The following is a 115,343-nucleotide window of genomic DNA, read 5'->3' as shown; positions in this document are numbered from 1 at the left end:
CCCCATGGGAAAAGTGTAGTTGAAATAAACGTAAAGAATGCTGCACCAATCAAAGTGTCCTTAAAGAACCCTTTAATTTTCTTTATATTCAATAAAATAGCAATTATAACAACCAAGAAAACTGCACCATATAAATCACGCGTTGTGGCTGCATTTTGTAAAGACCACTCCCATAATTGAATAGGCTTCAAAGCACAAACATAGAGATCATATGGTTGTGGGCCATTAATCTTAACGGTTGTCATCACTTGAAGCATAGGTACAAAGAAACCTAATCCTAAAAGAATTGACATCCCTGTAGCCTTTAAGAGACCAATGAAACGATTAATATCGAGTCGTCTATGAACAATGCTCAAAATTGTAAAAAGTCCGACCATTACAGAAGCAATTATCAAAGATAAAACATGCGTATAAACCAGTAATGTCATTCCCACAACAAGCGTTTTCCAATGTGGCTTATCCAAATAAAATAGTCGATATATTCCGAGCAAAACAATTGGAAAAATCGTCATTGATACTGCCTCTCCAACATCAGCACGGCAATATATATCAGATGTTCTGCAAATAGCAAATGCATATAAAACAGCGCCTAAAATTGACGGCAAGTTTTTTTGCTTCATATGCTTCAAACATTGGTATATGATTTCAAGTGTTGCAAAAGTTAAAATTAAAAAATAAGTATAGTATCCACCTACAATACTTCCTGTTAATTTTATAATCCAGTACATGGGATAAACCGTTGCCCAAGGATACATTAAATTTACAATTTGCCCAGTGTGATTGTAGTAATGGAAATTCACTGGAGATTGCCAAATATTTGATAAACTCATAATCCGAGAAAAATGAAATTCACCATCTACATCGGCCTTTAATATCAAGTGACCTTTTGTATTGAAGAAAAAGATCAAATAACAAAAACTAAGAATTATAAACAAAACTATTCTTAGAAAATCATTTTTATTAAATAACTTTTTATTATTCCTTTGCTTTTCCATTTTTCTCACTTTCTTTAATCTTTTTATTTCTAATCCAAACCATCATTGAAATTAGCCACGTTGAAATACTAATTATTATTCCTAAACATTCGATAAACGAAGGAATATACTCAATGAATATAGGCTTATCACTCATTTTTGCTTTTACAGAAACCAAACCATCTGACGACTTCATCAAGTTAAGTTTCTTATTTCCTTGGTACCCATGTAAGTTCAAATAGTACAAAACAGGCAGCTTAACCAAATTATCTTTTTTTGCAGTGACTTTAAACTCAAGACAATTTGGTTTTGAAATAACCTCATTTTGAGAGAGTTGAATTACATTTCCATCCACCTCTACTTGATGACAGGTTGCAAATGATAAGCTTTGCATTGCATCAGCAGGAGTATAATTTTCAAAATGATATCCGCCATAATCTGTAAACTTATCATTTTGGTAAGTTAACATTTGATGTCCTGCTGCAGCAACTTTTTCAAAGTCTAATTGTTTGTTTACCTGATCTATCCATGGCGCTACAACAATAATGATCCCCAAAATAGGCAATAATTTCTTAAATTTTCCATTAAATTTTTTAAAAATAATAAACAAGATTTTTCCACCAACAATGGAAGAAAAAAGTGTTACCAAACTCAGCAAACGGTTTGGAAATTGAATTAAGGTCAAAGGAGTATTATTAAGTGCTTGCCATAATCCTGCACAATTACAACAAACATAAATAAATATCGCTGAAACATATGAAACTCTTTCAAGTTTATTAAAGTATTTCCAAAAGAATACTCCAACAATAAGTGTTCCAATAACCACTACACCACATTGAATATGCTGCATATCATTGAGTCCTGGCGTATTACTTAACGAAATAACAATTGAATTAAAAAGGTCATTTGCTCCAGATTGTAACTGATAAGGATCCGGTTGTAAGAATTTTTGTCCTAATTCTTGTACTAAAAATGGAATGATAAAAATTAATGTCGAAGCAATACATAATAATATCGATTTTCCAATTTCAATAATCTTCTCTTTCTTATTATCTAACTGGTAAAAAGTAAAGAGCAAAATAATACAAAATACAATCGAAAGAATATATGCCGTTAATAGATGCGACAGAATAATCAAAGACATTCCCCACGCTAAATAAGGCCAATCTTTTTCATTACCAAATAAAATTGCATATAACCCATAAAAAGCTAACGGAAGGAAAATCATTCCCAGAAATTCCCCAAGTGCGAATCTCCGATACAAATTAACAGACAAATAGCCTGAAAACATGTAAATAAGAGCCGTAAAAAAGGCTTGCCTCTTTGTAATTGGAACTTTCTTAAATACAAGATAGGTTAGATTTAGCCCAATAAAAATATAAAATGCTACTCCGAAGCAAAACGCTACTAATGGGTTTGGAATTATATTTAATAAAATTGAAAATGGAAGTAGTGTCATCCAAGGATAAAAACTATTTAATAAATACCCTATTTTCCCAAAAGAATATGAATAAAATTGAGGAAATAAATTAAAATGTTTTATATTTTGTGAAATTTCATAAATTCGGTCAAAATGAAATTGTATATCGTCTCCAAAAATATACCCGTGAAACAATATAGGAACCACAAAAATAATACTTAATATGATAAACAATAATTCTAGAAGTACTTTTTTATTCACTTCATTCTTCTTCATTTTTGACTCTTCCTAACTTGTTATTTCCGAAAAGTAATATTAATCCTAATACCCAACAAACCAATGAACAAATAATTCCTAAAATACTTGCAAAATTGTATTTATACGAAATCTTGATCGGACCTAAGTTTGACGACTTAACTGCTAATTGTCCATTCTCAGAACAGTATACCGTAGCAGCTTTACCATTTCTTTCCGCCTTAAACATGTCTTTATAATACAAAATTGGCAAAACCACATCATGAAAGTCTTTTACTAATTTTGATGTATAAACAATAGAATTAGGTTCACTCTTAATGTTCTTAGTACTTAATTTAGTTGAATTACCGTCAATAATTGCAACATGATCATATACATTAGAACATGCTCCTTGTTCGTTTTGCGGAGTATACGTTTCAAGTTGGAAAGATGTAAATTTTTTATATACTCCAGTATCTTTTTTTAACTCTCCATATCCATTTCGAAATGAGTCTGTATTTTGAAGCATTAATTGTGTTTGCCCAATTTGCGGTACTATTAACCCTATTAAAAAGCATGCAGAAATGAACATTTTTGAATGTTGTGAATCGTTAGTATAATTTGCAATTGCTTTCGCAATGATTTCACCGCCAACAAATGCATAGAACATTGATGTTAGCATAAGTAATCTATACGGAAATTGAATAATACTAATAATAGTATTGTCCAACAAATACCATGGAAACGCCGTAGATGACATAAAAAATGTAATGCTTCCTGCGATATACAAAACTTTTGATAAATTAGAAAGTTTCTTAAAGTATATTAACCCTAATATCAAGATTAAAATTCCACAAACTCCAATCCCATATTGAAAGTTTTGGCATTCTGAATTCAATGAACTCATAATTAATGTTCCAAATCCTTGTGGGTAAAAACTTTGGGATATCGTAGTGGTTTTAGTTCCAAAATATTGAACAATATTTTGATAAATAAACGGGAATAAGAAAATGGCTGAAGCACCGATACAAATTAGAATTGATTTTAATAAATTCAAAAATACCATCTTTTTATTTTCTACTTTCTTAAAGAAAATAAAAAATAAAACAAATAAACACATTGAAACAATCAACGTTGATAACATGTGTGTTAGGACAAGTAACGACATACCTAGTCCTAAAATGATCCAACTTTTTTTATTTTCTCCTTTAAATAGCACATCATAGAAACCGTAAAAAGCAATTGGCATAATAATCATGCCAACAAATTCACCTAAATCAAATCTTCGAAAGGCATCAATTGAAAGATACTCACTAAAAATATAGCAAACAGAAGCAAAAAATGATTGTACTTCATTATTAGTAATCTTCTTTACAACTACATATGAAATTGTTAATCCCACAAATGCATAAAATGCAAATCCAATTACAAAACCCCACATATGGTTTGGAATAATCATTTCAAAAAAAACAAACGGGATTAATGTATACCATGGATAAAAAACATTAAGCGGATATGCAAGGCTTCTGAAAGTATACGTGCTTAGTTGAGGATAAAAGTTAAAATGTAAAAAGTTGTATTTCAACTCTAATACCCGATCAACATTAAAGTCCATATCATCCCCAAATGGTAAATAGTGCCATTTAAAAAGTGGAAGTATGAACAAGATGCTCAAAATTATAAAAATAAACAATAATACTGAATAACGTTTTATACTATTTTTTCTATCCTTACTCATTTTTTCTCCTAACATATTACAAATTTAATATAAAAATAATTCTACTTTAAAATCATACTTTTTGTTTTATTAATCGTCAATATAACAATACCTAGAACACTTATTAATTTTTATAAAAAACAATATAAACTTGATTGTTTACTTTTAAAGTTTTTTTTGATAAAGATTTAAGATAACCATAATTATTAACCTGATTTTCAGGAATTATGTATGCAGCTGAACCAGACATTATCTGAGACGGAATTGAAGATTGATATCTTTTTTCTAGTTCATTAATCTTATACGGACTTTGATGTTTAATACATTCTAAAAATTCGATGTTATTACTTGGACGATCTGAATTATAAAGAGGAAAGCCATAATAAGTCTTTACGTGTAAATTATCCAGTTCTCTAACAAAATTTTTTGAACTGTTAAAATCAATAATATAGCTTGGAATTTGATTTGCGTTTATCTCTGCGTCTGTATAACTTTCAAAAAAATAATGTGCAAAATTTACACTTACAAGAAAAATCATAATTAAAATTATAGATTTTAACATTTTCTTTCCTGTCGCTTCAAATACTTTCCCAAGTCCTATTCCAGCCCATACATATAAAGTGATTAAAACTACAGACCAATGGGTAAAGTTGGCTTGAACAAAAAGTACTAATGGCAATAATGAAATAGAGACAATGTATAAAAATTTTACAATCGCATTCTTTTTCTCTCTGATCACCCTTCCCGCACCATAAACGGCTAATAAAAACATTAGGAAGTAAATTAAAGCATAACCCGGAATACTTGTATATATCCACGAATCATCTCCTGTAATTAATTGTCCAATTCCTGATGCTAAATTTGATATAACAGAATTTATAATATTTCCATTAAAAGAAATCAAAGAGCCATTTCTTGTTTGAGATAAAGATACTACTGTAAACCATAAAAATTTAAAAGGTTTTACTCCCATAAATTGAACCAAAATATAACAAAAAACTGGGATTAGCAATAACACACTTATAAATACAGAATAATAGATATCTTTTTTATTGAACATTCCATATTTACAAAAGAACCAAAGTATCCCCACAAAAAGAAAAGGTAGTGAAATCCAAATACCAACATAACAATAAGACATTAAATCAATTAATATAATTGTGACATATCCATATATTTTGTTTTTAGTAAATGATAAAAGTGCAAATCCAATCATAAAAATAAACATTGGAACAATAATATTACAATCCATTGCCCAATGACCGTATATTAATAACCATTCAGCAGTAGAGAAGCTTACTGTTATACCTGTAATTATCTTAGGACTAACTTTACTTTTATAAAGAACAAATACCAAAAAAATCACACTTAGCACAGTTAAAAATGCCATTGGAAAACGATACGCTGCCAAATTCATTCCAAACAGTTTCATAAATGGTACTGCAAGCCATTCATAAAAAATTGACTGTCCTCCGGCCGATATCGAATAAATGGGATTATGTAGCAAATTGCTATCGACACCAAAATGCGCCAATGACCAACTATTATAAAAATTAAAGGCTTCGTCTCCAAACAGTCCCGGAACTTTACCTAACCCTTCCAATTCAAAAAAGATAAGAAAGGTCAGTATCCCCCCCATTATGAATTTTTGCCAAATTCTAAAATATCTTTTTGATTTAACTAAAAAGATTAATATTAATCCTAATAGAAATAATATAGCAAGTGTACTCAAAATTCTCAATTTGCCCTACTCCTCCAAATAAAAATTGCCAAAAGAAACAAACTACATTTTAACATAATTTATTTTATCTTTAATAAGCTTAATAAATAAAAAAATTTCACCATCATATTTTCCATGATGACGAAATCTATTTGACCTAATAGTAATATTTAAAATTTATCTGAATAGTCATCTTCTTCAATCGTAAATCTTGGTCGGCCTTTTACCTCAGAGTAAATCTTACCAATGTATTCTCCAATCACACTGATACATATCATCTGAACCCCACCAAGAACCCAGATTGAAATCATCATTGATGACCATCCAGCAACAACATGCCCGAAACAACGTTGAATAAAAGTATAAATCATTAAAATGATTCCAATAAAAACAACGCCGATTCCTAATCCCATGATCAATTTAATGGGGACTGTTGAAAATGATGTAATTCCATCTAATGCAAACTTGATCATTTTCTTTAACGGATATTTTGATTCACCGGCGAAACGTTCTTTCCGTGCATAATAAACCTTAGCTGATGGGAACCCAACCATTGGCACCATTCCACGAAGGAACAAGTTCCGTTCTTTGAATTGAAGCAATGTTTCAACTGCTCGCTTACTCATTAACCGATAGTCTGCTGAATTCGGAACCATATTGACCCCTAACTTCTTCATCAAATCATAAAATGCAAGCGCCGTCTTCCGTTTGAATGGTGTATCGGTATCACGATTATTCCGCACGCCATAGACAATATCCTTTCCTTCATGGTACTTCTGAACCATCTTCGGAATTGCATTGATATCGTCCTGAAGATCAGCATCAATTGTAATCATCATATCTGAATAATTAACCGCTGTTGTTAACCCGGCAACAAGGGCATTTTGGTGACCAAAGTTCCGGCTGAACTTGATTCCAGTAATATAATCATGTTGTTCTTCAAACTTTTGAATTAAACTCCATGTTTTATCCTTACTACCATCATCAACAAACAAAATTTTACTGTTATCAGCAACTTTTCGTTCAGCAATCATACTTTCAAGAACACCACCAAGTTCTTTAACGGTTTCCGGCAGTACTTCCTCTTCGTTGTAACATGGAACAACGATTGTTAGCATTTTTTCTTCTTTCATTACTTGACCTTTCAATCCAGTAACTATTGTACAGGAAAAGATTGTGAAATTTTATTTCAAAAATAATTTTTCTTCATATTCATTAAAAAAAGCAACTTCTCTGTACAGCGAAATTGCTTAGACATTAGTATTAGTTAACTCAGGTTAATTGTAAAAAAATTTTGATTAAACGTCAAATACTTCTCGTTGGATTATCATTGATTTTTCATAAACTATCAAAAAAAGATGAAACACCTTTCAGTGTTCCACCCTCTCACAGCTATTTACTTCTGCTGAATTTGCTAAAAATAAATGAAATCACATTAAAAATCAAAATTCTGACATAATCGATCAACGAACAAATAATGAAAATCAACGGACATACAATCACCGCTGTAATCAAATAATGTTTTACATTTGGAACCAATAAAGCTGGCATTTTGAGCCACTTCAGCCAAATCATTTGTTCCATGATTGGGTTATCGTGAATCAGATAAACGCCAAACGTGGTTGCCGCAATTGTATTGATCAATCGATTGTGACCGAGATGCATATTTTTGAAAAGCAAAATGATCCCGGTTGCCATTAAAACGATTGACGGACTAAATTGCCCTGCAATGTTGATGAAGCTATTGTGATAGAACTGTTGATTATGCGTCGTTGCTCCCATGTAATCATAGTAGAAGATCACGACTGCCATCAAAGCCGCCCCAGCAATTGTCAAGAATGTTCCTAAAAGGCATTCGTGTTTCGTCCCGTAAAGTCGGATATAACCACCAATAAGATAGTACAGAATAAAGACTACCAGCTGACCATACCAGCCATAACTTCCAAAGTTTGGAATAAGCGTTGGAACCAGCGTAAACGTGATGGCAATAATGATAATCAGATTACGGTATTGCTGCCGGGTAATGTTATGTAATGCAACGTTGATGTACGGGTAAACTAAGTATAAAAGAATATACTCACTTACGAACCAGCAACTGTTATAGAAAAGCGGTAAGAACGTTTGTTGAAGAACAATCGTACTCTTCGGATTTACCCACTTAAAGTGCACGGCAACAAAGTAAATGATGATCGAGTAAAGGTAAACTTGAACGATCAACATCAAAATCTTTTTGAAAGACTTCTTGCCATTGATCGAAGAATTTACTAAGAAATAACCTGAAATCATTACGAAAATTCCAACGGCAACCTTTCCGAGCGTTGCGACCATTTGCCCCGTAAATGTCGTTAACCAAACCTTAGTAGCAACTGGCGTCCAGCCACCAATACTTGTATTGTTATTCAACAATCCATGAACAACCGAATGGTGGAAGATAATGAAAAGCATTGCGATAATTCTCAATAATTCAAAGTTCGAATTTCTCTCTTTCGTTGATCTCACAATTACACCTCTAACTATTTATGTATCAGTTCTTAATTTAATGAAAGATTGACTAAAGGTCAAATATTTTTAATAATTCTAACCCCATCAAAAAAGTGGAACACAGCATGCGCTCCACCTTACAATCATTAATTTGATATTTTTATTTTATTCTTAATTCTTCATAAATCAAGCTTGATTTAAATTTTTTATGGATATTTAAGGTTTTATGGAATCACCACTTTCTCTTTATTGCATGGCGATTTTTTTCAGGATCTTTAGAGGTTAAAATGCTGCTAATCCAATCTTTAACCTTATCTGGCAAATCTTCCCAAATAAAATCAACCAGAACAATATAGCTCATCCATAAATCTAAAACCAATTCAATCAACTCGAATCCCCACTCAATTAACTGATTCAAAGCCGTACTTTGATTTTTACTATACATTCCGCTGCTTATATGAGAATACGATGAATGGGAACCATGCCAATCCTGAGGAATCAAATAGTTAAATGTATCCTTCAACCTTGATCCAAAAGACTGAGTTTCACCACCGTCACTTGTTACCGAATCGTCGCCATCATCAAAATCATCATGGCCAGCTCCACCATCGTCATCATGAAATACGATGTGATCCCCGCCAAAGTCTCCTCCACCATCATCATGAAAGCCTTTTGCCAAAGCAACCCTTGGCGTTAAAATCGTCAACAAAATAATTCCAATTACAATCCACTTATTCCTTTTCAATCACTTGGTCTCCTTTAAAATCTCCCTAGATTTTTACATAACATAATAAGAGTATCAATTACAAATATAAAATTCAATGTTCAAAAATAACCTGCAACATTGGTGTTACAGGCTAATTTATTGTGCCTTTATTCATCTGCTAATCGCCTCAATGCATTATACACAGACTTATTTTTCAAAACCGCTTCAGTTGCTTCCTTTACTCGTTCATCATGATTACCAATTTTTGTGATATTCATATCATCTAGGTGAATAATCGAATCAATATTTTTTATTTCTATTCTTTTCATACTATCATCCTATTTTTGGTGTCACTCATACACTCAGTAAATTTTATTTTTACATCAATAAACGAAAAAGCCTCATATCAAGATATTTCTACCACTATGCGCAGGGCTCTTAGTAATCATATATTATTTTGATTGGCACAGAAAATCAATATCTAGAATTAATTGTGCAATAAAAAATAGGATACCAATATGGCATCCTACCAAGTTTTAAATGGCGTACTTAACATACGCTTAATATTTCTATCACGAAAAAATTTGCGCAGTGTAGCCTACCTACCTGCATTAATATTATTACCTACTATTTATTTTCAAGTCAATAAAAAAAGCTATCAACGTGTAGCCGACTGCAAATAAACATGCAGCTTACGTCTCCTATCTCCGCTTTGCGGAATGCGCGGTTACACACGAATTACTAATAGCTTACAGGTATATTACATTATTATATTCTAAATTGTCAACCAATTAACTTTGCTTTATACATATAACCAATTACCATCGTAGGAAAATGATAAGTGCCCGTTATTTAAAAAATAGGCAATCTCGTTACAATAACGAAATTGCCTAAGCGAACCTCCCATTCTAAAGCCGCAGCTCTTACTGAAGGTATTGATCTCTGATTTTTATACTAACATCTAAGTTTCATTCTGTAAAAAACAAAAGCCTATGAACGCTAAATTCATAGACTTTACTTTCTATTTAAAACATATTATCAAACAAACTCAACTGATTTTCATCTGGCAAATCATCCAAAACGTGTTGTTCGTTCATAAATTCAATGATCGATTGGGAAACCTTTCCGCGCTTAGCTAAGTCTTCCTTTGAGAGGAAGGCTTTTTCTTCCCGCGCGGCAATGATCTGTTTAGCAACGTTCAATCCTAAGCCTGGAATGGCTGAGAACGGAGCCAGCAAGGTCTTTCCGTCTTCCATGATCAACCAGTCAGAAGCATCTGACTTATTGATGTCGACCATCTTGAACTTGAAGCCGCGTTCGAGCATTTCGTTCGCAATTTCAAGTACCGTCAACAGGTTCTTTTCCTTGGTTGAGGCATCCATTCCCTTGTCGTTGATTTCCTTCATCGCATTCTTAACAGCTTCTTTTCCATGAGCCATTGCAACCAGATCAAAGTCATCCGCCCGCACAGAGAAGTACGCAGCGTAGTAGATGATTGGGAAATAAACCTTAAAGTATGCGATCCGCAACGCCATCAAAACGTAGGCTGCTGCGTGGGCCTTCGGGAACATGTACTTGATCTTCAAGCATGAACCAATGTACCAGTCAGGCACATCGGCTTCGCGCATTTCCTTTTGCCAATCATCCGGAATCCCGCGCCCTTTCCGCACGTGTTCCATGATCTGGAATGACGTTTCTGAATTTACGCCAAAGTGAATCAGATCCATCATGATATCATCACGACATCCGATAATTTCACTCATCTTCGCCGTGCCGTTTTCAATCAATTCTTCGGCGTTGCCTAACCAAACATCCGTCCCGTGGGAAAGCCCTGAAATCTTCAGCAATTCCGCAAAGGTTGCGGGATGCGTCTTTTCAAGCATTCCCCGAACAAACCGCGTTCCGAATTCAGGAACCCCTAACGTTCCGGTCTTCGATTGAATTTGTTCCGGCGTAACACCTAAAACATCCGTTCCGGAGAACAGGGACATCACGCCGGGATCATCAGTTGGAATCGACTTCGGATCAATTCCGGAAAGATCTTGCAGCATCCGAATCATCGTCGGATCATCATGCCCCAGAATATCAAGTTTCAAAATGTTATCGTGAATCGAGTGGAAGTCAAAGTGAGTCGTCCGCCATGGCGCATTCAGATCGTCCGCCGGGTATTGGATCGGTGAAAAATCATAAATTTCCATGTTATCCGGAACAACCAGAATTCCGGCCGGGTGCTGGCCCGTCGTCCGCTTAACGCCAGTTGCGCCCTTTGCTAAGCGGTCAACTTCAGCGCCGCGGAAGGTTTGTTCCGTATCCCGTTCATATGCTTTAACATATCCGTACGCCGTCTTGTCAGCAACCGTCCCAATCGTTCCGGCCCGATATACGTTATTTTCCCCGAACAAAACCTTCGTGTAATTGTGCCCGATTGGCTGATAGTCCCCTGAGAAGTTCAAATCGATATCCGGAACCTTGTTTCCTTTAAATCCAAGGAACGTTTCAAATGGGATCTCTTGGCCGTCCTTGATCAACGGCGTGCCGCATTCAGGACAGTCCTTATCCGGCAAATCGTAGCCCGAACCGTATTCACCCTTTGTGAAGAACTCCGAGTACTTGCATTTTGGACACCGATAGTGCGGCGGCAACGGGTTAACTTCGGTGATCCCGGTCATCGTAGCAACAAAACTTGAACCAACGGATCCCCGGGAACCTACCAAGTACCCGTCTTTGTTTGACTTAAATACCAGTTTTTGGGCAATCAGGTAAATAACCGCAAACCCATTCCCGATAATGGACTTCAATTCCTTATCAAGCCGGGCCTGAACTAATTCCGGCAACGGATCACCGTACCATTCATGCGCTTTGTTCATCGCTAATTCGCGAATTTGGTCATTGGCGCCTGGCATATTTGGCGTATACAATTTATCCTTAACCGGTGAAATCTCATCGCACATTGCTGCAATCTTATTCGGATTGTCGACAACGATTTCTTTGGCCGTGTCTTCGCCTAAGAAATCAAAGGCTTCAAGCATTTCATCCGTTGTGCGGAAATGCGCATCCGGCAACTTGCGTAACCGGTTCAACGGGTTAGCCCCACCTTGCGAGTGGATCAAGATTTTCCGGTAAATTGCATCTTCCTTGTTCATGAAATGCACATCGCCCGTAGCTGCAATCGGAATATTTAATTCATGCGCTAACTTCACCATGTCAGCAATAATTTCTTCAAGGTTGTGTTCATCCTTGACCAGTTCCTGCTCGATCAATGGTGCATAAATGGCTTTCGGTTGAACTTCAAGGTAGTCGTAATACTTGGCTTTTTCCTTCGCAACGCCATACCCTTTTTGCATCATTGCTGTAAAGACTTCACCGTCAGCGCATGCAGAACCAACGAGTAAGCCTTCGCGATATTTATCCAACACTGACCGTGGGATTCGCGCAACACGATAGAAGTACTTCGTCATTCCATCCGACATCAACTTGAAAAGATTCTTCAACCCTGCTTGCGTTTGTGCTAGGATCGTTGCATGGAATGGGTGTTCATGCTTGTAGGCGTCATTTTGGCCCATGTACTGGTTAAATTGGTCATGGAATCGAATATCATACCGTTCTTCCGCGTCTTTCAGCATTGCATAGTAGATATATCCGGTGGCTTCAGCATCGTAAATTGCCCGGTGGTGATGTTCCAGGTTAACATCCAACTTCTTGGCCAAGGTATTTAACCGGAAGCCCTTCATTTCAGGGTACAGGAACCGCGCTAACGGCAACGTATCGATCCACGGTTCGCTGATCAATGGCAAGCCATGCCGTTCGTAGCCGGTATTCATAAAGTCAACGTCAAACGTTGCATTATGCCCGACGATCACACAGCCCTTGCAGAAGTCTTGGAACATTTTAAAGACTTCTTCTTCCGACTTTGATCCCCGAACCATATCATCCGTAATACTTGTTAAATTGATCGTTGTTTCTGAAAGCGGATGGCCCGGATCAATAAACTGTTCAAATTGATCGATGACCGTCCCGTTCTTCATCTTGACGGCCGCCAATTCAATGACCCTGTTATACCGGGCAGACAGCCCCGTTGTTTCGGTATCGAAGACTACATAGGTGGCGTCTTTCAAATTAACGTGCTGCTCGTTGTATGCAATTGGCGTGCCATCTTCAACGATGTCCGCTTCAACGCCGTATAAAATCTTAACGTTGTTCTTTTGCCCCGCCGTGTGCGCTTCAGGGAAGGCTTGCAGGCCACCATGATCAGTAACCGCAATTGCCTTTTGGCCCCACTTAGCAGCTTGCGCCACGTAATCTGAAATACTGTTGGTAGCATCCATTTGACTCATATTGGTGTGCAGGTGCAATTCGACCCGCTTCTGATCTTCCGGCGCAGTATCCTGGCGTTCTTCATGGTGAACTTCCATTATGTCATACGCATTGATCGTCAAATCCCGCATGTAAGTATCTTCTTGAACGCTTCCGCGCGCCTTGATCCACTTTCCCGGTTTCAGGGCGTCAAACAACGCTTCATCATTTTCATCCCGTGAAAACTTCTTGATAACAAATGATGAACTGTAGTCCGTAACTTTCAAAATCAGCAGTTTGCGTTCTGAACGCAGCTGCCGAATTTCACGGTCAAAAATATAACCTTGAACAACCACTGACCGTTCTTCTTCATTGATATCGATCATTTGCCGGACCGGAATGTCATCAGCAATTTTCCGGCCAATTACAACCGGGCCGTCAACTGGAGCGGCCTTTTGCGCAGCTTTCTTGCGCTTTTCATTTTGCTTTTGGATCGCTGCCATTGCTTTTTGCGCTAATTCAGCATCGCTTTTGGCTTTACGTTCCTTAAATTCGTTGATTTTTTCTTGAGATTTGGAATCATCAACGATCGTCGCAAACGTCATCTTCGGGAATCCCAGCCGTTGATATTCCTCTTCAATCGGTCCAAGGGCTTTGGTTGTCAAAAAGTCCTTAATAACCTCGTTTTCCGTAACGATCATTGGTCGTTTATGATCCAGGTATGGCACTTTGCCGCGAAAAACTTCGTGGATCATCGGTGAATGAACTTCACTGTGCGTCACCGCCCATTCCCAGTAATCCGCTAAATTGTGATCCGTAACTTCGGGATCCTCTGTTTCAACAATTAGCCGGGTTGCGGCAATTTCCTTAAAAGCAGCGGCAACATGGTTCGCCAAATCCTGATAGGCATTGAACGGCAAGATATCATTGACCTTTAAATGAAAATCCCACCGGTGCGAATTCACATGAACTTCAACCTGGTCGATGGCTGCATCCTTGAATGCTTCTTGAAATTCCGCATCCGGTTGCCAGTCAACCTGCTCAAGCAACTTTTCAAATAATTCTTGTTTACTAAGTGCCACGCTTTTGGTCCTCCCTCGTATTTATGTGCTTGTTCTATCATAACAAAAATAAGACCGGGACAAAAGAACCCAGTCTTATCTTTCTTCAGTTTTTACCAGTTTGTTACGGCTAAAAAATTAATCGACATTCTTTAATAAAATTGCAAGCGAGTCAACTAATTCATCAACCTTAACTTCAACCGTTTCGCCAGATTTCCGTAATTTGATTTCAACAATGCCGTCATCAGCCTTCTTGCCGACCGTGATCCGCACTGGCAAGCCCATCAAGTCTGAATCAGCAAACTTAACGCCAGCCCGTTCCTTCCGATCATCAAGCAGGACTTGGTAGCCGGCATCTTGCAACAGCTTTTCAATGTCTTCAGCCAATGTCCGTTGCGTTTCGTTCTTCACGTTAACCGGAACAACGTGGATATCAAATGGTGCAATACTGCGCGGCCAAATCATTCCATTATCGTCATGGTTTTGCTCAATGATTGCTGAAAGCAACCGTGAAATTCCGATTCCGTAACATCCCATAATCATTGGAATTGAACGCCCATTAGCATCTAAGACGTTGGCACCCATCTTTTCTGAATAACGGGTTCCTAACTTAAAGATGTGGCCGATTTCGATTCCGCGAGTAAATTTCAACTTGCCTTCGCCGTCCGGAGAAGTGTCGCCTTCACGAACCGTCCGTAAATCAACGAATTGATCGACCTTAAAGTCACGATCAAGGTTAACGTTCAGGTAGTGGTGACCGTCTTCGTTAGCGCCGGCACTGGCATTGACCATGCCTTCAACATCAAGGTCAGCATATACTTTCAAGTTTTCATCGATTCCGACTGGGCCTAATGAACCAAAGCTTGCTCCTAAGTACTTTTGGGCTTCTTCTTCAACGGCTGGCCGTAAGCTGTCAGCCCCTAAGAAACTCTTCAATTTCGTTTCGTTTAATTCGTCGTTTCCGCGCATCAAAATTACGATTGGTTCATCATCAGCGACAAACAACAACGTCTTGATTTCTTCTTGCGGATCAACGCCTAAGAATTCAGCAACTTCGTCAATCGTCTTTGCATTCGGCGTTTCAACCTTCTTCAGTTCTTGCGGCGTTTCGTGTGATTTTTGAACCGTGCGCAAGTTTGTTGCCTTTTCAATGTTAGCGGCGTAATCACTGCTATCAGAGTAAACCACGGTGTCTTCCCCGATTGGAGCAATTGCCATAAATTCGTGGGAATCTTTTCCACCCATTGTTCCTGAATCCGCAATGATTTCCCGGAATGTCAATCCAACACGATTAAAGATGTTCCGGTAAGCATTTCCCATGTCATTGAAGACTTGGTCAAGGCTTTCGCGATCAGCATGGAATGAGTATCCGTCTTTCATAATGAATTCGCGGCCCCGCAATAAACCGAACCGTGGCCGGTTTTCATCGCGGTACTTTGGTTGAATTTGGTATAAAACCAACGGCAATTTCTTATATGATTTCACTGAATCCTTCACAACTTCCGTAAAGGTTTCTTCATGCGTTGGGCCTAAGATAAAGTCGCGGTCATGGCGATCCTTTAGCTTGAACAATGTTTGACCATAGGTGTCGTACCGGCCGGATTGTTGCCATAATTCGGCTGGAATTACAGCCGGCGCAAGCATTTCAACGGCGCCGATCTCATCCATTTCTTCGCGAACAATTGCTTCGATTTTTTGTAAAACGCGGTTCGCTAACGGTAAATATGTATACATCCCGGCTGAAATTTGCTTAATGTAGCCGCCCCGCAGCATCAGTTGGTGACTGACTGCTTCCGCGTCGCTCGGGACTTCCTTCATTGTCGGAATTAACATCCGTGTTTGTTTCATTAATATCCCTCTTCCTTCGAACGATTTATTTTAATTCTAAGTCTACCATAAACTTTTAAAAGAAGTAACGGCGAATATCATTCCAGGTAACCAGAACCATTAAGATCATCAAGAACGCAAAGCCAATCATCGTGATGACGACTTCCTTATTCGGATCCATCGGTTTCTTGCAGATTCCTTCAATGATATTCAGTAAGATTTTTCCACCATCAAGGGCTGGGATTGGTAACAAGTTCATGATTCCCAGGTTGACTGATAACAAGCCCATCAAATTGATAACGGTAATTGCCCCGTGGTGGGCCGCTTGCGCCGTCATCGAATACATTGCGACCGGGCCGCCCAAGTCATTCAGGCTGAACCCGTGAGTGATCATGTGGCCAATTGCACTAAAGACTAACATGGTGATATTCCACGTTTGGGTAAACCCAAATGCAAGGATTGCCCCAATTGAGTGGTCATTCTTAATTTTTTCAGTAATCCCAATTTGGCCGGTCTTTTGACCATTTTGTTTGACTGTCTTGGGTGTTAATCTGATTTCCTTAGTTTGTTTCGCTTGTTTGACTTTTAACGTGGTCTGCTTACCGCCGCGATCACTAAGATCACTTACAAGATCCTGCCAATTCGAAACTTGGTGACCATCGATGGCGACGATTTGGTCCCCCTCCTTTAAACCGGCCTTGGCAGCAACAGAGTCCTTTTGAACCGTTCCAATTACATTTGAATTTGTTGGAATCTGGACGCCGCCTTGAAGCATTGCGACCAGGCCAAAGGCGATAATTGCTAAGATAAAGTTATTAAACGGACCGGCAAAGTTCGTCACGATTCGTTTTGGAACACTGACAGATTGATATTGGACGTCTAACGGTGCAACTTGAATTTCAGTTCCATCTTCTTCTGTGATCATGGCATCGCGTTTAACGTTGAACCGTTTAACCTGACTTTCGTCGCCATTTTCGTAACCTTCGATCCACATTTTCTTTTGCAGATCCCAGTCAGTCACGATCAACGGCAACCCGCCCTTTAACATCTTCTTTTGACTTGTATTGATTTTAGTGACTTGGTCTTGCTTATCAAGCAACAACGTTACCGGCGAACCCTTTTTTAGTGATTCTTCATCATCTTCAAGGCCGGCCATCCGCACGTAACCGCCTAATGGCAACAACCGCCATGTATACGTCGTGCCGTTTTTATGATATGCAAAAAGTTTCGGTCCCATTCCGATTGAAAATTCACGTACCAAAATCCCTGACTTTTTAGCTGCATAAAAGTGACCGAATTCATGAACAAATACCAGCACGCCAAAAACGATCACAAACGCAATAATTGTTACAATCATTGTTTTGGGTTTACCCCCTTCTTTTTAAAATTAAATCAAACCGGCAAAGTGCATTAACGGTAAGACAAATAATAATGAATCAAACCGGTCAAGAATGCCGCCGTGACCTGGAAGAATCTTGCCTGAATCCTTAACGCCATAGTGCCGTTTAAAGGCTGATTCGATCAAATCGCCGAATTGACCTCCAATTGAAAAGACAAGGGTCAAAATAAGCATTAATGCGAAATTGTACTTGAAGTACGGCTTCATAAAGAAGACATATGCGCCGACAATAACAACTGCGGCAAGTGTTCCGCCAATTGAGCCTTCCCAAGTTTTATTTGGGCTAATCTTCGGAGTTAATTTATGCTTTCCGATTTTCCGTCCAATCAAGTATGCGCCACTGTCAGTGGTCCAAACGATCAGTAAAGCATACAAAAGCATCCATAAGCTTTCGGTCCGCGCCTGGATCATAAAGTGGAGGCCGAAGCCGGCATAGACTGCTCCTAATACAAGCGCACCGGCATCGTCAAAGTTGAACATGTTCTTAGAAATCACGCTGAATGCTAACAAGCACAGTAAGAAAACAAAGAACAGATCCATGTAGCTTTCACCCTTTGGCAAAAACTTCAACCATGTCCGCGGAACCAATAAACTGGCAATTGCGAAATAACTAATAAATGCCGCCGGTGAAACAACAAATAACTTCTTCATTGAAACAAATTCGGTCATCGCAACGATTCCCATTGCAACAACTAAAATATTAAATGGTGTTCCGCCGATAATTAAAAGCGGAATAAAAATAATTAAAGCAATAATTGCGGTTGTCACGCGTTGCTTCATTTCGATTTTCCTCCCTTAGTATCCTTTACGCCGCCGAAACGCCGGTCGCGTTGTTGGAATTCATAAATATCATGGACCAGGTCATATGGTTGATATTCTGGCCATAATTTGTCAGTAAAGACTAATTCGCTATATGCAATTTGCCATAACAAAAAGTTTGAAATCCGTTCTTCACCGCTTGTCCGAATCAGCAAATCTGGATCATTGTATGGCGCAACTTCCTCCGTCATCAAGGACTTCGAAATCACATTTTCATTAATCTCATCCACGGCTAAATTACCATTCTGAACCTCGGTGGCGATTTTCTTTACCCCCGTGATGATTTCGGCCCGACTGCCGTAATTCAAGGCAAAGTTCAGCACCATTCCGGTATTTTCCTTCGTTTGTTCGATTGCATCATTAACCGCCTTTTGTGTTTTTGACGGTAAGTATTCCGTGTAGCCCATTACGTTGACCCGGACATTATTTTCAATCAATTCTGGAACAAACGTATCGAAAAATTTAACCGGCAAATCCATTAAAAAGCTAACTTCGCTTTCGGGGCGCTTCCAATTTTCAGTTGAAAAGGCATAAAGCGTCAACACTTTGACCCCTAAATCACTTGCAGCTTTGGTAATATCCTTAACAACTTCCATTCCACGTTTGTGACCGGCAACCCGCGGTAATCCGCGCCGTTGAGCCCACCGACCATTGCCATCCATAATAATGGCAATGTGTTGCGGCATCTTTGCGGGATCTAAATTAACTTTTTCGGTCTCGCCCGCCGTCGTATTCTTAAATAAGTTCTTAAACATTGTTCTTCTCCATTCACTGATGACAATAAAAAAGGGTAAAACCAGCCACTGTCTGTTTTACCCCAAATCTGTTGATCTTAGCCTTCAAGAATTTCTTTTTCCTTGTCAGCAACAATTTCGTCAACCTTTTTTACTGCTTCATCAGTAACTTGTTGTGCTTGATCTTCTAAATCATGTAATTCGTCTTCTGACATTTCGCCGTCTTTTTCAGCCTTTTTCAAAGCTTCGCGAATGTCACGCCGCGCATGCCGAACTGAGCCCTTGGCCTTTTCACCAACAGCTTTAACTTCCTTTGCCAATTCTTTCCGGCGTTCTTCAGTCAATTGCGGAATGACTAACCGAATAACGGTTCCGTCATTGACCGGATTTAATCCAAGATCTGAAGCCAATAATGCATGTTCAATATCATCCAATGATGATTTGTCATATGGTGAAATCAACAATACCCGGGCTTCAGGAATTGAAATTTGAGCAATTTGATTCAATGGCGTTGGGGCGCCATAGTAATCAACCGTTACCCGGTTAAGCAAGCTGGCATTGGCCCGGCCGGCCCGAATGCCGCCAAGTTCGTGTTGTAAGGCTTCTTCAGCCTTAACCATCTTTTCTTGGCCTTCTTTAATAATTTCATTTGTAATCTTCATGATTATTTTCCTTCCACTGTTGTTCCGATATTTTCACCTTGAACAACTTTCTTGATATTTCCACGTTTATTCATGTTGAAAACAACCAACGGAATGTCATTATCCATTGACAATGTTGAAGCCGTTGAGTCCATGACATGAAGACCCTTGTTGATGATGTCTAAGTGGGTCAATGTTTCAAACTTGATTGCACTTGCATCCTTCTTCGGGTCAGCTGAGTAAATTCCGTCGACCCCGTTCTTTGCCATTAAGATCACATCAGCGTTAATTTCTGATGCCCGCAAAGCAGCGGTTGTATCCGTTGAGAAGTATGGCGAACCAGTTCCGGCAGCAAAGATTACGATCCGGCCTTTTTCAAGGTGCCGAACTGCTTTCCGCCGAATATATGGTTCAGCAACTTGCCGCATTTCAATCGCGGTTTGAACCCGGGTTGGAACACCAAGTGATTCCAAGGTATCTTGCAATGCCAATGCGTTCATTACCGTTCCAAGCATTCCGATATAGTCTGCTTGAGCACGTTCGATTCCAAGTTGTTCACCGGTAACCCCACGCCACATGTTACCACCGCCGACAACGATGGCAATTTCAACGCCAAGATCATGAACGTCCTTGATTTCTTCAGCAACTTTCCGGATTTCAGGCGGATTGATTCCCTTGCCAGCATCCCCTGCTAAAGCTTCGCCACTCAATTTTAATACGACACGTTTATACTTAATAGCCATGTGGATCCTCCTACTTGATTGAAAATGATACATTCATGTAATTAATCTCAATATATTCTATCATATTACAATCAATGTTACAAAAGGGATTATTCATTTAATGCGCATCGTTTTTTAATGCTGATGTGCAATCAATTCGATCACATCGTTGGTTGGAATTCCGTTGAAGAACTTGTTCAAGTCAAATGATCGCAACACCTTGGTGATCGCATCAACGTCGTATGGCTTACCGATCAAGGCTTTTTCCAGCTGGTGGACATCTTCAACGCCAAAGAAATCGCCATAAATCTTCGCCATTTTAATTTTCCCGTCTTGAACCTCAAACCGTGCATCGATCGTTCCAGCATCAAAGTGCTTCCGCTTTTTGACCGTAAAGGCTGGCGATTGCCCAAAGACCCAATCCCAGTCACGGTAACGGTCAGTTTCAATTTGATGAATGGCTTGCTGATCTTTGGACGTTAACTGATATTCATTGATTTGCGCCTGACTAAGGTCATCAACGTGATAAATGCGCTTGATCAGTTCATCCCGAAAGCCAGCTGTATCAAGGTTTTGGAATTTCGGCTTCAAATACGGCTTTAAATTTGTAACCCGGCTGCGAACTGATTTGATCCCCTTGGATTCAATTTTATCCTTCGGAACCTTTAATGCTCCAGCAACCGCATTGGTATCAACATCAAACATCAGCGTTCCGTGACAAAAAGTCTTGCCGTTGCGGGTGTACATTGCATTGCCTGAAAACTTCTTCCCGTCGATCACAATATCATTCCGACCAGTGACTTCAGCCCCCGTTGCCCCCATTTCGTGCAACGCATCAACAATTGGCTGCACTAACGTCTTAAAATCGCCAAACCGTTGCCGGTCAGCCGGAACAATAAAACTAAAGCACAGATTGCCTAAGTCTTGATACATTGCGCCGCCGCCTGATAACCGCCGCGTGATCGTAATTCCATGTTGCTTACAGTAATCTTCATTAATTTCTTCAACCGTATTTTGATTCCGCCCGACAATAATGCACGGCTTTTCAATGTAAAAAAGCATAAACGGCGGCGTCATGACTCCCGAATTCATTAAATATTCTTCAGTTGCCAGATTTGTTCGAATATCGTGAGTTTGCATTGCTAAGTACTGCATTTCTTCATCTCCATTTGAAAAAGAGGTTGCGACCATCGCAGTCTCAGCCTCTGAAATAAAATTACTAAATATTTGTCGGATATCCAATTGCGATATCAGCAGCATCCCAAACCGCTTCGGTCAGCGTTGGGTGCGGGTGAATCGTCAATGCTAAGTCGTCAACGGTGTTGCCCGATTCGATCGCCAATGTTAATTCACTAATCATATCCGCAGCATCTCCGCCGACAATCTGAGCACCGACTAAAATTCCTTCATCTTTTGTGTATACTAACCGGACAAAGCCGTCAGTCGCGTTCATTGAAATTGCCCTCCCATTTGCAAGGAATGGGAATTGAGCCGTCTTAACCGCTAATCCTTGTTGTGCAGCCTCTTTAGCTGTTAAACCAGTCGTTGCTAACGGAATATCGGTGTAGCAGACCGCTGGCATTGCATGATAATCAACGGTTGCCTTTTCTCCAGCGATGGCTTCAGCAGCAACTTTACCTTCATATTCGGCTTTATGAGCAAGTGAAAAGCCTGGCACAACATCCCCGATCGCATAAATGTTTGGAATCGTGGTCCGACCTTGGTTATCAACCTTGATCAAGCCATGTGAATCAAGTTGGATTCCTGCATGTTGCAAGCCGATGCCCTTCGTATTTGGACGCCGACCAACTGAAACTAAGCAGTAATCTGCAACTAACTGCTTTTCTTCGCCGTCAACTTCAAAGGTTACCTTGACGCTTTGATCGTCCTGTTCAGCCTTTTTGGCCATCGCATTGGTATAAATGTCAACGCCTTGCGAACTGAAGTGTTTCTGAATAACGCGAACCATGTCGGCTTCATAATTTGAAAGAATCTGGCCTGTTCCTTCAATAATTGAAACGTGCGCGCCGAGGTTTGCATAAACAGATGCCAATTCACAGCCGATATAACCGCCACCGACAACGATCAAGTGCTTCGGGACCTTCTTCAGATCAAGGGCTCCGGTCGAATCAATTACCCGGCCTTCATACTTGAAGTTTGGAATTTCGATCGGATGGCTCCCGGTTGCAATAATCAAGTTCTTAAACGTATATGTTTGAGCTTGATCGTCCTTGATAACCCGTAAAGTGTGATCATCCTTAACATAGGCACTGCCCCAGATCACGTCAATATGGTGTTTCTTAAACAGGCTTGCAACGCCGCCCGTTAACTTATCAACCACACTTTGTTTCCAAATTTGAGTTTGTTGAAAGTCAAGTTGAGCAGCCGTTACCTGCAATCCCATTTTTTGTGAATTCATCGCACTTTGATAATGATGAGCCGCTTCAACAAGTGCCTTTGACGGGATACAGCCAATGTTAAGGCAGACTCCCCCAATAAATTCGCGTTCAATCACCGTTACTTTCTGGCCTAATTCGGCTGCCCGAATCGCAGCCACATAGCCGCCGGGACCGCTGCCGATGACAACCGTATCTAAATCAATTGCAAAATCACCAACAACCATTACTATCCCTCCATTAATAAGAGTTCTGGATTACCTAAAAGTTCCTTCAACCGGTTAAGGGCTTTTTGAGCAGTTGCCCCATCAATTGCCCGGTGATCAACTGAAAGTGATAACTTCAAGACTTTTCCAACCGTGACACTTTCATGATCTTTTGGATCAATGATCGGTTGATCAGTAATGCGGCCAATTCCTAAAATCGCAACTTCCGGGTAATTGATAATTGGGGTAAAGTATCCGCCACCGATCGAGCCGATATTCGTGATCGCAATCGTGCCGTTTTGAGCCGTTGCCGGATCAAGACTACCATCTGCAATCTTTTGCGTGTGATCTTCAATCTGTTTAGCAATTTCAAACATGCTTAACCGATCGGCGTTTTTAATATTCGGCATGAATAATCCGCGTTCCGTATCAGTTGCAATTCCCACGTTAATGTCGTTTTTATATACAATCTCGTGTTGATCCATATCAAGCGATGCGTTGAAAATCGGGAATTCTTTGGCAACCACTGCCAATGCTTTCACAACATACGGCATAAACGTTAAATGGATTCCCTTATCAGCCGCCATCTTCTTGAATTTGTTTCGGTGATTCCATAACTGATCCACCACGACTTCATCAAATAACGTAACGTGCGGAATTTCTTGAACCGAACGACTGACTGACTTGGCCGTTGCCAACCGAACGGAACTCATCTTTTCCCGTCGTTCGCCACCGGATATCAGTTGACTTGAACTTGATGAAACTGATTGATTTTCGCGTAAATCTTGTTGCGGAACGATCTTTGACGCCGTTCCGTTTTGGTTACTCAAGAAGAGATCGACATCGGCCTTCAGAATTTGGCCGTGATTTCCGGTTCCCTTGATCTGCGTTAAATCAACCTGCTTTTCACGTGCATATGCCCGGACTGATGGCATTGCCAACACTGGCAAACTGTGATCTTGCAGGGTCATTTGCCGTGGAGCCTGTGCTGATTGTGAACTTGATTGTGAAGTCGACGTTGATGCAGCCTTCGCTGGTTTGGATTCAGCTTTTGAATCCGTTGGTGCTGGTTGGGCATCTTCCGGAACGTCACCTGCAGTCTCGATTTCGATCAATGGATCGCCAACGTTGGCGGTATCGCCTTCTTGAACAATGATCTTTTTAATTTTCCCCGTGACTGGTGAAGTTAGATCTTCAACTGACTTATCATTTTCAATTTGGACTAAGTCAGCATCCTTTTTGATTGAATCGCCTTCATGAACATACCATTTCCCAATTGTTCCTTCGGCCATTCCTTCACCGACATCGGGAAGTTTAAATGCATAAACACCCATTAATTTTTCCTCCTAAAAATTAACAATTTCCTTGGCTTTCGCTACAATGTCGTCCTTCGTTGGCAGCCAGCGTTCTTCGGCTTCACTAAATGCGTAAACCGTATCAGGCGCACTGACCCGTGCAACCGGAGCATCCAAGCTTAAAATTGCCTTTTCAGCAATCAATGATGCGACTTGATTACCAACGCCGGCCATATTTTGGGCTTCTTGAACGATAGCAACTTTCCCTGTCTTCTTTACACTTTCAAGAATCGTCTTTTCATCTAACGGTGAAACGGTTCGTAAATCAACGACTTCTGCATTGATGCCTTCTTTATCAAGTTCATCAGCGGCCTTCAAGCATTCTTGAACCATGTACCCGTATGAAATCAACGTGATATCCGTTCCTTCACGCTTAATGTCAGCCTTATCCAATGGCAAAGTGTATTCCTGTTCCGGAACTTCTTCCCGCATTGAACGGTAAAGCTTCATGTGTTCCAAGAAGACAACCGGATCATCAGACCGAATTGAAGAAATTAATAATCCCTTTGCGTCATACGGTGAGCCCGGAATTACGACCCGTAATCCGGGAACTTGACCAACGATTCCTTCAAGACTGTCAGAGTGCATTTCAGGAGTATGCACCCCGCCGCCAAATGCTGACCGAATCGTGATCGGCATCTTCTTTGTTCCACCTGTCCGGTAGTATTCACGGGCAATTTGACCAACAATTTCATCCATTGCTTCATATAAGAAACCGAAGAATTGAATTTCTGGAACTGGCCGGAAACCTTCATATGCAAGTCCGGCAGCTAACCCCGCAATTCCGGATTCAGCAAGCGGAGTGTCAAAAACTTGATCTTCGCCAACATCAGCTTGTAAACCGTCCGTTGCCCGGAAAACACCGCCATTTTTTCCAACATCTTCACCGAAAACTAACACTTTCGGATCACGTTTCAATTCTTGGTCGAGCGCCTGATTAATTGCCTTGATCATTGTTAATTGTGCCATGTTACTTTCCCTCCTTTTCACATTCATCAATTTTTGCTTGAATTGATTCTGGAATTTCTGAGTAACTTAACTTATAGAAATCACTAACTTTTTGTTGCGGTGCACTTTCAGCCTTTTCCATTGCGGCATCGATTTCCTTATTGACCGCTTCTTCCCAATTCTTTTCCATGTCTTCATTCCATAAGCCTTTGTGATCCAAGTATGTTCTGAACCGAATCAACGGATCTTTCTTCCGCCATTCCTCTTCTTCGTCAGCTGTCCGGTAACGTTTTGGATCATCACCTGATAATGTGTGCGGGCCATACCGGTAAGTTAACGTTTCAATTAAAACCGGACCATTTCCGGCAACTGCCCATTCACGAGCTGCCTTGGCAACCGTGTAAACAGCTAATGCATCCATCCCATCGACTTGAATTCCAGGGATTCCGACTGCGACTCCCTTTTGGGCCAATGTTTGGGCTGCGGTTTGCTTGCGCCGCGGTACTGAAATTGCATAGCCATTGTTTTGAACAAAGAACAATGCTGGAACTTTAAATTCACCCGCAAAGTTAATCCCTTCATAGAAGTCACCTTCAGAAGTTCCGCCATCACCAGTGTATGTATATGCAACGGTTGGTGATTTCTTTTTCTTTAAGCCCAAGGCAACTCCGGCTGTTTGAACGGTTGCAGATGCAACAACGATTTGTGGCGTCGTTGCTTGAACATCATCTGGAATTTGACCGCCCATATAGTGTCCAATTGACCATAAGAATGCACGGTCTAATGGGAATCCATGTTGAATTAACTGTGGAATATCCCGATAAGCTGGTAAAAGGAAATCTTCCTTTTCCATTGCGTAACTTGATCCCATTTCACTGGCTTCTTCACCGGCCGTTGGCGCATAGAATCCTAAACGTCCTTGACGGTTTAATTTCGTTGACCGTTCATTTAAAATCCGTTCCCATAACATTTTTTTAAACAGATCAACTAATTGGTCATCCGTTAAATCTGGAAATAGATCCTGATTTACAATTTCACCTTTTTCATTCATTACTTGAATTGGTTTCATATTCGGTTGATTCATATAATCATTAAAATCAATTTTCGTCATCAATGTCCCCTCCTTCTGAGACTGCTTCGATATATCGCTTACATTCTTTATTCTACTTAATTTGTCATTGATTGTTAATTGATATGGTATGCGGGATTTTGCTTATGATTTGACTACTCCGGAAGTTTTTAATGATAAATTAATTTGGAAAGGATTTCATTCGTACTAATATTATTCTTTTATCATTTTTAGAAAAAAGCATCATAAATTATATTATGAATAATTTAGTACTTTAATATTCAATTCTAGATATGTACAAAATGGGTACAACATAGATACAAGATTTGAGGAACTAATTAAGCCCCTCTTTTTGTTTATAAAAAAAACCTACCTAAACCTACTTCAGCATCAAATGATGGCACAAAAAGTAAGGTTGAAACAAAATAATTAATTAGAGATTAAAAGAGGTTGTGGCCTATGTTATGCCACAACCTCTTCATTTTTAATTTATTCAATTTGGTAATAAAAAAATAAGACTTTCCCCAAAGCCTTATCCCTAACGAAAACTAATTTTTAACACTTAGTCCTTTTCTCTCTAACACTTACAAGTTTATATTACTCCGTGACAGAAATAGCGGACTAAAGTTTCCTCAATCATGGATTTTCATTCCTGAATGAAAATAAATGTTGTACACAATTTATATTCAAAATACAAAAAACAGCTGTGCCATAACACAACTGTTCTTTTATTATTTACGACGACGTTCTGGAATACGTGCAGCCTTACCTTGACGATCACGTAAGTAGTACAACTTAGCACGACGAACGCGTCCTTGACGTACAACTTCAATCTTTTCAACCCGAGGTGTGTGAACTGGGAAAGTCCGTTCAACCCCTACACCGTTACTGATCTTACGAACAGTGTAAGTTTCTGAAACGCCTTCGCCGCGACGTTTGATAACAACACCTTCAAAGATTTGAATACGTTCACGCTTACCTTCAACGATCCGTGCGTGAACCCGTACTGTATCCCCAGCACGGAAATCTGGAATATCATCACGTAATTGTGATTCAGTGATCTTCTTGATCAATGGATTTACTGACATGTTTTTCTTCCTTTCCCCGATATTCATGTCCAGTTGCAGCGGAATACCGTTAATATGGCAACTAAGCCAAATAAAATATTATCATATCTGCTATTAGTTTGTAAAGCTATTTTTGAGTTTTAAATTCTCGCAACCATTTCCGATCTTGATCCGTCAACGGAAAATCTTCAAGCAGATCAGGCCGCCGTTCGAATGTCCGCCGCAATGATTCTTTCCGGCGCCATTCAGCAATCTTTTGGTGATTACCGCTCGTTAAAACTTCAGGAACCTTCATTCCACGAAAATCAGCGGGCCGCGTATATTGCGGATATTCAAGCAACCCAGTTGAAAATGAATCACCAACCGCTGATTCATCATTTCCAAGAACGTTGGGCAATAACCGCACCGTTGCATCAATGATGACCATCGTTGCTAATTCGCCCCCGGTCAACACATAATCTCCCAGTGAGATTTCATCCGTTACCCGGGTCCGAATTCGTTCATCATACCCTTCGTAGTGACCGCAAATAAAGGTTAAATGTTTTTCTTGGGCCAACTCTTCCGCAACTTTTTGATTGAATTGCCGTCCAGCCGGATCAAGCAAAATCACTTTCCCCGGTTCCGGATGTTTTTCCTGAACCGCATCAAGCGCATCAAAAATCGGTTGGGCCTGCAATAGCATTCCAGCACCGCCACCATACGGCGTATCATCCACGTGGTGCTGCTTATTGGTCGTGTAATCCCGAAAATCCGTGACATCAATGTTTAAAATTCCGTTTTCCTGAGCTTTACCGATCATTGAGGAATTCATCGGGCCATCGAACATTTCGGGAAAAAGGCTTAAAATATCAATTTGCATTAGTCATCCAACCCATCTAACATATCAATAATCACTTGCTGGTTTTCAATCTGAACGTCCTTTACAACGTCCTTAATTGCTGGAATCAGCAAATCTTTCTTGCCTGCGCGTTGAATTACCCAGACATCATTGGCACCCGATTCCATAATTTCCTTGATCTTGCCGATCGAATTTCCGTCCAAATCAACAACGTTTAATCCCACAATCTGATGGTAATAGTATTCACCATCTGCCAAATCATCTTGCTGGTCTTCAGCAATTTTTAAATCCGCCTGCTTTAACGGTTCAACCAAATTAATGTCTTCCATTCCTTCAAAGCTTAACAAATCAAATTGTTTGTGCTTGCGGTGACTTTTAACCGTTAATGCGACTGGATCCTTTCCCTTTTGAAAAGCATAAACCGTTGCTCCCGGTGCAAACCGTTTTTCAGGAAAGTCCGTAATTGCCTGAACGCGAACTTCGCCTTTAATTCCATGAGTATTAACAATTTTTCCAATTTGGTAATAATTCATGCTTATTCCTTTCTAATAAAAAAACCTCCACAAAACATCTCTGCTTTATTGGAGGTTCGTTAAATAGTCAGTCAATAACGTTCAATTTAATCCGACGATCATCGTCAATGCGAATTCCATAGATCAATGACCGAATTGCTTGAACGACCGTTCCATTTTTTCCAATAACCCGGCCGACGTCCTGCGAAGCCACTTTCAAATTAAAGTTCACAAACTGATCGTCATTTGTCACTTCAATTGAAACTTCACTAGGGGTCATAACCAACGCTTTGACAATCGTTAATAACAATTGCTTAACCGTTTCTTTTGTCATTGAACTTTACCCTGCTTATTTCTTTGAGTATTTTGCTTCGTGGAACTTCTTCATTACGCCTTGACGTGAAAGAATGTTACGAACTGTGTCTGATGGTTGAGCACCATTGTTTAACCACTTCATAATTTCTTCTTCCTTAAGGGTAACTGTTTCTGGGTTTGTTAATGGGTTGTATGTTCCAACATTGGCGATGAAACGACCATCACGTGGTGAACGTGAATCAGCAACAACGATCCGGTAGAATGGACGCTTCTTTGAACCCATACGCTTTAAACGAATTTTTACTGACATGTTTGCACCTCCTATTAATTTATCAACATTAATAATATACCAAGTTTTGAATTAGCTGTAAAGGAAAATTTCTTGACAGTTAATATTTTTTTAGCGTTTCCGTCTTCTCCGGGCTTTTTGAAGCTTCCGGAGCTTTTTCTTCTTATTCTTTCGAACCATCTTCGACATTGACATCTTTGCTAATTTACCGCTCATGCCGTTGCCAAAGAGGCCTTCCATGCCGGAAAAGTCTCCGTTTGAGACCTTGCCCATCATGTCGCGCATTTGCTTAAATTGCTTGATCATCCGGTTAACGTCTTGAATCTTAACCCCGCACCCGGCTGAAATCCGGCGCCGCCGACTTGGATTCAAAATATCTGGATTTTCCCGTTCTTCCGGCGTCATTGAGTAAACAATTGCCTTTGTTCGTTCAATATCTCGCGGATCAACCTGCACGTTCTTCAATGCTGGGTTGTTTGCCATCCCTGGAATCATCTTGATCAAATCTTCCATCGGGCCCATCTTTTGAACTTGAGCTAATTGTTCAAGAAAATCGTTAAAGTCAAATGAGTTAGCCTTCATCTTTTCTTGAAGTTCAACGGCTTTTTGTTCATCGTAATCCTGTTGGGCCTTTTCAATTAAGGTCAGCATATCTCCCATGCCAAGGATCCGGGAAGCCATCCGATCTGGGTAGAAGACATCTAAGTCCGTTAACTTTTCGCCTTGCCCAATAAACTTGATCGGCTTGCCGGTAACGGCACGAATTGAAAGGGCAGCCCCACCACGGGTATCCCCATCTAACTTCGTCAAAACAACCCCGGTTACATCAAGCTGATCGTTGAAGCCTTTTGCAACTTCAACGGCATTTTGACCAGTCATGGCATCAACGGTCAAAAGAATTTCATCTGGGTGAGTAAGCTCCTTGATTTGGGCTAATTCATCCATTAACTTTTCATCGATCTGCAACCGACCGGCCGTATCGATCAAAACATAATCGTTCTTTTGTTCTTGGGCCTTAGCCATTCCTTGACGAACAATTTCAACCGGATCAACGTCCGTTCCCATTTCAAAGACCGGAACGTCGATTTGTTCACCCAAGATCTTTAACTGATCAACGGCAGCGGGACGGTAAACGTCGGCTGCGATCATTAATGGCCGGGCTTTTTGTTCATTTTTTAACTTTAAGGCTAATTTTCCGGCCGTAGTCGTTTTCCCGGCCCCTTGAAGCCCAACCATCATAATGACGGTTGGAATCTTCGCTGATTTGTTTAATGGGACTGTCTTTTCGCCCATCACCTTAACTAATTCTTCGTTAACAATCTTAACGATTTGTTGTGCCGGTGTTAAACTTTCAAGAACTTCCGCTCCGACTGCCCGTTCGCGGACTGTCTTGATAAAGTCCTTTACAACCCCATAGTTTACGTCAGCTTCCAGCAATGCCAGCCGAATTTCACGCATTGATTCCTTAACATCATTTTCCGTGATCTTTCCTTTACGTTGTAAACTATGAATTGCATTTTGAATTCTTTCTGTTAACCCTTCAAAGGCCATTTAATTTCACCAACCTATTCTTCAATACTTTCCAATTTTTCTGCAAGTTCAAGTAACCGCTCATCATGCGGATAACGTTGCTGAATGTAATCGATCAACGCATCTAAATGAGCCGCATTTTTCAGAAAATCAGCATACAAATGCAACTTTGATTCGTATTCTTCAAGGATTTTCTCTGTCCGTTTTATATTATCATAAACTGCCTGTCGCGACACATTATAATTTTCCGCAATTTCGCCAAGCGAAAAATCATCCCGGTAGTACTGCGCCAGATATTCCATCTGCTTCTTCGTCAGCAATGGTTCATAAAATTCAAATAACGCATTGATTCGATTTGTTTTTGCAATTTCCATTTAAATCACCCTAGTCTTCGCGGGGAGTAATCAATCCCTTAAATAATCCGTATGCAAAGTCTTCGGTATTAAAGTCGCGCAAATCATCAACCTGTTCACCAAGGCCGACAAGTTTAACTGGAATGTGCAGTTCGTTTCGGATCGCCAACACGATTCCGCCGCGAGCCGTGCCATCCAACTTGGTCAAAATAATTCCCGTTACATTCGTTGCATCCTTAAATTGCTTTGCTTGGGACAATGCGTTTTGACCAGTTGTTGCATCAAGAGCCAGTAAAACTTCATGCGGAGCTTCTGGAATTTCGCGGGTAATTACCCGTTGGATCTTCTCAAGCTCATTCATCAAGTTGACCTTGTTTTGCAACCGACCAGCCGTATCAACAAGCAAGATATCGTAATTTTCCTTCTTCGCTTTTGTAACCGCATCGTAAACAACGGAAGCCGGATCACTCTTTTCAGGCTTCTTGACGATCGTCACACCCACGCGTTGAGCCCATTCATCTAATTGCTGGATCGCACCGGCCCGGAATGTATCCCCGGCAGCAACCATGACTTTCTTGCCTTCATCTTTGTACCGTTTGGCAAGTTTTCCGATCGTGGTTGTCTTTCCAACTCCGTTAACCCCAACAAAGAGGAAGACGGTTGGACCTTCTTCAGCAAAATGCAACGCTTCATCTTGATCCTTACCAGCTTCTTCATATAAGTCAACCAGTTTTTCAACGATGACTTCTGAAACTTCAGCCTTACTCTTCGCATTTTGGAATTTAACTTCATCCCGCAGTTCGTCACTGATCTTCATCGCAGCTTCAAAGCCGACATCGGATTCGATCAGCATTTCTTCAAGATCATCGAAGAAATCTTCATCAACGTGACGGAAGTTAGCCAACAATGCATTAATGCGGCCCTTGAATCCTGTCCGGGTCTTCTTCAAGCCATGCGTGTACCGGCTAGTTTCCGATCCCGTTTGAGCCTGCTTTTCAACCTGTTCTGCTTGATCTTCATGTTCAGCAACGTCTTCAGCCGCTTCCGTTTCTTCTTCGGCCGTCTTTTCAGCCGTTTCCGCCGGCGATTCTTCAACTGCAGTTTCAGCTGGCTGTTCACCGGAATTCTCTTTTGCTTCCGTTGCCTGGTCCGCATTTTGCGTTGTCATTTCCCAATCATCATCAGCTGATTCCGTTTCTGTTTCTGTTTCTGTTTCTGTTTCTGTTTCTGTTTCTGTTTCTGTTTTAGAATCGGCTGCTGGTTGAGCTTTGTCAAGTTCATTGGCTTGAACTGTCTCGGGTTCTTCTTCGGTTGAATCGGCCGTCGATTGCTTATCAACAACCGGTTGGTCTTTTGCTTCATCAGTAATTTCAGTAACTTCGGTTGAAGACTCTTCATCAGCTGATGGTTTTTCAACTGGTTCAGCAGTTACATCGTCCGGAGTTGATTGGGCTTCAGCAGGAGCCTGATCCTCTTCACTTGCTTCCGATGATTGATCTTCAATTTCAAGTTGAGCCTCGTTTTCAGTTTCATTCGCTGAAGATGATTCTTCGGTTTGTTCTGCTTGAGGCCTTTTGTCTTCATCTTCGGCTTGGTCAGTTGAAGCTTCAACCTTTTCATCTTGTTTGACTTTTTCATCATCATCGCTGGTAAAGCCAAACGCCTTCTTTAACTTATCAAATAATCCCATTCAGTCTCAATCCTTTCTAAATTACGTCCGCAAGCGATACGGAAACCATCTTGGAAACCCCCGATTCCTGCATCGTTACTCCATAAAGAACATCAGCTTGCATCATCGTTCCCTTCCGGTGAGTAATGACGATAAATTGGGTTTCATCATCGAAGTTCTTCAAGTATTGCGAATAGCGGGCAACGTTGGCATCGTCCAATGCCGCTTCTGCTTCGTCAAGCACCGCAAACGGAACCGGACGAACTTTCAGAAGCGCAAACAGCAAGGTGATCGCCGTTAATGACCGTTCACCCCCAGAAAGCAAGCTTAATCGCTGGGCTTTCTTGCCCGGGGGCTGCGCGGTAATTTCAATTCCGGTATGTAAAAGATCATCTGAAGCCGTCAACGTTAAGTAAGCTTTTCCGCCACCAAAGATCTGCGGGAATAACGACGCAAAGGCCGTTGCAACCTGATCAAAGGTTTCCTTGAACCGGGTCTTAACTTCATTATCCATTTCATCCATACTCTGAACCAGCGTTTCCTTCGCGTTATTAAGGTCATTTTGCTGAGTATTTAAGAATTCGAACCGTTCATTGACCCGTTCAAATTCATCGATTGCCCCAAGATTGACTTCTCCAAGTTCGTCAATTCCGCGTTTCAAGAGCTTCAAATGACGTTGAACCTCATTCAGATCAGTTTCTTGAGCTTCTTGAGCCGCCTTTTCAAACGTCATTTCATACGTCTCGGTCAATTCTTGAAGGTGCTGTTCAAGCTTCGACGTTAACCGGCCAAGTTGCAAACTCGCCTTGCGCTGATCATCATTTGATGCTTGCTGTAATTCATTTGCCCGCCGCAAGCGGCTTTCCGCATCCGCAACTTGATCATGCAACTCATCCCGTTGCGCCCGCATTTGCTTGACCTTAGCGGTATATTCAGCATGTTGCTTTTCAATTTCAGCTTGCTTTTTGGCCAATTCATCACCATGCATATCATTCAAGGATTGCTGGCTTTGAATTCGTTCAAGGGATTGCTTTCCCTGATCAAGCGCCCGGTTAAGCTGATTGATCTGCGTTTGATATTCGTTGGCCTGTAATTGAGCATTCGTCAACCGTTCATTCACAAGCAATAATTGTTGTTTAAATTCATTTAACTTCGCCGAACTTTCCCGTTGCGTTGACCGCGCATCTTCACTGAACCGTTTTTTATCATCCAATTCAGTCTGAAGTTCTGCAATCGATGCTGTTAATGATTCAACTTGCTTTTTTAATTCTGCTTGGCGGACAGCGGCTTTCGTCCCATCCAAGTCTTGCAATTGTCGGTGCAACTGTTCTTGATGACGGTGCTGTTCATCAAACTGTTGTTGAATTGCAGCAAGGTTCTTCTGCATTGCTGTCAATTGTTGATGCAATTCGTTGACCTGCGTTGCATTTTGCTGATCTTTAGTGATCACATCCGCTAACTGACGTTTAAGCTGCTTCCCATGTTCCTCAAGTTCGCCAAGTTTGGTCTGCATCATCTTTAATTGGTCTTTTAAAACCGTGCTTTCCTGTTTCTTTTGAAGCAAGCCATTTCGTTGAGTGCGGTTTGCACCCCCGGTCATTGAGCCGCCAGGGTTTACAACTTCGCCCTTTAACGTTACCAGTTTTACGCGGTGATTGACTGCTCGCGCAATCCGGGTCGCTGCATCAATATCCTTAACGATCAACGTTGTTCCAAGCAAATATTGGATCACGTTGCGATTGGAAGCATCAAAGGTTACCAAATCACTTGCAATTCCAATCATTCCGGAATCATTCCGGGCTTGCTGGAGCAATCGTGAATCAATGGACCGGGCTCGCATCGTCGTTTGCGGTAAAAATGTCGCCCGGCCTAACCGTTTCTGGGTTAAGAACCGAATCCCGGCTTTAGCTGCATTTTCATCCTTTACAATGATATTTTGCAACTGACTTCCAAGGGTTGTTTCGATTGCTTGAGAATATTGTTGATCAACGTTGATTGTTTCGGCAACCGAGCCAACGATACCTTGCAAGTGGTTCCGTTGTTTCAAAACTTCGCGAACCCCCTGGTAATAACCAGAATAATTATGAGCAACGCTTTCTAACGCCTCCAGCCGGGCCTGGGCTTTTTGCATGATCTCGCTTGCTTGATACCAGTTTTGCCGTTGCTGATCAATCTGCGCGTTCAGTTTTGTTCGTTTTTCGCGATATGCTTCAGCTTGATGTTCAGCACCCTCAAGGTTTGCTTGGCATTCAGCAGTTTGCGCCTTGGCTGCCGTTAATTGATCCTGAAGCGGCTTCGTTTCGGCTTGGGCCGTTGCTAACTGCTTTTGAACCTGCGCCAGTTCTGATTGACGCTGAGTTTCGCTTTGTTCCAATACATGAATTTCATTTTCAGCCTGCATCTTTTGCTGGGTTTGCTGATTAATTTGATCAGTGAGCTTTGCAATTGCCCGTTCAAGCTCTGCGGGTGCAAGGTTTTGATCCACACTCAGGCTTTTAATTTGGTGCTGCAGGTTTTGTTTTTCCCTCTTCAGCTCATCGATCCGTTTTTGAACCGTCGCCAGTTTTTCCTGAAGCGTTGCGCGATCGTGTTGATTTTCATCGATCTGCTTTGTCAGACTTTCGATTTTTTCAATTTGGAATTGCCGTTGCTGTTCGGAAATATCCTTCTTCCCGGCAAGGCGTTCCCGTTGTTGAGTTAAAGTAACTAATTGTGTTTGAACTTGGTCCAGTTGATTTTCGATCGTCTGCTGTTGCTCGTGCAATTGGGTTGTATGTTCTTCTTGATCAAGCGCCGCCTGTTTATACTTGGCTAATAGCTCCTTGGCCTGCTTTAATTGCTGGTCAAGTTCTGCTTTTTGCTTTCGCCCCTGCTGAATTTCAAGCACCAATTCATTTAAGTGATAATAATCAAACTGCTTCTTTTGTTCAACATAATCCTTCGCAATACTGGCCTGTTCTTCAAGGGGTTCCCGTTGTCGCTTCAATTCCGTTAAAATATCAACAACGCGGTCTAAATGGTCCGTGGTCTCCTTTAATTCCTTTTCGGCCCGTTCCTTTTCTTTCTTATATTTCAAAACCCCCGCAGTTTCTTCGATCAAAACCCGGCGATCTTCAGGCTTACTGTTAAAAATTGATTCCACTCTACCTTGAGAAATAACCGAAAACGATTCCTTTCCCAAGCCGGTATCCATGAAAAGGTTGACGATATCCTTTAACCGCACCTTTTTTCCATTCAAAAGAAATTCGCTTTCGCCGCTGCGATAAATTCGACGGGTGATGCGCAACTCATCCGGCTGGTCAGGCAAAAAGCGGTCAGAATTATCAAATTCGATTTCAACTTCCGCCCGGTTCAACGGCGCGCGGGTTGCCGAGCCGGCAAAAATGACATCCGGCATCTTACTGCCCCGAAGACTTTTGGCTGACTGTTCACCTAAAACCCACCGGAGCGATTCAATGATGTTACTCTTTCCGCTTCCATTCGGACCGACGATCCCCGTAATTCCAGGTTGAAAGTCAATTTCAGTTTTATCTGCAAATGATTTAAAACCATTGATCGTTAATGATTTTAATTTCAACGCATTTCCTCCATCTCATCTATTTGACTTGGAATTTTTTTAACGCTTCAAAAGCTGCCGCTTGTTCAGCCGCTTTCTTCGTATGGCCAATTCCTTCACCAATTTCATCGCCGTTATACAAAACTTTCATCTTGTAAGTCCGATCATTATCCGGTCCCTTACTCCAAATTTCTTGATATTGAATATCACACTGGCCGTCTTTTTGTAAGTATTCTTGCAACGCCGTCTTGTGATCAAAGAAGGTGTTGAACCATCCCATATCAAGTTTGGGAAAGACAACTTCACTGATAAACTTGACAACGGTTGGTTTGCCCTGGTCAAGATACAATGCCCCAATGAAAGCTTCAAAAATATCACATAGAAGTGATGGCCGTTGCCGTGCATTGTTTTTCTCTTCACCTTTTCCCAGTCGAATAAATTCATCAAAGTGGCATTCCTTGGCGAATTTACTAAAACTGTCTTCACAAACCATTGCTGCCCGCAAACGTGATAATTTCCCTTCCGGCATTTCTGGGAACCGCTTAAAAAGGTATTCTGAAACGCAAAGCTGCATTACCGCATCTCCCAAAAACTCGGTTCGTTCATAGTAATCGAGTTTTTCTTTCGGATGTTCATTGACATATGATTTATGCGTAAACGCAGCGTCATAATAATCCATGTTATTAATCGTAATTCCATAGTTTTCTTTTAAATGTTGAGCTAATCCGATTATCATAATTTCTCCTTATCTTTTCTAATTGTCGACAATTACTCCAATGATACATTATACCACATCACCGCGCGTTACAAATTCGGCCATTCGGATATAAGAAAGGAGGTTGTGCCATAAGCCGCAACCTCCTTGAAAACTTAACCATTATTCCATATTTTCCTTGATGTATTGAACTGCATCGCCGACGGTATTCAATTTTTCAGCTTCTTCATCAGGAATTTCAGCACCAAATGCATCTTCCAAGTCAAGGATGAATTCAACAAAGTCAATTGAGTCAGCATCCAAGTCCTTCTTAAAGTTCAATTCATTTGTAATTTTATCTTTTGCAATTTCAAAGTGATCAGCCATAATACCGGCAATCTTATCAAAAATTTCTTGTTCGCTCATGAACATCCCTCTTTTCCAGTGATTTATGAAATATAATTTAACACTTTTAATTCAATTTTTAAAGAATTAATTTTGTTCTTCATCTTGGGTTTGAAATGCCGTTTCGAACTTACTTAATAATTTTTCATTTAAAATCGTCCGAATTTGCTTCATTGTGTAGTAAACCGTTTGGGCATCACTTGACCCGTGAGCCTTAACAACTGGAGCTTTAACTCCCAGCAAAACGGCGCCGCCATACCGTGATGGGTTGACCCGGTCCTTGATTTTCATCAAGCTCGGTTTGAACATTAATGCACCTAATTTGCCGAAAACATTGGCATCCTTTACACTGTCTTTTACCAGGTGCATTACCGCTGAAGCCGTTCCTTCGATTGCTTTAAGAACAGCATTGCCGGTAAATCCATCCGCAACCGCAACATCGCACACCCCATTTGTTAAATCCCGGGATTCGACGTTGCCAACAAAATTCAATGATGGATCTTCACTGATCAATTGATATGCTGCTTGCGTTAATTTGCTTCCTTTATGCGGTTCGGTTCCGTTATTCAAAAGCCCGATTCGGGGATTTTCAATTCCGCGAACCGTTTGGGCATAAAATTTCCCCATTACGGCAAATTGATGCAGGTATTCCGGCTTGTTATCCGCATTTGCTCCACTATCAAGCAGGTTAAAGCCTCCTTGAGCAGCTGAAACAACCGGCAAAGTCGAAAGCAACCCTGGACGTTCAACCCCCTTGATCCGCCCAATTAAAAGCAGACCGGCAGCAAGCAAAGCTCCGGTGTTTCCGCATGAAAACAGGGCATCGGCTTGCCCTTCCTTAACTGCTTTGGCAGCCAAAACTAATGATGATTGTTTCTTCCGCCGAATTGCTTTTACCGGTTCATCGTTCATCACGATCACTTCATCAGCCTGTTCAAAATTGATTCGGGTTTGATCCTTCACTAACGGTTTAACTTCGTCAATCTTTCCAAATAATACAAATTCCATGTCTTCAAAGGCATCGCGAGCTTTTTCGACCCCTTCAACAACACTTTGCGGGGCGTTGTCGCCGCCCATCGCATCAACTGCAATTTTCATCTTCTAATCTCCTCCACTTCTAATCTAAATTATCACCTTGGTTGCGATGATGATTTAAATAACGAATCAACTCTTGGTTCTCTTCTCGGGTTTCAAAATCCGGTTCATTGATTATCCGGTGCGCCTCTTCCTGAGCAATCTGCAAAATCTTTAAGTCCGCAACCGGATCACCGACTTTAAATTCTGGCAGTCCAGCTTGAGCAGTTCCAAGAACGTCTCCCGGTCCCCGAAGTTCAAGGTCGCGTTGGGCGATTACGAACCCGTCCGTCGTTGAAACCATTGTCTTCATTCGTTCCTTGCCGTAATCACTGTTCGGATCAGCAATCAAAAAACAATATGATTTCCGTTCACCCCGGCCAACCCGCCCACGCAACTGGTGCAACTGCGCCAAGCCAAACCGGTCAGCGTCAAGGATCATCATGATCGACGCGTTCGGCACATCGACCCCGACTTCAACAACCGTTGTTGAAACCAGAATATCATATTCATGGTCCTTGAACTTTTGCATGACCATTTCCTTTTCATCCGGCTTCAAGCGTCCATGCAACAGTCCAATCTTAAACCGTCCATTGAAATAGTCCTGAAGCTTCTGGTAAACTTCCTCGGCATTTTGCAGATCCAGCATTTCAGATTCTTCAATTAACGGGGACACAACGTATGCTTGAGCACCATCATTCAGCTGCCGTTCCATGAACTTCAACGCGTCATTCGTTTGCTTTTTCCGTAACCACGTTGTTTCGATTGGCTGCCGGCCTTGCGGCAATTCATCAATGATTGAAACATCCATTTCACCATACGTGGTAATCGCCAACGTCCGCGGGATCGGGGTCGCCGTCATTGCCAATACATCTGGATTATGTCCCTTTTCCCGAAGTTTCTTCCGTTGATTAACCCCAAAACGGTGTTGTTCGTCCGTAATCACTAACCCTAAATTCTTAAAAACAACATCGTCCTGAATCAACGCATGGGTTCCAACCACAATTTGAAGGTCATTATTCGCCAAATGCTTCAACATTTCACGCCGGGCGGTTACCTTGCTGACCGTTGTTCCCGTCATTAAACCGACGTTAATTCCCAGCGGGGCAAATAACTTACTTAACTTTTCAGCATGCTGCTGGGCCAAAATTTCAGTTGGCGCCATTAATGCTGTCTGAAAGCCCGCCGTCACCGCCGCATACATCGCAATAGCCGCAACAATTGTTTTTCCGGAACCAACATCCCCCTGTAACAGGCGATTCATCTTCAAAGGTTCACGCATGTTGCGACAGATCTCATTAACGACCCGCTTTTGCGCATTCGTTAACTCAAAGGGTAACCGGCCGATAAACTGCTTCAATTTTTGGTTATCATAATTGATCGCGATTCCTTGATTTTGGCGATCTTCCTTTTTCAGCATCTGCAACCCGGCCTGAAAGCGGAAAAACTCTTCAAAAATCGCGGACCGTCGGGCTAAATCAGCCTGCTTTTTACTTGTTGGAAAATGCATATCATGAATGATCTGTTGCCGCGGTTCTAACCGATACCTATTCCGTAACGAAAGCGGCACAAGGTCACGAATTACATCATGATACTGGTCATATGCAAGCTCAACCAGTTTTTGGACCTGATTGGCCTTCAATTCCTTCGAAGCCCGGTAAACACCCTTAAAATCATTTTGCTGTCCGACCGGAATGATCTTCATTCCCGTAAAACTTTGCCGCTTAGCATTATACCGGCCATAAACTGCAAGTGAAGCTCCTAATTGAACCTTTGATTTCAAATACGGTTGGTTGAAAAAGGTTACCATGATCACTTGATGCTCAACTAACAAGCGAAAATTTAACCGGTTGCGGCGACGGCCAAACCGAATCACGGTCGGTTCTGAAGCCACCGTTCCCTTTAAGGTCACCTTTTCCTGCTCACTAATTTCAGAAAGATCCTTCACTGCCAAGTCATCGTAACGAAACGGATAATCAGTAAGAAGGTCATCGACCGTTGAAATGCCAAGCTTATTCAATGCCACCGCCTTTTTAGGCCCAACACCTTTTAACATCGTCACTGGATCATTTAAACTCCGAGCCATTCTGCTGATTCCTCCTTTCCGTTCCTGAATATGGAAGGAGGCTGTCCAATCGTCCAGCCTCCACTTAAATTTTTAATTTTTATTATTCAACCGAGATCAAGTATGGGTAAACCGGTTGATCACCTTCATGGATTTCGATTTCATAATCTTCATCCCATGATTGGATCTCATCAGCAATTGCTTGGGCTTCTGCCTGATCAGCATCCGCACCGTAGATGATCGTAATCACTTCACTATCCTCATCAAGCATTGCTTTCACCATTTCAAGGGTTGCTTGCTTCCGATCCGGATCAGTGACCTTGATCGAACCATCAACAATTCCCATATAGTTATCTTTCTTGATTTCTTGACCATCGATCGTTGTATCACGAACCGCAACCGTTACCTGGCCAGAAATTACATCATCAAGGGCTTCTTCCATTGCAGCCACATTTTCATCAATGTCAGCTTCTTTATTGAAGTTGATCATTGCGCTCAACCCTTGAGTAATTGACCGGGTATGAACAACCTTCACGTTTGCATCCGCAACGTCGGCTGCTTGTTCAGCTGCTAAGAAAATGTTCTTGTTGTTTGGTAAAACGATTACCTTATCCTTGCCCGTCGCATTAATGGCATCCACAATGTCCTTTGTACTTGGATTCATCGTTTGCCCGCCTTGAATAATTTGGGTCACCCCAACGCTGTGGAATAATTGGGCAAGGCCATCGCCTGAAGCAACGGCAATAATGCCATAATCGCCGGCAATTTGATTAATTTCAGCCTGTTGTTCTTCTTCAGCTTCCTTATCCTGTTCAAGGATCGTTTCGTGTTGAAGCCGCATGTTATCAACCTTAACCTTGATCAATGAACCAAATTTTTGGCCATACGAAAGAACTTTCCCCGGTTGTTCAGTATGCACGTGGACCTTAACCACTTCTTCATCCGCAATTACCAAAAGTGAATTTCCAATTTCTGAAAGATAGCCGCGGAAAGTATCATAATCGAACTTTTCATCAACTAACCGGCCAGCACCTAATTTCACCATAATTTCAGTACAGTAACCGTATTGAATATCTTCCGTGTTCAATTGACTTTGGACACTCTTATGGTGTTCAGCACTCACCATGTCATCCATGTCAGCCGGAGTTGGATGATATTCCTGTTCGTCCCGGACGTTTCCTGATAAAGCATCAAAGAATCCTTGGTAAACAAAAGTCAATCCTTGACCACCAGAATCAACAACGCCGACTTCTTTTAAGACTGGCAATAAGTCAGGGGTCGTCTTCAATGCAGCTTCAGCAGCTTCATAGGCCGCTTCCATGACTTCTACACAGTCATCCGATGTTTTGGCGGTCTTCGTTGCAGCTTCGGCAGCTTTCCGGGCAACCGTTAAAATCGTTCCTTCTTGCGGTTTCATAACGGCTTTATATGCCGTTTGAACTCCCGCAACAAGAGCATCAGCTAAGTCTGCGGGGGTCAATTCCGTTTTGGCTGCAGCGTTCTTGCTGAATCCGCGAAAGACTTGTGAAAGAATAACGCCTGAATTTCCGCGGGCGCCCATCAGCAATCCCTTTGCAAGGGCTTGTGAAAGTTCGCCAACACTTGATGATGTCGATTCTGAAACGTACTTCGCACCGCTTGCAAATGAAAGACTCATGTTAGTCCCAGTGTCACCATCCGGAACTGGAAAGACATTTAATGAATTAATAAATTCCGCATTATTATTTAACCGATTTGAACTAACCGCAATCATCTTGCGGAATTCATTTTCAGTAATTTTTGAAATTTTCAACCTTCAAAATCCTCCTTGGTACCCACAACGTTAATCTTCAATAACCTTTACGCCTTGAACGATCACGTTAACTGCCTTGGCTGTTACCCCAAGCATTGAGTCCAGATTATACTTAACTTTTTCTTGAACATTTCGGCAAACTTCTGAAATCTTCGTTCCGTAACCGACAATAATATAAACATCGATTACGATCCCGTCGTCTGTTTGACGAACAACAACTCCCTTTGAGTAGTTATCCCGTTTTAAAATTTCGTTTAAATTATCCCGAATTTGATTTTTACTTGCCATGCCGACAATTCCAAAAATTTCAGTTGCAGCTCCACCGACAACAGTTGCGATTACATCGTTACTAATATCAATTTTACCGAGTTGGTTTTGAATCTTCACTGCCATTCGAATTTGCCTCCTTATTTATGACAATAATCGTTATCGCCATTGTATCATACGCAATTTTGAAAAAAAAGCCAATTAAACACCATTCAGGATATTTAAATAAGCACTATATTATCATAGCACAAAAATCGATTTTAGCTGACAAGTTAATTTACTTTACAGAAAAATCTTGCAATCATACTTTATGTATGATAATTTAGTCTAGTGAATAAAGAATCTTTATTTTTAAGATCGTAAAGGTAAAGGAGGGAAATCAAAATGGCTAAAGATTTTGTAACCGGTCGGAAGACAACTTTCGGCAAGAAGCGTTCACACGCTTTGAACCAAACAAACCGTAGCTGGAAGCCAAACTTGCAAAAGGTTCGCATCTTAGTTGATGGTAAGCCAAAGAAGGTTTGGGTTTCTGCTCGTGCCTTGAAATCAGGTAAGGTTACTCGTGTTTAATTAAAGACGAAAAAACAGGATGGACAATGTTGTCCATCCTGTTTTTTAATCACAACTTTGAACCGTCATTAAAATTCCCTGTTCAAAACTAAAGGTCGCCTTCTCATCAACAAATTCATTACTTGACAGTGCAACTGGAAAATCAAAATCGGTCCGTTGCAACTGATACTTTTCATTTGGAAGAACCAGTCCTTCAACCGCTGTTAACGGAATAAACGCTAAATACTTCATTTGCGGATTCCGCTTAAGCTGGTGACATCCAGGCTTGAAAAAGCGAATTTCATTCCACCGGTCAATGATCGTGATGCGTTCAACCTGTTCCCGATACTCCGGTTTCAAAATAAAAAACAAGTTTGCCAGCAGCTGATCCATGCGTGCGCCGGTTGCTCCATAAAGATTAAGCTGATCAATTGGATAATGCGCGAACAAATATCTTAATGCCAACTCCGTATCCGTAATATCATCCTTTAACGGCCGGTAAACGAATTGGTGACTTTGACTTTTAACCTGCAACCGTTCTGCAGCAGTCGCCGTGTCAAAATCGCCAATTGCAAGGATCGGATCGATTCCGTGATTAATCAATTCAACTGCGCCGTAATCAACCCCGCACCACCGTTCATCCTTTTGTTCAAAAATCGTTTGCGGAACGCATGCAAGCGGCCCCCCAGTTAAAACATTTACCTTCATCGCAATCATTCCTTAATAACGCGGTTTGCGTTCCAAAATCATTTGATGGAATTGCAAGTAGTTTTCGTACCGGGACTTCAAAATTTCACCGTTCGCCACCGCTTCTTTAACCGCACAATGCGGTTCATTCACGTGCAGACATCCACGATACTTGCACTGATCACGGTAAGCAACGAAATCCGGATAATAATTTGGTAAATCTTCTTTCGAAATTTCAAGTAAGTCAAATGACGAAAAGCCCGGCGTATCGGCAATTAAATTATGCTCGATCTCCATTAACGTTACCTTCCGGGTCGTGTGTTTTCCCCGACTAAGGGCTTTCGAAATTTCACCGGTTTCCAATTTCAAATCCGGATTCAATTGATTCAGCAACGTTGATTTGCCGGCACCGGTCTGCCCCATTACAACGATCACTTGGTTTTGAAGATTGTGCAGAAGCTTTTGCGGTGCACCATTGCATGCAACTTCAACTGGATAATATTTTTGATAATAATCGATCACCGGTTGCATGGCGGCCTGCTGGTCTGCATCTAACAGGTCCCACTTCGAAAAATATAAAAGCGGTTCAATTTGATTAGCAGCCAACATAATTAATTGCCGGTCCAGTAAATTACTCGAAAAATCTGGTTCCACGCACGCCGAAACAACAATTGCATCATCGACATTCGCAATCGGCGGCCGAACTAGTTGATTCTTCCGCGGATCAATTTTTAATAAATAGCCGCCATCCTTTTCAACTTTAAATTCAACCCAGTCACCGACTAAAGGTGATTGTTTGCGTTTGCGAAATACCCCTCGCGCCCGGGTCCGGTATTCCGCCCCATCAGCAGTTACCACATCATAGTAACCGCTTAAAGATTGCCTAATTTGGCCTTTCAATAATCTTTATCCTTTCATTTAACTCTGACTTGTTGCGGAGTTATTATTCCCGTTTTCTGAATTATTATTCTGTCCAAGCGATAACGTTACGATCACCTGCGAACCAGCCTTAACGGTCGTATTCGCCTTTGGATTTTGCGAAATCACTTGTCCCTTTGGCACCGTATTTGAATACTGTTGTTCAAAAATAATCGTAATGTTATGTTCTTGGGCATAGTCGATCACACTTTTCTGCGTGTAACCCGTCAAATCGCGAATCTTAAACGTTTGAACCCCTTCACTGACCGTAAAGGTAACCGGAAGCTGATACAAACTGACCTTCATTGACGGATCAATGCTTTGACTAACGATCTGACCTGCCGGATACTTGTTTGAATACGTCGTTTCCTTATCCACAAGGACGCCCTTCGCCTTCAACTTTTTCCGAACCTGATCAAAGTTTTGTCCAATATATGATCCAAACTTAGTTTTTAACGGCCCTTTTGAAATCACAATGTTGACCTTCGAATTCCGGCTGACCGTCGTTTCGCGCGCCGGATCACTACTGATCGTTTGCCCTTTCAAATACGAACTACTGTATTCATACCGCTTTTTACCAAGTTTAAGGTTATTGCTCAACAAAACTTCCTGGGCTTCACGCACGCTCATTCCACGTAAATCTGGAACCTGGACCTTCAACGACATCAGTAAAATCGTAATCACAACGATCACACCAAGCGTTCCAATCAAAAAAGCGATTGGATGCCGGCGATAGACTCTTTTTTTCTTCTGCTGCTTTGTTTTTTTCGTCTTGCGTGATCCGGTTGAAGGTTGCCGCTTGGATGATTCGGTCGTCGGAATGACCAACGTTTTCGTTTCAGCGTCATCTTCCGTTGGGACTTCCCATTTCGGTTCGTTTTTCCGCACCGGTAATAACGCCGTTTTTAAATCCCGCGCCATTGTTTCGGCATCCGGATAACGGTCTTTCAGCTTTTTTGCCGTTGCATGCAAAATAACATTTTCCAATGCTTGCGGAACCTTGGGATTGATTTTCCGTGCTGACGGCAAATTATCCCGGTAATGTTTAACCGCAATTGAAACCGCCGTTTGCCCTTCAAACGGAACTTTTCCGGTCAAAAGTTCAAACAGAATGATTCCAAGTGAATAAATATCTGATTGTTTCGTGATGATCGATCCGCGGGCCTGTTCAGGAGAAATGTAATGAACGGACCCGATCATGGTATTCGTTTTCGTAATTGTTGCCGATTCCATTGCCGCAATTGAAATTCCAAAATCCGTGACCTTGACCTTCCCGTAATTGTCGATCAAAATGTTTTGCGGCTTCAAATCCCGGTGAATAATGCCGATTCGATGGGCACTTTCAACTGCCGAAAGGATCTGTTCCATAATATCAACCACTTTTTCACATGAAAGCGGATAGTGTTCTTTCAAATATGTCTTCAAATCCGTTCCCTTAACATATTCCATGATCAAGTATGGCACGCCGTGATCATTACCAAAATCATAGATTTGAACAATATGCGGGTTATCAAGCTTCGTTAGTGAATTCGCTTCTTTATGAAAGCGTTCAACAGAACGTGGATCATCCTGCAAATCAAACCGCAACATTTTAAGGGTTACCCGGCGTTTTTGAACAAGGTCCTCGGCTTCATATACATTTGCCATGCCGCCTTCACCAAGGGAACGAATAATACGGTACCGTTTGCCAACTTCATATCCTACTCGCATCGCCGTTCACCACTTTCATCTGCCGCAACCAAAAGCGCGGTAATGTTATCATCGCCGCCGTTGACCCGTGCTTGGGTAATCAACTGCTGGCATTTTTCTTCAAGTGAACCCGGAGCCGTTAAAATTACTTTGATCTTAGCTTCCGCTACCAGTTTAGAAAGCCCGTCAGTACACAGTAAGAATAAATCGCCCGGTTCAACTTTCAACGCATAATGATCCATTTGGGCATCATGATTGATTCCAAGGGTTTTGACAATTACGTTTTTTTGCGGATGGTTGACCGCTTCTTCCTTCGTGATTGCACCCTGCTTGATCAACTCATTGACAAGCGAATGATCCCGTGAAATTTGCTGCAGTTCATTATTCCGCAACCGGTAGCCCCGGCTATCTCCAATGTTTGCAATAATGCAGTTTGCCGAATCGATCAGAATCAAAACGAGGGTTGACCCCATTCCTTCAAGATCCGGATACTGCTCTCCTTTTTGGATCAAAAGATCATTTTCAACCTGAACCTGCTTTTGCAGCCATTCATAGGCCTGGGCAACCGTTTCAAATGTCGATTCTTCAAACAGGTAACCAAGATGCTGAACAACCATTGCCGACGCAACATCGCCGCCGCGATTGCCGCCGATTCCATCAGCAACTAATCCTAAAGTAATTTGTTTTTGATTTTGATACAGTCCGACCGAGTCTTCATTGACCTTGCGAACCTTGCCAATATCACTTAAAAATGAACTTTTCAAAATTGCACCTACTTTTTCACCAGCGTTGCAATAAAGAATCCGTCCGAACCAAAATCGTTCGGATAGATCGTTAATCCAAGCGCTGGCCGTTGATCCTTAACATTCTTTTTCGTCTGTGTTTTAACCTGTTCAAAATCCGGATGCTGTTTCAAAAATTGATCAACAACCGTCTGATTTTCAGATGGTAAGATCGTGCATGTGCTATACGTTAATTTTCCTTGCGATTTTAATGTCGGCGCAACGGCGTCTAAAATTTGCAACTGAATCTGGGCTAGTTGCTGCGAATCCTGCAACGTTTTTTCATAACGAACTTCTGGTTTTCGCCGCATCAATCCGATTCCAGAACACGGCGCATCAACTAAAATCTGATCAAACCGTGCATTTCCAAGTTTTCCAGCTTGACGAGCATCCAAAAGTTGAGGATCAACAACGTTCTCAACCCCGAGCCGCTCGGCATTGCGTTGAATCAGTTTTAGTTTGTGTTGGTGAATATCAAGCGCAACGACCTCTCCTTGACCGGCGAGTGCCGTTGCAATTTGTGTCGTTTTTCCGCCGGGAGCAGCACATGCATCCAAAACGCTTTGACCGGGCTGAACATCCATTGATTCAACCGCTAACATTGCACTTTCGTCCTGAATAATAAAGTCGCCCTGTTTGAATTCAGCGGTTCCCGCTAAAAAGCCTTTTTGCGCAACCAACCCGTCAGCAGCGATTTTGCTTGGGGACGTCGTGATGCCTTCCTTTTTAAGTTGGGCTTGCAGTTCAGGACCTTGAATCTTTTCAGAGTTCACCCGCAAACTGTCATGCGGCGTTTGATTAACGGCCCGCGCAATTTGGGCTGTTTTCTCAAGCCCCACCTTTGAAATCAATTGCTCAATGATCCATTGCGGAATACTTTCTTCAATTGATAACCGTTGAGCAGCCGTTAAACCATCAAAATTCCGCAATCCATTCCGCTTGATCGCATGTAAAACGCCCGTCACAAATTTACGTGTTCCAGCGTGCCCTTTAACCTTGGCAATTTCAATGGTTTCATTAAAAATTGCATGGTCTGGAACCTTGTCTAAATACTTCATTTGATAAATCGCTAACAAAAGCAATTCCCAAACCCACGAGTCAACTTTCTTCTTATTTTTAATAAATGGTTCAAGCCAATATTCCAACGTTAACCGGTGCTGCAAGCAGCCGTACACAAGCGTCGTCAATAAATTGGCATCGGCCCGTGATAATTGATGTTGCCGAATCACATCATTTAAAGCGATGTTTGAATACGTCCTGTGCTTTCGAATCCGCAAAAGCAGATCAAGGGCTAAAAAGCGCGGCGTTTGTTTAATCGTTTTCTTCATTGATCAATTCCTGTCCTGCTTTAATTCCCTGGCCAACCCCATTCAAATATGCCGTAATATCCATTTGCGGTTTTCCAGCCGGTTGAATGCGGTTGATCTGGTAAACCGTTCCATCCGCTGCGGCAACCTTTAGTTGATGCTTTCCAACTTCAACCACGGCTCCTGCGGGAAGGTCTGTTTGTTCATCCACAACAGTTACATCCCAGATCTTGGTCCGTTTTCCTTTGAAGGATTTGAAATATGCTCCCGGAGCAGGCCGAAGAGCGCGAACCTGCCAATCAATTTGATGCGCAGTTTGCTTCAAATGTAATTTCTCTTCTTCGGGACTGATCGTTGGTGAAAAGACAACTTCATCTTCATTTTGAGCAACCGGATGAACGTTGCCTGCAATTAAATCGGGAAGAAGTTGCAATAAAGTATCCCGCCCAAGATCACTCATTTTTTCAAAAATTGAGCCCGCATCATCATTTGATGTGATCGGCATTTCAGCCTGTTTCAAAATATCACCGGCGTCCATTTTCTTTACCATGTAAATAATCGAAACGCCCGTTTTTGAATCGCCATTCATGATGGCATGCTGAATTGGTGCTCCGCCGCGATATTTTGGCAAAAGTGAGCCGTGAACATTTACGGCCGCAATTTTTGCCGCATTGATCAACTTCATTGGTAAAAATTGGCCAAATGCTGCCGTGACGATCAAGTCCGGCTGAAGGTCAATTACCCGTTGACATTCCGGACTGCCTGAAATTTTTTCCGGTTGAAGGACTTCAATTCCATGGTCCAAAGCAACCTTTTTTACCGGTGTCGGGGTCAAAACGTGTTTCCGTCCGACTCGCCGGTCTGGTTGGGTCACAACGGCTTTTACATCATACCCGGCATCGATCACGCCAGCTAAAATGTTAGCAGCAAAGTCCGGGGTTCCCATAAATACAATTGATGTCATTTATTTCACTCCTCAATTAAATAAAGTTCATCGGATCGCGGTCGATCACGATTTGCAATCCGTTTCGTTCTTCTTTTTGACTTGTTAATAATAAATTTTGAAGATAATTTTCAAGTTGCGGTTCATTTTTATATTTAATTACTAATTGGTAATAATAGCGGTTATTGATCCGCATAATTGACTGCGGTGTCGGCCCCAAAATTACGGCATTTTGAGATAAATAATTCACGATCTCACCGCGAATTTGGAACATTTTTTGCGCCGCATCCGCTTCTGTCCGCGCACTTGCAGTAATTTGAATCGTATAGTAATACGGTGGATATCCGCCTTGATGCCGCACCTGCATTTCTTTTCCAAAAAAATGCTCATAGTCTTGTCGCTGGGCATACTGAATGGCATAGTGATCCGGATTATATGTCTGAATCAAAACATTGCCTTCTTTTTCAGCCCGGCCGGCACGCCCACTTACCTGGGTCAAAAGTTGAAAGGTGCGCTCGCTTGCCCGAAAATCCGGCAATCCCAGCGAAGTATCGGCATTCAGCACGCCGACAAGCGTTACGTTGGGAAAATCAAGGCCCTTGGCAATCATTTGGGTTCCAAGCAAAATATCTGCATGATGCTTGCCAAATTCATCTAAGATCCGTTCATGCGCCCCCTTGCGCCGGGTCGTATCAACATCCATGCGTAAGACTCGGGCAGTCGGGAAAAGTTCAGTCAATTCCTTTTCAACCCGTTGCGTGCCGGTTCCAAAATACCGGACCGCCTTGCTGTGACAATTCGGACAAACTTGCGGAACCGGTTCTTCATGCCCACAATAGTGACACTTCAATGAATTTGTATCTTTATGATACGTCAATGAAATATCACAGTTTGGACACTTGATCACTTCACCGCATTCGCGACACATCAAAAATGAAGAATATCCTCTTCGGTTTAACATTAAAACAACTTGTTCATTCAACGCAAGTTTTTTCTGAATCTCAGTTGCCAATTCTTGGGAAATATCTGTCGTTGGCGCATAGCGACCTGCCTGCCGCATATCAACTAATTGAACATGCGGCAAATCCTTCCCGTTAATCCGCTTCGTCAATCGTAACCATTGGTAAACGCCCTTTTGCGCACGCGCCCGGGATTCAAGCGATGGCGTTGCACTTCCAAGAACAACCGGACAATGGTGATATTGGCCACGCCACTGGGCAACATCGCGAGCATGATACCGCGGCATGTCCTCCTGTTTGTAACTTGTTTCATGCTCTTCATCCATGATAATGACGCCCAGATTTTTGATTGGTGCAAAAATTGCTGAGCGGGCGCCAACAACGACTTGAGCATCGCCCTTTTCAATCCGGCGCCACTCGTCATATCGTTCGCCATCAGACAATGCACTGTGTAAAAGGGCGACCTGATCGCCAAACCGGGCTTTGAATTGTCGCACGATTTGCGGGGTCAACGAAATTTCCGGAACAAGCATTAAAGCTGATTTGCCTTGCGCAAGCGCATGCTGAATGATCTGCAAATAAACTTCAGTTTTGCCGCTCCCCGTTACTCCCTCAAGTAAAAAGGTTGCTGCCTGGTCTTCGTCAATTGCCTGATCAACCGCATTCGTTGCCTGGGCCTGTTCGGCAGTCAACTTTTTCGGCGTCGACGGTTGAACCTTGTCGATTTGATATGGATTACGGTATTTTTCAATTTGATACCGGGTAATCCATCCTTTTTGGGCAGCTGTTTTCAAGTCGCTTGCAGTAAAATTATTTTCCCGGGTCACATCACTTTGAACAAATTCCTGTTCATGATTCGTGATCAAAAAGTCAAGCAAGCGTTTCCGTTTGGCTGCATTTTTTCTTAACGTTTTCTTGGCTGTCTGCAATTCTTCGACCGTCATTTGAGCTTTAAATGCCCAAACAAGTTTTGATTTTGCACGGTCATCAACGTGATAGACAATTTCAACTTGGTTTGCCTTGCGCAACTTTTCAATTTGATTTAATTGACTTGAAGTTAACTTTCGCGGATTAAATTCAACTTCACTTTGGTGATCAAAAAGAGTGATAAGATCGGAATCGGTAATTTTACCGGTCAACTTAAGCGTTTTACGATAACTTGCCCGCATTGCATTCGGGAGCATAACTTGCAAGCAGCGAATCTTAAATGCAAATGTTCGCTGCGTCAGCCAGTCAGCCATCGCCATGGCTTCATCACTTAAGACCGGATTCAAATCAAGCACATCGATTACTGATTTTAATTGGTGTTCACCTGAATATTCATCTGTCAATCCCGTCACAAATCCCTGAATTTTTCGGTTTCCGTTGCCGAATTCAACCACAACGCGCATCCCGATTTGCAAAAAATCCTGGAACTTTTCCGGAATTTGATAAGTGAACGGATGGTTGGTTTGCATTGCTGGAACATCGACAATTACTTCTGCATATCGACTAATTTTAACCTTCCTCTTTTCTGAGCAATTTTTCAACTTCATTTAATATTTTCTGAGCAAAAACCTGCTTTGAAACCTTTGAAACTTTAATTGGTTTCTGGTGCGGCTGCAAAATATAACCGGCATTTTGGTCACTGCCAAATCCAATATCGTTGCGCGAAACATCATTGGCGACGATCATATCGACCTTTTTATCTTCCAGTTCAGCCGTTGCATTTTGAAGCAGATGATCCGTTTCAGCAGCAAAGCCAACTAAGACTTGGCGATGTTTTTGATTACCTAACATCCGCAATAGATTTGGATTCCGTTTCAGTGTCAACTGAACTTGCTGGTTAGCATTCGCTTTAATTTTTTGATCATCCGGTTGTTCAACGTGATAATCCGAAACCGCGGCGGCCATGATCAAGACATCATTTTGCGGAAATTCTTCCATTAACTTAGTTTGCAGATCCGCAAACGTTTGAATGCGGATCACGTTCACGTTCGTTGGCAGATCAACCGTAACCATTCCCGCAATTAACGTTACATCTGCTCCTTGAAGGGCCGCATTTTCAGCAAGCGCGATTCCCATTTTCCCGCTTGAATGGTTTCCAATAAACCGCACCGGATCAATTGGTTCTTGCGTTCCCCCAGCAGTTACCAGCACCTTGATTCCCCGAAGCGGCTGATCATTCGTTTGCTTTTCGATCCACTCTAAAACTGCTTGCGGCTCCGGCATTCGTCCTTTTCCGGCATATCCTTCTGCTAAAAAGCCGGTCACCGGTTCCATTACGTGAATTCCATCGGCTTTCAACTGATGAACGTTTCGTTGAACGGCAGGGTTAGCCCACATCTCATCATTCATTGCGGGAACAACGAATTTATCCTTCGCCGTTGCAGTCAGCGCCGACAAAACGAGGTCATCAGCAATTCCATTTGCCATTTTTCCAATGATATCTGCCGTGGCCGGAATGACGATCGAAAGGTCTGCCCACCGCGCAATTTCAATATGCGGAATAAACTCCCCGCGTTGCTCAGCGTCATTAAAATTCGTTAAAACCGGATTCTTTGACAACGTCGCCATTGTCAACGGTGAAATGAAACTCGTTGCTGCCGCCGTCATTGCGACGCGGACTTCCGCTTTTGCCTTAATCAAAAGCCGGACAAAGCTTGCAACCTTATAACTTGCAATTCCCCCGGTCACATAAACCGCAATTTTCTTACCTTTCAATGCCATTTCTTCACCCCATCGCTTATTAATACAAGAAAAGAGGTCGGACACCATGTCACAACCTCCCATCATATTGATTTAAATTAAAAATTAGTTTTCACCTTTAATTGTCAACTTGCCAGCTTCAACTTCTTCCAAAGCCTTACCAACATTCTTATCTGACTTGTATTCGTCTTCGTTTAACAATGGTAATGCGCCAGCATCTAATTCATGAGCACGTTTAGCTGCTAACATTACTAATGAATAACGTGAGTTAACATGTTCTAAAAGTTTATCGACAGATGGATATAAAATCATTTGACAGCATCTCCTTATTGTTGATCATCATCTAAGCCAAGTTGCTTCTTGTAATCAGGTAAGAACCGTTTTACCCGCCAACGTTCAGCTCGAATGATCGTTTGAATCTTTTCGGCAGCCTTGGGAACTTCATCATTCACAACTGCATAGTCATAATTCTGCATCATTTCGATTTCACCGACAGCCTTTTCCATTCGCTTGTCAATTGTTGCTAAATCATCCGTTCCCCGATTAATGATTCGTTGACGTAATTCCATTAAATCTGGTGGTGTTAAGAAAATAAACAACCCATCCGGAACCTTTTCCCGGACCTGCATTGCACCCTTAACTTCAATTTCAAGGAAAACATCCTTACCTTGATCTAACATTTCATTAACATATTTTAAAGGTGTTCCGTAATAGTTGTCAACATATTTAGCGTATTCCAACATCCCGCCATTTTCAATTTCCTTTTCAAATTCTTCCTTTGAAACAAAGAAATAATCTTTTCCATCAACTTCTCCGGGACGCTTCTTCCGGGTCGTCATTGAAACTGAATAGTGGAAAGTATTATCCTCACGTGAAAAGATTTCCTTTCGTACAGTTCCCTTTCCAACCCCTGATGGTCCTGAAAGAACAATTAACATTCCGCGTTTTGGCATTTTGAATCTCCTCTAGAAACAATTTTAATAACTATTATCCCCTTTGAACGCCTATTTTTCAAGTAATTTCCAAAGGTTTTCAATTTTCTAATGAAGATTTCATTTATTGCTGATCAATGAATTTGAAAAGCAATCATCTAGAGATAACAAAAAGACTGCGACATCCGTCACAGTCTTTTATCAGTTTTAATATAATTCAAGATATTGGTCGCGTTCCCATTGTGAAACGTCTTGCCGGTATGAATCCCATTCAAGTGTCTTTGCTTCAACGAAATTGTTGAAGAGGTGTTCGCCAAGAGCGCCTTGAATTACTTCATCATTTTTCAATTCTTTAAGGGCGTTGTGCAATGTTGATGGCAAATCTTTAATGCCATTTTCACGCCGTTCTTCTTCATCCATTGCATAGATGTTCCGGTCAACGGATGCAGCCGGTTCAATCTTATTCCGTAACCCATCAAGTCCAGCTTCCAAAATCGCAGCAATTGCCATGTATGGGTTAGCTGATGGGTCAACTGACCGCAATTCAAAACGGGTACCTTGTTCACGTGACATTGGAACCCGAACTAATGGTGACCGGTTCCGTCCTGACCATGCAACGTAAACTGGAGCTTCAAATCCGGGAACCAACCGTTTGTATGAGTTAACGGTTGGATTAGTAACTGCCGTGAAACTCCGTGCATGTTTCAATAATCCGCCCAAGAAGTAGTATGCCTTTTGCGATAACTTTTGGTCGCCATTTTCATCGTAGAAAACATTGCCGTTCTTATCGAAAAGTGACATGTTAATGTGCATTCCAGAGCCGTTAACTTGAGCTAATGGTTTTGGCATGAATGTTGCATGCAAGCCGTGCTTCCGTGCAACGGTCTTAACAACTAACTTAAAGGTTTGAATATTGTCACAAGCATGCAAAGCATCTTCATACTTAAAGTCAACTTCGTGTTGACCAGGCGCAACTTCGTGGTGGGATGCTTCAACATCAAAGCCCATGCGTTCAAGTTCAAGCACGATTTCCCGCCGGCAGTTTTCACCCATATCAACCGGAGCAAAATCAAAGTAACTGCCGTTGTCGTTTAAATGCATCGTTGGTTTGCCGGTTTCTGGATCAAGTTTGAAAAGGAAGAATTCAGGTTCTGGACCAATGTTAAAGTCGGTGAACCCTTCTGCTTTCATTTCATCCAAGACACGCATTAAATTATTCCGCGGATCGCCCATGAATGGTTTGCGGTCAGCTGTGTAAACTTCGCAGATGATCCGGGCAACCTTCCCGTGTTCGCTTCCCCATGGAAAAATCATCCAGGTTGACAAGTCTGGATATAACCACATATCACTTTCTTCAATCCGAACAAAGCCGTCAATTGAAGAACCGTCAAACATTAACTTATTATCAAGCAATTTATCTAATTGGCTAATCGGAACTTCCACGTTTTTGATCGTTCCGTAAAGATCAGTAAACATTAACCGTAAAAATTGAACGTTTTCTTCTTTAGCCATCCGCCGAATATCGGCCTTAGTATAATCATGCTTAACCATTATTAATAGGCTCCTTTTAAAATTGATAAATTAGAGCGTCCGATTGTTACGAATCGAAGGTTTGCTATGCCGGTTAAGTCCACCAGCGTTGACAAAGTCATTGCGCAAAATTTTCCGAACAGCGTCATCTGACAAAGACTGAGCCATTTTTTCGCGCCGCCGTTCTTCTTCGGCTGCCTTTTGAGCATAAACCTTCTTAATTGAAGCCATATTATACCCATCTGCAAGGTAATCCTTAATTTCAAGCAACTTATCAATATCGTTTAATGAATACATCCGGCGGTTCCCTTCATTTCGTTCGGGAATCACCAATTCTTGTTCTTCATAGTACCGAATTTGCCGAGCACTTAAATCCGTAAGCTTCATCACCGTTCCAATTGGAAGAACAGCAAGGGAGCGACGTAGTTCCTTTTCTTTCATAACAACCCTCCTCTCATTGGTTCAATCATATCAATCACCTATCAGTCTGTCAATAACTTATGTCACATTTTATAACATCTTACGCTTTATAGTACGTTTCGTTTACCGCATTGGTAATTGCAACCTTCACGTGAGCGTATGATAATCCCCCTTGAATGTACAATGCATACGGTTCGCGCAACGGCCCATCACTTGATAATTCGATCGTTGAACCTTCAACAAAGCTTCCGGATGCCATAATAATTTCATCTTCGTAATTATCCATTTCACTTGGAATCGGATCGACAAACGCATTTAACGGTGAATTATGCTGAATACTTGCACAGAATTTGATCATCGCTTCCCGTTCATGGAAGATCACCGTTTGAACCAGATCGGTCCGTGGAGCATCCCATTTCGGCGATACTTCTGCCCCCATCTTTTCAAGCAATGCGGCGGTAAAGATTGCCCCCTTAACGGCTTCACCCGTTGTATGCGGAGCAAGGAAAAAGCCGCGATAAAAATCACGTTGATAGCCATACGTTGCGCCTTCGCCTTTCCCAGGACCCGGTGCAAATAAGCGTGATGATGCGCGCATGATCAAATCATGCCGGCCAACCAAAAAGGCTCCTGATTTGGCCACTCCCGCACCGGCATTTTTATACATTGAGCCGGCCATTAAGTCCGCTCCGTAAAATGTCGGTTCGTCCTTTTCGGTGAATTCACCATAACAGTTATCGATGAAAATAATTGCTTCCGGAGCAATCGCCTTTACAAATTCAATCATCTCTTTGATTTCAGCAACCGTAAAACTATCCCGGGTAGCATATCCGCGTGAACGTTGAATGGCAACGACCTTGATCGATTTATCCTGCTTTAACTTTGCCCCTACTGCATCATAATCAATTTTGCCGTCTTTAAGCGGGGTATAGGCAAACTTGATCCCGTATTCCTTCATTGATCCCGGATTATCGCCGACGATTCCAATTACCTGTTGGATCGTATCATACGGCATTCCTGTCATGTAATATAAAGTATCGCCTGGCATTAACGATGCAAATAACGCCGTTGAAATTGCATGCGTTCCAGAAACCATTTGCGGCCGCACAAGGGCATCATCACATTTAAAGTAATCGGCGAAAATATCTTCCAGTTTATCACGGCCAAGATCATCATACCCATACCCCGTTGAACCAACGAGGTCTTCTTCAGCCACATGGTGTTTGCGGTACAAATCTAAAATCCGTTGTTGGTTATACAAAACCGTTTCATCAACTGCTGCCAATTGCGGCGCAATCATTTGATCAACTTCAGCAACCTTTTGTTGTAAATCCTGCGGAAACTTTTCAATCCATTTTTCCATTATTTTTTCTCCTTTAACCATTTTTCAACTAATTCAATAATTCGCGGATAGTCCGTGTCAAAGTTTTGAACAAGATCAAACCAGTGAACATCCATCTTATTGCGAAACCAGGTTAATTGCCGTTTAGCATAATGCCGCGAATTCTGTTTGACTTTTGCAATACATTCTTCAAGCGAAGCCTGATGTTCAAAATACGGATAAAATTCTTTGTAGCCAATTCCTTTTCCAGCCGGTAATTTGCTTCCGCCATTTTCGTACAAATAGTGGGCTTCATCAAGTACCCCGTCCTTGACCATCAGATCAACGCGGTGGTTAATCCGTTTATACAATACCGCTCGTTCCGTATTTAACCCGATGATCAAAAAGTCATAAGCATCATTGGCGTGATCACTTTGAACCGAAAACTTCTTACCGGTCTTTTCGAAAACTTCCAATGCCCGAATTACCCGGCGTTCATTGGTAACCGGAATTTTAGCGGCTGCCACCGGATCGATCTGATCAAGCCGGCCCCACAGTGCTTGTTGCCCATGTTCTTTGGCATACTGATGAAGTTGATTTCGTAAATGGTCATCCTGGTATTGATCATTTCCAAAATGAAAGTCATCAATAAGCGACTGCAAATAGAAACCGGTCCCGCCAACCAGCATTGGCAGCGCATCTTGAGTCGCGATTTTTGAAATTGCTTTTTTAGTCCGGTCAATAAAATCGGCAACCGAAAAACGCTGATCAATTGGAATCTCATCCAATAAATAATGCGGAATTCCTTGCATTTCTTCAGGAGTGACCTTGGCAGTCCCAATGTCCAGCTTTTGATAAACCTGCATTGAATCTCCCGACACAACCTGGCCGTTAAATTTTTGAGCCAGCTTAATTGATAACGTTGTCTTTCCAACCGCCGTTGGCCCAACGATCATTAAAACCTTCTGCGCCACTTTACTACTCCTTTCTCCTTACTTCTCTTGTAATTGTATCATTCAAGTTAAATTTTAACAGTTTTACCTAGCATTTTTTGGCGATTTAATTCATAATGATAATATACCAATAATTGAGGAGGAATTTCCATGAAATCATTTGGTAAGGGATTCTTTACTGGAATCGTAACAACCGTTGGCGTTGTTGCTGGTGCCGTTTATGCATTTAAGAAAACAGTTGTTGAACCAATGGAAGAACGTGAAGCAATCTTAGAAGAACACCGTCGTCGTGCTCTTCGGAAGAGTCGTTCAGCTCATCAACGTTAATCAAGGTAATAAAAAAAGCTGGGATTTCGATCTCAGCCTTTTTTATCGGGTTCCAAAACAAACGAGCTACGACGCGAAGCTAGTGAAGTTCGAAAACCTCCGAATTTACGCTGCGCGATTCGCTCGTTTTTATTGTTTTGTCACACCTTCTTTTTAGTTTTTCTTCTTTTTTCCGTCCCACTTATTGTATCCGCCTTTAAGAACGAAGATCTTATCAAAGCCTTCCTTTTTCAGCATGATCGCACACCGAAGAGCAAGGGCCTTTCCTTGTTCATACAAGTAAACCGGCATGTCCTTCCGAATACCACCAATGTACATCTTAAATTGCGAAAACGGAATATTCCGCGCACCTAAGATATGACCAGCTTTAAATGAATCTTCTTCGCGAACATCAATAACTTGAGCGTGGTGCATTGCCTTCTTGAATTCTTCGTTATCGACGATTTTGGCTGCCCGCCGACTACGAATAAAAATTACAACTTGATTAATTACCATCCATAACAAAATGATAATTAAAATCATATCGACCCAAAATAAAACAGAGTGGGCTTTTCCTAAAAGCAATTCAATTGGCTCCTTTCAAAATAACCAAATAATCTTAGTCCTTAAACTTCAATGCTAATGAAGCAGCTCCAATTACGCCGGCTTCATTTCCTAATTGAGCTAACTTGATTTCAGTTGAGCTCTTAACGGTTGGGAATGCATATTCATTAAAGTAGTTTTGAACTTGATCAAGCAAGAATTGACCAGCAGCTGAAACGCCCCCGCCAATTACGATTGCACTTGGATTCAAGATACTTGCAAAGTTAGCACAAGCCAACCCTAAGTAGTTGCATACCCGGTCAACGACCATTTTAGCCAATGGATCATTTTCTTTAGCTAAATCAAAGACTAGTTTTGATGTAACTTCTTCGCCATCATCAGTTAATTGTTTAAGTTTTGAATTGCCGGCATATTCTTCAGCCATGTCACGAGCAACCCGAACAACCCCAGTTGCTGACGCATAAGCTTCAAGACAACCACGGTTTCCGCATGTACATAAGTAACCGCCTGGGTGAACGTTCATGTGACCAACTTCACCGCCGGCACCCATTCCGTGAACAAGTTTTCCGTTGGTAATGATTCCGCCACCAACACCGGTTCCTAACGTAATAAAGACAACATCGTCGGCATTCTCGCCGGCACCCTTCCACCGTTCGCCAAGGGCTGCAACGTTGGCATCGTTATCAACCGCAAACTTGATGTTTGTGCCTTTTTCGATTTCTTCCTTAACGTTTTGAACAGTCTTCCAGTTCAAATTGTATGCTCCAACAACCGTTCCCTTTTCAAGGTCAACTGTTCCGGGAGTTCCCATTCCAATTCCGATAAATTGTTCTGGCTTCATTCCATACATTTCAAGGTGATGGTTGATTGATTCAATGATATCGGGAACAATGTGGCTTCCTTCATCCAAAATATTGGTTTCAATACTCCACCGTTGTTGAATTTCACCATCTTCAGTTGTAATTGCAAATTTGATTGTTGTCCCGCCAAGGTCAACCCCAATTAATTTTTTATCCATAATGCTCCTCCTAAATGTCTTTTTTCGCCGCTTCGCGTTTTTCTTCCTCGCGATGCTCTTTGTCCAAAATAAGTTTGGCATTGAGGTACGTCTTTTGATCAACAACACCGGCTTTATACAAGTGGTCCAGTTCAATTGCCGTTAATTCAATATCCCATAACCGCTTGCCGACGTAGATAAAAACGCCGAACTGCTTTAAAAACTGCTGAACGTCATAATAGTTTTTCAAAATAACATCCCCATCTTAAGCCGTAGCAGTATGCATTCCTCTGACAAAAATTGCTGTAAACAGAAGAACTAAACCAACTAGGGCCAGCCATCTTTTATGCGTTTCAACTTTTCCAATTTGAGGAGCACCCACAACGTAACCTAATAAAAAACCGCCTATTAGACCACCAAGATGTCCCCAAAGATCAATTGATCCGGTCAAATCGCTTAACAGATTCAAAACAACTAAAACTAAAAATTGTTTTGCAATCGTCCGAATATACGGATCATCTCGAAATGATTCACCAAGCATCAGGTATGCGCCAAATAGGCCAAACAATGCTGTACTTGCACCCGCTGAAATCGCAGGAGTAAATGCAAAGCTTGCAATGTTCCCGCAAATTCCGCTTGCCAGATAAATAACTAAGAACCGCCACGGGCCAAATAAATATTCGATTTGCATTCCTAAAAAGTAAAGGGTCACCATATTCAGTACAATATGTTGAAACCCGATATGCAAAAACATCGGCGTAAATAACCGCCAAATTTGTCCCGCCGCAATTAACGCATTATCTTTCGCACCAAATTCAATTAAAATATTCGGATTCGTTGAACCGCCTGCAACTGTCATTAATAAATACATCGCGATATTAATGACAATTAACATAATCGTCATCTTTGGTCTTTTCTTGCTCATGCTTTTTCCTTTCAATCACAGCACTAATGACACCGATTACATCAGGATGTGATAAAAAACATCCCTTTTTTAAGGGGATGAGCGTTTTAAAAGAAAAACAACAGGGTTTAATTCCTGTTGTTATTTTGTTTCACGGTGTAAAGTTGCTTTACGACAACGTGGGCAATACTTCTTAAGTTCTAAGCGATCTGGATTGTGACGCTTATTCTTGTTTGTTAAGTATGTTTGTTCGCCACATTCTGTGCATTCTAATGTAATATTAACACGCATCGATATACCCTCCAACTCTTCATATTCTGTCTAATAAGGTGTTTAAACCTTTAACGTTAATATAATATCATCTTTTAAAAGATATTGCTACCGTTTTTTACTAATTGTTAAGGAAAATTCCTTGACACGATTTTTAAGATAAAAAAAGAAGGTGGTCAATTCACCTTCTTTTCGCTTGATTCTCAATTAAAATCCATCACTTGACTGAACATCTTTCCAGTAAGCTGCGTAAATTTGTTTGATTGCATCCAGGTTAACTTTACTTTCGGTATTATTCGCCATTCCAGGGAACGCAACCGCAACAACAACTTGCGGATTATTGTATGGAGCGTAACTTACCCCACTTAACGTTTCAGTCGGATTATTCTTGTAATACGTCTGAGCTGTCCCGGTCTTCCCGGCAATTTCTGGTTTAACGCCATTCAAGTACTTCCCAGTAACGTATGGGTTATTCCCGTGCATTACCAGGTAAAGCCCCTTCTTAACGACATCCCACTGAGCGGCTGTTCCTGGAACAACATTCAAGATGTTTGGCATAAATTGATAGATTGTCTTGCCCATCTTGCCGTCTTTTCCATTATCATGGATCGAATCTAAGACGTGGGGCTGCAACCGGTAACCGCCATTCGCAATGGTTGAGATGTACTGTGCCAATTGCAATGTTGTATATGAATCGTAGTTCCCGAATGAAAGGTCAAGTGCTTTCCCAATATCAGCCTTGGCTGAAGGCCCTTCAAATCCGGCTGATTCGCCCGGAAGATCAATGCCGGTCTTAATCCCTAATCCAAACTGATTAAAGTTATCCCGCATCTTAGTGAAAATCGATGGCGACATACTTGCTAATGACATTCCTGGTGTATATTTGAGTCCGGCTTCAAGCATTGCAAGCTGCATCATATACGTGTTTGATGAAACTTCCAGGGCTTCAGGTGCTGTTAACGGCATGTTAGCTGAACCGCTCTTATTAAACCACGATGTCTTCGGTGCCGTTCCGGCTAATTTAATTGGTTGTTCTTCAAGGGTGTTATTCGTTGGTGTAATTACCCCATCTTGAAGAGCTCCCATTACCATTGCACCCTTTACAACTGATCCCATTACAAAGGTTTGGTTAATTGCTCCGATTGCGTTATCGGTAATCTTTCCGGTTTGAATATCACGACTTACCCCCGCAAGCGCATAAACCGCACCGGTATGTGGATTCATAACAACGGCATAGGCTCCTGGAACATATGGGTTTCCACCCGCAACGCTTTGAAGCGAGTTCTTCATGATATTCTGAACATCATTTTGGAACTGCGCATTGATCGTTAATTGGATATCATCCCCTGGCTTCCCGCCATATTGTTTGATTTCCTTCTTGATCTTATTGTTTTGGGTTTCAACCTTAATGATCTCACTGTCGCCCTTCAAGGCATCTTCATATTGTGATTCAATGTAGCTTGAACCAACACTGTCATTCCGTGAGTAACCTTCTGCAAGCAAGATGTTCAACTTATCACTTGGCAACCCCTGCTTTTCAGTTGTTACCGTCCCTGCAATTTCCTTGATCGAATCTCCGCCAGGATAACTGCGTGACCAGCTGGTTCCGATCTTAACTCCAGGCAACTGAGATAAATGCGCCCCAACCTGAGCCATTTCAACGGCTGAAACACCATTGGCTTTTAACATTACGGTTGAAAGCGAATATGCCCCATCCATCTTATTGTACAAAACGGCAGCTTGTTGCTGTTGCGGAGTAAGATTGTTGACCAAGCCATGATCCTTAACGTATGCCATTTCTTGTTTATAAAGAGCAGAACCGCTTAATGAGTTGGCATCCTTAATATGTTTTTGAACCTTTTCCGCATTTGCCGTGCTTCCAAGATAATATGCCTGCTTCATGTTTTCAGTTAACTGTGACGTATCAACGCTGATATACTTTGTTAAATTATTCGCAACGTCATACATTTCTTGGGATGTAACTGAAAGCGGCTTTGTATACGTAATTGCCGTTGCTGCATCATTTGAAACCAGCAATTTACCTGAAGAATCATAGATCATTCCCCGCGGCATATCTTTGGTTTCAGTCTGCATGTTACTGTTTGAAGCATCGTAAACATACTTTTTCCCATCAATGATTTGTAAATGGGCCAATTGAATAATCAATGCCGCAAAAAGTAAGAACACAATTACGAATAAAAAATTTAACCGAAACGGAATACTGTCTGCTTTATGTCCATTTCGATTACTCTTTGATAATTTATGTTGTTTTTTAAAAATTTTCAAAAGATTTCACCGTCACTTAATTACTAAATCAATTAAAATAACATTGATTGAAATTCCTGCTTAATCAGCATATGATAATGCTGAACTATACCTAATACATGGTATCACAAATTAGCAAATCGAACCATCTAAATAAGGTAATCAAATTATAGATTTTTATGGAGAAATTATGAAGAAGACATTTATTAAAAACGATACCCTCTTTTTTGAAAATGGAAATTTAAAGATCAGCGAACTGGTCAATCTCTTAAAGGCGCTTCCTTTCGAAGTCCTTTTTATTAATTCTGCCGGCCGCATCAAATTGATCATTCATCCGCTCGATCCGGATTTAAAACTTAATCAGCGAATCTCATCCCATTTATTTTTTAAAACGATGCCTGCGACCTTTGATTTTCTTGAAAAATTAAAACACGGAAAAAATTCAAAAATCTCGCGGGCATTAAAGGTCAAGGAAGAATACTATAACCTGACCTTCATTGCAATTTATGACGAAAACCAGCAATATCTTGGCTGTTTACAAATCAGTGAAAACATTACTGAAATCATTAAAAAATACCGGTACGGCGGTTTTATTGAATCTGAATTTCAAAAATCCACGCAACCAGATCATGATTTCCACTACCATGATCAGTCATCCGAAACGTACCGGCAGGAAATTGAACAGGATCTGATCGATATTAATACTGACGACGACAGCGATGCCATTTCTGGCGCATCTGAGTTATAAAGTAGGTGTTAGTAATGCCAAAGTATCAAACCCACTTTAAAGCTTTAGGAACCAAAATCACGCTGACCGTTTTCAGTTCGTTTGATCAGCAAGTTTTCGCTCCTAGTAAAAAGTTAATCGATTACTATGAGAAATTATTTTCAATCTATCTGCCGGATTCTGAAATCAGCCGGATAAATCGTGCCGCGGGTCAAAAAATGATTGAAGTTTCAACCCCAACGTTTGATCTCGTCAGCCTTGCCCAAAAAATCAGTCTTAAATCATGGGGATTCAATGCGGCAATTGGCCCGCTAGTTAAAGAATGGAACGTTGGATTTGAAAACGCCCATCGGCCTGACGCAACCCGAATTCGCCAATTATTACACCAGATCGATCCGCAAGAAATTACGACCAAGGCCCCCAACCTAATTGGCCTTCAACAAGCTGGCATGCAACTCGATCTTGGCGGGATCGCAAAAGGCTACATCGCTGACCGGCTCAAAGATCTTTGGGCAGCCTTCGGGGTTCGAACGGGAATCATTGACCTTGGCGGAAATCTGTTAACAATTGGAAACAGTTCGTTGCACCCTGATCAAAAATGGCGGATTGGAATTCAAGATCCGTGGAATCCCCGGGGAAAGGCTCTGCGAGTGGTTCGAATGCCAGCATGTTCCGCGGTCACTTCCGGAATTTATGAACGCAATTTTACGGAAAACCACCACTTTTACCATCATATTCTTAATCCTCGGACTGGGTACCCATTAAAAACGCAGCTAATGGGGGTAACGGTCTTTACCGATCAGTCAGTTTGGGGCGAAATTGAATCGACGCGTTTGTTTTTTAATCCTGAAACTCCAGTTGACGAATTAAAAAAAGACCGCCATTTTATGGCAGCCGTTTTTGTGTATCAAAATCATGAAATTCGAATTCTTAAATAAAGAAGGTGTGACAAAACATCAAAACGAACGAATCGCGTCAGCATAGATTCGAAGATTTTCGAACTTCTACTCAGCTCGTTTGTTTTGAAACCCGATTATGCGGATATAGCAAAGAGGTTGCGATTTGTATCACAACCTCTTGTCATTTATAAACAAATATTTGATAACTGTTCCCGCAAATTCAACATCTGCCCGAACGTAATATTATTTGAAAAGAAGATAAATGCCTGATTCGTTCGATAATTAGCAATAAAACAGCTTTGGTAGCCATTAATTGAACCGTCAGCGTGAATAATGCCATCTCCAAGGTAAACCCCATCATAATAATTATATGGGTTTGAAATGATATTATTTAATGGCACATATTTTCCTGCAACTAAGCCGCTAATAAAGTTCCAGTAATCTTGCGCGCTGCTGAACACCTCGCCGGCCCCAAGTTCGCCAGACATTCCGGTTTTCAATTCTTCGAAATTTAAATGATTGTTTTGCGCATTTCCCGGTCCCTTCGCGTTCGTAATTTGCGAAGCATTCGTTACCTGATTATAAAACTTGATGTTTTTTAAACTATTCGGTTTGAAGAGATTCGTTGATAAATACTTTTCATAACTTTGCCCCGTAACTTTCGAAATGATGCCGGCAAGCAATGCATAATCACTGTTCGAATAGTTCCAAGCACCGGTCTTCCCCGTTGAATCAAGATTCTTCTGGGCAAATTTCATTTGGGCTTTTTGATTTTTCAATAAATCAGTTGGGCCACTTGCCCGATCTTTAATCCCTGAACGGTGGGTCAACAAATTCTCAATGGTGATTTTTGACGCATTGGGAATGGATGGATAAAATTGACTGATTTTAGTATTCAGTGATAATTTCCCCTCATCGATCAATTTTTGAATTGCAATTCCCGTATAAACCTTTTGCAATGACGCAATTGGATATAGCCCCATAGCCGTAATCACGTCATTTTGTTTCATTCCAGGCTGGTTACATTCAACCACGGTCGGATTCGTTGCCAAATCACCAAATAAAACGACACCGTTGACCTTATTATTTTTTAAGAGACTGTTAACGGCATCGCGTTTAGCAACCGGTGAATCATTGACCGCGGCAGCATTACAATGACCGAAATTCAAAAGTAGAAATGTTAAGAGAATTCCGAAAATTACTTTCACAAAGAATTTACGTTTCAAAGATAATCTTCCTTACCATTATTCTGATAGTTTCTATGTTATAAAAAATGAGGCTGTAACTCAAGTTACAGCCTCACCGTTTTAATTTGCTTGATGAGTTTGCAAATATTGTTTTAATTTCTTGCCTTGCATCATTTGCCAATTCTTATTGTAGAAGTAATTGTCAATATGATATTCCGGTGCCGGTTGATCATTTGATAAGAACGGATCAACTGCTTGGTCCATCTTCAACCATCCGCGCCATCCAAGATGAATCGTATCTTGCATAAAGTATGGTTCTTTCCCATCGTTGGTTAAATCAACAATGTTATTGAATCCTTGTTTCTGCAATTGATACTTGATCTTTTGATTAAAGTCATTGATCATTGACATTCTTAAACCAGTATACTTAGCCCACCGTGCATTAATTGGCGGAATAACAAACAAAACATTGGTATGATCTTTTGCGAATTGGTTCAAAACCAATTGGAAATCACCAAATTCAGGTGATGAAACGTAATCGAATTTAGCTTGTTCGCCATGCAATTTTGAAACTTGGCTCTTTAACCGCTTATTCCAAAAGGCATTATCAACCCGGAATGGATTATTTGTCGTATTCTTTGCCCCTAATTGATAAGCAAGTGAATCCAACTTTTGATAGTTGTATTGCCGAGGCAACTTACTTGCTTCGCGATCAATTTTGGCAACCCGATCGTTCATTCCAATCGTTGAGAATAACTGATCTTCATGAATCAATTCATTGTACTTCAAATCTAAGTATACTTTTTCAGCCTTATTCAACTTTTGACCAGCTGCGACCTGTAATAAGCACTGTTCAATCATCTTATCAGAATGCGATGACGGCATATCAAGCAGGCGCCGTGCAGCATAACGATCCATCAAAGTATTTTTTGCTGTCTTTAACCATGTTACGGCTTGTAAATTTGAATAATACAATGCAAAGGCATTTTTGTTGATTCCGCGTTTAACAAACCATTGCGGTGAAATAATAAAGACAACCTTTTTGCCCTTAAGCTGATTATTGATTCCTTGCATTCCCCAGAATTGAGATAAGGATTGCGAACCCGCAGCCCCTAAAAGGAATGGCCGGTAATTCCGGTCATACTTTTGAGCCAAAACTGACGGGTGCATCGGATCCATCCGTGATAATTCAGATGAACCCATGAACGGAACATAACCTTCTTCAAGCGCCTTTTGCTTAACAACAGTTCCCTTAAAAATATTGGTTGATTGGGAAACCGCTGCTTCACGAATCGTCTTCGAATTAAAGCTTCGGAAATTAAAAGGTGAAACTAAAATCGCAATTAAGATTACAGCTGCACAAACAACTGGTCCAAAGATCTCAAACAGTTTCTTTTTTAATTTCATTATTTCATGCTTTCAACTTTCGCAATAATTTTGTTTGGTGTGTCCCATTCAGAACGATCAAATTCTGAAACTGGGACATCAACGCCAAGTTGGTTTTGGAATTCAAGTAACAATTGAACTGTTCCCATTGAATCTAAAAGTCCTGTTTCAAAAATGTTAACGTCTAAATCCTTCTTAACTTCATCGCTACCTGTAATATCAGCTAAAATATCTAAAATTTGATCTTTCATTGTTAAAACCTCACTTTTTAATTATTAATTAGTGTACAAAAAACATTGTATTTAGGAATCCTGAGAAAATCAAGAGACTGAAGCACATCACGTTAAACGTTAAGAAAATCGCAAATGCTTCGGTAAACTTGTTGTGTGGAATCATGTCCCGGTGCTTCTTCTTGAACCGTTGCCATGCATCACAGACAATCATTGCAATTGCTTGGAATAATCCATATGCAATGTAGTACCATGTTTCACCATGCCAGAAGCCCATGATCAAGAATAACGTTAAGTAACCGATATTTGCCATTGCAATCCGGCTCTTTAACCATTTCTTCTTCATCATAAAGAAAACTAACCGCATGTAGATGTAATCACGGAACCAGAATGAAAGCGTCATGTGCCATCTATTCCAGAAATCCTTTACGTTGTGTGAAATCCATGGTTTGTTGAAGTTCATCGGGGTTTCAATTCCCATTACATAACTGGTTGCAACGGCAAACAGACTGTATCCGGCAAAGTCGAAGAACAGGTCCATCGCGTAAACGTAGCCGTGCAAGAATACCCAAATTGACCATCCGCCATGGGCAATTGCCAACGCATCAACCTTTGGCATCAAGTATTGGCCAAAGAAGTATGCGAGAACAAACTTATACATAAATCCGAGGAAAAGATAGTGGACTGCTTTTTCAAGCATTTTAACATACTTTTCACGATCCGGAATATTGTCATAATCTTTCTTAAACCGCCGATACCGGTCAATCGGGCCAGATGAAATGGTTGGGAAGAAAATGATAAATTGCAATGTGGTCCATGGATGAAATTCTTTGATCATCCCATCCCGAATTTCCATAATCATTCCAACAACCTTAAAGGTTAAATAACTGATTCCTAAGAAACCAAAAATTGATTCTTTATTAAAGTCAAAAAGCGGTGTCAGCTTAACGATCACAAGCGGAACAATGGCTAAAATAACCGCTAAACAAAAGACCCACGACTTATTATGCTTTTGACGGTAATTGAAATACCAGGCAATCAACAGTAATTCAAAGACTACATAACCGATCAGCGCGATTCCTTGATGCCACTTGACCCCGCCAAACGTCAGAACTAAGAACGCAATTGAAATCAATGTTTCATAAGTTCTAAAACGCCGGCCATACAATAATCCAATCATAATTGGAAGCAATCCAATTACTAAGAGAATGAAATATTCAGGATTTTGATACGGTTGAATATTGATCATTCGTTATTAACCTCTTTCATTAATGATTTGCGGTCAATTTTTCCATTCGGAGTTAATGGTAATGAATCAACGTAAACAAAACGTTGTGGCATCATATAAGCCATCATGATTTCCTGAAGTTCTTTCTTAATTGCCTGAGTCAACTTGAACTCATCTTCGTAATCATTGTCTTCAGGAACAATGTAAGCAATTAATTGACTGACTTTGTGGTTTTTATCATATTTTGGAACGGTTGTTGCTTGAGAAATCAAACTAACTTGACCTAAATGGTGATCAACATCTTCCAATTCGATCCGGAAACCGTGAACCTTAACTTGGAAGTCAATCCGTCCTTTATAAAGCAACTGGCCATTTTCATCAAATTGACCTAAATCACCTGTCCGGTATGCCGGTGTGCCTTCAATTTCTAAGAACGCCTTAGCTGTCTTTTCAGGGTTATTGATATATCCCTTTGAGACGCTCGGACCAGCAATTACGATTTCACCTTCGTCATGATCACCAACTTGGTGAACTTCGTCATCAACCAGGATGATTCGGGTATCGTCTTTAGGCGTTCCAATTGGCAACCGCTTGTAATTTGCCAAAACTTCATCCGTAATTTCCACTTGAGTAACCGCAACGGTTGTTTCCGTTGGCCCGTACGTGTTAAAGATCCGCGCATGTGGGAAACGTTTCTTTAAGTTAGCTGCCGTACTGTGAGTTAATTCTTCCCCGCAGAACAAGAAATGACTTAATTCAGGCATGTGCTTTTCATCAAACGTCGGTTGAAGCAAGCAAATATCCATAAATGATGGGGTTGAAACCCATTCGTTGATGTGCAGTTGTGGTAAAACTTCAAACAATTCCTTAAAGTTATCCGTTGTCTTCTTTGGCAAAACTGCAAGTTTGCCACCCGCTGTTAACGTTGGATATAAATCCATAACTGAAAGGTCAAACGAGTATGGCGCTTGTGAAAGGCAGATTCCATCGGCTTTAATTCCAAAGTCATCGGAATGCATCCAGTTAACATAACTCTTCAAATTATCGTGGCTAATTTGAACGCCCTTAGGTTTCCCTGTTGTTCCAGACGTAAAGATGATATAGAACGTATCATCCCCATCAACAAATGATGTTGAATTAATTTCATCTGAAAATTCACCGTGAGTATAAATATCATTTAACTCTGCCTTGGTGATTGATTTAACCGCCGGCATATCAGCTGGTAAATCTTCAACTTGAATATACAGTGCCGGTTTCCCAATCTCATTGATTGATTCCAACCGTGATAACGATGAATTAACATCGACTGGAACGTATGAATGACCTGATTTAACAACTCCTAAAAAAGCTGCGATCATTTCAAAAGTTTGTCCCCCAAATACTACAATCGGTGCTTTTGCTGGCAAATCCATTTTTAAAATATAGTCTGCAAGTGCATCCGAATACTTCTTCAGATCACCATAGGTATTTTCGGTCCCAAGGTAATCGTAAGCAGCCTTATCCGGATGGTTAACTGCAAACTGGTCAATTTGAGCAATCAAATTTGCTTCCATCTCAACATCTCTCCTGTTTAAAATTCGTTATAAATAAAGTGTGGCTGTGTAAGTCCACTGTAACTGAACATGTATACTAGAGCAAACAAAACGACAAAGTAAAAGACAGTCCGTGCAATGAAACGGACCCAATCTTTTTGCCAGAATGCACGCAACTTCTCTTTCATCGCAATCCTCCTTGCTTCAACATTGCCACGATTATATCCTAAATGATTTAAAAAATAAAGATATATCAATCAGGATAAATCAATTTTAATATTCCATTAAACTTAACATATCATAACCTTTAATTTTATCGCGACCATGAAGATCCTTTAACTCAATAATGAATGCACATCCAACAACGATTCCGCCTAATTGTTCAACCAAGTCGATCGTTGCACTGATCGTTCCGCCGGTTGCCAAAAGATCATCGGTAACTAAAACCTTTTGACCCGGCTTGATTGCATCCTTGTGCATGTAAAGCGCTGATTTTCCATATTCAAGTGAATATTCAGCCTTAACGGTTTCCCGCGGTAATTTACCTTTTTTCCGGGCAGGTGCAAAGCCGACCCCTAATTCGAATGCAACCGGGCAACCAACGATGAATCCCCGGGCTTCAGGTCCAACAATCATTTCAACTCCTTTATCGCGAGCAAACTGAACGATTTGATCAGTTGCTTGGTGATAAGCTTCACCATCAGCCATCAATGGTGAAATGTCACGGAATAATACACCCTTTTCAGGGTAATCTGGGATACTTGCCACATAATCATGTAAATCTAATGTCATTATGTTTCTCCTTAAATCAAAATACTTATATTGTTAAATTCAATCGCTTTAGCAAATCCGCCGTTTTTGAATTTAAAAATAATTGTTGCGCCTGTATTTCGGCAACGCGTGCTTGATAACGCTTTGTCCTGGTCAATTCAATTCGTTGATTGGATGGTGTTCCGGTTAACAGACCATTCTTAATTTTAACAAATTTAGCCTCAGAAAACACCTGAATCATGAAAACAAGTGATTCTTTGTCAAAATTCAAATAATTTGCTAACTTTTCTAAATCTTTTCTTAAATCAATATCGTGATGCGTACTTGTAAAACGATATAGTTTTCCAAAATCCTGTCGACTTGGCAATGGCTTGGAAGCAATATTATGTTGCGTATAACATTTTAATACAATCTGCTTGACTTGCAACCGGTCAACTAAACTTTCAAATGCTGAAATCGATGGCGGGCAGTCAACGATTACTAACGTGTCACCTACGATCGGCATCTGATCAGTCAACGAAATCAATTTAATGTTGGGGGCTACCTGAGCTGCAACCCGCTTCAATAATTTCAAATTGAAAAAGCCGTATACAAATTCTGAATTAAATTTATTCGGCGAACTTGTAAAGCGGTGATCGATCACCTTTACCTTTGAGCTGATTTCATTTTCAGCTTCGGTCTTCAAATCACAAATTTGAATTTGCGGAGTCGTCCGGCCTTGCCACCGGTTTACCGTTAATTCACCGGCAATTTCAACTCCATCAAGGGGGTCAGCTTGCAGTTGGTGAACTTCTGTCGGAGAAGCGTTAAACTTCACTCCGGCTAAGCTGCCATGACCGCTTTGAAAGTTAATTCGAAAATGCTGGCCCTGATCACCCATAACCTTTAACTGGGGATTTTGGATCCCGGTAATCTTAAACACCGGCCGCGGATTATCACATCCAAATGGCGCTAATAAATTCAATTCATTGATCAAATCAAGCGAAATTGAAGCGGCTGGAAGTTCTTCATTGATTTCAAGCACTGGGCGCTCATTGCCGTTAAAATGTTGATTTTCTGCTTCTTGATCGGCAATCACTTGAAAACCGGCGAGATTATCCGGCTTGATTGAAAGGCCGCACGCTTGCGCATGCCCGCCGAAACTTTCAAATAATTTCCGGTGCGAATCAAATGCATCAAAAAGATTAAATCCCTCAACTGACCGGCCTGAGCCTTTATACAAATCGTCTTCAGTCAACGTTAAAACGATCGTCGGCCGCTTCGTTTCCTCCGTGATCCGACTTGCAACAATTCCGAGGACACCTTCATGCCAGTTTTGACCAGCAATCACATTTACTAAATGCGATTGCTCAGTCTGCTTTAAAATCTGCTCAGCTTCCTTGGTGATGGTTGCAACCAAGTCTTGGCGTCGCTGATTTAAATCATGGGTATGCTGTGCTAATTGAGCAGCTTCACTTTCATCAAGCGTTGTCAGTAATTTTACCCCTTGCGTGGCATTTTCAAGTCTTCCAAGCGAATTGAGCCGGGGTGCAATGGTAAATCCAATCGTATCGCTGTCAATTTCATCCGGCTTGGTTTTCGTAACTTCAAGCAACGCGCTTAACCCCGGACGCATTGTTGTTTTCAGTTCTTCAATTCCAAATGAAACCAAATCCCGGTTCTCATCCGTCAGCGACATTACATCCGCAACCGTCCCAATTGCAACCAAATCAAGCTCTTCTTGCGGAATATCGTCAAGGAGAGCACATGCAACTTTAAACGCAACCCCAACGCCGGCAAGGCCTTTAAACGGGTAATTGCCCTTCGGATGCATTGGATGCACGATTGCATATGCCGGCGGAAGTTTTTCCGGTAATTCATGATGATCCGTGATGATGACATCAATGCCCTTCTCCATCAAATATTGAACCTCATCATATCCGGAAACTCCATTATCAACGGTGATCAGCAATTGCATTCCCTGCGCTTCAAGATTTTGATATTCTGCTAAATTCGGGCCATACCCATCTTTAAACCGGTCGGGAACAAAATATTGAACATCTGCTCCCAACTGAAGCAGGGTTTCATACATTACAGCCGTACTGGTAATTCCGTCAGCATCATAGTCGCCATAAATAAAAATTTTCTGATTTTCAATAATCGCCTGTTGAATCCGATCAATTGCCTTTTCCATATCATAAAGCAAATACGGATCGTGAACATGCTGGCCCTGCGGCTCTAAAAAATCTTTAATTTGATTTGCGGTTTCCATTCCGCGCTGAGCTAAAATTTTAATCAGCAACGGCGAATGATGCAAGGTTTGAGCAAGCTCATTGATTTGCTGATCATCAAGCTTGGAAACCGCCATTTTCCAATCATAATTTGAAGTAATCAAATCTTATTCCTCTTTGTTTTCTGACTTTCCTGCAACCTGTTCCTGTAAATCTTTCACTTGACTGTTCAAGTTCTTGATTTGCTTCTTGTGCTTAAATGATGAGGATACTGAGAACAGCATCGCAATGATCACTCCAATTAAAATTGAAATGATGATTAAAATCACAAGGGGAATTTTAACCTTGGCCACAAAAAAGTTTACTGAAACACTTTGCATATTTGAGATTGAAAAAATTGCCACAACTAACAGTAAGACAATAACTCCAATCAAACTTAATTTCTTTTTCAATCTAACCTCTCCTAAATATTAACCGACTTACTTTTGATTAAAGATCCCCGCTGCCAAAAAGTCGCCCAGCCGCGGAAACAGGGTATAACCAACATTTGCAATATTAAAGAAAAATGGAAGGTTAAGTTCCCGTTTCGCAGTTCCAATTGAATGAACGATCTTTTCAGCAACCAATTCTGGATTTAAAACAATGCCGTTGATTTTTTCCAAGTAATTACCACTTTCATCAGCTTTATCGAAGAATTTCGTTCGAGTTGGCCCGGGATTAACCGTCATTACGCTAATTCCAAGCGGCTTCAATTCGAGCCGTAAAGCATCTGAATACCCTAAAACTGCGGCCTTCGTTGCCGAATAAACGGACGATTTCGGGGTTGCAATCTTTCCTGCCATTGAAGCAATGTTAATGATTGCCCCGCGTTTGCGCGCTGCCATTTGTAAAGCAGTAAATTTCGATAAGTAGATCGTTCCTAAAACATTGACCCGGAACATCTTTTCCGCAACCTGCATATCAAAATCAAGGGCATTTTGCATTAAGCCAAAGCCCGCATCGTTTACTAGAACATCAATTGAGCCGACCTCATTTTCAACCTGCTGAACGACCTTTTCAATTCGGTCTGGATCAGCCACATCCATCTGAACGGCATATGCCTTCTTACCGCGAAATTCAGCACATGCTTTGGCAACTTCTTTTAATCGATCTAAATTGCGGGCGCAGGCAACCACGACGGCTCCTTTTTGGGCTAACTGGTAAGCGATTTGTTCGCCAAGCCCTGATGAAGCCCCGGTCACCAAAACGACCCGGTTCTCTAAATTTTTTAAATCACGATATCCACTCATTATTTTTCCCTTCTTTCTGGAAAAGGAACATTATACGTATCAAAATCCCGGACAACCCATGTATTCGGGAAAATCTCCCGGGCATCCGCCTGTAATTTCTTAACCATTGATCCGACATACCGGGCTGAAATGTGGGTCAATAACAATTTCTTAACGTGATCCCGCTGAGCAGTTTGAGCTGCTTGAATACATGTTGAATGGTAGTAATTGCGTGCAAGCTTTGCTTCGCCCTTTCCAAAAGTACTTTCATGAACAAGAACATCCGCATTGAGCGCCAGCTTATCAATTCCAGCCGTCTTTCGGGTATCACCTAAGATTGCAACTGTCCGGCCCTTTTTCGGGGCACCAATAAAGTCTTTGCCGTTTAACTGCGTTCCATCATCAAGCGTGACAACTTGGCCCGCCTTGATTTGCCCGTAAATCGGTCCTGGTCGAACACCGACTTCCTGCAATTTTTCGACCATCAATTCGCCCGGATAATCCTTTTCTTCGACCCGATAGCCGACACATTTGATTCGATGATCAAGGCCGGCATAAGAAACCTTAAACCGATCATTTTCGAAGAGAACCCCCTCTTCGTCATCAAGCTCAACGTATTTGATTGGATATGCTAAATGGGTTTGCGAAACCCGCATTGAAGTTTCAACAAATTGTTTGATTCCCCGCGGACCGTAAATCGTCAGCGGAGTTGCTGCTTCTGCTCCCTGAAATGAACGGCTGCTTAAAAAACCTGGAAGGCCGAAAATATGATCACCGTGAAGATGAGTAATAAAAATCTTCGTTACTTTCCGGGGACGAATCGTCGTTCGCAAAATTTGGTGTTGGGTTCCTTCGCCGACATCAAAAAGCCAAACTTCATTAATTTCATCAAGCAATTTCAACGCTAGTGCCGTCACGTTTCGAAATTTCGATGGCGATCCTGCACTGGTTCCTAAAAATTCAAGTTCCATGAAATCGACCCTATCTATTTTTTATTTCTCTCAAAAAATAATAGTCCACTATAATTAGTGAACTACTATACCGATATTAATTTTACTATCATTCAATCTAAAATACAAAATGCATTTTAAAGTTAAATAAATGCTAAAACAACAAAATTCAAAATAAAGAGAATTGTGCAGATCACAAGCATTGGATGAATTTCGTTGAATTTTTTCTTGCAAATCTTAACTAACAAGTAGAAGATGAACCCGGCAGCAATTCCGTATGAGATGCTGTAACAAATCGCCATAAAGACGGATGCAAAGAATGCGGGGATCGCATCTTCAAGGTTTGACCAGTTAATATCCTTAAACGAACTCATCATCATGATCCCAACAATGATCAATGCTGGTGCCGTTGCTTGAGTTGGGATAATTGCAATTACCGGAGCCAATAAACTACTCAAAGCAAACATTACGGCGGCGGTCAAACTTGTTAATCCGGTTCGACCACCCGCGCCGATTCCGGATGCACTTTCAACAAAGGTCGTAACGTTTGATGTTCCGCAAATTGCAGCCACAATCGAACCGGCAGCATCTGAGAACAATGACCGGTCCATCTTTGATTTGAATCCCTTTCCGTTAAAGAATTCTTCTTCATCGGCTTGAGAGAAAATTCCTGATTTTTTCCCCGTTCCAATAAAGGTTCCAATCGTATCAAAAATATCAGTCAATGAGAACGCAAAAATTGTCATAATGGCTAACAATAGCCGGCCTGGATGGTCAAATAATGCCACCATTCCGTGCGGGCCAAACGCAGCTCCCATCGTTACCCCAAGCTCTTTAAATGATTCGGCTAATGATGGGGCATGAGCAAGACTTAAATGCGTGACCCCAAATGGAATTCCAATTAACGTCGTTAAAATAATTCCAATCAAAATTCCACCACGCACATTCTTGATCATTAAGAATGCCATGATCAATAACCCGATCAAAGCAACCAATGCCCCTGCTTGATTAAAGTTGATCAATGCCGGAGTAATTCCGCTTCCCGAAACAATTGATTGAATTCCGTGCGAAAAGTGAGTCGTTGCTTGATTGAATGGATGATTGTTAACTGTTAAAATATCGCTTGAATCAGTGGTAAACTTAAGAAAACCCGCATTTTTAATTCCGATATAGGCAACAAACATTCCAATCCCACCACTGATGGCGTGTTGCAAAACTTCAGGAATTGACTTGATGATCATCTTCCGAATCTTGGTCAACGTGATCGTAACGTTGATCACCCCGCAAAGAAAGACCAGCGCTAAGGCCTCCTGCCAACTAAAACCAAGTTGTAAAACAACGGTGTACGTAAAGAACGTTGCCAGTCCCAATCCAGGAGCTTGAACGTATGGAACATTGGCAAACAAGGCCATGATCAAGGTACTAACAACTGACGCAATAATTGTTGCTAAAAAGATTCCTTGCGTTGGCATCCCGGTCTTGCCAAGGATGTTCGGAGCAACAAAAAGAATATACGACATTGCAAAAAAGGTAGTTAACCCTGCAGTAATTTCGGTTGAGACGCTTGTCTGATTTTCTTTCAGTTTAAAAAAGCGTGTCATCAATCAATCCCTCTTTCAAAATAAATTACCTGCATTATAGCAGAAATTATTCGGGGTTAAAAGATAATCATCAATAAAAAATTATTTTTAATACAAATATTCATCTTATAACGAACAAAGGAGTTTAAAATGAGAATTCAAACATTTCGCGAAGCAACTCAAGGATTCAATCCTCAATACCAATGTTACTGGGAAAATGAAGCGCATGCAGTCGCAATTTCCGATTTTGATTTTGATAAGCAGACCAACGTTCTTTATCTTCTGCCTTATCATGATCATCCGCTTCAATTTAAAGCCCTGGAAGTGATTGCGAACGCGCTGAATGCCGACGTTAAGATTTTGATCAAAACAAAAAGCGGAAAAAAATTCCCGCTCTTTGGCTTTCGGATCGTTGACCAATCCAAAATTTTATTTTCATAAATTGATTATGCATAAAATTCAAAGACAAAATCGTCGATGCGAACGAGGTCACCGTCTTTGGCTCCCCGTTCCCGAAGCGCATCATCAACTCCCATGCCCCGCAATTGCCGGGTAAACCGCAGTAAACTTTCATCGTGATCCAAATTCGTCATCTTAAAGAGTTTTTCAAGTTTATCACCTGAAAGAACCCAGGTTGCGTCCGAATCACGCGAAATTGTAAATGCAGGGGTATCCTCCTCATCATCAAACCGGTATTCAGAACGGTTAGCAGACATTTCCTTTTCCGCCTTCGTTTCAAAGTGTGGCGTCTTATCAAGCAAGTCCGCTGTTGCTTGCATCAAATCTTGCAGCCCTTCATGGGTGATTGATGAAATTGCCATTACTTGCGGTGCTTGAGCTAACGGAGCGTAGTCCTGTTCAATCTTAGCCTTAAACTTGGCTAAGTTTTCAGCTGCATCCGGCATATCCATTTTCGAGCCAACGATAATTTGCGGCCGTTTTAACAAATCTGGATCATACTTCTTCAATTCATCATTGATCTTTAAAAAGTCTTCGTACGGATCCCGTTCTTCGACCCCTGACATATCGATCAGGTGCAAAATAACCCGTGTCCGTTCGACATGGCGCAAAAATTGAATTCCAAGACCAATTCCTTGCGAAGCCCCTTCAATTAATCCTGGCAGGTCAGCCATTACAAAGTCGCGGCCATCATCAAGTTGAACCATTCCCAGGTTCGGAACCAACGTTGTGAAATGGTATTCAGCAATTTTGGGTTTTGCACTTGTAACCGTTGAAAGAAGCGTCGACTTTCCAACCGATGGAAAGCCCACCAATCCAACATCGGCTAAAACCTTTAATTCCAAATTCAAATTTCGTTCTTCACCTGGTTCACCATTTTCAGCAATTTCGGGGGCCGGATTTTTCGGACTGGCAAAGTGGATATTGCCACGGCCGCCACGACCACCGTGAGCAACGACCAATTCCTGATTAGCCTCCGTTAAATCGCCTAATACTTCGCCGGTATCGGCATCCGTAACCGTTGTTCCTTCGGGGACATCAATATACAAGTTTTCAGCTGCCCGGCCATATTTGCCCTTGATCATTCCGTTTTGACCAGCCTTCGCTTTGAAGATCCGGTGATAACGGAAATCCATCAAGGTCCGTAATCCCTTATTGACCTTTAAAATAATACTTCCGCCATGACCACCGTCACCGCCGGCCGGGCCCCCATTTGGAACATATTTTTCACGCCGAAAAGCAACCATTCCGTCGCCGCCTTTTCCGGCTTTAACTTGAATTTTAATTTGATCAACAAACATTGACATTGTCTTTTTGTTCCTCTTTCTACAATTTATTTAATCGATCCAGTCTCTCTAACTGGCATATTTTACTCGCTATAACTATATCAAGTTTTGATTAAAAATAAAAGCACGACCGATTCGCCGTGCTTCAATGATTTTAATCGTTAATTTTATTTGTCCGTCTTGCAATTGCTGGAAGAATCAATCCTAACGCAATCAAAATAATTGGGGTAATGACGTTCATTGCAATTTGGAACCACCATGAACTTGTTGCGAATGCAGCCATGTTAGCCTTTGGAACCATTCCCATGATACATGCAAACGCAGTAAAGACAAATGTCCAAATTCCAAATGCGTAGCCGACTGGTTTACTCTTCACGAAGACATAGTCTGACTTGTACTTGTCCATGTACTTAACAAGCATAATGTATGCTAAGAATACCCAAAGGTAACGCATTGGCATACAAATTGAATTCAAGTTCAAAAGCCAGTTGTACAAGTTTGACATTCCCTTAATTCCAAGGGCTGGGAGAATGATCAAAATGGAAACTAAAACTGTAACCATCTTGTAACCGTTAATAAAGACCCCGTGCTTGTTCTTCTTTAAAAGAACCTTTGGAATAAAGCGTTCATCGGCTTCATCCAACAACATCCGTAACGGCGCATCGATTGAGACTGCCAAAGCGGTTGCTGAACCTAATGTATTGGTAATTGCAAAGATCCACATGAAGAGATCTCCAACATGGTAATACCGGCCAAGAATTTGGAATGCTTCATATGCCCCGTTTGACATCAAATCATTTGGAATGTGGTGCGCGTTAATTACGATTCCCATTCCAATTGATCCTAAAATTGCTGATAAGGCAACGATGATTGCTAACACAAGCATGCCCTTTGGAAATTCGCGGGATGCGTTATGCGTTTTATTAACGTATGGTGAAATTTTTTCACAACCACCAACTGCAAAAATCAACATTGAAAGGGTCGTTAGGTATTGGAAACTGAATTTTGGCACATAATCATGCAAGCTGCCCATATTAGGCGTTGCAACGTGCGTATGAAGAATAAACGGTGCACTGATTCCAAGAATAATGAACAGGAATGACATAATCAGCAGCAAGATTCCCGCAATGTTCCCTAATTTCTTCAGCGCATTCAATCCTTTAGTTGCAAGCCATACAAATCCTAAGAAGAGAACTAAACTAAGCAATTGAACAACAATCGGCTTGGTATCATTAACAAAAGTCCCATTGCCGCGGAAAAGCCAGCTTAAACTGATCATAATAATTTGTGGTTTTTGAGCTAAATACGGAACGTGAACGACCCAGTAAGTCCAAGCAGCTAAGTAAGCCCACTTGCTTCCGAGTAATTCGTTGATCCACGAACTGACCCCTGCTCCTGAATTCTGAAATGCTGATCCTAACTGCCCAACCATTAAGGTATACGGGATAAAGTAAAGGAACATAATCAAAATCCATGAGAAGACAACGGTTAGTCCTTGATTAGCAAAGTTATTGACGACATTTGTAAATCCCCAAACGACGGTAAATGCCAGTAAGGCAATGTTATACCAGCGCAGTTTTGAGGACTGACTTGTATTTTCCAATGAAATTCACTCCGTCCATTGATTAGTTATCAAAATTAACGGTTAAAATTGTAGCATACATTTTTAATTTTTTCTAATCAATCTTGTATCTTGCCGGCCTTCTTCAATTGAACCCGCACTTAAATGAATCGTTTGCGCAACCTTCTTCGAAATTCCCAGTTTTTGAATTTCTTCAACCGATGCTTCAGCAATTTTCTTAATTGAATGAAAATTCCGCAAAAGTTTGGTTCGCGTTTTCGGGCCTACGCCTGGAATTTGTTCAAGCCGGGATGACAGTGAATTCTTTGAATGTAACTGCCGGTGATAAGTAATCGCAAACCGGTGGACTTCATCTTGGATTCGTTGCAACAAATAAAAACCTTGACTTTTCGGATCGAGTTCTAGTTTGATTCCGTTCTGGTTCATTAAATCCGCTGTTTTGTGATGATCATTTTTAACCATTCCCGCAACCGGAATATCAATTCCCAGTTGATTGTGCAAAACATCGACCGCAGCGTCAATTTGGATCTCTGCCCCATCCATTAAAATCAAGTCTGGAAGCTGAGCGTGTTCCTTGAGCAACCGACTGTATCGGCGATAAATGACCTCTCGGGTACTTGCCGCTTCATCCGCGTGATCAACCGTCTTCAACTTATACTTACGATACTCATTTTTATTTGGCTGACCGTCAATGAAACAAACCATTGCGGAAACCAGGTCCTGACCTTGAATATGGGAATGGTCAAATGCTTCGATTCGGTGACCGTGCGGCAACTTGAGCGCATCCATAATTTCATTCATGGCGCCGGTTGTTTTCCGGTTATCAAGTTCAAGCAACCGGAACTTTTCTTCAAGGACAAGGCGGGAATTCTTTTGAGCCATTTTCAATAAATCGCGTTTCTGCCCCCGTTGCGGTGTCCGAACTGGAATTCCTAAAATATCACTTAAAATCTGATGATCGATATTTTGCGGAACAAGAACTTCATGCGGTTTAACAACGTTTTTCTGATTGTAATATTGCAAAATAAATGAAGTAAATTCGGCCTCAGGTTCGTCAATACATGGGAAAAGCCGTTTGACCCGCTTCATTAACCGGGCTTGACGGATACAAAAAACTTGAATTGAGATCCAGCCTTTATCCATGTAGTACGCAAAAATATCGCGGGTCGTATAATCATTTGAAATAATTTTCTGCTTTTCAACGGTCATTGCAATATAGCGGATCTGATCACGATATTCCGCCGCCCGTTCAAATTCCATCTTAGCCGAAGCCTCTTCCATCTTCCGCTTCAATTCATTTTTGATTGGGGCAACATTGCCGTTTAAAAACGACTTAATCTTCTCAATTTGAGCATCATATTTTTCCTTAGGGACTTCTTTGAAACATGCTCCTAAACACTGGCCCATATGATAATACAAACACGGCCGTTTCTGTGGGCCGTTACATCTTCGAAGCGGATATACCTTTTGAAGAAGCTGCAACGTTTCTTGAGCAGCGTAAACATTTGGATATGGTCCAAAATAGTACCCGCCATCTTTTTTAATTTTACTTACAAGCTTCAACTGCGGATCGCGTTCATTCGTAATCTTGATGTACGGATAGCCCGTTCCGCGTTTTAATTTTGTATTGTAATACGGCTGATGCTTTTGAATCAGCGTAATTTCCAACAAGAAAGCTTCCTTATCGGTTGACGTGATGATCGTTTCGAAATCCCGAATTTCCGCAACAAGTTGGGCCCGCTTTCCGACCTGCTTGCTTTTGAAATATGACCGCACCCGATTCTTCAAATTTTTGGCTTTTCCAACGTAGATAATATGTCCGTTAACATCTTTCATCAGGTAACACCCCGGTAAATCCGGAAGTAATTTTAATTTTCGTTCAATGTGTTCCGTTGCCATTTTGATGGTCCCCCTTTCTTAGAATTGAAAACTTAAATAAAAACTGGTACGCTAAAGAAAACTACAGCAGAAGGAAGTCGAATTATGAGTTTAAAGATCAACCGGCAAACAAACCTTGAAAAATTATTTGATGAATTTGCAATCGACCCGACTAACACATCAAATAATAAGCCAAAGGATCCCGAAAAGGACTCCTCAAAGAAAAATGATTCCCACAAGAAAGAAAAATAATATTTAAATGAGGCTGCGATTCAATCACAGCCTCATTTTTCCTTCTCGCATTCACTAATTTTCACTCTTAAATCCATTTGGATACCGCTTATTCAACGTTTCAATATTTTCCTTCGCAACTTCATCAAACGGAATTCCTGCCCATTCAGCAATTTGAGACAAGTACCAAAGAACGTCTCCCATTTCATGAGTTAATTGCTTTTTATCTAATTTTTGGCCTTTAAACGTATATGCCTTTACAAGATCGATCACTTGGCCGCTTTCACCTGCTAACCCTAACGCACAATTGGTTAAAACCTGTTCTGTTCCGTAAAGGGTCCGGTTTGCTGCTTCTTGATACTCATTAAATTCCATTTGATTTTCCTTCCTTACATCGTATGCTTTTCGATCCAATCCCAAACCTCTTCTTTACCATAGCGGGTTTGAGATGAAAATAACTGTAATTGGTCATCGCCGCTTAAATGCAATCCTTTGCGAATTTGGCTTTCGGCTTTATTCCATTTGCTTTTCGGAACCTTATCGATCTTCGTTCCAACAACTAATAACGGCAATTTATAATAATGGATAAAGTTGATCATCTGCTGATCAAGTTTCGTTGGCGCATGCCGCGCATCAACAAGTGAAACAACACCGCATGTTTCTTCGCGTTGGGCAAAGTAGGTTTCAATCATTTCAGCCCACTTTTCACGGTTCTTTTGTGAAACTTTGGCGTATCCGTATCCCGGAACATCAACAAAGTACATTGCATCTTCGATCCGGTAAAAATTCAACGTCTGCGTTTTTCCAGGCTGGCTTGACGTATGAGCAAGTTTCTTTCGGTTGATCAGGGTATTGATCAACGATGATTTGCCGACATTTGACCGGCCAGTTAACGTGATTTCCGGTAATCCATCTTGCGGATATTGGTCTGGGCGAACTGCACTGATCGTGAGTTCAACGTTATGCACATCCATGTGTTAATTCCTTTCTCCTAATAATATCTGCTTTCCATTCTAGCATAGGAATTTAATCAATGGTAAAAAAATAGCACTTCAGTTCACACTGACGTGCCGCAAAAAGATTGAGGGCCATGGTCCCGTCGATCTTTTTATTCTTCAATTTTAAAAAATTAGTTGTTCTTTACTTTAACAACTTCGCGATCACCATAGTAACCACAACTTGGGCATACACGGTGTGAACGACGTAATTCACCACAATTTGGGCATGCGCTCATACCAGGTACTGACAACTTGTAGTTTGTCCGACGTAATCTCTTACGTGTCTTTGATGTTTTACGTGCTGGTACTGCCATTGAGAGCCACCTCCTTCAAAATAATCGACAAGAACAATTATACTTGCAAATCTTAAATTTGACAACTACTCATCCGAATTCTTCTGATCATCGTTTTTGAAAAAATCTTTTAATTTTGCCATCCGCGGATCGATTTGATCTTTCCGGTGAGCGTTATTTTTCAGCTGATCCTCAGTCAAAACACCCCAACTCTTTCCTTGCGGCATCTCACTGAATTTTGCATTTTGTTCTTTTTTACTCAGAACTTGCATTGGAATTTGAACAAGAATATTGTCAATAATCACATCTTCAAGGGCTAATACATCATTTTCAAGCACAATTACCACGTCCAAGTCATCAAACTGCGATAAATCATTTTGATGATGACTGACATAGTATTCTGAGAAGTCAAAGTCGAGTGGAATTGTTACCGGTTCAAACGTCCGGGTTGATGGAACCTGAATTTTAGTTTTCACATTAAAACTTCCTAAAATTTCCCGTTGATCAACCGTAAAGACGCCTTCAACTTGGACCGGAGCAGCCGAAATCAAATCATTCCGGCGTTCCTTTAATGCTGCTTCCAAATCAAGGGTTGTATCAAACTCAATGGGCGTTTCCTTTGCCTGACGCAATTCGTTTAATGACCACTTCATTTTCTTGCCTCCTAATGCAACACGTCGATTATACTTGGAATTCAAATCACCGTCAAGCTGATTTACTTGACAGTCATAATCGGAGCGTGTTTTAAATCCTGTTCATTTCCGCACACTGCCTGGTAAACTTTTCCGGCGCGGTAATCAATTCTTAAAATTCCCTTCTTCTCGTCTTGAGAAACGTTTGTAATAATTGGATGATCGCAACTCTTTTTGGCAGCATGTAAAACTGCCTGTCCCTTCTTAGAAAACCCTAATACCCGCAAATATGGTTGGGCCTCAAATGAAGCAACATCGTCCCAGGTAATGTGCAGCAACGTCATTGTTGCCAACCGGCTTAACCTCGTGTACGTAAACCGTTTATTTTTAACCGCTTTGATCCATGAATCAAAGCTCCCGGCAAATTCACTTCGCTGAGCCATCGCAATCATCCGGTATTGAATTCCTTCAGCCATTCCGTAAATTTTTTCCAATTCTTGCGGTGAATGGGTCAATAATTCCATCTTAAGATGGATCCAAAAATCATCCCATGATACTAATGGCTGTTTTTTTAAATCTTGAGCGGTTTGGTGCGGCACAAATTTTTCAAAATCTTGATTTTGATGATGCAAGGCTTCGCGAATCGCCGATGCACTCGCAATCGTTCCCGCATCGTTCAACTCAATATCATGGTAATTTGCATTTTTCCGCTGAATCGGATGAAGGTTAATGCCGGCCTTCAGCTTTAAATTGGCCTTCGCATATGCCAATCCTAACAGGTCATTCGGCTGATCGACTTGATGACCAACCTTTTCAGCAATTACCTGTTGATAAGTTTTTGCAAACGACTCATGGTACTTGTTAAAGTTTCCGGTAATTTCCATTGCTTTTTGGGCATCATGCATAAAGTCAAACGTGGCATGCTCCGCACCGAAAAACAAGTCCGTCACGCCCATCTGAGCAAGCGTCCACACCCCATAATATGCAAACCGGTCTGCAGGTTGAACGGCCGCCATTAACGGCAGTTCCATTACTAAATCTGCACCATTGGCCAAACATTCAGCGGCCCGGTGCCACTTATCAATGATTGCCGGTTCCCCGCGCTGTAAAAAATTGCCGCTCATTGCAATTACTAACGGAACATCCGGAAATTGCTTCTTGACTTGCTGAATCTGATAAAGATGGCCGTTATGAAACGGATTATACTCAGTAATTATTCCTGTGATTTGTTGCATTGACTACTTGATCCATGCTGAAACATCAACGTCATCGGCATCTGCCCATAACTTTTCAAGATTATAGAATTTCCGCGTTTCAGCTTTAAATACATGAGCAACAACATCGCCAAGGTCGATCAAAACCCAGTTCGCCCCGCTCTTTCCTTCAACATCAAGCACATCATAGCCTTTTTCTTCGGCTTGTTCTTCGATGTTTTCGGCAATCGCCTTTACTTGCCGGTCTGAGTCAGCTTGCATGATTACAAAATAATCCGCTAACAAACTGATATTTTGAACATCTAATGCAATAATATCTTCTGCTCGCTTATTGTCGGCAGCTTCAACAACTGTTTTTAATAATTCTTTGCTTTCGTTCATTTAAATTCCACCTCTTCATCAATTTTCGGCGTTCCACTGGTTATACGTTAAAATTGCCGCTGGATAAATTTTTTTGTTATTTTCCAACAAATATTGCAACGTATGCTGGGTTTCATAACGCATCCCGTCATCCAAATCAGCAAACGCCACTTCGCGTGCATAATTTGCTCCCGGAAAATCACGTCCGGGTTCGACGTAATCGGCAACGTAAACGATCTTGTCAAGCGTTGTCATTTGAACCGCACCGATCGTATGCCGCCGCACCGCATTTAAAATCTCTTCATCCGTAATTTTTAATTCATCCTGAATGATTTCAGCACCAACTTCACCGTGCCAAATGAAATTACCCCAGTTTAATAAATCCAGGTCCATCTTTTTGGCAATGATCACCCGTTTGAATTCTTCTGCTGAGCGTTCCTTAGCATAATCATGAATCAGCCCGGCAACCGCCGCTTTTTCAACGTCTTCATGGTTTAGTTTTGCAAGCTGGATCGCCGTTTGTTCGACCCGTAAACAATGTTCAAACCGCGATTGTTTATTTAACGAGTCTTTTAATTTCTGAACTAATTCGGAACGCGAACCAGGATAATAATGTTTTTGATATTCAATTTCAGTCACGATATAAGTTCTCCTCGTTAATGTACTGTTCAACTGCATCCGGAACAAGATACTTGATCGAACATCCATCTTTGACCTTTTGCCGAATCAACGTTGAACTGATCTCCGTCTCAGGAACATCAACCCATAAAAGCGGATATTGACTGTGTTTATGAAATCCTGGACGGCCAACGCCGACAAATTGAACAAGCTTGACCAGCTCATCAATTTCCCGCCATTTCGGTAAATATTCTACCATATCGCCGCCAATTATAAAGTAATATTGACTTTCAGGATGTTGCTGAGTCAATGCTTTCATCGTATCAATGCTATAACTGACCCCGCCGCGTTTGATTTCATAATCTTCAATTCCAAACTTCGGATTATCATCAACGCATAAATGCAGCATCTTAAGCCGCTGGCGCGCATCAATCGCATCTTTATGATCAATATGCGGCGGAATGTTATCCGGCATAAATAGCACCTGATCAAGCCCCAGTTGACTTTGAACCTGATCTGCAATCATCAAATGACCGAAATGCGGTGGATTAAACGTTCCGCCTAAGATGCCAACTCTTTTTTGCGGAGCATCAAATTCAACCTTGCTAAAAACTTGAACTTCAGGCGTGATCACCCGTTGCTTCTCCATTCCAAAGCACCCTTTCTAAATCCGCGCAACTTCTTCGGAATAGTGACGATGCTCCGGCTTTTGAGCGCGTTTAAATAAAACAAGGGTGTGCCCAATAACTTGAACTACTTGAATATCAGAGTTTTGTTCAATGTATTCCTGAACTTCGTCAGTTTCTAACAATGAATTATTTAAAATATTAACTTTGATCAATTCACGCTTTTCAAGGGCATTTTTAACCTGTTTAAGCCATTCTTTATCAATCCCATCTTTTCCGATTTGGAAAAGCGGCCGCATTGAATGGGCTTGACTTCTTAAATACCGTTTTTGTTTTCCACGTAATTTCATTTTTTCACCTCTAAATCATTGCTTTACGAATCGTAACGCCAACTCCATCCGGGGCCCAACCGGCAATAATACTGTTTTTCGGCACCGTGACCCAGCCAAGGCCAGCAAAAACAAGATCACTTTTTTCCGTTATCTTAAATTCATACCGAACAAGTTTCGGGAAAGTCGTTTCCAACTCTTTCTTGGTTGGCGGTTGCAATATCTCACCAGCATGGTTCGCATAGAATTGATCAGCGTTGGCTAATTTTGTCCGGTGCACCTTTAAATTATTATCAAGATAGATTGCAATTCCATTTCGTTCTTTAGGTCCTTTAATAAAATCAAACCGTGCTAAAGCACTCAAAAAGAGGGTTTGCCCTGCTTGCAACTGGTATGTCTTCGGCTTGATTTCCTTTTGCGGCGTTGCAAGCCTTAATTCCTTTGGTGAAAGGTAGTGTGCCATTTGATTCCGGTGAATAATCCCTGGGGTATCAATTAAGAAATGCCCATCATCCAATGGAATTTCAATTCGATCCAAGGTTGTTCCGGGAAACTTCGACGTGGTGATCAATTCCTGAACTCCCGTTAACTGGCTGATGATTCGATTGATCAACGTTGACTTTCCAACATTCGTAACCCCAACCATATAAACATTGCGGCCTTCACGGTATTTTTCAATTGCAGCCAATAATTCGTCAACTTGACCACCCTTCTTGGCACTCGTCAAGAAAACATCGATTGGACGCAATCCTGCCTTGTTAGCTGATTGCCGCATCCAATCCTTGATCTTTGAGCGCTTTAATGACCGCGGAAGCAGGTCTTCCTTATTTCCAACCAGTAAGATTGGGTTATTGCCGACAAACCGTTGCAATCCTGGAATCAATGAACCGGTAAAATCAAAGATATCGATCACGTTAACGATCAATGCTTCCTTATCGCTTAATTGATTCAAGAAACGCAAAAAGTCATCATCACTATAATCAACATCCGCGATTTCATTATAGTGTCTCAGCCGGAAACAGCGTTGGCAATATACCTCATCTTTTTGTTTGTTTAACGCAGATTGCGGTGTATATCCAGCCTTATCCGGATCAATTGTTTGAATCACCACACCGCATCCAATGCATCTTAATTCATCAGTCATCGAGATGGTTCCTCCATTGAATTTCAAAATTTTCTTTTTTTGCTAATTGAGTTTGAATTTTGCATTCCATTAACCGGTTGATCCGGGTATTCCAAGCATCCGTCTGCATTAACGGCTTAACTAAAATACTGCGAATGTTCATCCGGTTGGCTGCGAGGACATCCGTCAGCATTTGATCGCCAACCATTACCACTTCATCTGGTTGAAGCTGATATTCCTTCAAAGCCTTTTTGATTCCCGTTTTAAACGGCTTTAATGCCCGGGCAACAAACGGTAAATCAAAGCGTTGAACCGCTTTTTCCACCCGTTCATGGTTATTATTTGAAACCACGATCACCGGGATTTGATTTGTTTTCATTTGATTTAACCATTGTCGGAGTTCTTGGGTTCCGCTCGGATTATTCCAGGCAATCAACGTATTATCCAAATCCGTTAAAATCGCCTTAATGCCATTTGCTTTAAGTTCATCTGGCGTAAGATTATAAATCGATTCGATCATCCATGTAGGTTTAAATTGATTTAACATTCAACCGCTCCTATTTTTAATAATTCGATATTAAAAATTATAAAATAACAAAGAGGCTGCGACAAGCGTCACAGCCTCTATCATTTAAAGATCAATTATTTTGCTAAAGCTTTCTTAGCTTCGTCAACAAGTGCCTTGAATGCATCTGCATCGCTAACGGCTAAGTCAGCAAGCATCTTGCGGTTAACTTCGATTTCAGCTAACTTCAAACCGTGCATTAACTTGCTGTAGCTGATTCCGTTCATCCGGGCTGCAGCATTGATCCGTGCGATCCATAATTTACGGAAGTTTGATTTTGTCTTCCGACGATCACGGAATGCATATTGGTATGACTTCATTACTTGTTGCTTAGCAACTTTAAATTGAATGTGCTTTGAACCGCGGTAACCCTTGGCTAATTTGATCATTTTTTTACGACGTTGGCGTGTAACTGTTCCACCTTTAACACGTGGCATGAAAATTCCTCCTCTAAGTTAGAACCGATTTGGTCCTGTCAAAAATTTAATTCGTAATAATTATTTCATTTGTGAAAGCATTTGCTTGATTCGCTTCATATCTGATGAAGATACCATGCCTGCTTTCCGTAATTGACGACGTTGCTTGATCGTCTTACCGTGGAAACGGTGTGATGTATATGCGTGATGACGCTTTAAACCGCCCTTTCCTGTACGCTTAAAACGTTTTGCTGATGCGCGGTGTGTTTTCATTTTTGGCATAATCAAAATCCTCCTATTAATCTACTCACCTATTTTTCAGTTTTAGGTGCAAGCATTAAAAACATGCTTCTTCCATCCATCTTTGCCTTTGATTCAACGGATGCAACATCCTTTGTTTCTTCAGCAAAGCGACTCAGAACTTCACGTCCGATGTCTTTATGTGTAATGGCACGCCCTCTGAAGCGAATTGAAACCTTAACTTTGTCTCCCTTCGCAAGGAACTTCCGTGCGTTCTTCATCTTAGTATTAAAATCATTCGTGTCAATCGTTGGACTTAACCGAACTTCCTTAACATTAACGGTCTTTTGTTTCTTCCGGGCTTCGCGTTGCTTCTTTTGTAATTCAAAACGGTATTTCCCGTAATCCATTACCTTTGCAACCGGCGGCTTTGCCTTCGGAGCAACTAAAACCAAGTCAAGATTTTCCTGTTCAGCGATTTGTAAAGCTTCGCGCTTTGATTTAACTCCAAGCTGATCACCATTACTGCTGATCAAACGAACTTCACGAGCACGAATGCCGTCATTAACCATCTTGTCTACTGCTATGATACTTCACCTCCAAATAAATTCAGAGAGAAAATGCAGATAAAAAAACCTCCGTTTGAATACTTCAAACAGAGGTCATTAAAGCCGCTTTTAACGGAATTAATTTCTTAATTTCTGCCCGGAGACTTTCTTGTCTGCTAGGCGAGAAGCTTTTGCCTCTGCTTTTTTCTCAACTTTAAGTAGTTTACCAGTTTAAAACTACCCTGTCAAGCCTAAATTAATCTTCGCGACTGTATGTTTCAATATCATGATTGATCATTGTTACAAATTCATCAAACGCCATGGTTGTTTGTTCGTCTTCACCGTATTTCCGAACCGTAACCGTGCCGTTTGCCTTTTCATTATCACCAACAACCAATGTGTATGGAATCTTGTTGACTTGGGCTTGACGAATCTTGTAGCCCATCTTTTCGTTTCGGTCATCCATCTTAATCCGAATGTTGTGGGCAACTAACTTGCTAGCCAATTCCTTCGCATAGTCAAGGTGAAGGTCGTTCTTAACCGGAATAATTGCAACTTGTTCCGGAGCAAGCCATGTTGGGAATGCTCCCTTGTAAATTTCAGTTAAGTAGGCGGTGAACCGTTCCATTGTTCCGACAACTCCACGGTGGATCATGATTGGCCGGTGTTCTTCACCGTCAGTTCCCGTGTACTTCAGGTCAAAGCGTTCTGGAAGTAAGAAGTCAAGTTGGATCGTTGACATTGTTTCTTCCGTTCCAAGGGCCGTCTTCGTTTGAATATCCAATTTAGGACCATAGAATGCAGCTTCGCCTTCTGCTTCATAGTATTCCAAACCAAGGTCATCCATGGCACCCTTCAACATCTTTTGTGACTTTTCCCACATTTCATCGTCATCGAAGTACTTTTCAGTGTTCTTCGGATCACGGTAACTCAACCGGAATGAGTAATCTGTAATGTTAAAGTCTTTGTAAACATCCATGATCAACCGCAAGATCTTTGCAAATTCATCTTGAATTTGATCCAATGCAACGAATGTGTGTCCATCGTTTAATTCCATTTCACGAACCCGTTGTAAACCTGAAAGAGCTCCTGATTTTTCATAACGGTGCATCATTCCGATTTCAGCGATCCGCAATGGTAATTCACGGTATGAACGCTTGTGGTGCTTGTAAATTTGAATATGTGACGGGCAGTTCATTGGCCGTAATTCAAGGAATTCGCCATCGCCCATGTCCATTGGTGGGAACATGTCATCATGATAGTGATCCCAGTGACCTGATTGCTTGTAAGCATTCAAGTTCATCAAAACTGGAGTATAAACGTGTTGGTATCCATCGGCAACTTCCTTGTCAATGATGTACCGTTCGATCGTCCGCCGAATCGTAGCACCCTTTGGCATCCAGTATGGTAAGCCGGCACCGACTTTAGGATCAACAAAGAATAAGTCTAACTTGTTTCCGATTACCCGGTGATCCCTTTCCTGGGCTTCTTTCCGCCGTTCCAATTCAACATCTAAATCTTTTTGCTTGTAAAATGCTGTCCCGTATACCCGTTGAAGCATTGGGTTACTTGAAGCGCCTTTCCAGTATGCCCCGGCAACTGATAAGATTTGGAAGACCTTAACTGCTCCGGTTGCTGGTAATTGAACGCCGCCTAAATACTTGAAATCGCCTTGTTGGTACATTTCAACTTGACCATCAACGGCATTTTCATTGATCAAGGCTGTTTGATATTCATCGCCTTCAGCCATTGATAATGCTTCATTAACTGGAACCATGATCTTTTCAATTGCAATGTTTTGCTTGATCAACTTGTTCATTTCAGCAGTGATCTTGTCAAATCCATCTTCTGAAATTTGACCGTCAGCATTATCTGTATCCAAGCAGAAACCATGTTCAGTTGCTGAACTTTCACCAAATTTCATTTTAGGATACATATTATGTAATGCGTGCTTTAAAATTTGAGCAACGGTATTCCAAAGAACAACTAAGCCGTCTTCGCTGTCTTTCGTGATAATTTCAATTGAACCGCCTTGTTCAAGGGCATCGTGATAACCAACCAACTTGCCGTCAAATTTACCGGCAACGGCCTTTTTAGCCAAACTGATGCTGATCGACTTGGCAATTTCTTCAACCGTTACGCCCTTTTCAAATTGTTTAACTGTTCCGTCTGGGAACTGAATGTTGACTTCTGCCATTTTTCTTCCTCCTTCAAAGTCGGACAAACAAAAAACGCCCCAATACTGACACTTCAGTATTGGGACGTTCGTTAACGTGGTTCCACCCAGTTTCAGGTATCTAGCTAATACCCCTCATTTTGCTTTAACGCGCAACACGCTCACGATTAAGTGAGAAAACTGAAAGTGGTAAGCTCGTTAGTTAGGAGACTTTCAGTCACGATCTCCTTCCCTGAAGTTAACGATCCGTTTGTCTTTCTTGACTACATTGAACCATAAATCTTTTTATTTGGCAATAGTTATTCTGGATTTCTTCGGTTTGGACCAACCATTTGGTATTCGGTTGCCAAAAACTTGATGCGTTCCATGATTCGCATTGCCTTCAACGGCTCGCTGTCCCCACGATTGTTGTAGGTTAAATATTGTTCTTGCAGATCCTTCATCGAAAGATTAGAACTAAATAACGTCGGCAATTCATTTTGCATTCGATATTCCAAAATGATTCCCAAAACATCATCCCGCATCCAGCTTGTCAGCCGGGTTGCTCCAATATCATCGAGCATCAAGACGGGAACCCGTTTGATCTGATCTAAGATTTGATTCGGATTGCCGTTTTGAATTGCGCCCGTCATCTCGACGCTAAACGATGGAAAATGAACCATCATTGATTGAATTCCATTTTCAGCTAATTTATTCGCAATTGCAGCCAGTAAATAGGTTTTACCGACTCCCAGACTGCCGGATAAATAAAGACCCTTTGGAAATTTACCATTTTTTTGATAATCAATGCACTCATCAATGAACGTTAATGCTGCCCGCAACGGTTCCTCACGGCCACTAATGTCATAATCTTCGATTCGAGCATTCCGTAATCCCTTTGGAAGGTTGATCATTCCAACCATCTTTTGCCGTTGATGGGCCTGTTGCTGTTCAACCATCTTGGCCGTTGGATGATACACAACTTCGATATGGTGGTCGCTGACAATCAGTTGCGGTTCATAACCGGGGGCAAAAGTTTGCTTGCCTGCCGCAAGTTCTTTGCGTAAATTGACAAACTCATACAGCTTACTAAAGCCCGTAATGATGTCCTGCTTCGATAACCGTTCCTGATTATCTTTCAGAAACTGAGCAACCGCCGGATCCTTAACGACATCATCGAACAGCTTAAGGTATTGTTCCCGCATCTTTGGATCACGAAAGCGGTGTTTCAATCCATCACTGATATTATCCATTAACGTTCATCTCCTTTCGGTGTTTTTTGATTGATCCGTTGCATCAACCGTGAAATGTCCTGATTAACATTTGCAGATCGATTTTGAGACTGATTTTGGTCTTTAACCGCTGATTGACTTTTTTTCTTCTGCGCCCATGCCGGCAATTTTTCTGCATATTGAGGTCGGCGCGCATACCGGGAAGTTGGGCGTGATTGCTGCCGTTTCTTTTGCCATTCACGGACATAGGTGATTGCCTTTTCAGGCGTGTTGATCTTATTTTTCAGCCAGTTATTCGCTGTACGCTCAAAATACTTTTGATTCAACGAATCCATATTTTCGTTCACCAGCATATAATGGGTCAACACATTAATGACCGCGGGGGCAAGGCGTTGCGCTTCAACTGCCCGTTGGATCGTGATCTGCTCTTCATGCGTTACCGTTTGCCCCTGCTCGTCCTTCAACGCCGTTAAAAATTCCATTGGCGCATACTGCTGACAAGCATTGATCAACTCTTGATCCGCATTATTTGCCGGCTGCTTTGACTGGTGAACTTCGGAATTCGAATCAAAATCATCACTTTTAACCGGCTTCATTGTAAATTCATACTGCTGACTTGCCAATGCGCGGAATCGATTCCAATTGACATCATCTTGATGATTAACATCAACCGCCTCTTCCAGTAACCGAACAAGCTGAACTTCATCAAGCCCATACATTACGGCAACCGTGTTCACCGTTTGTAAATTTTGCGCAACTGATTGCTGGTTAACAAAGGTTTTCGTTAACAACTGTTTTAACAGCTGAACATTGATCTTCATCTTCAAATCGGCCACCGGCGTTGATTGAACCGGCGCATCAGTTACTGAAGAGGAGCCCTTTATCCGGAAAACATCCGTCATTTTTTTCGAAACATCCTGAAACGCATGCCGATTCCAATGGTTGCCTTCAAAGAAGTTCAACAATTGAGCAAACTGCTGCTCCCCGACATATTCCATCAGCAACCCGCTTAAAACCGGATCTTCAAAGAATGCACTTCCGCTTTTTGCCGGAAGCATTTCATACAAAAAGCAATGCTTTTGCGCGTTAAACTGCGTGCGCATCAAGCCGACCGCTTCAAGTTTTTCCTTGGCAGCTGTAAATTGCTGCATGTTAATTCCAAGGCGAACCAAAAGCTGTTCGTGATTCCATTCCGGGAGCTGATCCCAGTCACCCGTTTGAACTTCAGCAATCAGCGACATGTAAAGGGCGACCGCCGTTTCGCCGATAAATGGCTGGTATAATTTCGTAAGCGTTTGAAATTGAAATTCTTGAGGAAGTGCCTTGGAAACAACCTTAAATTTATCAGTTGCTAAAATATGAATTTGATTCAAGTTCCTTCCTCCTTAATTTATTTCTGCTTATTCCGTTTCATTAATTCCTGCAATTCATCTGCAAATGATTGCATATCCTTGAATTCATGGTAAACACTTGCAAACCGGATGTAAGTAACATCATCAACATCCGCCAAAATGTTCATCACGTATTCGCCAATCAATTGACTTGAAACTTCGGTCCCGCCGACCGCGCGAATTTTGCGTTCAACTTCATCAACGATATCGGTAATTTTATCCATACTAACGGGACGTTTTTCCGCTGCTCGCATAATTCCGTGCAAGATTTTATCGCGGTTAAACTCTTCCCGATTTCCGTTTTTCTTAATTACTAATAATGGAGTTGCTTCGATTCTTTCAAACGTCGTGAACCGGTAGCCGCATTTTTCACATTCCCGCCGCCGTCGAATGGCATTTCCGTTGTCAGCTGGACGACTATCAACAACCCGTGAACTATTATTGTGACATTGCGGACATAACATTTACTCCACCTCGCTTCCCAATAAATGCTTTGATGTCAACCATTTTATCATTTTTAGCTTTAATTCTTCAACTGACCCGTTATTGAGAATGACTTCATCAACATACTTTGCTCGTTCGCAGTTGCTCATTTGAGCATTGATCCGCGCTTGCGCCTGGGCTTTTGATAAATGATTCCGGTTCATTAAGTTCGAAAGCTGCTTTGCGCTTGTCGTTTCGATCATCATCGTACTGGTACACAAATTTAAGTAATGCCCTTCAATGAGAAGTGCAATATCAATGACTGCTAATTTGACCTTGGCTTTCTTGGCCTGATTCACCCGTTCAATAATTCGCTGATGAATCAACGGTCGCATAATGTGATTTAATTTTGCCAGTTCTGCAGGGTTATTAAAAACTAAATCACCAAGTTTCGTTCGGTTAAGACTGCCATCTGCATTCAAATACTCTTTGCCGAATTGAAATTCAATTTGACGTAATCCTTCTTCGCCCGGTTGCTGCAACTGACGAGCAATCACGTCGCCATCAATGATTTCAGCTCCATAGGATGCCAAAATCTTACTGACCGTCGACTTCCCAGAAGCAATTCCGCCAGTCAATCCTAAAACATATGTCATTATTTGATTTTCTGCTCCTTTGGACAAATATGCGTCCCCCGTTGACCAACGACTAACCGCTCAATCGGGGTATGACACCGTTCACACGGTTCGCCGGTCTTTCGATAAACATGCAGTTGATCTTGGAATTGCCCTGCATGACTGTACGCATTTTTAAATGAGAAGACCGTTGTTCCTTGAGCATCAATTGCGAGCTTCAATTCCTTGATGATATTATCATGCAATTTTTGCACATCACTCCGAGTCAAATGATTAGCCGGTGTTTGCGGATGAATTTTGCTCATCCATAAAACCTCATCAACATAAATATTGCCTAATCCTGTAACGACCGTTTGATCAAGGAGGGCCGGTTTGATCATCTTTTTCTTTTTCTGTAATCGATTATAAAAATCATCAACCGTAAAATCAGCACTTAACGGCTCCGGCCCAAGCTTTTTGATCCCCGGAAATTCAAGTTCTTCGCCCGTTTGCATCAGTTGCATCCGACCAAATTTCCGTGAATCGTTATACCGCAGATCACGTCCATCCGCGAGTTCAAAAATCACGTGACTGTGTTTTTCCATTGGCGCGTTGTGATCTTCAATGATGTATTTGCCCTCCATTCGAAGGTGGGAAACCATCGTTAAGTCTCCGGTAAACCGAAAAAGCAAATACTTCCCCCGCCGATCGATCCGGGTAATTTTTTGCCCCGTTAATTTCTTTTTAAAGTCATCAATATCGTTATTGATCATTTTTTCGTAGTTGACATCGATTTTCTTGATCGGAACGTCTAAAACCTGGGACGAAACTCCCCGGCGAACCGTTTCAACTTCTGGTAATTCCGGCATTTCTCTCACCTCTTATTTTTTTGCATCAAACCACGTATCGCCTGAAGCACTTTCAACTTTCAACGGAACAGCCAAATCAACTGCTGAATCCATCACCTTCGAAACCAGTTCTTTAAGCACCGGAATTTCTTCTTTTGGCGCTTCAAAAATCAGTTCATCGTGAACTTGAAGCAGCATTTTAGCCTTTAATCCTTTTTCACGTAACATTTTTTGCATCCGAATCATCGCAATTTTAATAATATCCGCTGCACTGCCTTGAATCGGCGAATTCATTGCCGTCCGTTCAGCAAATGACCGTAAATTATAATTTTTGCTATTGATTTCTGGTAAATAACGGCGCCGGTGGAACAAGGTTTCAACGTACCCTTGCTTCTTTGCAAGCTCGACGATCCCCGTCATATACTTGTGAACTCCTGGGAACGATTCAAAATACGTTTCAATAAATTTCTTAGCTGCTTTGCGGGTAATCCCGATATTTTGTGCTAAGCCAAAATCGCTGATTCCGTAAACAATTCCAAAGTTTACGGCTTTTGCTTGGCGCCGCATATTCGGCGTAACTTCATCCGGACTATCCAAATTAAAAATCTTCATCGCAGTGCTTGCGTGAATATCTGCCCCGGTTTTGAATGCTTCCTGCATGTTTTCGTCACCTGAAATGTGGGCTAAGACCCGCAATTCAATTTGGGAATAATCCGATGAAAAAATCTGCCATCCTGAATGACTTGGAACAAATGCTTGGCGAATTTTCCGTCCTTCTTCAAGCCGAACCGGAATATTTTGCAAGTTCGGATCGACCGATGACAACCGTCCCGTTGATGTCAACGTTTGGGTATACCGGGTATGAACCTTGCTATCTTCCTTAAAGACAACTTTTAATAAGCCTTCAACATAGGTTGATTGAAGCTTTGAAAGCTGCCGGTACAGTAAAATATTGTCAATAATCGGATTTAATCCTTGCAGCTTCTCAAGAACGCTGACTGCCGTTGAATATCCGGTCTTGGTCTTCTTAATGACTGGCAATTTTAATTTTTCAAACAAAATTACTCCTAATTGTTTAGGTGACCCGATATTAAATTCTTCGCCGGCTTCTTGATAAATCTGTTGCTCGATTTCAGCTAACCGTTCTTTAAACTCGCTTCGCATCTGCATTAACCGGTCAATGTCGACCTTAATTCCCGCAATTTCCATTTGAGCAAGCACGATCGACAGTGGCCGTTCAATCGTTTCATATAATTCAGTCTGTTCATGATCATCCAATTCGGCCATTAACCGGGATTTCAAATCATGAATTGCTTGGACTTTATGAGCTAAATGTTGCAAGAATTCTGGTTGATCAACCGGAACTGACCGCTTGGCGCCTTTACCGTACACGTCTTCATCGCTTTGGACCTGATAGTATTGATGCTCATGGGCAAGTTTTCCAAGATCATCACTGTTATCAGTATTATTTAACAAGTATGAAACCAGTAACAAATCAAAATCAACGGGAGCCATTTGAATTCCAAGGCGGTTTAATCCAACGTAATTCCGTTTGGCGTTAAAGACATCCAAAGTTGCCTTTTCAAGCAGCTCCTTCAAAACGGGTTCCTTTAATAATTGAGGTTGATTTGAAACAAAGTACTTGTCGTCCTTCAAAATTGCAAACCCAATGGTCGGCGCTTTATGATAATTCTCCCCGTCCATTTCAAGATGGAACGTAATTGAAGAACCATCTGACTTTCCTAATTCCGTAAGGTTAGCCGCAGTTAATTCAGTATAATCGATTGGCGCAACTGATGACGCGCTTTCTGAACTTGCTGCTCCCTGATTTTGATGAAGTTCACTCAAGAAACGATTAAAGTCCATCTGCTGATAGAAACTTTCTAATTTTTCGTAATCAATTCCGGACCATTCAGTATCCTTAATGTCCACTTCAATTGGCGCATCTTGCCGGATTCGGGCAAGGTCTTTACTCATAAAGGCCTGTTCCTTATCCTCGATCAAATGTTCCTTCATCTTCGATTGCCGCATCTCGTCAATTTGGTCATAAATGCCCTCAATTGAACCATATTTTTTCAGCAACTTAATCGCAGTTTTTTCGCCGACCTTCGTTACTCCGGGATAATTATCAGAAGTATCCCCGACAAGGCCTTTCATGTCAATAATTTGTCGCGGATTTAATCCAAATTTTTCTTCAATGTGTTCCGGAGTGTACTCTTCAATTTCAGAAACTCCTTTTTTGGTGATTGCAACCGTTGTTTGGTCCGTTGCAAGTTGCGTTAAATCCCGATCCCCGGTTACGATCGTAATTTGAAAGCCTTCACCCTCAGCTTCTTTGGCAAGGGTTCCGATAATGTCATCGGCTTCGTAATTCTTTAGATCATAACTTTTAATTCCGTAATCGATAAGCATTTCCCGCAAAAATGGAAATTGTTCTGAAAGTTCCTGGGGCGTTTTACTCCGTTGGCCTTTATAATCAGCATACTTTTCCGTTCGAAACGTTGTTCTCCCGGCATCAAATGCAACTAAAATATTTGTCGGATCAATTTGTTTCAGTAACTTATCCAACATAATTTTGAAACTGTAAATTGCATTTGTATGCAAGCCGTCATGGTTCGTAAACTTTTCAACCTGATTATACAGTGCATAGAATGCGCGAAAGGCAACACTATTTCCATCAATCAATAATAATTTTTTCGTTGAATTTGTCATTAACCTTTTCCTCGTTCTTATTATTACCCTTATTCTACCAAATCATTCGTGCAAAATAAAAATCGCGGAAATTCCGCGACTTTCATTTTAGTTTTGATTATCGTTGTGACCAAAGATTTGAACAAGGTAGATAAACATGTTGATGAAGTCAAGGTAAAGTTGCAAAGCACCATTGACTGCCAAACTGTTGACTTCATACTGATCACCATATTGAAGATAAATGTTCTTCATGTTTTGCGTATCCCATGCGGTTAAAATCGTAAAGATCACAACCCCAACATATGAAAAGATGTATTCAATTGCGGCACTGTGCAAGAACAAGTTGATCACTGAAACAATTAACAATGCAATCAACGCTGCAAATGCCTGGCGTCCGAAACGGGATAAGTCTTTCTTAGTATTTAACCCGAACAGACTTAAAACGACAAAGACAACGGCTGCCGAAACAAATGCCATTGTGATGTTCTTCATCGTGTAAACCGCCAAAATCGATGAGAAGAAAATTCCTTCGATTGCCGCATATCCAAAAAGCATTAAGATACTTGCAACCGCCGACCGGTTAGGATTATATGACAGTGAGAACACCATCACGATCGAAACAATTCCTAAAACGATCATCATTACCGGACTGCTGAAAATCGTATATTGTAAATATTTAACCGTAATAAATGCCATAATGGCCGAAATTGCGATTGCCCCCGCCATGTAGCCATACATCCGTGACAGGAACTGGTTCAAGCCCCGCATGTTAACTGAGCTTTGTTGATCAAAATTATTCATAAAAACTCTCCTTCTGATTCATTGTAGAGAAGATTATAGCACATAAAAAAGGCTTTTTCCTAACATAATCCATTAGAAAAAGCCTTGTTTAACCTTAATTTTTGTTTAAGCTTAATTCACTAAGCAATTGTTCATAAACGCGTTCATACTTTTGAATATCGCCGGCTCCCATGAAAATCACAACGGCATCATGATAATCCAAAAGCGGTGACATGTTATCAAGTTTCAAAACTTTGCCACCCTTAGTGATCTTCTTCCCAAGGTCAGCTGATGAAACATTGCCGCTATTTTCACGAATCGAACCGAAAATATCAGTTAAGTATACTTGGTCAGCAATGTTCAAACTCTTAGCAAAGTCATCCATCAATGCGATCGTCCGCGTAAAGGTATGCGGTTGGAAAACAGCAATTAACTTTTTATTCGGATATTGCTGCCGCGCAGCATCCAATGTTGCCCGAATTTCATGCGGATGGTGGGCATAATCATCAATGATGACCATATCAGCAACCGTCTTTTCAGTAAAGCGCCGTTTAACCCCTTTAAAGGTCAATAATTCTTGTTTGACTTTACCAAGGTCGATCTTTTCAAAGTAGCTGACTGCAATCACTGCCAACGTATTCAAAACGTTGTGTTCACCGAACAAATGGGTTTCAAAGTTACCTAAGAATTGATCATGGAAGTAAACATCAAAACTTGAGCCGGTTGTTGTCCGCTTGATATTTTTGGCAACGAAATCATCGTTATCTTCTGTCCCGTAGTAATAAATCGGAACATTAGCATTTAACTTCCGTAAGTTCTTGTCTTCACCCCATGCAAAGATTCCCTTCTTGGTTTGCCGTGCAAGGGTTTCAAAAGCATCGCACACATCATCGATTCCCGTAAAGTAATCTGGGTGATCAAAATCGATGTTTGTCATGATCGTATAATCTGGGTGATATGCAACAAAGTGCCGCCGGTATTCATCAGCTTCAAAAACAAAGAAACGGGCATCCGGCGTTCCCTTTCCAGAACCATCCCCAACTAAATAGCTTGTTGGGGAAACGCCGCTCATTACATGTGCAAGGAGGCCAGTTGTACTTGTCTTTCCGTGAGCACCAGCAACGCCAATACTCGTTGTTTCTTCAATAATCATTTCGACAACTTCAGGGTAACGCATTACCTTTAAGCCCATTTTCTTTGCCTTCGCAATTTCTTCTTGATCATCATTAAATGCGTTGCCGGCAACAATGATCATTCCTGGTTTAATATTGTCAGCATTAAAAGGTAAAATTTTGATTCCAGCTTGTTCAAGTCCACGTTGGGTAAAAGTATACTTATCAATGTCTGAACCCATCACTTTGCATCCTTTGTCATGCAAGATCAATGCAAGCGAACTCATTCCTGTTCCTTTAATTCCCACAAAAAAGTATGTTGCATCCATGTCCATTAGAAAAAATCCTCTCTTATCATGTTTTATCCATAGTCTATCATATGTTCAGTTAAAATTATTTATTCATTTTGCATTTTGTCTAATTCTTCTTCAGTTAAAAAGACTTTCCGCGGCTTTGAACCGTGCGCTGGTGAAATGTACTGTTTTTTCTCCAGCTCCTCAATGATCCGCGCAGCCCGGTTATAACCAATTGAAAATACCCGTTGAAGCTTTGAAGTTGACGTTGTTTCTTCGTTAACGATGTATTCGAGAACCCGTGGAAGCAACTCATCTTCTTTTTCGTGATTCAATTCTTTTTTCTTTAAGTTATCCGGATCAAATGCATAGTGCGGTTTGCCCTGTTTCTTAACAAAATCAACGATTTCATCGATTTTATCATCATTGATGTACGTTCCTTGAAGCCGAATCGGTTGGCTCTTCCCGTTTCCAAGATAAAGCATATCCCCCCGGCCAAGAAGCTTTTCAGCACCGGCAGAATCAATAATCGTACGCGAATCAACCTGACTTGAAACCATAAATGCGATTCGGGTCGGAATATTATTCTTCATCGTTCCGGTAATCACATCAACACTTGGCCGTTGAGTAGCAACTAGCAAATGAATTCCGCATGCCCGTGCTTTCGCTGTAATTTGACCAATATAATCGGCAATTTCTGCCGAAGCGGTCATCATCAAATCTGCTAATTCGTCGATGATAATCACAATATATGGCATATGAAGGCCGTATTCGCCGGTTTCTTCAACTTTCGCGTTAAAACTATCAATATCGCGAACCCCGGCAGCTGCTAACTTTTCATACCGGTTATTCATTTCTTCAACGGCCCACTTCAATGACGCCGTTGCTGCTTGCGGATCTGAAATTACCGGAGCAAGCAAGTGCGGTAATTCGGAGTACGGCGCTAATTCGACCGTCTTCGGATCGATCAACAGTAATTTAACCTGTTCAGGAGTTGCCTTATACAGAAGTGAAATCAGCAAACTATTAATAAAGACCGATTTTCCTGATCCGGTTGCACCCGCAATCAATCCGTGCGGCATATCGTGAATATTCGTCACCTGCGGAATTCCAAAAAGGTCAACCCCTAACGCAACCGTCAATGGCGACCGCGCATTCTTAAACTGCGGCGAATTCAAAACTTCTGACAGCATGACCGGCCGCGAGAATTTATTCGGAATTTCGATTCCGACACTGCTCTTACCAGCAATTGGGGCTTCAATTCGAATATCCTTTGCAGCCAATGCCAGCTTCAAATCATCAACTAAGTTCGTAATCTTGCTTACTTTTACCCCAAGGGCCAGCGTAACTTCAAATTGGGTAACAGTTGGACCAACCGTCCAGTCTTTGACCTGCGCATCGACATTAAAGGCCTTAAACGTTTCATTCAAAATATCAGCTTGATTCAAAGCCCATTCTTCAGTCTGCTCGCTATCCTCCCCTACTGGTTCTGGAAGAAGCGATAACGGCGGTAACTGATATCCGCGACCATGATCATTGACATGACTGTCAGCTACTGAAACTGGTTCCGGTTTCGGTGAATCAAAAATTTTTAAATTCCGTTGTGCATTATTTTCTTCATTCATAATGTCGCCAAGCGATTTGCTCAACGCATGGCCTGATAAGTCATCGTTTTGGCTCTCAACTGGCGATTGAGAAGGTGCCGGCTCAGTAACTGCGGCTTCCGGAAGATGATCTTCTGTATCGGCTGGTTTCTGCTCTGGTTCTTCAATCACAGGTTCAGCTTTCATTGAGTCATCCACTGAAGAATCCGTTTCAGGTGCCGATTTATCAATATCATTTTCAGAACTGTTATCCGCTTCATCCATTTCAGGCTCTTCATCTGGTTCACTCTCAGTCTCAGTTGCTGAAGCTTCATCAGCCTCTGGTTTAACCTGCTCAAATTCGTCATCATCAATTTGATGACCCGGAGCTTGAACATCTTCACTTGAATTCAAAGTTTCAGATTCATCGCTTGATGAAGACTCGAGCTGATGTTCAGCAACTTCATTTTCGTTCTTTTCAAGGGGACTTTCAGCCAAACTCGATTCCATCGGCTCCGAATCCGCTTGAGATGAGACCTGTTCTTCTTGTTGCGGTTCATCATCAACCGCTGATTCAGGTGTAAAATGAAGCAGATCAACAATATCAGCTGAATTGACCGCATCATCAAACAACAGATAATCTTCATCTGCTTTCGTTATTTCAGTTACTAATTGGCGATACTTTTCTTTTAAGTTTTTTGAACCCAGCGTTAAAACTGAAGGCGGAATATAGCTAGGATGAAATTCCCGATGGCTATCTTCCGTTTGGCGTAATCCTTCAGCTGGGTGGTTATTTATTTTTTTCCGTGGCTTTTCGACTGGTTGACGCCGAAAAAAAGCCGGTCCATCATAATGTTCCATATTTTGTCATCCTAACTAAAAAAATTGGGCCAGAACCCAATTACGTCTAAAGGTTACCTAGCCCATTTTATCATAGATCACGCGAATTTTGCGCTTAATTTTTAGTAAATAATGTTGCTGCCTTATCAAAGTCGAATTCATCACCAACATGATATTCATCAGTTGGCAAAACCAAAATTCCACGCTTTTGCGGTGCATTTGGCAAACCTAATTCGCGGGCTGAACAAATCATTCCATCGCTTTCAACTCCACGAAGTTTGCCATTCCAAATCATTGCGCCCGTTGGCATCATTGCGCCTTCCTTTGCAACTACAACAGTTTGGCCCTGTTCAATGTTGGGAGCGCCGCAAACAATTTGCAAAACTTGGTCATTATCAACGCGAGTCTTCGTTACGTGCAGGTGATCAGAATCAGGATGAGCTTCCATTTCCTCAACGTATCCGACAACAAATTTTGGGGTTTGATCTTCTTCTAAAAGATCTTCGAATCCAACCTTCGTCAATAATTCGTTTAATAATTTAACTTGATCAGCAGTTAACAAAACTTGGCCTTGACCATTTAATCCGGTCAACGTTTCTGACACATCAAAAAAGTTGTAGCCAATTGTTTCGTTTGTTTCCCGATTAAAAATACGAACCACATTTTCCTTCTTTTCAGAAGATTGCTTGGCCACATCCGGCTTGATCATTGTTATCAAAACATCACCTAAGTGTTCTGGATTATAACTTGAAATTAACATCAGCAATCACACCCCTATTTAATATTCTTCAAAAAGTTTTCGACTTCTTCTTTCGTTTTCCGATCTTTGCTTACAAAGCGGTCGGCTTCCTGACCATCTCGGTACACAATAAAGCTGGGAATTCCCATTACATCAAGCGCTTGGCAAAGATCAATGTTTTCATCCCGATCAATTTTCAAAAATGTATATTCAGGAAAATCAGCTTCGATCTCCGGCATAAATGGTTTAATAAACCGGCAATCGCCGCACCATGTTGCCGTGAAAAACAAAACATAATTTCCGGATGCAATCTTTTGATTGAGTTCATCCATCGTCATCTTTGGTAGTTTTTCCATTACTCATTTTCCCCTTCCCGTTTGAAATGGGCCTTTAACTTATAAATTGGACCCTTTTTACTGAATTTTTCTTCGTACTCAGTCATCACGTTATCTTCAAGGTCTTCGCTTTGATGAAGATCAAGCCACACCTGATCAAACCGCATTCCAAAGTTATTCATTGATGTTAGCGAATATTCAAATAATCCGCGATTATCGGTTTTAAATTCAATATTTCCGCTGTTTTTCATCACGATTTGATACTGCTTTAAAAATGTCGGATACGTTAACCGTCGCTTAGCTTGACGCTTTTTCGGCCATGGATCAGAAAAATTAAGATAGATTCCATCAACTTCATCTTCTTCAAAGTATTCGGTCAACCCGGATCCGTCTGCCCGAACAAGCTGCAAATTCGGCAATTTGCGTTCCAACTGCTTCTTCAGTGCCATTCCGGTGGCAACGGTCTGTAATTCCATTCCAATATAGTTGTTTTCCGGATGACGCGCAGCCATTTCAACGATAAACTGTCCTTTCCCCATTCCGACTTCCACGAAAAGCGGTGCTGGTTTTTCAAACCGCGTCTGCCATTTTCCCTTAAACTGTTGCGGTTCAGTCACCACATATTGCGGATTTTCTTCAATTAAAGGTTTCGCCCACGGACGATTTCGAAGTCTCATTTAAATTTCCTCTCTAAAAAACCAGGAGGCTGTGCCACCGCCCAGCCTCTCAATCATTTATTAATCAATTTTGTAATAGTCTTGTTCATTTACAATTGCTGCTAACTTAACGATGTCTTGGTTCATTTCATGGAAACGACCACGCCGGTGATGGTCCTCAATTGTTTCAATCATGTTTTCCATTGCGTACCAAACGATTCGTTTTTGCGTCTCGTCGCTTGGTTGATGACCGAAATACTGAGTCAACCATTGATTCCACTTCGAGCGTGGGACATACTGGCACATTAACATGCTTAAATCCAATGCCGGATCAGCTAATTTAGCTGAATCCCAATCGACAAGATAAAGTTTATCTTCATCAGATAAGAGCCAGTTTTTGTGATTTAAATCGCCATGACATACTTCGTAATTCGAGCGTCCCAATTGCGGTTGATTACCCTTCAATGCTTTTAAGACTTTCGAAATCAAAGGATGATTTCGTAAATCCGGTTCTAATTCAAGATAACACTTATCGATCAAATCGGCAGGGGTCAAGGTCCGCCCACCAACTTGTTTCCACATCTTCTTTAATAATGAAGAATGGTGAACCCGCCACAGTAAATCAGAAACGCGCTTTTCCCGCATTTCTTCGCGCTTGAGGTTCCGTCCATTTAACCATTCCTGGGCGGTCAAGGTATCCCCCGACGTCATTCGTTTCGTCCACACCAGCCGCGGGGTAATCTCTTCAATTGAGAGTGCCGCTAAAAATGGTGATGTATTTCGTTTTAAAAATAAGCGTTTATCATTATTGACACCCATATAAGCCATTCCGGTGTCACCGTTAACTGGGAGAATGCGCCAACCAGACTTTTGATTGGATTCCATTTTGTCACTCTCCTCCTACACATATCGATAACTAATTAAAGTCTACAAAATACCTGCAAATAATGTCAAGCACCTTTATTAAATCTTTTATTAAGGCTGAAATGGGCAAGCAAAAGTTCAATTCCAACTGCCCCAATCACCAACCCAACCGCTGCAATCAATGAATGGGTTGCAATTAACAATGTCCCAGTAAAAATCAAAGCTTGAACGGCCGTTAATGTACCAAGAATTTTCCGAAAACTTGCAAGTTGCTGGCTGGACTTTATCGGATAAAGATGCGTAAAGACAATATCGTAAAATTGGTTCGCAAGCGGAATCAATTGGAAACTGGTTAAGTAGATAAATAGTAATCCGATCAAAAGACTTACCCACTTTAAGTTGATGAACAACATCAACAAAACCCCAATGATCGTTAGCCGCATAAATAATCCGCTATATTCCGAATTGCGCCAAAATCCACGCCAGTATAAATACTTATATGTTTGGCGCGAGTCTTGTTGAATGCGGGGTAACAGCCAGTCCAAATAACGCCGCCGTTTGATTTTTTGATGAACTTCCGGAACATCCGTAAATAAACTGAAAAATTTGTAGATCCGCATGACCCGTTTATCTTCGGCGGCAATTGCATCTTTCCATTTGAAGACGTGGTAGCTGGCCTTTTTTCGCAATTGAAGCATGCTGCCCCAACCAATCACCGCAATTCCTAAACTTAACCATGGACTAAGCAAAATTCCGCCCACAATTCCAATCAGTGGAAGACCCTGCTTTAAAAATTGCATTTGACTTGAATTCCATTTTTGATCAAACAAACCAGTTTCTTCAAAAAGAAGTTGCATCCATTTAAAAAGAACCTGACTGATAAGTAAAACTGCCCATTCGATCCAGCTGAAATGAAGGACCCGAACTAAGAACGGTACCGTGATCAATCCGCAGCCGATTTGAATCAATGCGGTCATTGTCATGCTGTGATGGCGGGCTTTGATCAAATAATCGTTAATGCGGTAATCATTTGGCAGTAAGAAAACGATATCCGGCTTTTGAAGAAGCGTTGCAAACTTTCCAATCTGTAAAATGACCATTAAGGTAATAATCGCCACCACCCGGTCAACAACCGTTAATGGATAAACATAGTGGTCAATAAAATTAAAGTAGCCGTAACAAACCGCTCCAAAAACAAAAAAGAGTGCAATTACAAAATGGTCATTAAAAACATAACGCAAATATTTCAATAATTTTTGCTGATATTGACTGAGGCGTTGATTCCAAATCTTATTCATTAGCCGACTCCCCTTGTGTCATTTCTAAATAAATATCTGATAAATCAGCATCTTGCTTATTCATTTGATCTTGAAGATCGCTCAAGTCACCTTGGGCTTCAACTTGACCATGATTAAGCATCACAAACCGGTCGCAGATTTTTTGTGCAGTTTCAAGGACGTGCGTTGACATCAAGACGGCTGCTCCCCGAGCCTTAACTTCATCAATTAGGGACGTTAAATCGCGAATTGCAAGCGGATCAAGGCCGTAAAACGGTTCATCAATAATAAAAATTTCTGCATTGGTAATAAACGCACAAGTGATCATTACTTTTTGGCGCATTCCCTTTGAAAAGTTTGCCGGGAACCAATCAAGTTTCTTATCTAACCGGAACATTTTTAACAAGCGGTTCGCCTTTTCCCACGCTTCATCATGGTCAAGGTTATAGGCCATCATTGTTAATTCAAGGTGTTCTTTCAAGGTTAATTCATCATACAAAATTGGGGTTTCCGGAATGTATGCCAACTTTATTTTATATTTTTCAGGGTCATCAAATAAAGTGACCCCATCAATCGTAATTTCGCCCTTTTGCGGTTCAAGCAGGCCAATAATGTGTTTGATCGTCGTTGACTTTCCGGCCCCGTTCAACCCGATCAAGCCAACCAATTCGCCGGGTTGAACTTCAAACGAAACATCCTTAAGGACTGGGATTTGAGAATATCCCCCAACTAAATGACTCACTTTTAATGTCATATTCTTCGTTCCCTTCTACTATCCGTTGTTAGTAAAAATTATATCATGTATACTTGATTGTGAACGATAAATGAAAGAAGGATTATTATGGCTGACAATTGTGTTTTTTGTAAAATCATCAGTGGTGAAATTCCAAGTACAACGGTTTATGAAGATGAAGATGTGAAGGCATTTCTCGACATTTCGCAAGCAACGCCTGGACATACTCTTTTAGTTCCTAAAAAGCACGTTCAAGATATCTTTGAATACGATGATGATCTTGCTCAAAAAGTCTTAACTAAAATTCCAATGATTGCGCGGGCCGTTCGCAACTTTGATCCTGCAATTCAAGGATTAAACATCGTCAATAACAACGGAGAAGTTGCATACCAGTCAGTCTTTCATTCCCATATTCACTTTATTCCGCGGTATTCTGCAGATGAAGGGTTCTCAATGAATTTTGCTGACAATACTGCAAACTACAACGCGGATCAATTAGAAGAAATTGCTGCCCGGATCCGGACTAAATTGGAGAAATAATTATGAGAAAATTTCTTTTGCGTTTCATCTTAATTTCAGGAGCTTTAGCTGGAATTGCATATTGGAAAAAAGATCAAATTCTGGACGCATTGATCCAACATTCGATCGATGTTGATCGCATCAACGGATCAGTTGATAATGTCATTGATAAGGCTGAAATTGTTAAGCAAAAAGTTTCAGAAGCCAAACAAGTCTTTAATGATTCTAAAGATGTGATTCAAGATTTAGAATCAGATATTACCAAGTATTCAACCGATATTCAGCCGTTAATCGGCAACATCAAAAGCGAACTTAAAGATAAGTAGATTAAAAACAAAATAATATATGAAAATTTACTGAATTTTATTCCGCCCTGCCTTTTTTATGGTATAGTTAGGAATGTTATTAAAAAAGAATAGAAATGGATGTGTTTATTTCTTATGAAAAAAATGAAAAAACTGCTTGTTGCAGCTTTAGGGGTTTTAATGGCATTCAGTTTAGCTGCATGTTCAAAGACTGTTGCCACAACTTCAGGTGGTAAGATCACTGAAAGCGAATATTACAACAAGATGAAGGAAACTCAAAGCGGTAAACAAGTCCTTCAACAAATGATTTTAGACAAAGTGCTTGAAAAAGACTACGGCAGCAAGGTTTCAAGCAAAGATGTCGACAAGCAATACAATGCATTGAAGAGTCAATATGGTGCTCAATTCTCAACTGCATTGCAACAAAATAATTTGACCCCTTCAACATTAAAGGATCAAATTCGGGATAACTTGTTACTTAAGCAAGCTGTAATTGCAAACACAAAGATCACTAACAAGATGCTTCAACAACAATGGAAGAGTTTTGAACCAAAGATCACGGTTGCTCACATCTTAGTTCAAAAGGAATCTGATGCTCAAGATGTCATCAACCAACTTAAACAAAACGGCAGTTACGACAACTTCAAGCAATTAGCTAAGAAGTACTCAGAAGATACTGCTACAAAGAACAAGGGTGGCAAGCTTCCTTCATTTGACGGAACAGACACTCAATTAGATAACTCATTCAAGCAAGCCGCATTCAAGTTGAAGACTGGTCAATTCACTGAAACACCGGTTAAGACTCCATACGGTTACCAAGTTATCTACTGCATCAAGAACCCTGGCAAGGGTCAAATGAAAGACCACATCAAGCAATTGAAAGATCAAATCATCAACGAAGAAATGAATGATCAAGCAACATTGCAAAAGGTTGTATCTAAGGTATTGAAGAACGGTGACGTTTCAATCAAGGATAAAGATTTACAAAATATCTTGGCAAACTACACTGGTTCAGGCAACAACACAGGTGCAGCTCAAAACAATAAATAAGATCAGTTAAATAAAAGACCCCAACGATCGTTGGGGTCTTTTGTTATCTAAAAAATCCCAGCAAAATTGCTGGGATTTTTCTAATCTTGATTTTCCGGTTTATAGAAGTTGCGCCCATCCAGGCCAAATATTCGTTCTGAGAATTCACCCTTTTCAGTATGATCAAGCGCGCCCTTCATCATTTGAATTGAAGCATCAAGATCATCTAAGTGGTGTAAAATTTCGGCTTCCATTAAGTGTGGTTGAACCGGTGAGCCGTATTCCATCAACCCATGATGAGCTAAAATCATATGCCGTAACAGAATCACATCTTGGCTTTGTTGGTCAATTCCAAGTTTTTGACATGCCTCAACAATCTGTTCATCGATCAATACAATATGGCCGACTAGATTCCCTTCTAACGTGTAGCGCGTCGCAATCGGTCCGGAAAGTTCAATCACCTTTCCAAGGTCGTGTAACATCGCCCCGGCATACAGTAATGAACGGTCAACAAAGTCGTATTCTTCGGTTACCGCCTTAGCCAACCGTAAAATTGACAGCGTATGGTATGCTAACCCGCCAGCAAAGGCATGGTGATTCTTTTTCGCCGCCGGGAACGTGAAGAACCGGTCGTGATATTTCTTTACCAGATAATGAACGATCTTACTCCATGTTGGATTCTTAATTTCCAAGAAAAAGGCATTAAAATCTTTTTCCATCGATGAAGTATCTTCCGGAGCTTTAGGAACAAAATCGAGTGGATCATTTGGTTCGCCATCATGGGGAAGATGAAGGTTAAAGATCTTGATTTGCGGATTGCTTTGATAGTTTTCCCGTTTACCGGTAATGTGAACGACCCGCCCTTCTTGAAAGTTTTCAATATCTTCGTCTGATGCATCCCAAAATTTTGCCATGATCTCGCCTGAACGGTCACAGAAAATAAATGAAATAAATTTGGAGCCATTCTTCGCAATTCGGACATCTGCCGTTTTGATCAACGCAAACAGATCCATATTTTCATCAATTTCATAGTCAAAAATTTCTTTTGCCATCTGCCTCGCCTCTTTAAAATTCAATTTAAAAATTAATGATTATTAATAAAATTTTCGATTTGCTGTTTCCATTGACTAGCTTTCTGTTTGATCGTGTTGCCAATGTTTTGGCCATTTTCTTTAATATTATCCCATAATCCGCTCGCACTTGAACCCGGATTACTTGATTCGTTTGCAAGTGTTGAAGCTGCTTGAACGCCAAATGACGTTTCATTTGTTGTTGGAATGATTCCCTGCATTTCAGCCTTAAACAAGCCAGAACCTTCATTAGCACCGTATTCGCCAAGGTTATACTTATCAGAATCATATCCCATCCACGTTGCAACCACAACGTCCGGCGTATAACCAATAAACCAGTGGTCATCTTCAGCCGTTCCGTTTTGATTGATATCATCTGTACTTTGCGTTGAACCGGTCTTTCCCGCAATCGTATAACCAGATGGAGCGGCACTCACACCCGTTCCGTCCTTATAAACATCGATCATCATACTGGTCATTTCTTTAGCGATCTTCTTTGACATGATCCGCTTATGCTTAATATGGGTATTATCCACGATCACCTTGCCTGAAGCGTCTTCAATTTTAGTAATTAAGTGCGGTTCATAACGAACCCCGTTGTTCGCAAAGGCCGTGTAGGCGCTTGCCATCTGGTAAGGTGAAACTCCCTTTTCCAAACCGCCAAGAGCCAAGCTTAAGTTATCATCTGCTTTGGTGAGCTTGATTCCAAACTTTTCAACGGAATCGTAACCCTTTTGAACCCCAATCTTGTTTAATAACCAAACCGCAGACGTATTTTTACTTAACGCCAATGCTTCATACATTGGAATTTTACCAGCATACTGGTCGTTCCAGTTTTGCGGCGTATAATGGTTTGAACCATACGATTGAAGTTTATCTTCAACCATTGAATCATAATGCCAGCCGTTTTCCAACGCCGGAGTATAAACCGCTAATGGCTTAATAGTTGATCCTGGTGAACGCACCAGTTGCGTTGCCCGGTTATATCCCCGGAACACGTGCGTTCCTGGACGACCGCCAACCAATGCGGTAACGCCGCCGTTATCCGGATCAATCGCAATTGAAGCGGCTTGCGCTTCTGTTTCATCGGGTTGAGCCGGTGGGAACAGCGCTTGATCTTCAAACGCATTTTGCATTACTTTCTGCTGACTTTGATTCAATGACGTGTAAATCTTATAACCGCCGTTCATAATGTCCTTTTCAGTCAAGCCATAACGGTTGATGGCTTCGCTAATGACCGCATCAAAGTAATACGGATAATTGTAACCTGAATGATAGGTATAATTGTCATGCGTAACCATTGGCGTTGCTTGATATTGCTTCATTTCGCTCTTAGTCAGCTTTTTGTTTTCATACATAAATTGTAATACCAAGTTTCGCCGATCCCGTGAAGCCTTCGGATGGTCAGCCGGATTAAACCCGTTTGGATTGGTCAGCATTCCCGCCAAAGTGGCAGCTTCAGGAACCGTTAACTGGGAAGCATGAACCCCAAAGTAACGTTCTGCCGCGTCTTCAACGCCCCAAACGCCATTCCCAAAATATGCATTATTTAAATACATCGTTAGAATTTCATTCTTACTGTATGTATTTTCAACCTGCATCGCAATGAAAATTTCCTTTGCTTTCCGCGAGAAGGTTTGCTGTTGCGATAAGAACGCATTTTTAACCAGTTGCTGGGTGATCGTACTTCCCCCGCTGCTGATCGTGCTTTCACCCATTAACCGGTTCCGAATCAGTAACACGACCGACCGGGCAATTCCTTTGACCGAGAAGCCATATTCATGGTAGAAATTCCGGTCTTCGGTTGAAAGCACCGCATTCGGCATGTTTTGCGAAATTTTCGATAATGGGACCCACGTTCCCTTTTGCGAATAAAGCGAACCGGCTTTCTTTCCCGAAGCATCATAAATCTCAGTCGTCTGCTCAAGCCGGGCCTTCAAGTCACTTACATGGGCCGTCTTGGCAATAAACACAAGGCGAACACTGACCATCAAGAAAACGGAAAGGAAAGCAATCAACAACCATTTCCAAATTTGATAACGATGCCACTTCGCCTTAAACCACGTTTTAAAGCGACCCCACTTATCGCGTATCCATTCTTTAAATTCAGAATCTTTCATTTAACAAATCCTCTAATCAATTTGATCCACATTCAAAAGTAATTCTTTTCATTATTATACCCTCTGAATGTGGCGAAATTATTAATTTTTTGAATTCAGCCTTTTTAGGCAGATAACCTTATTTTACCGAACTCGTTAAAAGAAAGCCAATTAGGTGTGACAAAACGTTAAAAACGAGCGTGGTGGAAGCAGAAAAGCGAACGAATCGCGCTAGCATAGATTCGGAGGTTTGCATC

General features: G+C 41.2%; 111 protein-coding genes (1 of these 111 cut by a window edge). 9 read left to right on the top strand and 102 right to left on the bottom strand.

Translation table 11 applies throughout. The features are described from left to right. The 35 genes from FC33_RS07420 to FC33_RS07255 all read right to left on the bottom strand — a co-directional run. Positions 1-995, bottom strand: partial view of a hypothetical protein gene (locus tag FC33_RS07420; RefSeq protein ID WP_057827957.1) — the 5' portion only. It extends 667 nt beyond the left edge of the window; 995 of the gene's 1,662 nt are visible here — the first part of the coding sequence; its start codon is at positions 993-995; its stop codon lies beyond the left edge, outside the window. Then, positions 976-2,670, bottom strand: a complete 1,695-nt coding sequence (locus FC33_RS07415; RefSeq protein ID WP_057827956.1) for a glycosyltransferase family protein — start codon at positions 2,668-2,670, stop codon at positions 976-978. Before FC33_RS07415 ends, FC33_RS07420 begins: the two co-directional genes overlap by 20 nt. After that, entirely contained in the window at positions 2,657-4,366 is a 1,710-nt protein-coding gene (locus FC33_RS07410; protein ID WP_057827955.1) for a glycosyltransferase family protein, read from the bottom strand. Before FC33_RS07410 ends, FC33_RS07415 begins: the two co-directional genes overlap by 14 nt. A gap of 103 nt (positions 4,367-4,469) precedes the next feature. Then, positions 4,470-6,086: a hypothetical protein gene (locus FC33_RS07405; RefSeq protein ID WP_057827954.1), complete on the bottom strand. Its 1,617-nt coding sequence runs from the start codon at positions 6,084-6,086 to the stop codon at positions 4,470-4,472. Positions 6,087-6,235: 149 nt separating this feature from the next. Beyond that, the gene (locus tag FC33_RS07400; protein WP_057827953.1) at positions 6,236-7,198 is read right to left on the bottom strand and encodes a glycosyltransferase family 2 protein; all 963 of its coding nucleotides are present in this window, start codon (positions 7,196-7,198) and stop codon (positions 6,236-6,238) included. Positions 7,199-7,457: 259 nt separating this feature from the next. Beyond that, positions 7,458-8,564, bottom strand: coding sequence for an acyltransferase (locus FC33_RS07395; RefSeq protein WP_057827952.1), 1,107 nt, complete (start codon positions 8,562-8,564; stop codon positions 7,458-7,460). A gap of 214 nt (positions 8,565-8,778) precedes the next feature. Then, complete coding sequence (locus FC33_RS07390; RefSeq protein ID WP_057827951.1) at positions 8,779-9,291, bottom strand: hypothetical protein; 513 nt, start codon at positions 9,289-9,291, stop codon at positions 8,779-8,781. 128 nt (positions 9,292-9,419) lie between these two features. Beyond that, positions 9,420-9,581 (bottom strand): hypothetical protein, encoded by a 162-nt coding sequence (locus FC33_RS08335; RefSeq protein WP_155519400.1) that lies wholly within the window; start codon positions 9,579-9,581, stop codon positions 9,420-9,422. Positions 9,582-10,277: 696 nt separating this feature from the next. Next, entirely contained in the window at positions 10,278-14,627 is a 4,350-nt protein-coding gene (locus FC33_RS07385; protein WP_057827950.1) for a PolC-type DNA polymerase III, read from the bottom strand. 117 nt (positions 14,628-14,744) lie between these two features. After that, positions 14,745-16,454, bottom strand: a complete 1,710-nt coding sequence (locus FC33_RS07380) for a proline--tRNA ligase (protein WP_057827949.1) — start codon at positions 16,452-16,454, stop codon at positions 14,745-14,747. 55 nt (positions 16,455-16,509) lie between these two features. After that, on the bottom strand, positions 16,510-17,790 hold the full coding sequence (rseP, locus tag FC33_RS07375; RefSeq protein WP_057827948.1) for an RIP metalloprotease RseP: 1,281 nt from the start codon (positions 17,788-17,790) through the stop codon (positions 16,510-16,512). A 30-nt stretch (positions 17,791-17,820) separates the two neighbouring features. Further along, the gene (locus FC33_RS07370; RefSeq protein WP_057827947.1) at positions 17,821-18,612 is read right to left on the bottom strand and encodes a phosphatidate cytidylyltransferase; all 792 of its coding nucleotides are present in this window, start codon (positions 18,610-18,612) and stop codon (positions 17,821-17,823) included. After that, positions 18,609-19,406, bottom strand: a complete 798-nt coding sequence (locus tag FC33_RS07365) for an isoprenyl transferase (RefSeq protein WP_057827946.1) — start codon at positions 19,404-19,406, stop codon at positions 18,609-18,611. The genes FC33_RS07370 and FC33_RS07365 overlap by 4 nt, the downstream gene beginning before the upstream one ends. A gap of 77 nt (positions 19,407-19,483) precedes the next feature. Continuing rightward, positions 19,484-20,047 (bottom strand): ribosome recycling factor, encoded by a 564-nt coding sequence (gene frr, locus FC33_RS07360; RefSeq protein ID WP_057827945.1) that lies wholly within the window; start codon positions 20,045-20,047, stop codon positions 19,484-19,486. Positions 20,048-20,049: 2 nt separating this feature from the next. Further along, positions 20,050-20,769 carry a UMP kinase gene (gene pyrH, locus FC33_RS07355; RefSeq protein ID WP_057827944.1) on the bottom strand — a complete coding sequence of 240 codons (720 nt, stop codon included), beginning with the start codon at positions 20,767-20,769 and terminating at the stop codon, positions 20,050-20,052. Between the two features lie 114 nt (positions 20,770-20,883). Next, entirely contained in the window at positions 20,884-21,903 is a 1,020-nt protein-coding gene (locus FC33_RS07350) for a lipoate--protein ligase (RefSeq protein ID WP_057828097.1), read from the bottom strand. 64 nt (positions 21,904-21,967) lie between these two features. Continuing rightward, positions 21,968-23,371: a dihydrolipoyl dehydrogenase gene (gene lpdA, locus FC33_RS07345; protein WP_057827943.1), complete on the bottom strand. Its 1,404-nt coding sequence runs from the start codon at positions 23,369-23,371 to the stop codon at positions 21,968-21,970. A gap of 2 nt (positions 23,372-23,373) precedes the next feature. Further along, entirely contained in the window at positions 23,374-24,684 is a 1,311-nt protein-coding gene (locus tag FC33_RS07340) for a dihydrolipoamide acetyltransferase family protein (RefSeq protein ID WP_057827942.1), read from the bottom strand. Between the two features lie 12 nt (positions 24,685-24,696). After that, entirely contained in the window at positions 24,697-25,674 is a 978-nt protein-coding gene (locus FC33_RS07335; RefSeq protein WP_057827941.1) for an alpha-ketoacid dehydrogenase subunit beta, read from the bottom strand. A gap of 1 nt (position 25,675) precedes the next feature. Further along, positions 25,676-26,764 carry a pyruvate dehydrogenase (acetyl-transferring) E1 component subunit alpha gene (gene pdhA / locus FC33_RS07330; RefSeq protein WP_057827940.1) on the bottom strand — a complete coding sequence of 363 codons (1,089 nt, stop codon included), beginning with the start codon at positions 26,762-26,764 and terminating at the stop codon, positions 25,676-25,678. Positions 26,765-27,453: 689 nt separating this feature from the next. Next, complete coding sequence (gene rplS / locus FC33_RS07325) at positions 27,454-27,810, bottom strand: 50S ribosomal protein L19 (protein ID WP_057827939.1); 357 nt, start codon at positions 27,808-27,810, stop codon at positions 27,454-27,456. A gap of 106 nt (positions 27,811-27,916) precedes the next feature. Beyond that, positions 27,917-28,648, bottom strand: coding sequence for a tRNA (guanosine(37)-N1)-methyltransferase TrmD (trmD, locus tag FC33_RS07320; RefSeq protein WP_057827938.1), 732 nt, complete (start codon positions 28,646-28,648; stop codon positions 27,917-27,919). Next, positions 28,648-29,160 (bottom strand): ribosome maturation factor RimM, encoded by a 513-nt coding sequence (gene rimM, locus FC33_RS07315; RefSeq protein WP_057827937.1) that lies wholly within the window; start codon positions 29,158-29,160, stop codon positions 28,648-28,650. Before rimM ends, trmD begins: the two co-directional genes overlap by 1 nt. A gap of 67 nt (positions 29,161-29,227) precedes the next feature. After that, positions 29,228-29,473, bottom strand: coding sequence for a KH domain-containing protein (locus FC33_RS07310; RefSeq protein WP_057827936.1), 246 nt, complete (start codon positions 29,471-29,473; stop codon positions 29,228-29,230). A gap of 15 nt (positions 29,474-29,488) precedes the next feature. Further along, complete coding sequence (gene rpsP, locus FC33_RS07305) at positions 29,489-29,764, bottom strand: 30S ribosomal protein S16 (protein WP_057827935.1); 276 nt, start codon at positions 29,762-29,764, stop codon at positions 29,489-29,491. A gap of 90 nt (positions 29,765-29,854) precedes the next feature. Then, a complete protein-coding gene (ffh, locus tag FC33_RS07300) occupies positions 29,855-31,294 on the bottom strand; it encodes a signal recognition particle protein (RefSeq protein ID WP_057827934.1) in 1,440 nt (479 codons plus the stop codon). A 14-nt stretch (positions 31,295-31,308) separates the two neighbouring features. Next, positions 31,309-31,647: a putative DNA-binding protein gene (locus FC33_RS07295; protein ID WP_057827933.1), complete on the bottom strand. Its 339-nt coding sequence runs from the start codon at positions 31,645-31,647 to the stop codon at positions 31,309-31,311. A 10-nt stretch (positions 31,648-31,657) separates the two neighbouring features. After that, positions 31,658-32,995: a signal recognition particle-docking protein FtsY gene (ftsY, locus tag FC33_RS07290; RefSeq protein WP_235803912.1), complete on the bottom strand. Its 1,338-nt coding sequence runs from the start codon at positions 32,993-32,995 to the stop codon at positions 31,658-31,660. A gap of 337 nt (positions 32,996-33,332) precedes the next feature. Beyond that, entirely contained in the window at positions 33,333-36,872 is a 3,540-nt protein-coding gene (gene smc / locus FC33_RS07285; protein ID WP_057827932.1) for a chromosome segregation protein SMC, read from the bottom strand. 19 nt (positions 36,873-36,891) lie between these two features. After that, positions 36,892-37,587 (bottom strand): ribonuclease III, encoded by a 696-nt coding sequence (rnc, locus tag FC33_RS07280; RefSeq protein WP_057827931.1) that lies wholly within the window; start codon positions 37,585-37,587, stop codon positions 36,892-36,894. 141 nt (positions 37,588-37,728) lie between these two features. Continuing rightward, the gene (acpP, locus tag FC33_RS07275) at positions 37,729-37,971 is read right to left on the bottom strand and encodes an acyl carrier protein (protein ID WP_057827930.1); all 243 of its coding nucleotides are present in this window, start codon (positions 37,969-37,971) and stop codon (positions 37,729-37,731) included. A 66-nt stretch (positions 37,972-38,037) separates the two neighbouring features. Beyond that, entirely contained in the window at positions 38,038-39,048 is a 1,011-nt protein-coding gene (plsX, locus tag FC33_RS07270; RefSeq protein ID WP_057827929.1) for a phosphate acyltransferase PlsX, read from the bottom strand. 19 nt (positions 39,049-39,067) lie between these two features. After that, positions 39,068-41,110, bottom strand: a complete 2,043-nt coding sequence (gene recG, locus FC33_RS07265; RefSeq protein ID WP_057827928.1) for an ATP-dependent DNA helicase RecG — start codon at positions 41,108-41,110, stop codon at positions 39,068-39,070. An 82-nt stretch (positions 41,111-41,192) separates the two neighbouring features. After that, complete coding sequence (locus FC33_RS07260; protein WP_057827927.1) at positions 41,193-42,881, bottom strand: DAK2 domain-containing protein; 1,689 nt, start codon at positions 42,879-42,881, stop codon at positions 41,193-41,195. Between the two features lie 30 nt (positions 42,882-42,911). Beyond that, a complete protein-coding gene (locus FC33_RS07255) occupies positions 42,912-43,274 on the bottom strand; it encodes an Asp23/Gls24 family envelope stress response protein (RefSeq protein WP_057827926.1) in 363 nt (120 codons plus the stop codon). 258 nt (positions 43,275-43,532) lie between these two features. On the opposite strand from FC33_RS07255, the gene rpmB reads away from it, so the two are divergent. Continuing rightward, a complete protein-coding gene (rpmB, locus tag FC33_RS07250; protein ID WP_004047397.1) occupies positions 43,533-43,718 on the top strand; it encodes a 50S ribosomal protein L28 in 186 nt (61 codons plus the stop codon). Between the two features lie 45 nt (positions 43,719-43,763). On the opposite strand, the gene FC33_RS07245 is transcribed toward rpmB, so the two are convergent. From FC33_RS07245 to miaA, 14 genes are all read right to left on the bottom strand, one after another. Next, positions 43,764-44,405 carry a thiamine diphosphokinase gene (locus FC33_RS07245; RefSeq protein WP_057827925.1) on the bottom strand — a complete coding sequence of 214 codons (642 nt, stop codon included), beginning with the start codon at positions 44,403-44,405 and terminating at the stop codon, positions 43,764-43,766. A 12-nt stretch (positions 44,406-44,417) separates the two neighbouring features. After that, positions 44,418-45,284: a ribosome small subunit-dependent GTPase A gene (gene rsgA, locus FC33_RS07240; RefSeq protein WP_057827924.1), complete on the bottom strand. Its 867-nt coding sequence runs from the start codon at positions 45,282-45,284 to the stop codon at positions 44,418-44,420. A gap of 18 nt (positions 45,285-45,302) precedes the next feature. Beyond that, positions 45,303-47,012, bottom strand: a complete 1,710-nt coding sequence (gene pknB, locus FC33_RS07235; RefSeq protein WP_057827923.1) for a Stk1 family PASTA domain-containing Ser/Thr kinase — start codon at positions 47,010-47,012, stop codon at positions 45,303-45,305. Next, entirely contained in the window at positions 47,003-47,755 is a 753-nt protein-coding gene (locus FC33_RS07230) for a Stp1/IreP family PP2C-type Ser/Thr phosphatase (RefSeq protein WP_057827922.1), read from the bottom strand. Before FC33_RS07230 ends, pknB begins: the two co-directional genes overlap by 10 nt. Before the next feature lie 8 nt (positions 47,756-47,763). Further along, complete coding sequence (gene rsmB, locus FC33_RS07225; RefSeq protein ID WP_057827921.1) at positions 47,764-49,101, bottom strand: 16S rRNA (cytosine(967)-C(5))-methyltransferase RsmB; 1,338 nt, start codon at positions 49,099-49,101, stop codon at positions 47,764-47,766. After that, positions 49,085-50,044: a methionyl-tRNA formyltransferase gene (gene fmt, locus FC33_RS07220; protein ID WP_057827920.1), complete on the bottom strand. Its 960-nt coding sequence runs from the start codon at positions 50,042-50,044 to the stop codon at positions 49,085-49,087. The genes rsmB and fmt overlap by 17 nt, the downstream gene beginning before the upstream one ends. Before the next feature lie 16 nt (positions 50,045-50,060). After that, a complete protein-coding gene (gene priA, locus FC33_RS07215) occupies positions 50,061-52,478 on the bottom strand; it encodes a primosomal protein N' (protein WP_057828096.1) in 2,418 nt (805 codons plus the stop codon). 1 nt (position 52,479) lies between these two features. Continuing rightward, a complete protein-coding gene (gene coaBC / locus FC33_RS07210) occupies positions 52,480-53,691 on the bottom strand; it encodes a bifunctional phosphopantothenoylcysteine decarboxylase/phosphopantothenate--cysteine ligase CoaBC (protein ID WP_057828095.1) in 1,212 nt (403 codons plus the stop codon). A gap of 84 nt (positions 53,692-53,775) precedes the next feature. Beyond that, entirely contained in the window at positions 53,776-53,982 is a 207-nt protein-coding gene (gene rpoZ, locus FC33_RS07205; RefSeq protein ID WP_057827919.1) for a DNA-directed RNA polymerase subunit omega, read from the bottom strand. Between the two features lie 14 nt (positions 53,983-53,996). Then, the gene (gene gmk / locus FC33_RS07200; protein ID WP_057827918.1) at positions 53,997-54,623 is read right to left on the bottom strand and encodes a guanylate kinase; all 627 of its coding nucleotides are present in this window, start codon (positions 54,621-54,623) and stop codon (positions 53,997-53,999) included. Between the two features lie 186 nt (positions 54,624-54,809). Beyond that, a complete protein-coding gene (gene glnA, locus FC33_RS07195; RefSeq protein WP_057827917.1) occupies positions 54,810-56,153 on the bottom strand; it encodes a type I glutamate--ammonia ligase in 1,344 nt (447 codons plus the stop codon). 30 nt (positions 56,154-56,183) lie between these two features. Next, positions 56,184-56,573 (bottom strand): MerR family transcriptional regulator, encoded by a 390-nt coding sequence (locus FC33_RS07190; protein ID WP_057827916.1) that lies wholly within the window; start codon positions 56,571-56,573, stop codon positions 56,184-56,186. 79 nt (positions 56,574-56,652) lie between these two features. Continuing rightward, positions 56,653-57,915 (bottom strand): methionine gamma-lyase family protein, encoded by a 1,263-nt coding sequence (locus FC33_RS07185; RefSeq protein WP_057827915.1) that lies wholly within the window; start codon positions 57,913-57,915, stop codon positions 56,653-56,655. After that, positions 57,915-58,847 carry a tRNA (adenosine(37)-N6)-dimethylallyltransferase MiaA gene (gene miaA, locus FC33_RS07180; protein WP_057827914.1) on the bottom strand — a complete coding sequence of 311 codons (933 nt, stop codon included), beginning with the start codon at positions 58,845-58,847 and terminating at the stop codon, positions 57,915-57,917. The genes FC33_RS07185 and miaA overlap by 1 nt, the downstream gene beginning before the upstream one ends. A 129-nt stretch (positions 58,848-58,976) precedes the next feature. Here miaA and FC33_RS08230 point away from each other — a divergent pair, with 129 nt between their 5' ends. After that, positions 58,977-59,153 (top strand): DUF3042 family protein, encoded by a 177-nt coding sequence (locus FC33_RS08230; RefSeq protein ID WP_064485250.1) that lies wholly within the window; start codon positions 58,977-58,979, stop codon positions 59,151-59,153. Positions 59,154-59,306: 153 nt separating this feature from the next. On the opposite strand, the gene FC33_RS07175 is transcribed toward FC33_RS08230, so the two are convergent. From FC33_RS07175 to FC33_RS07150, 6 genes are all read right to left on the bottom strand, one after another. Further along, complete coding sequence (locus FC33_RS07175; protein WP_235803910.1) at positions 59,307-59,723, bottom strand: rhodanese-like domain-containing protein; 417 nt, start codon at positions 59,721-59,723, stop codon at positions 59,307-59,309. A 28-nt stretch (positions 59,724-59,751) separates the two neighbouring features. Then, entirely contained in the window at positions 59,752-60,714 is a 963-nt protein-coding gene (locus FC33_RS07170; RefSeq protein WP_057827913.1) for an ROK family glucokinase, read from the bottom strand. Between the two features lie 10 nt (positions 60,715-60,724). Continuing rightward, entirely contained in the window at positions 60,725-60,943 is a 219-nt protein-coding gene (locus tag FC33_RS07165) for a YqgQ family protein (RefSeq protein WP_057827912.1), read from the bottom strand. Positions 60,944-60,958: 15 nt separating this feature from the next. After that, positions 60,959-61,618, bottom strand: a complete 660-nt coding sequence (locus FC33_RS07160) for a rhomboid family intramembrane serine protease (protein ID WP_057827911.1) — start codon at positions 61,616-61,618, stop codon at positions 60,959-60,961. A gap of 120 nt (positions 61,619-61,738) precedes the next feature. Then, positions 61,739-61,888 carry a 50S ribosomal protein L33 gene (rpmG, locus tag FC33_RS07155; RefSeq protein WP_057827910.1) on the bottom strand — a complete coding sequence of 50 codons (150 nt, stop codon included), beginning with the start codon at positions 61,886-61,888 and terminating at the stop codon, positions 61,739-61,741. Positions 61,889-62,074: 186 nt separating this feature from the next. Beyond that, positions 62,075-64,153: a peptidoglycan D,D-transpeptidase FtsI family protein gene (locus FC33_RS07150; protein ID WP_081037081.1), complete on the bottom strand. Its 2,079-nt coding sequence runs from the start codon at positions 64,151-64,153 to the stop codon at positions 62,075-62,077. Positions 64,154-64,322: 169 nt separating this feature from the next. On the opposite strand from FC33_RS07150, the gene FC33_RS07145 reads away from it, so the two are divergent. Together FC33_RS07145 and FC33_RS07140 are read left to right on the top strand one after the other, a co-directional pair. Next, positions 64,323-64,880 (top strand): hypothetical protein, encoded by a 558-nt coding sequence (locus FC33_RS07145; protein ID WP_057827909.1) that lies wholly within the window; start codon positions 64,323-64,325, stop codon positions 64,878-64,880. Positions 64,881-64,894: 14 nt separating this feature from the next. Further along, positions 64,895-65,797 (top strand): FAD:protein FMN transferase, encoded by a 903-nt coding sequence (locus FC33_RS07140; RefSeq protein ID WP_057827908.1) that lies wholly within the window; start codon positions 64,895-64,897, stop codon positions 65,795-65,797. A 146-nt stretch (positions 65,798-65,943) separates the two neighbouring features. Here FC33_RS07140 and FC33_RS07135 read toward each other — a convergent pair whose 3' ends face one another. From FC33_RS07135 to FC33_RS07080, 12 genes are all read right to left on the bottom strand, one after another. Then, entirely contained in the window at positions 65,944-66,984 is a 1,041-nt protein-coding gene (locus FC33_RS07135; protein ID WP_057827907.1) for a serine hydrolase domain-containing protein, read from the bottom strand. A gap of 81 nt (positions 66,985-67,065) precedes the next feature. Continuing rightward, the gene (gene dltD / locus FC33_RS07130; RefSeq protein ID WP_057827906.1) at positions 67,066-68,352 is read right to left on the bottom strand and encodes a D-alanyl-lipoteichoic acid biosynthesis protein DltD; all 1,287 of its coding nucleotides are present in this window, start codon (positions 68,350-68,352) and stop codon (positions 67,066-67,068) included. Then, positions 68,352-68,582 (bottom strand): D-alanine--poly(phosphoribitol) ligase subunit 2, encoded by a 231-nt coding sequence (gene dltC, locus FC33_RS07125; RefSeq protein WP_057827905.1) that lies wholly within the window; start codon positions 68,580-68,582, stop codon positions 68,352-68,354. The genes dltD and dltC overlap by 1 nt, the downstream gene beginning before the upstream one ends. 28 nt (positions 68,583-68,610) lie before the next feature. Next, on the bottom strand, positions 68,611-69,810 hold the full coding sequence (gene dltB, locus FC33_RS07120; RefSeq protein ID WP_057827904.1) for a D-alanyl-lipoteichoic acid biosynthesis protein DltB: 1,200 nt from the start codon (positions 69,808-69,810) through the stop codon (positions 68,611-68,613). Then, a complete protein-coding gene (gene dltA, locus FC33_RS07115) occupies positions 69,807-71,342 on the bottom strand; it encodes a D-alanine--poly(phosphoribitol) ligase subunit DltA (protein ID WP_057827903.1) in 1,536 nt (511 codons plus the stop codon). The genes dltB and dltA overlap by 4 nt, the downstream gene beginning before the upstream one ends. A 17-nt stretch (positions 71,343-71,359) precedes the next feature. Beyond that, positions 71,360-71,509 carry a teichoic acid D-Ala incorporation-associated protein DltX gene (locus FC33_RS07110; RefSeq protein WP_057827902.1) on the bottom strand — a complete coding sequence of 50 codons (150 nt, stop codon included), beginning with the start codon at positions 71,507-71,509 and terminating at the stop codon, positions 71,360-71,362. Between the two features lie 85 nt (positions 71,510-71,594). Further along, entirely contained in the window at positions 71,595-72,113 is a 519-nt protein-coding gene (locus FC33_RS07105) for an adenine phosphoribosyltransferase (RefSeq protein ID WP_057827901.1), read from the bottom strand. Between the two features lie 25 nt (positions 72,114-72,138). Continuing rightward, positions 72,139-74,466, bottom strand: a complete 2,328-nt coding sequence (gene recJ, locus FC33_RS07100) for a single-stranded-DNA-specific exonuclease RecJ (protein WP_081037080.1) — start codon at positions 74,464-74,466, stop codon at positions 72,139-72,141. A gap of 3 nt (positions 74,467-74,469) precedes the next feature. Then, complete coding sequence (locus tag FC33_RS07095) at positions 74,470-74,754, bottom strand: lipopolysaccharide assembly protein LapA domain-containing protein (RefSeq protein WP_057827900.1); 285 nt, start codon at positions 74,752-74,754, stop codon at positions 74,470-74,472. A 27-nt stretch (positions 74,755-74,781) separates the two neighbouring features. After that, positions 74,782-75,591 (bottom strand): SDR family NAD(P)-dependent oxidoreductase, encoded by an 810-nt coding sequence (locus FC33_RS07090; RefSeq protein ID WP_057827899.1) that lies wholly within the window; start codon positions 75,589-75,591, stop codon positions 74,782-74,784. Continuing rightward, positions 75,591-76,541, bottom strand: coding sequence for a ribonuclease Z (rnz, locus tag FC33_RS07085; protein WP_057827898.1), 951 nt, complete (start codon positions 76,539-76,541; stop codon positions 75,591-75,593). Before rnz ends, FC33_RS07090 begins: the two co-directional genes overlap by 1 nt. A 122-nt stretch (positions 76,542-76,663) precedes the next feature. Next, positions 76,664-78,121: an NCS2 family permease gene (locus FC33_RS07080; RefSeq protein ID WP_057827897.1), complete on the bottom strand. Its 1,458-nt coding sequence runs from the start codon at positions 78,119-78,121 to the stop codon at positions 76,664-76,666. Positions 78,122-78,250: 129 nt separating this feature from the next. Here FC33_RS07080 and FC33_RS07075 point away from each other — a divergent pair, with 129 nt between their 5' ends. Beyond that, positions 78,251-78,541: a hypothetical protein gene (locus FC33_RS07075; RefSeq protein ID WP_057827896.1), complete on the top strand. Its 291-nt coding sequence runs from the start codon at positions 78,251-78,253 to the stop codon at positions 78,539-78,541. 5 nt (positions 78,542-78,546) lie between these two features. On the opposite strand, the gene obgE is transcribed toward FC33_RS07075, so the two are convergent. From obgE to uvrC, 3 genes are all read right to left on the bottom strand, one after another. Then, positions 78,547-79,860 carry a GTPase ObgE gene (obgE, locus tag FC33_RS07070; protein WP_057828091.1) on the bottom strand — a complete coding sequence of 438 codons (1,314 nt, stop codon included), beginning with the start codon at positions 79,858-79,860 and terminating at the stop codon, positions 78,547-78,549. A gap of 139 nt (positions 79,861-79,999) precedes the next feature. Beyond that, positions 80,000-81,448, bottom strand: coding sequence for an amino acid permease (locus FC33_RS07065; RefSeq protein ID WP_057827895.1), 1,449 nt, complete (start codon positions 81,446-81,448; stop codon positions 80,000-80,002). Positions 81,449-81,511: 63 nt separating this feature from the next. Then, positions 81,512-83,326, bottom strand: coding sequence for an excinuclease ABC subunit UvrC (gene uvrC / locus FC33_RS07060; RefSeq protein WP_057827894.1), 1,815 nt, complete (start codon positions 83,324-83,326; stop codon positions 81,512-81,514). An 84-nt stretch (positions 83,327-83,410) separates the two neighbouring features. On the opposite strand from uvrC, the gene FC33_RS08410 reads away from it, so the two are divergent. Continuing rightward, a complete protein-coding gene (locus FC33_RS08410; protein ID WP_164477240.1) occupies positions 83,411-83,557 on the top strand; it encodes an SPJ_0845 family protein in 147 nt (48 codons plus the stop codon). 54 nt (positions 83,558-83,611) lie between these two features. Here the strand turns inward: FC33_RS08410 and FC33_RS07055 are convergent, their stop codons facing one another. From FC33_RS07055 to FC33_RS06915, 30 genes are all read right to left on the bottom strand, one after another. Then, on the bottom strand, positions 83,612-83,911 hold the full coding sequence (locus FC33_RS07055) for a nucleoside triphosphate pyrophosphohydrolase family protein (protein WP_057828090.1): 300 nt from the start codon (positions 83,909-83,911) through the stop codon (positions 83,612-83,614). Between the two features lie 14 nt (positions 83,912-83,925). Continuing rightward, the gene (gene yihA, locus FC33_RS07050; protein WP_057827893.1) at positions 83,926-84,510 is read right to left on the bottom strand and encodes a ribosome biogenesis GTP-binding protein YihA/YsxC; all 585 of its coding nucleotides are present in this window, start codon (positions 84,508-84,510) and stop codon (positions 83,926-83,928) included. A 155-nt stretch (positions 84,511-84,665) separates the two neighbouring features. Beyond that, on the bottom strand, positions 84,666-84,848 hold the full coding sequence (gene rpmF, locus FC33_RS08225; RefSeq protein WP_081035587.1) for a 50S ribosomal protein L32: 183 nt from the start codon (positions 84,846-84,848) through the stop codon (positions 84,666-84,668). 65 nt (positions 84,849-84,913) lie between these two features. Next, positions 84,914-85,480: a YceD family protein gene (locus FC33_RS07045; RefSeq protein ID WP_057827892.1), complete on the bottom strand. Its 567-nt coding sequence runs from the start codon at positions 85,478-85,480 to the stop codon at positions 84,914-84,916. Between the two features lie 62 nt (positions 85,481-85,542). Then, positions 85,543-86,694, bottom strand: coding sequence for a nucleotidyltransferase (locus FC33_RS07040; protein ID WP_057827891.1), 1,152 nt, complete (start codon positions 86,692-86,694; stop codon positions 85,543-85,545). 3 nt (positions 86,695-86,697) lie between these two features. Continuing rightward, positions 86,698-87,054: a ribosome silencing factor gene (rsfS, locus tag FC33_RS07035; protein WP_057827890.1), complete on the bottom strand. Its 357-nt coding sequence runs from the start codon at positions 87,052-87,054 to the stop codon at positions 86,698-86,700. A gap of 18 nt (positions 87,055-87,072) precedes the next feature. Then, complete coding sequence (gene yqeK / locus FC33_RS07030) at positions 87,073-87,672, bottom strand: bis(5'-nucleosyl)-tetraphosphatase (symmetrical) YqeK (protein ID WP_235803905.1); 600 nt, start codon at positions 87,670-87,672, stop codon at positions 87,073-87,075. Beyond that, the gene (locus FC33_RS07025) at positions 87,665-88,300 is read right to left on the bottom strand and encodes a nicotinate-nucleotide adenylyltransferase (protein WP_057827889.1); all 636 of its coding nucleotides are present in this window, start codon (positions 88,298-88,300) and stop codon (positions 87,665-87,667) included. Before FC33_RS07025 ends, yqeK begins: the two co-directional genes overlap by 8 nt. A gap of 15 nt (positions 88,301-88,315) precedes the next feature. Continuing rightward, on the bottom strand, positions 88,316-88,627 hold the full coding sequence (yhbY, locus tag FC33_RS07020; protein ID WP_057827888.1) for a ribosome assembly RNA-binding protein YhbY: 312 nt from the start codon (positions 88,625-88,627) through the stop codon (positions 88,316-88,318). 10 nt (positions 88,628-88,637) lie between these two features. Next, the gene (gene yqeH, locus FC33_RS07015; RefSeq protein ID WP_057827887.1) at positions 88,638-89,750 is read right to left on the bottom strand and encodes a ribosome biogenesis GTPase YqeH; all 1,113 of its coding nucleotides are present in this window, start codon (positions 89,748-89,750) and stop codon (positions 88,638-88,640) included. Beyond that, positions 89,743-90,276, bottom strand: coding sequence for a YqeG family HAD IIIA-type phosphatase (locus FC33_RS07010; RefSeq protein ID WP_057827886.1), 534 nt, complete (start codon positions 90,274-90,276; stop codon positions 89,743-89,745). The genes yqeH and FC33_RS07010 overlap by 8 nt, the downstream gene beginning before the upstream one ends. A 95-nt stretch (positions 90,277-90,371) precedes the next feature. Next, the gene (rplT, locus tag FC33_RS07005; RefSeq protein ID WP_057827885.1) at positions 90,372-90,731 is read right to left on the bottom strand and encodes a 50S ribosomal protein L20; all 360 of its coding nucleotides are present in this window, start codon (positions 90,729-90,731) and stop codon (positions 90,372-90,374) included. A gap of 60 nt (positions 90,732-90,791) precedes the next feature. Next, entirely contained in the window at positions 90,792-90,992 is a 201-nt protein-coding gene (rpmI, locus tag FC33_RS07000) for a 50S ribosomal protein L35 (RefSeq protein WP_057827884.1), read from the bottom strand. 29 nt (positions 90,993-91,021) lie between these two features. Continuing rightward, positions 91,022-91,522, bottom strand: a complete 501-nt coding sequence (gene infC / locus FC33_RS06995) for a translation initiation factor IF-3 (protein ID WP_057827883.1) — start codon at positions 91,520-91,522, stop codon at positions 91,022-91,024. 232 nt (positions 91,523-91,754) lie between these two features. Continuing rightward, entirely contained in the window at positions 91,755-93,695 is a 1,941-nt protein-coding gene (gene thrS / locus FC33_RS06990) for a threonine--tRNA ligase (protein WP_057827882.1), read from the bottom strand. Between the two features lie 278 nt (positions 93,696-93,973). Beyond that, complete coding sequence (gene dnaI / locus FC33_RS06985) at positions 93,974-94,906, bottom strand: primosomal protein DnaI (RefSeq protein WP_057827881.1); 933 nt, start codon at positions 94,904-94,906, stop codon at positions 93,974-93,976. Next, positions 94,906-96,258, bottom strand: coding sequence for a DnaD domain protein (locus FC33_RS06980; protein WP_057827880.1), 1,353 nt, complete (start codon positions 96,256-96,258; stop codon positions 94,906-94,908). Before FC33_RS06980 ends, dnaI begins: the two co-directional genes overlap by 1 nt. A 17-nt stretch (positions 96,259-96,275) precedes the next feature. Then, the gene (nrdR, locus tag FC33_RS06975; RefSeq protein ID WP_057827879.1) at positions 96,276-96,740 is read right to left on the bottom strand and encodes a transcriptional regulator NrdR; all 465 of its coding nucleotides are present in this window, start codon (positions 96,738-96,740) and stop codon (positions 96,276-96,278) included. Beyond that, complete coding sequence (coaE, locus tag FC33_RS06970; protein WP_057827878.1) at positions 96,741-97,355, bottom strand: dephospho-CoA kinase; 615 nt, start codon at positions 97,353-97,355, stop codon at positions 96,741-96,743. After that, positions 97,355-98,182 carry a DNA-formamidopyrimidine glycosylase gene (mutM, locus tag FC33_RS06965; RefSeq protein ID WP_057827877.1) on the bottom strand — a complete coding sequence of 276 codons (828 nt, stop codon included), beginning with the start codon at positions 98,180-98,182 and terminating at the stop codon, positions 97,355-97,357. The genes coaE and mutM overlap by 1 nt, the downstream gene beginning before the upstream one ends. Positions 98,183-98,194: 12 nt before the next feature. Continuing rightward, the gene (gene polA / locus FC33_RS06960; RefSeq protein ID WP_057827876.1) at positions 98,195-100,873 is read right to left on the bottom strand and encodes a DNA polymerase I; all 2,679 of its coding nucleotides are present in this window, start codon (positions 100,871-100,873) and stop codon (positions 98,195-98,197) included. Between the two features lie 87 nt (positions 100,874-100,960). Further along, on the bottom strand, positions 100,961-101,653 hold the full coding sequence (locus tag FC33_RS06955) for a Bax inhibitor-1/YccA family protein (RefSeq protein WP_057827875.1): 693 nt from the start codon (positions 101,651-101,653) through the stop codon (positions 100,961-100,963). A 94-nt stretch (positions 101,654-101,747) separates the two neighbouring features. Further along, positions 101,748-103,079 carry a UDP-N-acetylmuramate--L-alanine ligase gene (gene murC, locus FC33_RS06950; RefSeq protein ID WP_057827874.1) on the bottom strand — a complete coding sequence of 444 codons (1,332 nt, stop codon included), beginning with the start codon at positions 103,077-103,079 and terminating at the stop codon, positions 101,748-101,750. A 62-nt stretch (positions 103,080-103,141) separates the two neighbouring features. Next, a complete protein-coding gene (locus FC33_RS06945; RefSeq protein ID WP_057827873.1) occupies positions 103,142-105,481 on the bottom strand; it encodes a DNA translocase FtsK in 2,340 nt (779 codons plus the stop codon). Between the two features lie 94 nt (positions 105,482-105,575). Further along, positions 105,576-106,220 carry a YtpR family tRNA-binding protein gene (ytpR, locus tag FC33_RS06940; protein WP_057827872.1) on the bottom strand — a complete coding sequence of 215 codons (645 nt, stop codon included), beginning with the start codon at positions 106,218-106,220 and terminating at the stop codon, positions 105,576-105,578. A 14-nt stretch (positions 106,221-106,234) separates the two neighbouring features. After that, positions 106,235-106,555: a thioredoxin family protein gene (locus FC33_RS06935; protein WP_057827871.1), complete on the bottom strand. Its 321-nt coding sequence runs from the start codon at positions 106,553-106,555 to the stop codon at positions 106,235-106,237. Further along, positions 106,555-107,211: a tRNA (guanosine(46)-N7)-methyltransferase TrmB gene (gene trmB / locus FC33_RS06930; protein ID WP_057827870.1), complete on the bottom strand. Its 657-nt coding sequence runs from the start codon at positions 107,209-107,211 to the stop codon at positions 106,555-106,557. The genes FC33_RS06935 and trmB overlap by 1 nt, the downstream gene beginning before the upstream one ends. 60 nt (positions 107,212-107,271) lie before the next feature. Further along, complete coding sequence (locus tag FC33_RS06925; RefSeq protein ID WP_057827869.1) at positions 107,272-108,075, bottom strand: phosphotransferase family protein; 804 nt, start codon at positions 108,073-108,075, stop codon at positions 107,272-107,274. 65 nt (positions 108,076-108,140) lie between these two features. After that, complete coding sequence (locus FC33_RS06920) at positions 108,141-109,352, bottom strand: ABC transporter permease (protein ID WP_057827868.1); 1,212 nt, start codon at positions 109,350-109,352, stop codon at positions 108,141-108,143. Then, a complete protein-coding gene (locus FC33_RS06915) occupies positions 109,345-110,085 on the bottom strand; it encodes an ABC transporter ATP-binding protein (protein ID WP_057827867.1) in 741 nt (246 codons plus the stop codon). Before FC33_RS06915 ends, FC33_RS06920 begins: the two co-directional genes overlap by 8 nt. Positions 110,086-110,172: 87 nt before the next feature. Between FC33_RS06915 and FC33_RS06910 the strand changes: the two genes are divergently transcribed. From FC33_RS06910 to FC33_RS06900, 3 genes are all read left to right on the top strand, one after another. Next, on the top strand, positions 110,173-110,604 hold the full coding sequence (locus tag FC33_RS06910) for an HIT family protein (RefSeq protein WP_057827866.1): 432 nt from the start codon (positions 110,173-110,175) through the stop codon (positions 110,602-110,604). Positions 110,605-110,606: 2 nt separating this feature from the next. Beyond that, entirely contained in the window at positions 110,607-110,909 is a 303-nt protein-coding gene (locus FC33_RS06905) for a hypothetical protein (RefSeq protein ID WP_057827865.1), read from the top strand. A 123-nt stretch (positions 110,910-111,032) separates the two neighbouring features. Then, positions 111,033-111,938, top strand: a complete 906-nt coding sequence (locus FC33_RS06900; RefSeq protein WP_057828088.1) for a peptidylprolyl isomerase PrsA — start codon at positions 111,033-111,035, stop codon at positions 111,936-111,938. Positions 111,939-112,018: 80 nt separating this feature from the next. Here FC33_RS06900 and FC33_RS06895 read toward each other — a convergent pair whose 3' ends face one another. Together FC33_RS06895 and FC33_RS06890 are read right to left on the bottom strand one after the other, a co-directional pair. Beyond that, entirely contained in the window at positions 112,019-112,969 is a 951-nt protein-coding gene (locus FC33_RS06895; RefSeq protein ID WP_057827864.1) for a 3'-5' exoribonuclease YhaM family protein, read from the bottom strand. A 32-nt stretch (positions 112,970-113,001) separates the two neighbouring features. Next, complete coding sequence (locus FC33_RS06890) at positions 113,002-115,107, bottom strand: PBP1A family penicillin-binding protein (protein WP_057827863.1); 2,106 nt, start codon at positions 115,105-115,107, stop codon at positions 113,002-113,004. Positions 115,108-115,343 lie beyond the last annotated feature (236 nt).

It is taken from the genome of Ligilactobacillus aviarius subsp. aviarius DSM 20655 (assembly GCF_001436315.1).
Classification (GTDB): Bacteria; Bacillota; Bacilli; order Lactobacillales; family Lactobacillaceae; genus Ligilactobacillus; species Ligilactobacillus aviarius.
The sequence above is the reverse complement of the archived record's forward strand: the minus strand, read 5'-3'. Positions and strand labels throughout refer to the sequence as shown.

Bases quoted from the DNA above. Each gene is read 5' to 3' on its own strand.
- FC33_RS07350 (WP_057828097.1), bottom strand. From the start codon at position 21,903: ATGCAGTACTTAGCAATGCAAACTCACGATATTCGAACAAATCTGGCA.
- FC33_RS07145 (WP_057827909.1), top strand. From the start codon at position 64,323: ATGAAGAAGACATTTATTAAAAACGATACCCTCTTTTTTGAAAATGGA.
- trmD (WP_057827938.1), bottom strand. From the start codon at position 28,648: ATGCAAATTGATATTTTAAGCCTTTTTCCCGAAATGTTCGATGGCCCG.
- FC33_RS06955 (WP_057827875.1), bottom strand. From the start codon at position 101,653: ATGAATAATTTTGATCAACAAAGCTCAGTTAACATGCGGGGCTTGAAC.
- rpmB (WP_004047397.1), top strand. From the start codon at position 43,533: ATGGCTAAAGATTTTGTAACCGGTCGGAAGACAACTTTCGGCAAGAAG.
- rsfS (WP_057827890.1), bottom strand. From the start codon at position 87,054: ATGAACGAAAGCAAAGAATTATTAAAAACAGTTGTTGAAGCTGCCGAC.
- FC33_RS06935 (WP_057827871.1), bottom strand. From the start codon at position 106,555: ATGGAAAAACTACCAAAGATGACGATGGATGAACTCAATCAAAAGATT.
- FC33_RS06945 (WP_057827873.1), bottom strand. From the start codon at position 105,481: ATGGAACATTATGATGGACCGGCTTTTTTTCGGCGTCAACCAGTCGAA.
- yqeH (WP_057827887.1), bottom strand. From the start codon at position 89,750: ATGACTGATGAATTAAGATGCATTGGATGCGGTGTGGTGATTCAAACA.
- FC33_RS07080 (WP_057827897.1), bottom strand. From the start codon at position 78,121: ATGACACGCTTTTTTAAACTGAAAGAAAATCAGACAAGCGTCTCAACC.
- rpmF (WP_081035587.1), bottom strand. From the start codon at position 84,848: ATGGCAGTACCAGCACGTAAAACATCAAAGACACGTAAGAGATTACGT.
- FC33_RS07415 (WP_057827956.1), bottom strand. From the start codon at position 2,670: ATGAAGAAGAATGAAGTGAATAAAAAAGTACTTCTAGAATTATTGTTT.
- FC33_RS07255 (WP_057827926.1), bottom strand. From the start codon at position 43,274: ATGGCAGTGAAGATTCAAAACCAACTCGGTAAAATTGATATTAGTAAC.
- FC33_RS07245 (WP_057827925.1), bottom strand. From the start codon at position 44,405: ATGAAGGTAAATGTTTTAACTGGGGGGCCGCTTGCATGCGTTCCGCAA.
- rimM (WP_057827937.1), bottom strand. From the start codon at position 29,160: ATGAATTATTACCAAATTGGAAAAATTGTTAATACTCATGGAATTAAA.
- FC33_RS06910 (WP_057827866.1), top strand. From the start codon at position 110,173: ATGGCTGACAATTGTGTTTTTTGTAAAATCATCAGTGGTGAAATTCCA.
- FC33_RS07025 (WP_057827889.1), bottom strand. From the start codon at position 88,300: ATGGAGAAGCAACGGGTGATCACGCCTGAAGTTCAAGTTTTTAGCAAG.
- FC33_RS07055 (WP_057828090.1), bottom strand. From the start codon at position 83,911: ATGGAATTTAATGAGTATCAAGAAGCAGCAAACCGGACCCTTTACGGA.
- FC33_RS08410 (WP_164477240.1), top strand. From the start codon at position 83,411: ATGAGTTTAAAGATCAACCGGCAAACAAACCTTGAAAAATTATTTGAT.
- FC33_RS08230 (WP_064485250.1), top strand. From the start codon at position 58,977: ATGAAATCATTTGGTAAGGGATTCTTTACTGGAATCGTAACAACCGTT.
- yihA (WP_057827893.1), bottom strand. From the start codon at position 84,510: ATGGATGTGCATAACGTTGAACTCACGATCAGTGCAGTTCGCCCAGAC.
- pyrH (WP_057827944.1), bottom strand. From the start codon at position 20,769: ATGGCTATTAAGTATAAACGTGTCGTATTAAAATTGAGTGGCGAAGCT.
- FC33_RS07140 (WP_057827908.1), top strand. From the start codon at position 64,895: ATGCCAAAGTATCAAACCCACTTTAAAGCTTTAGGAACCAAAATCACG.
- rplT (WP_057827885.1), bottom strand. From the start codon at position 90,731: ATGCCACGTGTTAAAGGTGGAACAGTTACACGCCAACGTCGTAAAAAA.
- FC33_RS07040 (WP_057827891.1), bottom strand. From the start codon at position 86,694: ATGCAACAAATCACAGGAATAATTACTGAGTATAATCCGTTTCATAAC.
- glnA (WP_057827917.1), bottom strand. From the start codon at position 56,153: ATGGTTAAGCATGATTATACTAAGGCCGATATTCGGCGGATGGCTAAA.
- FC33_RS07380 (WP_057827949.1), bottom strand. From the start codon at position 16,454: ATGAAACAAACACGGATGTTAATTCCGACAATGAAGGAAGTCCCGAGC.
- rnc (WP_057827931.1), bottom strand. From the start codon at position 37,587: ATGATAATCGGATTAGCTCAACATTTAAAAGAAAACTATGGAATTACG.
- FC33_RS06900 (WP_057828088.1), top strand. From the start codon at position 111,033: ATGAAAAAACTGCTTGTTGCAGCTTTAGGGGTTTTAATGGCATTCAGT.
- gmk (WP_057827918.1), bottom strand. From the start codon at position 54,623: ATGCCAAAACGCGGAATGTTAATTGTTCTTTCAGGACCATCAGGGGTT.
- lpdA (WP_057827943.1), bottom strand. From the start codon at position 23,371: ATGGTTGTTGGTGATTTTGCAATTGATTTAGATACGGTTGTCATCGGC.
- FC33_RS06890 (WP_057827863.1), bottom strand. From the start codon at position 115,107: ATGAAAGATTCTGAATTTAAAGAATGGATACGCGATAAGTGGGGTCGC.
- rnz (WP_057827898.1), bottom strand. From the start codon at position 76,541: ATGGAACTTGAATTTTTAGGAACCAGTGCAGGATCGCCATCGAAATTT.
- thrS (WP_057827882.1), bottom strand. From the start codon at position 93,695: ATGGCAGAAGTCAACATTCAGTTCCCAGACGGAACAGTTAAACAATTT.
- FC33_RS06925 (WP_057827869.1), bottom strand. From the start codon at position 108,075: ATGGAATCCAATCAAAAGTCTGGTTGGCGCATTCTCCCAGTTAACGGT.
- FC33_RS08335 (WP_155519400.1), bottom strand. From the start codon at position 9,581: ATGAAAAGAATAGAAATAAAAAATATTGATTCGATTATTCACCTAGAT.
- FC33_RS07340 (WP_057827942.1), bottom strand. From the start codon at position 24,684: ATGGGTGTTTATGCATTTAAACTTCCCGATGTCGGTGAAGGAATGGCC.
- acpP (WP_057827930.1), bottom strand. From the start codon at position 37,971: ATGAGCGAACAAGAAATTTTTGATAAGATTGCCGGTATTATGGCTGAT.
- FC33_RS07185 (WP_057827915.1), bottom strand. From the start codon at position 57,915: ATGGAAAAATGGATTGAAAAGTTTCCGCAGGATTTACAACAAAAGGTT.
- fmt (WP_057827920.1), bottom strand. From the start codon at position 50,044: ATGACATCAATTGTATTTATGGGAACCCCGGACTTTGCTGCTAACATT.
- rpoZ (WP_057827919.1), bottom strand. From the start codon at position 53,982: ATGATTTTATATCCATCTGTCGATAAACTTTTAGAACATGTTAACTCA.
- rpsP (WP_057827935.1), bottom strand. From the start codon at position 29,764: ATGTCAGTAAAAATTCGTTTAAAGCGTATGGGTTCAAAGAAGCGTCCA.
- pknB (WP_057827923.1), bottom strand. From the start codon at position 47,012: ATGCGAGTAGGATATGAAGTTGGCAAACGGTACCGTATTATTCGTTCC.
- rseP (WP_057827948.1), bottom strand. From the start codon at position 17,790: ATGATTGTAACAATTATTGCGTTTGTGATCGTTTTTGGCGTGCTGGTA.
- dltC (WP_057827905.1), bottom strand. From the start codon at position 68,582: ATGAAAGATCAAATTTTAGATATTTTAGCTGATATTACAGGTAGCGAT.
- FC33_RS07105 (WP_057827901.1), bottom strand. From the start codon at position 72,113: ATGACATTAGATTTACATGATTATGTGGCAAGTATCCCAGATTACCCT.
- dltD (WP_057827906.1), bottom strand. From the start codon at position 68,352: ATGAAATTAAAAAAGAAACTGTTTGAGATCTTTGGACCAGTTGTTTGT.
- FC33_RS07110 (WP_057827902.1), bottom strand. From the start codon at position 71,509: ATGAAAGAGAAGTTGCGTGCATTCTGGCAAAAAGATTGGGTCCGTTTC.
- dltB (WP_057827904.1), bottom strand. From the start codon at position 69,810: ATGATCAATATTCAACCGTATCAAAATCCTGAATATTTCATTCTCTTA.
- ytpR (WP_057827872.1), bottom strand. From the start codon at position 106,220: ATGTTAATTTCAAGTTATAATCCAGAACACTTAGGTGATGTTTTGATA.
- dltA (WP_057827903.1), bottom strand. From the start codon at position 71,342: ATGGAAGCAAATTTGATTGCTCAAATTGACCAGTTTGCAGTTAACCAT.
- FC33_RS07170 (WP_057827913.1), bottom strand. From the start codon at position 60,714: ATGGATAAAAAATTAATTGGGGTTGACCTTGGCGGGACAACAATCAAA.
- FC33_RS07075 (WP_057827896.1), top strand. From the start codon at position 78,251: ATGAGAATTCAAACATTTCGCGAAGCAACTCAAGGATTCAATCCTCAA.
- recG (WP_057827928.1), bottom strand. From the start codon at position 41,110: ATGGCTCGGAGTTTAAATGATCCAGTGACGATGTTAAAAGGTGTTGGG.
- infC (WP_057827883.1), bottom strand. From the start codon at position 91,522: ATGGTTAATGACGGCATTCGTGCTCGTGAAGTTCGTTTGATCAGCAGT.
- FC33_RS07045 (WP_057827892.1), bottom strand. From the start codon at position 85,480: ATGAAGTGGTCATTAAACGAATTGCGTCAGGCAAAGGAAACGCCCATT.
- FC33_RS06920 (WP_057827868.1), bottom strand. From the start codon at position 109,352: ATGAATAAGATTTGGAATCAACGCCTCAGTCAATATCAGCAAAAATTA.
- yhbY (WP_057827888.1), bottom strand. From the start codon at position 88,627: ATGAAATTACGTGGAAAACAAAAACGGTATTTAAGAAGTCAAGCCCAT.
- FC33_RS06915 (WP_057827867.1), bottom strand. From the start codon at position 110,085: ATGACATTAAAAGTGAGTCATTTAGTTGGGGGATATTCTCAAATCCCA.
- rpmI (WP_057827884.1), bottom strand. From the start codon at position 90,992: ATGCCAAAAATGAAAACACACCGCGCATCAGCAAAACGTTTTAAGCGT.
- nrdR (WP_057827879.1), bottom strand. From the start codon at position 96,740: ATGTTATGTCCGCAATGTCACAATAATAGTTCACGGGTTGTTGATAGT.
- rpmG (WP_057827910.1), bottom strand. From the start codon at position 61,888: ATGCGTGTTAATATTACATTAGAATGCACAGAATGTGGCGAACAAACA.
- FC33_RS07400 (WP_057827953.1), bottom strand. From the start codon at position 7,198: ATGAAAGAAGAAAAAATGCTAACAATCGTTGTTCCATGTTACAACGAA.
- murC (WP_057827874.1), bottom strand. From the start codon at position 103,079: ATGGACATGGATGCAACATACTTTTTTGTGGGAATTAAAGGAACAGGA.
- pdhA (WP_057827940.1), bottom strand. From the start codon at position 26,764: ATGACGAAAATTGATTTTAATGATTATATGAATCAACCGAATATGAAA.
- FC33_RS07090 (WP_057827899.1), bottom strand. From the start codon at position 75,591: ATGAGTGGATATCGTGATTTAAAAAATTTAGAGAACCGGGTCGTTTTG.
- FC33_RS06905 (WP_057827865.1), top strand. From the start codon at position 110,607: ATGAGAAAATTTCTTTTGCGTTTCATCTTAATTTCAGGAGCTTTAGCT.
- FC33_RS07365 (WP_057827946.1), bottom strand. From the start codon at position 19,406: ATGTTTAAGAACTTATTTAAGAATACGACGGCGGGCGAGACCGAAAAA.
- FC33_RS07010 (WP_057827886.1), bottom strand. From the start codon at position 90,276: ATGTTAAATCAATTTAAACCTACATGGATGATCGAATCGATTTATAAT.
- polA (WP_057827876.1), bottom strand. From the start codon at position 100,873: ATGACAAATTCAACGAAAAAATTATTATTGATTGATGGAAATAGTGTT.
- trmB (WP_057827870.1), bottom strand. From the start codon at position 107,211: ATGAGACTTCGAAATCGTCCGTGGGCGAAACCTTTAATTGAAGAAAAT.
- dnaI (WP_057827881.1), bottom strand. From the start codon at position 94,906: ATGGATAATATCAGTGATGGATTGAAACACCGCTTTCGTGATCCAAAG.
- FC33_RS07370 (WP_057827947.1), bottom strand. From the start codon at position 18,612: ATGAAGCAACGCGTGACAACCGCAATTATTGCTTTAATTATTTTTATT.
- rsmB (WP_057827921.1), bottom strand. From the start codon at position 49,101: ATGAAGAAAACGATTAAACAAACGCCGCGCTTTTTAGCCCTTGATCTG.
- FC33_RS07190 (WP_057827916.1), bottom strand. From the start codon at position 56,573: ATGAAAGAAAAGGAACTACGTCGCTCCCTTGCTGTTCTTCCAATTGGA.
- plsX (WP_057827929.1), bottom strand. From the start codon at position 39,048: ATGAAAATTGCAGTTGATGCGATGGGCGGCGACAACGCCCCGCAAAGT.
- coaBC (WP_057828095.1), bottom strand. From the start codon at position 53,691: ATGGCATTGAAAGGTAAGAAAATTGCGGTTTATGTGACCGGGGGAATT.
- coaE (WP_057827878.1), bottom strand. From the start codon at position 97,355: ATGACATATGTTTTAGGATTGACTGGCGGAATTGCTTCTGGGAAGTCG.
- ffh (WP_057827934.1), bottom strand. From the start codon at position 31,294: ATGGCCTTTGAAGGGTTAACAGAAAGAATTCAAAATGCAATTCATAGT.
- rplS (WP_057827939.1), bottom strand. From the start codon at position 27,810: ATGTCAGTAAATCCATTGATCAAGAAGATCACTGAATCACAATTACGT.
- FC33_RS07335 (WP_057827941.1), bottom strand. From the start codon at position 25,674: ATGGCACAATTAACAATGATCAAGGCAATTAATCAGGCGCTCGACCAA.
- mutM (WP_057827877.1), bottom strand. From the start codon at position 98,182: ATGCCGGAATTACCAGAAGTTGAAACGGTTCGCCGGGGAGTTTCGTCC.
- FC33_RS07410 (WP_057827955.1), bottom strand. From the start codon at position 4,366: ATGAGTAAGGATAGAAAAAATAGTATAAAACGTTATTCAGTATTATTG.
- uvrC (WP_057827894.1), bottom strand. From the start codon at position 83,326: ATGGCAACGGAACACATTGAACGAAAATTAAAATTACTTCCGGATTTA.
- FC33_RS07310 (WP_057827936.1), bottom strand. From the start codon at position 29,473: ATGACAAAAGAAACGGTTAAGCAATTGTTATTAACGATTGTCAAAGCG.
- obgE (WP_057828091.1), bottom strand. From the start codon at position 79,860: ATGTTTGTTGATCAAATTAAAATTCAAGTTAAAGCCGGAAAAGGCGGC.
- frr (WP_057827945.1), bottom strand. From the start codon at position 20,047: ATGAAGATTACAAATGAAATTATTAAAGAAGGCCAAGAAAAGATGGTT.
- FC33_RS07160 (WP_057827911.1), bottom strand. From the start codon at position 61,618: ATGAGCAAGAAAAGACCAAAGATGACGATTATGTTAATTGTCATTAAT.
- FC33_RS07295 (WP_057827933.1), bottom strand. From the start codon at position 31,647: ATGGAAATTGCAAAAACAAATCGAATCAATGCGTTATTTGAATTTTAT.
- FC33_RS06895 (WP_057827864.1), bottom strand. From the start codon at position 112,969: ATGGCAAAAGAAATTTTTGACTATGAAATTGATGAAAATATGGATCTG.